The sequence below is a fragment of the Pseudomonas sp. KH_046_2 genome, from assembly GCF_057838985.1.
Map to the genome: position 1 here is coordinate 5,227,251 of NZ_CM174480.1, position 114,206 is coordinate 5,341,456.

The 114,206-nt window shown below is 59.9% G+C and carries 104 protein-coding genes, 2 tRNA genes and 9 pseudogenes (2 of these 115 cut by a window edge); 58 read left to right on the plus strand and 57 right to left on the minus strand.

Annotation, left to right across the window (positions count from 1 at the left end; translation table 11 throughout):
- Positions 1-44, minus strand: partial view of a YajG family lipoprotein gene (locus AC3IX1_RS23685; RefSeq protein WP_007973847.1) — the start only. It extends 541 nt beyond the left edge of the window; 44 of the gene's 585 nt are visible here — the first part of the coding sequence; the start codon lies at positions 42-44; its stop codon lies beyond the left edge, outside the window.
- A gap of 205 nt (positions 45-249) precedes the next feature.
- Here AC3IX1_RS23685 and AC3IX1_RS23690 point away from each other — a divergent pair, with 205 nt between their 5' ends.
- Both AC3IX1_RS23690 and mqo read left to right on the plus strand, forming a co-directional pair.
- The gene (locus AC3IX1_RS23690) at positions 250-489 is read left to right on the plus strand and encodes a hypothetical protein (protein WP_489386023.1); all 240 of its coding nucleotides are present in this window, start codon (positions 250-252) and stop codon (positions 487-489) included.
- Positions 490-1,226: 737 nt separating this feature from the next.
- Positions 1,227-2,735, plus strand: coding sequence for a malate dehydrogenase (quinone) (mqo, locus tag AC3IX1_RS23695; RefSeq protein ID WP_489386024.1), 1,509 nt, complete (start codon positions 1,227-1,229; stop codon positions 2,733-2,735).
- Positions 2,736-2,802: 67 nt separating this feature from the next.
- On the opposite strand, the gene AC3IX1_RS23700 is transcribed toward mqo, so the two are convergent.
- The 4 genes from AC3IX1_RS23700 to AC3IX1_RS23715 all read right to left on the minus strand — a co-directional run bounded on the left by AC3IX1_RS23700 (position 2,803) and on the right by AC3IX1_RS23715 (position 4,708).
- Positions 2,803-3,090: a PA4642 family protein gene (locus tag AC3IX1_RS23700; RefSeq protein ID WP_489386025.1), complete on the minus strand. Its 288-nt coding sequence runs from the start codon at positions 3,088-3,090 to the stop codon at positions 2,803-2,805.
- A 63-nt stretch (positions 3,091-3,153) separates the two neighbouring features.
- Positions 3,154-3,639 (minus strand): hypothetical protein, encoded by a 486-nt coding sequence (locus AC3IX1_RS23705; protein ID WP_489386026.1) that lies wholly within the window; start codon positions 3,637-3,639, stop codon positions 3,154-3,156.
- Positions 3,640-3,673: 34 nt separating this feature from the next.
- Complete coding sequence (locus tag AC3IX1_RS23710) at positions 3,674-4,147, minus strand: WbuC family cupin fold metalloprotein (RefSeq protein WP_489386027.1); 474 nt, start codon at positions 4,145-4,147, stop codon at positions 3,674-3,676.
- Between the two features lie 3 nt (positions 4,148-4,150).
- Positions 4,151-4,708: a hypoxanthine-guanine phosphoribosyltransferase gene (locus AC3IX1_RS23715; RefSeq protein ID WP_150728000.1), complete on the minus strand. Its 558-nt coding sequence runs from the start codon at positions 4,706-4,708 to the stop codon at positions 4,151-4,153.
- Positions 4,709-4,885: 177 nt separating this feature from the next.
- Between AC3IX1_RS23715 and upp the strand changes: the two genes are divergently transcribed.
- The 3 genes from upp to AC3IX1_RS23730 all read left to right on the plus strand — a co-directional run bounded on the left by upp (position 4,886) and on the right by AC3IX1_RS23730 (position 8,171).
- Positions 4,886-5,524: a uracil phosphoribosyltransferase gene (upp, locus tag AC3IX1_RS23720; RefSeq protein ID WP_102671705.1), complete on the plus strand. Its 639-nt coding sequence runs from the start codon at positions 4,886-4,888 to the stop codon at positions 5,522-5,524.
- Positions 5,525-5,526: 2 nt separating this feature from the next.
- Positions 5,527-6,801 carry a uracil-xanthine permease family protein gene (locus AC3IX1_RS23725; protein WP_057713328.1) on the plus strand — a complete coding sequence of 425 codons (1,275 nt, stop codon included), beginning with the start codon at positions 5,527-5,529 and terminating at the stop codon, positions 6,799-6,801.
- A gap of 164 nt (positions 6,802-6,965) precedes the next feature.
- Entirely contained in the window at positions 6,966-8,171 is a 1,206-nt protein-coding gene (locus tag AC3IX1_RS23730; RefSeq protein ID WP_489384767.1) for an ISL3 family transposase, read from the plus strand.
- Positions 8,172-8,256: 85 nt separating this feature from the next.
- Here AC3IX1_RS23730 and hemH read toward each other — a convergent pair whose 3' ends face one another.
- A complete protein-coding gene (gene hemH / locus AC3IX1_RS23735; protein ID WP_489386028.1) occupies positions 8,257-9,279 on the minus strand; it encodes a ferrochelatase in 1,023 nt (340 codons plus the stop codon).
- A 13-nt stretch (positions 9,280-9,292) separates the two neighbouring features.
- Complete coding sequence (locus AC3IX1_RS23740) at positions 9,293-10,195, minus strand: TIGR01777 family oxidoreductase (protein WP_489386029.1); 903 nt, start codon at positions 10,193-10,195, stop codon at positions 9,293-9,295.
- Positions 10,196-10,391: 196 nt separating this feature from the next.
- On the opposite strand from AC3IX1_RS23740, the gene AC3IX1_RS23745 reads away from it, so the two are divergent.
- The 6 genes and pseudogenes from AC3IX1_RS23745 (at position 10,392) to AC3IX1_RS23770 (ending at position 15,777) form a co-directional block, all read left to right on the plus strand.
- A complete protein-coding gene (locus AC3IX1_RS23745) occupies positions 10,392-11,378 on the plus strand; it encodes an NAD(P)/FAD-dependent oxidoreductase (protein WP_489386030.1) in 987 nt (328 codons plus the stop codon).
- 193 nt (positions 11,379-11,571) lie between these two features.
- Positions 11,572-12,117 (plus strand): annotated as a pseudogene (locus tag AC3IX1_RS23750) (YbgA family protein); the annotation flags it as partial.
- Entirely contained in the window at positions 12,117-13,058 is a 942-nt protein-coding gene (locus AC3IX1_RS23755; protein ID WP_489386031.1) for a MerR family transcriptional regulator, read from the plus strand. The pseudogene AC3IX1_RS23750 and the gene AC3IX1_RS23755, both read left to right, overlap by 1 nt.
- 21 nt (positions 13,059-13,079) lie before the next feature.
- Entirely contained in the window at positions 13,080-14,522 is a 1,443-nt protein-coding gene (gene phrB, locus AC3IX1_RS23760; RefSeq protein ID WP_489386032.1) for a deoxyribodipyrimidine photo-lyase, read from the plus strand.
- 64 nt (positions 14,523-14,586) lie between these two features.
- Positions 14,587-15,369 (plus strand): SDR family NAD(P)-dependent oxidoreductase, encoded by a 783-nt coding sequence (locus AC3IX1_RS23765; RefSeq protein WP_489386033.1) that lies wholly within the window; start codon positions 14,587-14,589, stop codon positions 15,367-15,369.
- 102 nt (positions 15,370-15,471) lie between these two features.
- Positions 15,472-15,777 carry a YkgJ family cysteine cluster protein gene (locus AC3IX1_RS23770; RefSeq protein WP_007981864.1) on the plus strand — a complete coding sequence of 102 codons (306 nt, stop codon included), beginning with the start codon at positions 15,472-15,474 and terminating at the stop codon, positions 15,775-15,777.
- A gap of 132 nt (positions 15,778-15,909) precedes the next feature.
- On the opposite strand, the gene AC3IX1_RS23775 is transcribed toward AC3IX1_RS23770, so the two are convergent.
- From AC3IX1_RS23775 to hemA, 6 genes are all read right to left on the minus strand, one after another.
- Positions 15,910-16,428, minus strand: a complete 519-nt coding sequence (locus tag AC3IX1_RS23775) for an acyloxyacyl hydrolase (protein WP_489386034.1) — start codon at positions 16,426-16,428, stop codon at positions 15,910-15,912.
- Between the two features lie 122 nt (positions 16,429-16,550).
- Positions 16,551-17,342: a glutamate racemase gene (gene murI / locus AC3IX1_RS23780; RefSeq protein ID WP_489386035.1), complete on the minus strand. Its 792-nt coding sequence runs from the start codon at positions 17,340-17,342 to the stop codon at positions 16,551-16,553.
- Positions 17,335-18,090 (minus strand): molybdopterin-synthase adenylyltransferase MoeB, encoded by a 756-nt coding sequence (locus AC3IX1_RS23785; RefSeq protein WP_489386036.1) that lies wholly within the window; start codon positions 18,088-18,090, stop codon positions 17,335-17,337. The genes murI and AC3IX1_RS23785 overlap by 8 nt, the downstream gene beginning before the upstream one ends.
- Positions 18,084-18,914 (minus strand): peptide chain release factor N(5)-glutamine methyltransferase, encoded by an 831-nt coding sequence (gene prmC / locus AC3IX1_RS23790; RefSeq protein ID WP_489386037.1) that lies wholly within the window; start codon positions 18,912-18,914, stop codon positions 18,084-18,086. The genes AC3IX1_RS23785 and prmC overlap by 7 nt, the downstream gene beginning before the upstream one ends.
- Positions 18,915-19,997, minus strand: coding sequence for a peptide chain release factor 1 (gene prfA, locus AC3IX1_RS23795; RefSeq protein WP_489386038.1), 1,083 nt, complete (start codon positions 19,995-19,997; stop codon positions 18,915-18,917).
- Positions 19,994-21,283 (minus strand): glutamyl-tRNA reductase, encoded by a 1,290-nt coding sequence (hemA, locus tag AC3IX1_RS23800; protein ID WP_489386039.1) that lies wholly within the window; start codon positions 21,281-21,283, stop codon positions 19,994-19,996. The genes prfA and hemA overlap by 4 nt, the downstream gene beginning before the upstream one ends.
- A 233-nt stretch (positions 21,284-21,516) precedes the next feature.
- Here hemA and AC3IX1_RS23805 point away from each other — a divergent pair, with 233 nt between their 5' ends.
- From AC3IX1_RS23805 to AC3IX1_RS23845, 9 genes are all read left to right on the plus strand, one after another.
- Positions 21,517-23,241 (plus strand): tetratricopeptide repeat protein, encoded by a 1,725-nt coding sequence (locus AC3IX1_RS23805; RefSeq protein WP_489386040.1) that lies wholly within the window; start codon positions 21,517-21,519, stop codon positions 23,239-23,241.
- Between the two features lie 4 nt (positions 23,242-23,245).
- Entirely contained in the window at positions 23,246-23,863 is a 618-nt protein-coding gene (lolB, locus tag AC3IX1_RS23810) for a lipoprotein insertase outer membrane protein LolB (RefSeq protein WP_489386041.1), read from the plus strand.
- A gap of 1 nt (position 23,864) precedes the next feature.
- Positions 23,865-24,716: a 4-(cytidine 5'-diphospho)-2-C-methyl-D-erythritol kinase gene (ispE, locus tag AC3IX1_RS23815; RefSeq protein ID WP_489386042.1), complete on the plus strand. Its 852-nt coding sequence runs from the start codon at positions 23,865-23,867 to the stop codon at positions 24,714-24,716.
- A 36-nt stretch (positions 24,717-24,752) separates the two neighbouring features.
- Positions 24,753-24,827: transfer RNA gene (locus AC3IX1_RS23820), tRNA-Gln, on the plus strand.
- A 46-nt stretch (positions 24,828-24,873) separates the two neighbouring features.
- Positions 24,874-25,815, plus strand: coding sequence for a ribose-phosphate pyrophosphokinase (locus AC3IX1_RS23825; RefSeq protein ID WP_003208392.1), 942 nt, complete (start codon positions 24,874-24,876; stop codon positions 25,813-25,815).
- Between the two features lie 142 nt (positions 25,816-25,957).
- Positions 25,958-26,557: a 50S ribosomal protein L25/general stress protein Ctc gene (locus AC3IX1_RS23830; protein WP_008046051.1), complete on the plus strand. Its 600-nt coding sequence runs from the start codon at positions 25,958-25,960 to the stop codon at positions 26,555-26,557.
- A gap of 169 nt (positions 26,558-26,726) precedes the next feature.
- Positions 26,727-27,311: an aminoacyl-tRNA hydrolase gene (gene pth, locus AC3IX1_RS23835; protein ID WP_046030136.1), complete on the plus strand. Its 585-nt coding sequence runs from the start codon at positions 26,727-26,729 to the stop codon at positions 27,309-27,311.
- A gap of 23 nt (positions 27,312-27,334) precedes the next feature.
- Entirely contained in the window at positions 27,335-28,435 is a 1,101-nt protein-coding gene (ychF, locus tag AC3IX1_RS23840; RefSeq protein WP_150728018.1) for a redox-regulated ATPase YchF, read from the plus strand.
- Positions 28,436-28,584: 149 nt separating this feature from the next.
- A complete protein-coding gene (locus AC3IX1_RS23845) occupies positions 28,585-29,598 on the plus strand; it encodes a 1-aminocyclopropane-1-carboxylate deaminase (protein ID WP_489386043.1) in 1,014 nt (337 codons plus the stop codon).
- A gap of 82 nt (positions 29,599-29,680) precedes the next feature.
- On the opposite strand, the gene AC3IX1_RS23850 is transcribed toward AC3IX1_RS23845, so the two are convergent.
- A complete protein-coding gene (locus AC3IX1_RS23850; protein WP_489386044.1) occupies positions 29,681-30,898 on the minus strand; it encodes an MFS transporter in 1,218 nt (405 codons plus the stop codon).
- A gap of 334 nt (positions 30,899-31,232) precedes the next feature.
- Between AC3IX1_RS23850 and AC3IX1_RS23855 the strand changes: the two genes are divergently transcribed.
- Positions 31,233-33,290, plus strand: coding sequence for a methyl-accepting chemotaxis protein (locus tag AC3IX1_RS23855; protein ID WP_489386045.1), 2,058 nt, complete (start codon positions 31,233-31,235; stop codon positions 33,288-33,290).
- 15 nt (positions 33,291-33,305) lie between these two features.
- Here AC3IX1_RS23855 and AC3IX1_RS23860 read toward each other — a convergent pair whose 3' ends face one another.
- A complete protein-coding gene (locus AC3IX1_RS23860) occupies positions 33,306-34,211 on the minus strand; it encodes a LysR substrate-binding domain-containing protein (RefSeq protein ID WP_489386046.1) in 906 nt (301 codons plus the stop codon).
- Between the two features lie 226 nt (positions 34,212-34,437).
- On the opposite strand from AC3IX1_RS23860, the gene AC3IX1_RS23865 reads away from it, so the two are divergent.
- From AC3IX1_RS23865 to AC3IX1_RS23950, 18 genes are all read left to right on the plus strand, one after another.
- On the plus strand, positions 34,438-35,556 hold the full coding sequence (locus AC3IX1_RS23865) for an ABC transporter ATP-binding protein (protein ID WP_489386047.1): 1,119 nt from the start codon (positions 34,438-34,440) through the stop codon (positions 35,554-35,556).
- Between the two features lie 15 nt (positions 35,557-35,571).
- Positions 35,572-36,492, plus strand: a complete 921-nt coding sequence (locus AC3IX1_RS23870) for an ABC transporter permease (protein WP_489386048.1) — start codon at positions 35,572-35,574, stop codon at positions 36,490-36,492.
- The gene (locus AC3IX1_RS23875) at positions 36,492-37,298 is read left to right on the plus strand and encodes an ABC transporter permease (protein WP_178120847.1); all 807 of its coding nucleotides are present in this window, start codon (positions 36,492-36,494) and stop codon (positions 37,296-37,298) included. Before AC3IX1_RS23870 ends, AC3IX1_RS23875 begins: the two co-directional genes overlap by 1 nt.
- A 27-nt stretch (positions 37,299-37,325) precedes the next feature.
- Entirely contained in the window at positions 37,326-38,372 is a 1,047-nt protein-coding gene (locus AC3IX1_RS23880; protein ID WP_489386049.1) for an ABC transporter substrate-binding protein, read from the plus strand.
- A gap of 60 nt (positions 38,373-38,432) precedes the next feature.
- Positions 38,433-39,905 carry an amidase gene (locus AC3IX1_RS23885; protein ID WP_489386050.1) on the plus strand — a complete coding sequence of 491 codons (1,473 nt, stop codon included), beginning with the start codon at positions 38,433-38,435 and terminating at the stop codon, positions 39,903-39,905.
- An 80-nt stretch (positions 39,906-39,985) separates the two neighbouring features.
- Positions 39,986-40,062, plus strand: a tRNA-Met gene (locus AC3IX1_RS23890).
- Between the two features lie 168 nt (positions 40,063-40,230).
- The gene (locus AC3IX1_RS23895) at positions 40,231-41,469 is read left to right on the plus strand and encodes a tyrosine-type recombinase/integrase (protein ID WP_489386051.1); all 1,239 of its coding nucleotides are present in this window, start codon (positions 40,231-40,233) and stop codon (positions 41,467-41,469) included.
- Between the two features lie 178 nt (positions 41,470-41,647).
- Positions 41,648-42,376 (plus strand): hypothetical protein, encoded by a 729-nt coding sequence (locus tag AC3IX1_RS23900; protein WP_489386052.1) that lies wholly within the window; start codon positions 41,648-41,650, stop codon positions 42,374-42,376.
- A gap of 118 nt (positions 42,377-42,494) precedes the next feature.
- Positions 42,495-42,761: a helix-turn-helix transcriptional regulator gene (locus AC3IX1_RS23905; RefSeq protein WP_489386053.1), complete on the plus strand. Its 267-nt coding sequence runs from the start codon at positions 42,495-42,497 to the stop codon at positions 42,759-42,761.
- 1 nt (position 42,762) lies between these two features.
- The gene (locus tag AC3IX1_RS23910) at positions 42,763-43,062 is read left to right on the plus strand and encodes a helix-turn-helix domain-containing protein (RefSeq protein ID WP_489386054.1); all 300 of its coding nucleotides are present in this window, start codon (positions 42,763-42,765) and stop codon (positions 43,060-43,062) included.
- A complete protein-coding gene (locus AC3IX1_RS23915) occupies positions 43,059-43,532 on the plus strand; it encodes a Rha family transcriptional regulator (protein WP_489386055.1) in 474 nt (157 codons plus the stop codon). The genes AC3IX1_RS23910 and AC3IX1_RS23915 overlap by 4 nt, the downstream gene beginning before the upstream one ends.
- A 172-nt stretch (positions 43,533-43,704) precedes the next feature.
- Positions 43,705-43,965 (plus strand): hypothetical protein, encoded by a 261-nt coding sequence (locus AC3IX1_RS23920; RefSeq protein ID WP_489386056.1) that lies wholly within the window; start codon positions 43,705-43,707, stop codon positions 43,963-43,965.
- Positions 43,962-44,150 (plus strand): hypothetical protein, encoded by a 189-nt coding sequence (locus AC3IX1_RS23925; protein ID WP_489386057.1) that lies wholly within the window; start codon positions 43,962-43,964, stop codon positions 44,148-44,150. Before AC3IX1_RS23920 ends, AC3IX1_RS23925 begins: the two co-directional genes overlap by 4 nt.
- Positions 44,151-44,276: 126 nt before the next feature.
- The gene (locus AC3IX1_RS23930) at positions 44,277-44,537 is read left to right on the plus strand and encodes a hypothetical protein (protein WP_489386058.1); all 261 of its coding nucleotides are present in this window, start codon (positions 44,277-44,279) and stop codon (positions 44,535-44,537) included.
- A complete protein-coding gene (locus AC3IX1_RS23935; RefSeq protein WP_489386059.1) occupies positions 44,534-45,412 on the plus strand; it encodes a toprim domain-containing protein in 879 nt (292 codons plus the stop codon). Before AC3IX1_RS23930 ends, AC3IX1_RS23935 begins: the two co-directional genes overlap by 4 nt.
- Positions 45,399-47,195 (plus strand): DUF927 domain-containing protein, encoded by a 1,797-nt coding sequence (locus AC3IX1_RS23940; protein WP_489386060.1) that lies wholly within the window; start codon positions 45,399-45,401, stop codon positions 47,193-47,195. Before AC3IX1_RS23935 ends, AC3IX1_RS23940 begins: the two co-directional genes overlap by 14 nt.
- A 364-nt stretch (positions 47,196-47,559) precedes the next feature.
- Entirely contained in the window at positions 47,560-47,865 is a 306-nt protein-coding gene (locus AC3IX1_RS23945) for a hypothetical protein (RefSeq protein ID WP_489386061.1), read from the plus strand.
- Positions 47,862-48,791, plus strand: coding sequence for a hypothetical protein (locus AC3IX1_RS23950; RefSeq protein WP_489386062.1), 930 nt, complete (start codon positions 47,862-47,864; stop codon positions 48,789-48,791). Before AC3IX1_RS23945 ends, AC3IX1_RS23950 begins: the two co-directional genes overlap by 4 nt.
- A 308-nt stretch (positions 48,792-49,099) precedes the next feature.
- On the opposite strand, the gene AC3IX1_RS23955 is transcribed toward AC3IX1_RS23950, so the two are convergent.
- Positions 49,100-49,324 (minus strand): hypothetical protein, encoded by a 225-nt coding sequence (locus AC3IX1_RS23955; protein WP_489386063.1) that lies wholly within the window; start codon positions 49,322-49,324, stop codon positions 49,100-49,102.
- A gap of 183 nt (positions 49,325-49,507) precedes the next feature.
- Here AC3IX1_RS23955 and AC3IX1_RS23960 point away from each other — a divergent pair, with 183 nt between their 5' ends.
- Positions 49,508-49,804: a hypothetical protein gene (locus tag AC3IX1_RS23960; protein WP_489386064.1), complete on the plus strand. Its 297-nt coding sequence runs from the start codon at positions 49,508-49,510 to the stop codon at positions 49,802-49,804.
- Here AC3IX1_RS23960 and AC3IX1_RS23965 read toward each other — a convergent pair.
- From AC3IX1_RS23965 to AC3IX1_RS23975, 3 genes are read right to left on the minus strand one after another with little or no spacing between them, the layout of a single operon-like run.
- Entirely contained in the window at positions 49,768-50,370 is a 603-nt protein-coding gene (locus AC3IX1_RS23965; RefSeq protein ID WP_489386065.1) for an LPD38 domain-containing protein, read from the minus strand. The genes AC3IX1_RS23960 and AC3IX1_RS23965 overlap by 37 nt on opposite strands.
- Positions 50,301-50,510, minus strand: coding sequence for a hypothetical protein (locus AC3IX1_RS23970; RefSeq protein ID WP_310334711.1), 210 nt, complete (start codon positions 50,508-50,510; stop codon positions 50,301-50,303). The genes AC3IX1_RS23965 and AC3IX1_RS23970 overlap by 70 nt, the downstream gene beginning before the upstream one ends.
- A 9-nt stretch (positions 50,511-50,519) precedes the next feature.
- Positions 50,520-51,413, minus strand: coding sequence for a hypothetical protein (locus tag AC3IX1_RS23975; RefSeq protein ID WP_489386066.1), 894 nt, complete (start codon positions 51,411-51,413; stop codon positions 50,520-50,522).
- Between the two features lie 449 nt (positions 51,414-51,862).
- On the opposite strand from AC3IX1_RS23975, the gene AC3IX1_RS23980 reads away from it, so the two are divergent.
- Complete coding sequence (locus AC3IX1_RS23980; protein ID WP_489386067.1) at positions 51,863-52,537, plus strand: uracil-DNA glycosylase family protein; 675 nt, start codon at positions 51,863-51,865, stop codon at positions 52,535-52,537.
- Between the two features lie 775 nt (positions 52,538-53,312).
- Here AC3IX1_RS23980 and AC3IX1_RS23985 read toward each other — a convergent pair.
- From AC3IX1_RS23985 to AC3IX1_RS24060, 16 genes and pseudogenes are all read right to left on the minus strand, one after another.
- A pseudogene (locus tag AC3IX1_RS23985) lies at positions 53,313-53,447 on the minus strand (IS5/IS1182 family transposase); the annotation flags it as partial.
- A 68-nt stretch (positions 53,448-53,515) separates the two neighbouring features.
- Positions 53,516-54,358, minus strand: coding sequence for a methyl-accepting chemotaxis protein (locus AC3IX1_RS23990; protein ID WP_489388781.1), 843 nt, complete (start codon positions 54,356-54,358; stop codon positions 53,516-53,518).
- A gap of 15 nt (positions 54,359-54,373) precedes the next feature.
- Positions 54,374-55,399: pseudogene (locus tag AC3IX1_RS23995) on the minus strand (HAMP domain-containing protein); the annotation flags it as partial.
- Positions 55,400-55,648: 249 nt separating this feature from the next.
- Positions 55,649-56,263: pseudogene (locus AC3IX1_RS24000) on the minus strand (amino acid permease); the annotation flags it as partial.
- Positions 56,264-56,267: 4 nt separating this feature from the next.
- Positions 56,268-57,473 carry an ISL3 family transposase gene (locus AC3IX1_RS24005; protein ID WP_489384767.1) on the minus strand — a complete coding sequence of 402 codons (1,206 nt, stop codon included), beginning with the start codon at positions 57,471-57,473 and terminating at the stop codon, positions 56,268-56,270.
- Between the two features lie 82 nt (positions 57,474-57,555).
- Positions 57,556-58,404, minus strand: a pseudogene (locus AC3IX1_RS24010) (amino acid permease); the annotation flags it as partial.
- Positions 58,405-58,517: 113 nt separating this feature from the next.
- Entirely contained in the window at positions 58,518-59,528 is a 1,011-nt protein-coding gene (gene lipA, locus AC3IX1_RS24015) for a lipoyl synthase (RefSeq protein WP_489386068.1), read from the minus strand.
- Between the two features lie 24 nt (positions 59,529-59,552).
- The gene (gene gcvT, locus AC3IX1_RS24020) at positions 59,553-60,674 is read right to left on the minus strand and encodes a glycine cleavage system aminomethyltransferase GcvT (RefSeq protein ID WP_489386069.1); all 1,122 of its coding nucleotides are present in this window, start codon (positions 60,672-60,674) and stop codon (positions 59,553-59,555) included.
- Between the two features lie 9 nt (positions 60,675-60,683).
- Positions 60,684-62,060, minus strand: a complete 1,377-nt coding sequence (locus AC3IX1_RS24025; RefSeq protein WP_489386070.1) for an L-serine ammonia-lyase — start codon at positions 62,058-62,060, stop codon at positions 60,684-60,686.
- Positions 62,061-62,091: 31 nt separating this feature from the next.
- Positions 62,092-63,345 carry a serine hydroxymethyltransferase gene (gene glyA, locus AC3IX1_RS24030; RefSeq protein ID WP_489386071.1) on the minus strand — a complete coding sequence of 418 codons (1,254 nt, stop codon included), beginning with the start codon at positions 63,343-63,345 and terminating at the stop codon, positions 62,092-62,094.
- Positions 63,346-63,418: 73 nt separating this feature from the next.
- Positions 63,419-66,289, minus strand: a complete 2,871-nt coding sequence (gcvP, locus tag AC3IX1_RS24035) for an aminomethyl-transferring glycine dehydrogenase (RefSeq protein ID WP_489386072.1) — start codon at positions 66,287-66,289, stop codon at positions 63,419-63,421.
- Positions 66,290-66,303: 14 nt separating this feature from the next.
- Positions 66,304-66,681, minus strand: a complete 378-nt coding sequence (gene gcvH / locus AC3IX1_RS24040; RefSeq protein ID WP_489386073.1) for a glycine cleavage system protein GcvH — start codon at positions 66,679-66,681, stop codon at positions 66,304-66,306.
- Between the two features lie 258 nt (positions 66,682-66,939).
- Positions 66,940-68,481: a sigma 54-interacting transcriptional regulator gene (locus tag AC3IX1_RS24045; protein WP_489386074.1), complete on the minus strand. Its 1,542-nt coding sequence runs from the start codon at positions 68,479-68,481 to the stop codon at positions 66,940-66,942.
- A gap of 194 nt (positions 68,482-68,675) precedes the next feature.
- Positions 68,676-70,100, minus strand: coding sequence for a D-serine/D-alanine/glycine transporter (gene cycA / locus AC3IX1_RS24050; RefSeq protein ID WP_489386075.1), 1,425 nt, complete (start codon positions 70,098-70,100; stop codon positions 68,676-68,678).
- 1,668 nt (positions 70,101-71,768) lie between these two features.
- On the minus strand, positions 71,769-72,224 hold the full coding sequence (locus tag AC3IX1_RS24055; RefSeq protein ID WP_489386076.1) for a terminase small subunit-like protein: 456 nt from the start codon (positions 72,222-72,224) through the stop codon (positions 71,769-71,771).
- Positions 72,225-73,242: 1,018 nt separating this feature from the next.
- Entirely contained in the window at positions 73,243-73,491 is a 249-nt protein-coding gene (locus AC3IX1_RS24060) for an aminotransferase class I/II-fold pyridoxal phosphate-dependent enzyme (RefSeq protein WP_489386077.1), read from the minus strand.
- Between the two features lie 445 nt (positions 73,492-73,936).
- On the opposite strand from AC3IX1_RS24060, the gene tnpA reads away from it, so the two are divergent.
- From tnpA to tnpC (AC3IX1_RS24075), 3 genes and pseudogenes are all read left to right on the plus strand, one after another.
- Positions 73,937-74,254, plus strand: a complete 318-nt coding sequence (tnpA, locus tag AC3IX1_RS24065; protein WP_256453176.1) for an IS66-like element accessory protein TnpA — start codon at positions 73,937-73,939, stop codon at positions 74,252-74,254.
- Positions 74,251-74,586, plus strand: a complete 336-nt coding sequence (gene tnpB, locus AC3IX1_RS24070) for an IS66 family insertion sequence element accessory protein TnpB (protein WP_256453175.1) — start codon at positions 74,251-74,253, stop codon at positions 74,584-74,586. The genes tnpA and tnpB overlap by 4 nt, the downstream gene beginning before the upstream one ends.
- A 61-nt stretch (positions 74,587-74,647) precedes the next feature.
- Positions 74,648-75,619 (plus strand): annotated as a pseudogene (tnpC, locus tag AC3IX1_RS24075) (IS66 family transposase); the annotation flags it as partial.
- A gap of 79 nt (positions 75,620-75,698) precedes the next feature.
- Here the strand turns inward: tnpC (AC3IX1_RS24075) and AC3IX1_RS24080 are convergent.
- From AC3IX1_RS24080 to AC3IX1_RS24090, 3 genes are read right to left on the minus strand one after another with little or no spacing between them, the layout of a single operon-like run.
- Complete coding sequence (locus AC3IX1_RS24080; protein WP_489384668.1) at positions 75,699-76,697, minus strand: tyrosine-type recombinase/integrase; 999 nt, start codon at positions 76,695-76,697, stop codon at positions 75,699-75,701.
- Positions 76,690-77,634 carry a tyrosine-type recombinase/integrase gene (locus AC3IX1_RS24085; RefSeq protein ID WP_489384667.1) on the minus strand — a complete coding sequence of 315 codons (945 nt, stop codon included), beginning with the start codon at positions 77,632-77,634 and terminating at the stop codon, positions 76,690-76,692. Before AC3IX1_RS24085 ends, AC3IX1_RS24080 begins: the two co-directional genes overlap by 8 nt.
- The gene (locus tag AC3IX1_RS24090) at positions 77,631-78,857 is read right to left on the minus strand and encodes a tyrosine-type recombinase/integrase (protein WP_489384666.1); all 1,227 of its coding nucleotides are present in this window, start codon (positions 78,855-78,857) and stop codon (positions 77,631-77,633) included. Before AC3IX1_RS24090 ends, AC3IX1_RS24085 begins: the two co-directional genes overlap by 4 nt.
- Positions 78,858-79,013: 156 nt before the next feature.
- Between AC3IX1_RS24090 and tnpC (AC3IX1_RS24095) the strand changes: the two are divergent.
- Positions 79,014-79,601, plus strand: a pseudogene (tnpC, locus tag AC3IX1_RS24095) (IS66 family transposase); the annotation flags it as partial.
- 696 nt (positions 79,602-80,297) lie between these two features.
- Here tnpC (AC3IX1_RS24095) and AC3IX1_RS24100 read toward each other — a convergent pair.
- The 7 genes from AC3IX1_RS24100 to AC3IX1_RS24130 are packed head-to-tail and all read right to left on the minus strand — an operon-like array spanning position 80,298 to position 87,880.
- Positions 80,298-81,476, minus strand: coding sequence for a pyridoxal phosphate-dependent aminotransferase (locus AC3IX1_RS24100; RefSeq protein WP_489386078.1), 1,179 nt, complete (start codon positions 81,474-81,476; stop codon positions 80,298-80,300).
- A 49-nt stretch (positions 81,477-81,525) separates the two neighbouring features.
- Positions 81,526-82,215 (minus strand): ABC transporter permease, encoded by a 690-nt coding sequence (locus AC3IX1_RS24105; protein ID WP_489386079.1) that lies wholly within the window; start codon positions 82,213-82,215, stop codon positions 81,526-81,528.
- A gap of 13 nt (positions 82,216-82,228) precedes the next feature.
- Positions 82,229-82,942, minus strand: a complete 714-nt coding sequence (locus AC3IX1_RS24110; protein ID WP_489386080.1) for an ABC transporter permease — start codon at positions 82,940-82,942, stop codon at positions 82,229-82,231.
- 36 nt (positions 82,943-82,978) lie between these two features.
- Entirely contained in the window at positions 82,979-83,755 is a 777-nt protein-coding gene (locus AC3IX1_RS24115; RefSeq protein WP_347909015.1) for a transporter substrate-binding domain-containing protein, read from the minus strand.
- 54 nt (positions 83,756-83,809) lie between these two features.
- Positions 83,810-84,625: an ABC transporter ATP-binding protein gene (locus tag AC3IX1_RS24120; RefSeq protein WP_489386081.1), complete on the minus strand. Its 816-nt coding sequence runs from the start codon at positions 84,623-84,625 to the stop codon at positions 83,810-83,812.
- A 50-nt stretch (positions 84,626-84,675) separates the two neighbouring features.
- Positions 84,676-86,259, minus strand: a complete 1,584-nt coding sequence (locus tag AC3IX1_RS24125) for a zinc-binding metallopeptidase family protein (RefSeq protein ID WP_489386082.1) — start codon at positions 86,257-86,259, stop codon at positions 84,676-84,678.
- 19 nt (positions 86,260-86,278) lie between these two features.
- The gene (locus AC3IX1_RS24130) at positions 86,279-87,880 is read right to left on the minus strand and encodes a 5-guanidino-2-oxopentanoate decarboxylase (RefSeq protein WP_489386083.1); all 1,602 of its coding nucleotides are present in this window, start codon (positions 87,878-87,880) and stop codon (positions 86,279-86,281) included.
- A 276-nt stretch (positions 87,881-88,156) separates the two neighbouring features.
- On the opposite strand from AC3IX1_RS24130, the gene AC3IX1_RS24135 reads away from it, so the two are divergent.
- The gene (locus tag AC3IX1_RS24135) at positions 88,157-89,275 is read left to right on the plus strand and encodes a succinylglutamate desuccinylase/aspartoacylase family protein (RefSeq protein WP_489386084.1); all 1,119 of its coding nucleotides are present in this window, start codon (positions 88,157-88,159) and stop codon (positions 89,273-89,275) included.
- Between the two features lie 69 nt (positions 89,276-89,344).
- Here AC3IX1_RS24135 and AC3IX1_RS24140 read toward each other — a convergent pair whose 3' ends face one another.
- Positions 89,345-90,454 carry a DUF2817 domain-containing protein gene (locus tag AC3IX1_RS24140; RefSeq protein WP_489386085.1) on the minus strand — a complete coding sequence of 370 codons (1,110 nt, stop codon included), beginning with the start codon at positions 90,452-90,454 and terminating at the stop codon, positions 89,345-89,347.
- Positions 90,455-90,620: 166 nt separating this feature from the next.
- Here AC3IX1_RS24140 and ggt point away from each other — a divergent pair, with 166 nt between their 5' ends.
- The 3 genes from ggt to AC3IX1_RS24155 all read left to right on the plus strand — a co-directional run bounded on the left by ggt (position 90,621) and on the right by AC3IX1_RS24155 (position 93,306).
- A complete protein-coding gene (gene ggt / locus AC3IX1_RS24145; protein ID WP_489386086.1) occupies positions 90,621-92,453 on the plus strand; it encodes a gamma-glutamyltransferase in 1,833 nt (610 codons plus the stop codon).
- A gap of 175 nt (positions 92,454-92,628) precedes the next feature.
- Positions 92,629-92,931, plus strand: a complete 303-nt coding sequence (locus tag AC3IX1_RS24150; RefSeq protein ID WP_489386087.1) for a type II toxin-antitoxin system HigB family toxin — start codon at positions 92,629-92,631, stop codon at positions 92,929-92,931.
- A 3-nt stretch (positions 92,932-92,934) separates the two neighbouring features.
- Positions 92,935-93,306 (plus strand): helix-turn-helix domain-containing protein, encoded by a 372-nt coding sequence (locus AC3IX1_RS24155; protein ID WP_489386088.1) that lies wholly within the window; start codon positions 92,935-92,937, stop codon positions 93,304-93,306.
- Positions 93,307-93,363: 57 nt separating this feature from the next.
- On the opposite strand, the gene ddlA is transcribed toward AC3IX1_RS24155, so the two are convergent.
- The gene (gene ddlA, locus AC3IX1_RS24160) at positions 93,364-94,458 is read right to left on the minus strand and encodes a D-alanine--D-alanine ligase (RefSeq protein WP_489386089.1); all 1,095 of its coding nucleotides are present in this window, start codon (positions 94,456-94,458) and stop codon (positions 93,364-93,366) included.
- A gap of 165 nt (positions 94,459-94,623) precedes the next feature.
- On the opposite strand from ddlA, the gene AC3IX1_RS24165 reads away from it, so the two are divergent.
- Both AC3IX1_RS24165 and AC3IX1_RS24170 read left to right on the plus strand, forming a co-directional pair.
- Positions 94,624-95,433, plus strand: a complete 810-nt coding sequence (locus AC3IX1_RS24165; RefSeq protein WP_489388782.1) for an AraC family transcriptional regulator — start codon at positions 94,624-94,626, stop codon at positions 95,431-95,433.
- Between the two features lie 76 nt (positions 95,434-95,509).
- Positions 95,510-95,878 (plus strand): cupin domain-containing protein, encoded by a 369-nt coding sequence (locus AC3IX1_RS24170; RefSeq protein ID WP_489386090.1) that lies wholly within the window; start codon positions 95,510-95,512, stop codon positions 95,876-95,878.
- A gap of 12 nt (positions 95,879-95,890) precedes the next feature.
- On the opposite strand, the gene AC3IX1_RS24175 is transcribed toward AC3IX1_RS24170, so the two are convergent.
- The 4 genes and pseudogenes from AC3IX1_RS24175 to AC3IX1_RS24190 form a co-directional block, all read right to left on the minus strand.
- Positions 95,891-96,490 (minus strand): flavin reductase family protein, encoded by a 600-nt coding sequence (locus AC3IX1_RS24175; protein ID WP_489386091.1) that lies wholly within the window; start codon positions 96,488-96,490, stop codon positions 95,891-95,893.
- A 106-nt stretch (positions 96,491-96,596) separates the two neighbouring features.
- Entirely contained in the window at positions 96,597-97,157 is a 561-nt protein-coding gene (locus AC3IX1_RS24180) for a methyl-accepting chemotaxis protein (RefSeq protein WP_489388783.1), read from the minus strand.
- Positions 97,137-97,976, minus strand: a pseudogene (locus AC3IX1_RS24185) (PAS domain-containing protein); the annotation flags it as partial. The gene AC3IX1_RS24180 and the pseudogene AC3IX1_RS24185, both read right to left, overlap by 21 nt.
- Positions 97,977-98,029: 53 nt before the next feature.
- Entirely contained in the window at positions 98,030-99,343 is a 1,314-nt protein-coding gene (locus AC3IX1_RS24190; RefSeq protein ID WP_489386092.1) for an MFS transporter, read from the minus strand.
- A gap of 200 nt (positions 99,344-99,543) precedes the next feature.
- Here AC3IX1_RS24190 and AC3IX1_RS24195 point away from each other — a divergent pair, with 200 nt between their 5' ends.
- The 3 genes and pseudogenes from AC3IX1_RS24195 (at position 99,544) to AC3IX1_RS24205 (ending at position 102,899) form a co-directional block, all read left to right on the plus strand.
- Complete coding sequence (locus tag AC3IX1_RS24195; protein WP_489386093.1) at positions 99,544-100,962, plus strand: short-chain fatty acid transporter; 1,419 nt, start codon at positions 99,544-99,546, stop codon at positions 100,960-100,962.
- 93 nt (positions 100,963-101,055) lie between these two features.
- A complete protein-coding gene (locus AC3IX1_RS24200) occupies positions 101,056-102,228 on the plus strand; it encodes a hypothetical protein (RefSeq protein WP_489386094.1) in 1,173 nt (390 codons plus the stop codon).
- Positions 102,229-102,373: 145 nt separating this feature from the next.
- Positions 102,374-102,899 (plus strand): annotated as a pseudogene (locus AC3IX1_RS24205) (SET domain-containing protein).
- A 6-nt stretch (positions 102,900-102,905) separates the two neighbouring features.
- Here the strand turns inward: AC3IX1_RS24205 and can are convergent.
- Positions 102,906-103,550: a carbonate dehydratase gene (can, locus tag AC3IX1_RS24210; RefSeq protein ID WP_007978048.1), complete on the minus strand. Its 645-nt coding sequence runs from the start codon at positions 103,548-103,550 to the stop codon at positions 102,906-102,908.
- A gap of 170 nt (positions 103,551-103,720) precedes the next feature.
- Here can and AC3IX1_RS24215 point away from each other — a divergent pair, with 170 nt between their 5' ends.
- Positions 103,721-104,125, plus strand: a complete 405-nt coding sequence (locus tag AC3IX1_RS24215) for a serine kinase/phosphatase (protein ID WP_489386095.1) — start codon at positions 103,721-103,723, stop codon at positions 104,123-104,125.
- A 119-nt stretch (positions 104,126-104,244) separates the two neighbouring features.
- On the opposite strand, the gene rimI is transcribed toward AC3IX1_RS24215, so the two are convergent.
- Positions 104,245-104,697 carry a ribosomal protein S18-alanine N-acetyltransferase gene (gene rimI / locus AC3IX1_RS24220; protein WP_007978046.1) on the minus strand — a complete coding sequence of 151 codons (453 nt, stop codon included), beginning with the start codon at positions 104,695-104,697 and terminating at the stop codon, positions 104,245-104,247.
- Positions 104,690-105,436, minus strand: a complete 747-nt coding sequence (locus AC3IX1_RS24225) for an energy transducer TonB (RefSeq protein ID WP_489388784.1) — start codon at positions 105,434-105,436, stop codon at positions 104,690-104,692. Before AC3IX1_RS24225 ends, rimI begins: the two co-directional genes overlap by 8 nt.
- A 219-nt stretch (positions 105,437-105,655) precedes the next feature.
- Between AC3IX1_RS24225 and mksB the strand changes: the two genes are divergently transcribed.
- The 3 genes from mksB to mksF are packed head-to-tail and all read left to right on the plus strand — an operon-like array spanning position 105,656 to position 110,461.
- On the plus strand, positions 105,656-106,933 hold the full coding sequence (gene mksB, locus AC3IX1_RS24230) for an Mks condensin complex protein MksB (protein WP_489317240.1): 1,278 nt from the start codon (positions 105,656-105,658) through the stop codon (positions 106,931-106,933).
- The gene (gene mksE, locus AC3IX1_RS24235; protein WP_489386096.1) at positions 106,923-107,624 is read left to right on the plus strand and encodes an Mks condensin complex protein MksE; all 702 of its coding nucleotides are present in this window, start codon (positions 106,923-106,925) and stop codon (positions 107,622-107,624) included. The genes mksB and mksE overlap by 11 nt, the downstream gene beginning before the upstream one ends.
- A complete protein-coding gene (gene mksF / locus AC3IX1_RS24240) occupies positions 107,621-110,461 on the plus strand; it encodes an Mks condensin complex protein MksF (RefSeq protein ID WP_489386097.1) in 2,841 nt (946 codons plus the stop codon). The genes mksE and mksF overlap by 4 nt, the downstream gene beginning before the upstream one ends.
- Positions 110,462-110,654: 193 nt before the next feature.
- On the opposite strand, the gene AC3IX1_RS24245 is transcribed toward mksF, so the two are convergent.
- The 3 genes in view from AC3IX1_RS24245 to AC3IX1_RS24255 are tightly spaced (each overlapping or abutting the next) and all read right to left on the minus strand, a layout consistent with a single transcriptional unit that may run on beyond the window.
- Positions 110,655-112,958: a PqiB family protein gene (locus tag AC3IX1_RS24245; RefSeq protein ID WP_489386098.1), complete on the minus strand. Its 2,304-nt coding sequence runs from the start codon at positions 112,956-112,958 to the stop codon at positions 110,655-110,657.
- The gene (locus AC3IX1_RS24250) at positions 112,951-113,574 is read right to left on the minus strand and encodes a paraquat-inducible protein A (RefSeq protein ID WP_095945250.1); all 624 of its coding nucleotides are present in this window, start codon (positions 113,572-113,574) and stop codon (positions 112,951-112,953) included. Before AC3IX1_RS24250 ends, AC3IX1_RS24245 begins: the two co-directional genes overlap by 8 nt.
- Positions 113,561-114,206, minus strand: the 3' portion of a protein-coding gene (locus tag AC3IX1_RS24255) for a paraquat-inducible protein A (RefSeq protein WP_489386099.1). The gene runs 14 nt beyond the window's last position; the window shows 646 of its 660 coding nt (coding positions 15-660); the start codon falls outside the window, past its right edge; it ends in the stop codon at positions 113,561-113,563. Before AC3IX1_RS24255 ends, AC3IX1_RS24250 begins: the two co-directional genes overlap by 14 nt.

Below are 114,206 nucleotides of genomic sequence, written 5' to 3' on the forward strand. Positions count from 1 at the left end.
AAACTGGTCACAGTGATCAAACCGAACAACAGGCGTTGCAACATGCTCTTCTCTCCAGAATCAGGCACAAACAGGCCGGCAGTATAGCGGTGCGCCACTGCGGGGAACCAGCACCGCACAGTGTTTGATGTAATCTCTGACAAACCCTTGGCCTTGCGGTTCCTGTCACACAGATGTCACCCCCCATACACTTGCACGTAATGGCCTACAGGCAACCTTCTGGGCAGTCACCCAAAACGGTATTTCGCCATGCGCCATCTGATCTCTCTGTTCGCGCCACGCCCACTGCATCGCTGCTTCGCCCTGCTCGACCGCAACGGCCACTGCCAAGCCTTCAAGCAGTGCAGCCTCCAGCCCATGGGCGATGGCTGGGTTGAAATCGAAGAGATCCGCCTGAACTGGCTGAATCAGCCGCTGCCTGCCGGTGCACGCGTCGTTTCGCAACAGCACCGGCCACGCTCGCGTGCACAGCATCTGATGACGACCTGACCAAACACCTAATAAAAGTCATTAATCACGACCATTTCCCTGCGTTTCTTAGATACAATCTCCCCCCGATTATAAGGACGTCTCCTGATCGGGCCTCGCAGCATCGTCAATGCGCTTGTATTGACACCCCGCACCGCCCACAGAGAGCCGCCCACACAGATCGAGTGAAGCTGGCGCGCTTGCTGTTTTGTTGAGCAAAACCTCCACTTTTCGCGAATCTGCAGAGCTGTCATTACGCTCGGTCACTGAGCTGTTTGCCCGTTTTGCCTGCCCTGTATCCCATGGCGGCAATCCATCCGGGCACGGTGCCAGGCTGGGACAGCCCTTTTTGAGGTTCACGTCTTCAAAAGAGCGTGAAAAAAACGGGTTTTCACAACTTCACAAGAGTGTGGCGAGCAAATGAATAGTTTTGCGTCTGAACATGCACCATTAGCGTCTACAACAGCCCAACGACACAGGACCGAGTATTCCTCGAACACCGGAGCCTGAAGCCTGTCCGCTACGGATTTGGTTGCACAAACGGATGTATCGACCATAAGTCGAATTGCCTCCCGCGCGCTGAAATGAGTTCATATGGCTCATAGGCCCGGCAGGTAGCGTCCGTCGAAGTTGCGATAAATTGCGAAGATTCGGACATGGCGATCCTGCCATGGGTACCTGGGGCATCACTGACACGCCCCGGAACGCCTGGCAGCCATGCCGACAATTTGGTGCTGCAGATTTTGGAGACGCGTTAAATGGCGCATAACGAAGCAGTCGACGTAGTACTGGTTGGGGCCGGCATCATGAGTGCCACCCTTGCAGTACTGCTCAAAGAGCTCGACCCCGCGATCAAGCTGGAAGTCGTCGAGCTGATGGATTCCGGTGCCGCGGAGAGTTCCAACCCGTGGAACAACGCCGGTACCGGTCACGCCGGGCTGTGTGAGCTCAACTACACGCCGCAGGCCGCCGATGGCGCCGTCGACATCAAGAAAGCCGTGCACATCAACACCCAGTTCGAGGTGTCGAAGCAGTTCTGGTCGTACCTGACCAAAAAAGGCACGTTCGGCTCGTGCAAATCGTTTATCAGCCCGGTGCCACACCTGAGCTTCGTGCAGGGCGACAGCGGCGTGTCCTTCCTCAAGGAACGCTTCAAGGTGCTGAGCAAGCACCACGCCTTCTCGGACATGGAATACACCGAAGACAAGGCCAAAATGGCCGAGTGGATGCCGCTGATGATGCCTGGCCGCGACGCAGGCGAAACCCTCGCCGCCACCCGCGTGATCAACGGCACCGACGTCAACTTCGGCGCCCTGACCAACCAGTTGCTCAAGCACCTGACCAGCGCTCCCGATGCCCAGGTCAAGTACTGCAAGCGCGTGACCGGCCTCAAGCGCAGCAACGGCGGCTGGACTGTCAGCATCAAGGACGTCAACAGCGGCAACACCCGCGAAGTCGATGCCAAATTCGTCTTCCTCGGCGCGGGCGGTGCGGCACTGCCGTTGCTGCAGGCTTCGGGCATCGAAGAGAGCAAAGGCTTCGGCGGCTTCCCGATCAGCGGCCAGTGGCTGCGTTGCGACAACCCGGAAGTGGTCAAGCACCACCAGGCCAAGGTCTACAGCCAGGCTGCAGTAGGTTCGCCGCCAATGTCCGTGCCGCACCTGGACACCCGCGTGGTCGAAGGCAAGAAGTCCCTGCTGTTCGGACCTTATGCCGGCTTCACCACCAAGTTCCTCAAGCACGGCTCCTTCATGGACCTGCCGATGTCGGTTCGCGCCGGCAACATCGGGCCGATGCTGTCCGTGGCAAAAAACAACATGGACCTGACCAAGTACCTGGTCAGCGAAGTGATGCAGTCGATGGAGCAGCGCCTGGAATCCCTGCGTCGCTTCTACCCTGAGGCGAAAGCTGAAGACTGGCGCCTGGAAGTGGCCGGCCAACGGGTGCAGATCATCAAGAAAGACCCGAAGAAAGGCGGCATCCTGCAATTCGGTACCGAACTGGTCGCGGCCAAGGATGGTTCCCTGGCGGCACTGCTCGGCGCTTCGCCAGGTGCCTCGGTGACCGTTTCGATCATGCTTGAGCTGATCGAAAAATGCTTCCCGAGCAAAGCCAAAGGCGAATGGGCCACCAAACTGGCCGAAATCTTCCCGGCCCGGGAAAAGGTTCTGGAAACCGACGCTACGCTGTATCGCAAGATCAACGCGCAGAACAACGTTGCCCTGGAACTGGTTGAAGCCAGCAGCGAGACCGAAAGCTACGCTTGATTCGGCCTTATGAAAAACGCCCCGTTCTCACCGAGAGCGGGGCGTTTTTTTTATGGCTGAAATTTACTCAGCCGCGAGCTTTTTCGATCAGCTCGATGTAATCCGGCGCATTGCGCTGATCCTGGATCAGGGCGACGAAGTCGTTGCCGTGCTCATCCTTGCCATTCAGGTCGTAACCGGCTTCGACGAAGAACGTCAGGAAACGCGCGAAATCGTCGATGCGCAGGCCACGGTAGGCCTTGACCAGTTTGTGCAGGGACGGAGAAGTCGCGTCGACCGGTTCGAAATCGAGGAACAATTTGATCTGCTCATCGCCGATCTCGTCACCAATCACTTGTTTTTTATCTTTACGCATTGCCGACTCCAGCTCGCAGACATTTCACGGGGCGGGCAGTTTACCCCTGCGCGGGCTCAGGGCTCAACGCGGACGAGTACTGCCGGTGTGCAGATCGGCCCAGACATGGCCATTGGCGTAGCTGAGAAACTGACAATACACCGTGTCGTTGCGCAACAAGTCGATCACCACCCGGTATTGCGCCAGCGGGTAATAGAGGGTCAGGGTTTTGCTCGGCACGTCGTAAACCGGCTTTTTCAGGCTTTTGCTTTCACCATCGAAGTTGACCAGCACCTGACTGATGGTGGCGCCCTTGTTCAGGGATTTTCCCTTAAGACGAATCATTAGAGGCGACGTGACCGGAATCGGCTGTTGATTGGATTGACGCTGGGCACCGACCACCACCGAATAATCGGTGACCTGCATCAGTTGCTGCTGTTCGGGATCAGCATCGCGCAGAGTGAGATCGTCCGGCGGCAGAAATTGACCGTGCATGGGCGCAGGTGCGGCAGCCAGAGGCAGGCTGAGGGTCAGCAACAGGGCGGCGCAGCAGCGGATCGAACGGCTCATGACAGGCTCCGGAGGGCGGGTTACAAAAAGCGCATCAATCGAACTGCGCGCGCATCCAGGCCTGATACTCGGCAACACCAGACTTGCCCTCGCGCGGCGCCCAATGCGCCAGCTCACCCTCACCGACCGGGCGGTAAGGGCCGGCCTTGCATTCGAACATCAGGCTGTCGGCCTCGAGCACCACCAAACCGTGGAACACACCGGTTGGCAGGTCCACGCCAACACAGTCGCCACCGGCCTGCAGCACGGTCTTGCTGAGCACCGCGCCGGTCTCGTCAAAGATCAACACGCCCAGCCGCCCCTTGAGGACCAACAGGGTTTCGGCCTTGTTGTCGCCCAAATGCCGATGAGGCGGGATATACGTGGACGGCTGCAGCCCCACCGCCATGCGATGGCAGGCGTCTTCCATCTGATGGAAATTGTGGTGCTGGCGCCCACGAGGATTGGCCGCGGCTTTCCCGGCCAGCTCGGCGAACAGGGTCTGATCCAGAAAGCGAGGCGTATCCATGTCTTACATTCCTTTAACGGCGAAAATCCCGTTGGCGTTACGCCAGTAGCCTTTGTAGTCCATACCGTAACCGAAGATGTAGCGGTCGATGCACGGCAAACCGACGAAGTCGGCCTTGAGGTCCGGACGGGCCTTGCGGTCGTGGTCTTTGTCGATCAGTACAGCGGTGTGCACTTTGCGGGCACCGGCGTGTTTGCAGAAGTCAATGATCGCGCCCAGGGTGTGACCTTCGTCGAGGATGTCATCGATGATCAGCACGTCACGGTCGATGAAGGAAACTTCCGGCTTGGCTTTCCAGAACAGGTCGCCGCCGCTGGTTTCGTTGCGATAGCGGGTGGCGTGCAGGTAGGACGCTTCCAGCGGGAAGTGCAGGTAGGTCAGCAGCTTGCCGGAGAAAATCAGCCCGCCGTTCATCACGCAGAACACTACCGGGTTGCTGTCGGCCATTTGTTCGTTGATTTGTGCACCGACGCGGGCGATGGCCGCCTCGACTTCAGCTTCGGTGTACAGGCAGTCAGCCTCTCGCATGATTTGACGGATATGCTCGAGATCAGCGGACATGGCGCTCTCCAAGGGGATGGTAAAGGGAGGGACGGTTCAGGAAAAGCGGGCAAAGGTACGCATCAAGCGAGGCCAGATCAAGCGTTTGTGGACTAACGTACTGTATGTCTATAGGACAACACCCTCGGATAGATTAATCTAGGCCGGTTTTTTTGCCCGCCGCCGGAGCCTTTCCCCATGCCCATCCATGAGATCCGCCACCCGCTGATCCGTCATAAACTTGGCCTTATGCGCCGCGCAGACATCAGCACCAAGAATTTCCGTGAGCTCGCCCAAGAAGTCGGCGCCCTGCTGACCTATGAAGCTACCAAAGACCTGCCGCTGGAATCCTACGATATCGAAGGCTGGTGCGGCACCGTATCGGTCGAGAAAATCGCCGGCAAGAAAATCACCGTGGTACCGATTTTGCGTGCCGGCATCGGCATGCTCGAAGGCGTGCTCAGCCTGATCCCGGGCGCCAAGGTCAGCGCCGTGGGCGTGGCCCGCAACGAGGAAACCCTCGAAGCCCACACCTACCTTGAGAAGCTGGTACCGGAAATCGACGAACGTCTGGCGATGATCATCGACCCGATGCTCGCCACCGGCGGCTCGATGGTTGCCACTATCGACCTGCTGAAAAAAGCCGGCTGCAAGGACATCCGCGCCATGGTGCTGGTCGCCGCGCCAGAAGGCATTGCAGTGGTCGAGAAGGCTCACCCGGACGTGATCATCTACACCGCATCCATTGATCAAAAACTGAACGAACACGGTTACATCATCCCAGGGCTGGGCGATGCCGGTGACAAGATCTTCGGCACCAAGCAGAAGGACGCTTGACCATGCAGCAAGAGTTCAACGATCCGCTCTGGCGCACGGTGCTGTCGGGTGCTCAGATGCTGTTCGTGGCCTTCGGCGCCCTGGTGTTGATGCCGCTGATTACCGGTCTCGACCCGAACGTGGCGCTGTTCACGGCCGGCCTGGGGACGATCCTGTTCCAGATCGTCACCGGGCGTCAGGTACCGGTGTTCCTGGCATCGAGCTTTGCCTTCATCACCCCGATCATTCTCGCCAAGGGCCAGTTCGGCCTGGCCGCGACCATGGGCGGCGTGATGGCGGCAGGTTTCGTCTACACCTTCCTCGGCCTCGCGGTGAAGATCAAAGGCACCGGTTTCATCGACCGCCTGCTGCCACCGGTGGTAATCGGCCCGGTGATCATTTCGATCGGCCTGGCCATGGCACCGATTGCCGCCAACATGGCCATGGGCAAGGCCGGCGACGGCAGTGAATTGATTCATTACCAGACGGCGATGATGATTTCGATGCCCGCACTGCTGACCACACTGATCGTCGCGGTATTCGGCAAGGGCATCTTCCGCCTGGTGCCGATCATCTCCGGCGTGCTGGTGGGCTTTGGCATGGCGTTCTACTTCGGCGTGGTCGACACGGCGAAGATTGCGGCGGCACCTTGGTTCGCCATCCCGCACTTCACCGCACCGGAGTTCAACTGGCAGGCGATTCTGTTCATCGTTCCGGTAGCCCTGGCCCCGGCCATCGAACACATCGGCGGCGTGATTGCCGTGGGTAGCGTGACCGGTCGCGATTACCTGAAGAAACCCGGCCTGCACCGCACCCTGCTCGGCGACGGCATTGCCACCACGGCGGCCGGTCTGTTCGGCGGTCCGCCCAACACCACCTACGCCGAAGTGACCGGTGCGGTCATGCTGACCAAGAACTACAACCCGAAAATCATGACCTGGGCGGCGATCTTCGCCATCAGCCTGGCGTTCATCGGCAAGTTCGGCGCACTGCTGCAAAGCATTCCGGTGCCGGTGATGGGCGGGATTCTGTGCCTGTTGTTCGGTTCGATCGCGGCGGTGGGGATGAATACGCTGATCCGCCACAAGATCGATCTGGGCGAGGCGCGCAATCTGGTGATTGTATCGGTGACCCTGGTATTCGGGATCGGCGGCGTGCTGATCGGCACCGGCACCGGCCCGGACGATTTTGGCCTCAAGGGCATCGCGCTGTGCGCGGTGGTGGCGATTGGCTTGAACCTGATCCTGCCGGGCAATGACAGCTGGAAGCACAAGAAGGCGAATGAGCCGCTGATCTAAAGCATCACGCAATACTCTGTGGCGAGGGGGCTTGCCCCCGTTGGGTTGCGAAGCGACCCCATTTTTTTGGTTCTTCACGGAATCCCGGGAAACACAGAAACAAGAACGCCGATTTGATTGATGATGTTCGTGCGAGCAAACACATCTAACAAACCGGCGTTCTTATGCGTGATATTAATACTTTCCTTCCCTTTTGGGAGGGCTTTTCTGTCGTTACGATCAAGCCCGATGGCGATACGCTACAGATCGACCTGATGCCTCACGCCACCCGGTTTCCTTCCTGTGGCGGCTGCCAACAACCGTGTTCAACCACGCATGAGTACTGCCAGCGAGTCATTCGTGATTTGCCCATTCTCGGCCGAGCAGTGCGCCTCAGCGTGTTGCTCCGACGTGTCGGGTGTCGCGACTGTGGCAAACGCATGGAAGCGGTCAGTTGGCTGGATCGCTATGCCCGCATGACACGCCGCCTGGCCGAGGCCGTCATTCAAACCTGCGAGCGCCTGCCCACAAAACACGTGGCTCAACTGTTCGGGCTGCATTGGGACAGTGTGCGGTTGCTGGAGCGTCGAGCCTTGCAAGCGGCGCTGAGTGTTTTGCCAAAGGCGCAGCCACGGCGCCTGGTAATGGACGAATTCGCGCTGTTCAAAGGTCATCGTTACGCCAGCGTCGTGCTGGACGCCGATACCCGGCGAGTGCTGTGGATTGGCGAAGGTCGCAGCCGTGCGGCGATCAGGCCATTCTTCGAAGAGCTGGGCCCAGAGGGTTGCGCTCGCATCGAAGCGGTGGCGATGGACATGAACACCGCTTTTGACCTGGAGGTTCGTCAGCACTGCCCAAAAGCGCGCGTGGTCTACGACCTCTTCCATGTGGTGGCCAAATATGGCCGAGAGGTGATTGATCGAGTCCGCGTCGATGAAGCTAATCGGCTACGTCATGACAAGCCTGCCCGAAAGGTCATCAAGCAAGCGCGATGGCTGTTGCTGCGCAACCCGCAGAACCTGAAAACGCCGGAGCAACAGGTGCGTTTGGAGGATCTGCTGGCGGCCAACCAAGCGTTAATGACGGTCTATTTGATGAAGGCTGAACTCAAAACGCTTTGGACACCGAGCACCGCCTGGGGCTGGCGATCAGCCTGGCAGCAATGGCTGCGCCATGCGCATGAAAGCGAAATACCGCCTCTGATCCAGTTTGCCAAACGACTGAAGGGTTACTGGCGGGGCATCGTCAGCCGGGTTCGCTGGCCGATGCATACGGGCCAGTTGGAAGGCATCAACAATCGAATCAAGGTCATCAAGCGGATGGCGTACGGTTACCGGGACAGCGAATTCTTTTTCATGAAGATCAAGAGCGTCTTTCCCGGTAATCCGTGAAGAACCATTTTTTTGCAGTCAATGCAAATGTTGTGAGCGCTACGCGCTCAAGCGGGAGCAAGCTCCCTCGCCACAATTTGTGTTCTTACAGCACCAACGGTGCTCTTTCACACAACGCACTCAACGCCCGCGCCCAATGCGGATCATCGTTGAGGCACGGCACCAGCACCAGGTCCTCTCCCCCCGCTGCGCGGAATTGCTCCTTGCCGCGATCACCGATCTCTTCCAGGGTCTCGATGCAATCGGCAACGAACGCCGGGCACATCACCAGAATTTTTTTCACGCCGTTTTTGGCCAACTCATCGAGGCGCGCTTCGGTGTAGGGTTCGATCCATTTTGCGCGCCCCAGGCGCGACTGAAACGACACCGACCACTTGCCCTCCGGCAACCCCATGCGTTTGGCAAACTCTGCCGCCGTACGCAGACACTGGCCGCGATAACAGGTGGCAACCACTTCCGGCGGCGCGCCGGCGCAGCAATCACCGCCACCGTCGAAACTGTGACCGGGGTTGAGCTTCTTCAGATGCCGTTCCGGCAAGCCATGAAAGCTCATCAGCAAGTGATCGAAATCCTGCTGCAAATACGGCCGGGTCGTGGCCACCAGCGCATCAAGGTATTCCGGTTGGTCGTAGAACGGCTGGAGCACCGACAATTGCACGTCGAGGTTTTTCTCGCGCACCACGCGCTTGGCCTCTTCGATGACCGTAGTCGTGGTGCTGTCGGCGAACTGTGGATACAGCGGCGCCAGGGTGATTCGCTTGTGCCCCGCCGCGACCATCCGAACCAGCGTCGACTCGATCGACGGCTCGCCGTAACGCATCGCCAATTCGACCGGGCCGTGCTGCCATTGACGGGTCATGGCTTGCTGCAGGCGACGGCTGAGCACCACCAGCGGCGAGCCCTCGTCCCACCAGATCGAGGCATAAGCATGGGCCGACTGCTCGGGACGCTTGATCAGGATCAGCGACACCAGCAGCCGACGAACCGGCCATGGCAGGTCGATCACGTAAGGGTCCATCAGAAATTGATTGAGGTAACTGCGCACATCCGCCACTGAGGTGGAGGCAGGTGAACCCAGGTTGACCAGAAGCAACGCGTGATCGGTCATGCAACGTCCTATATCAAAGGCGACTGGACAGATCGTCCAAAGCCGCGCGCAAATCCGTGAACTTAAAAGTGAAACCAGCCTGTAACAAACGCGCCGGGGTAGCCCGTTGGCCGCCCAGCAACAGCAGCGACAACTCGCCCAGCCCCACCTTCAATGCGAAGGCCGGCATCGGCATGAACGTCGGGCGATGCAGTACGCTGCCCAGCGCCTCGGCAAACTCGCGGTTGCGCACCGGCTTGGGCGCGCACGCATTATAGGGACCGCTGGCCTCGCTGCGATGCAGAAGAAAATCAATCAGGGCGATTTGATCGTCGATATGAATCCACGGCATCCACTGCCGGCCATTGCCGATCGGGCCTCCCAGGCCCAGTTTGAACGGCAGTAACAGCCGCGACAAAAAGCCGCCCTCGGCCGACAGCACCAACCCGGTACGGATGAGAATGACGCGAATGCCCAGCGCTTCGGCCCGCTGTGCAGTCTCTTCCCAGGCGATGCATAACTGGCTGGCGAAGTCTTCGCTGATCGGCGCCGAATCCTCGGTCAGTTCACGCTCTCCGCCGTCGCCATACCAGCCGACAGCCGAACCGGAAATCAGGACCCGGGGTTTCTGCTCGCGACTTTCGAGCCAGGCCAGCAGGGTTTCGGTCAGCGAGATGCGACTGCTCCACAACAGGGCTTTGCGTTTGTGCGTCCAGGGCCGGGCGGCAATCGGTGCCCCGGCAAGATTGATGACCGCATCGACAGGTTCCTGCCCGAGATCCTCCAGCCGGGCGATTCCACGCACTTGGACACCACATATCTTCGCGACATTTTCAGGCTGGCGACTCCAGACGGTCAGGCGATGCCCCTGGCCCAACCAGTGCCGGCAGAGCTGACGTCCTATCAAACCAGTACCGCCGGTCAGCAATATGTGCATGACTTCTTCCTCGCGTGGCGTTTTACCTTGTCCATTAGTCTATTTTTATAAGCAGGGATCTTTGGTATCGAGCAGGCTCTATGTTTAACAATAGGCCAAGCTGTCAGATCGAGAACGCTAAAAGTTATACAAAAAAACATTATTGTACAGGTTTGAACCCCGGCGTAGTCTGTACAGAAAGGTAAACGAGGCCCCTATGACTGTACCTATCGCAATCATCGGCACCGGCATTGCCGGACTCTCAGCCGCCCAGGCCCTGACGGACCTCGGGCATGTGGTTCAATTGTTCGATAAAAGCCGCGGCAGCGGCGGGCGCATGTCGAGCAAGCGCAGCGATGCGGGCGCTCTGGACATGGGCGCGCAATACTTCACCGCCCGCGACCGCCGCTTTGTCACGGAAGTCCAGCGCTGGCAGGCCAAAGGCTGGGTCGCCGAGTGGACGCCGCAGCTGTACACCTACCATGGCGGCCAGCTCAACCTGTCGCCGGACGAGCAGACTCGCTGGGTCGGCACACCCCGCATGAGCGCCATCACCCGAGCCCTGCTCGGTGACCTGGAAGTGCATTTCGCCTGCCGGATCACCGAGGTCTATCGCGGTGAAGAACACTGGCACCTGCAGGACGCCGAAGGCTTCACCCACGGACCGTTCAGCCACGTGGTCATCGCCACGCCGGCCCCACAGGCCACGGCTCTGCTGGCATCGGCGCCGAAACTCGCCGGAGCCGCCGCCGGGGTGAAAATGGACCCGACCTGGGCCATCGCCCTGGCCTTCGAAACGCCGCTGGAAACGCCCATGGAAGGCTGCTTCGTACAGGACAGCCCACTCGACTGGCTGGCCCGCAACCGCAGCAAACCCGGACGCGACAACACCCTCGACACTTGGGTGCTGCACGCCACCAGCGCCTGGAGTCGCCAGCACATCGACTTGTCCAAGGAAGCGGTGATCGAGCAGTTGCACGGCGCGTTTGCCGAACTGCTGCACGATTCCATGCCCGCGCCGAGCTTCAGCCTCGCCCACCGCTGGCTCTACGCCCGCCCCGCCAGCAGTCACGAATGGGGCACCCTGGCCGATGCCGACCTGGGGTTGTACGCCTGTGGCGACTGGTGCCTGTCCGGACGCGTCGAAGGAGCCTGGCTCAGCGGTCAGGAAGCCGCCCGCCGCTTGCATGAGCACCTGCAGTAAAGAGCATCAATTCGAGCAAATCGCTGCTGTCGTCCTGGACAGCAGCCCGTCAAAAATCTATACAAAAAAATTGACTTGTATAACTTCGAATCTATGATGAAGTTATCTTGTACAGACCCAAATGTTTGTACAGGTTCAGATTCGAGGTGCTCCGGTGCTCCACTCCCCCGCCAAGCCGAAAATCGCCATCAGCGCCTGCCTGCTGCACCCGAACTTGCCGGCGGAAGAAGACGGCCAGCTCAACGATCCGGTGCTGCGGGAAAACTTCCTCACCCGCATGTTCGCCTACAACGCCTGGCAGCAGCTGTGCCAGGAAGGCCTGACCCGGCGCGGTCTCACGGACTTTCACTCGCGCTACAAATACCTGCTGATGGCCCATAACCCGGTGCAATACAAAACCCTGGGCCACCTGCTGGGCAACATGGGCCATACCGATCCGCAGGAACTGGGCCCCCGCTATTTCAGCGAACTGATGGCGGCGCTGAAAAAATGCGCCACACGCCGCACTCACACCAATGTCCTGCAACACCTCAGTGGCTACCTGAAACAGACCCTCAGCGGCGAAGACAAGCAGGAAGTGCAGCACGTGATCAGTCAGTACCGCCTGGGCATCGTGCCGCTGGTGGTACCGCTGACGCTGCTCAAACATCACTTTCGCCAACACCCCGATCCGTACATCGCACAGCAGGTTTACCTGCAACCGCACCCGGAAAACCTCAGCCTGCGAAACGCCATCTGATGAAAAAAGCACTCGGCACCAGCGCCCGCGAAGATCTCGGCGATGACTTTAAAAAGGCGCTGGACGAAGGCTGGCTGCCGATCCGTGAAGTGGCGCGGCAAACCGGGGTCAATGCCGTGACCTTGCGCGCCTGGGAGCGGCGCTACGGTCTGATCGTGCCGCTGCGCACGCCCAAGGGCCATCGGTTGTTCTCGGCCGACCACGTACAACGCATCCAGACCATCCTCACCTGGCTCAACCGTGGCGTCGCCGTCAGCCAGGTCAAGCCATTGCTCGACACGCCGCAAGCCTTCAGCGAGTCCGTCGACAACGATTGGCACGCCTTGCTGCAATCGTTGCTGCAGGCTGTCAGCCGATTGCAGGAACGTGCCCTGGACGACAGTGTCAATCAGGCGATGGCGCTGTATCCGCCGCGAACCCTGTGCGAGCAATTGCTGATGCCCTTGCTGGCCGCTCTGGAGCAACGCTGGCAAGGCCAGTTCGGGGCGCAGATGGAGCGGGGCTTCTTTTGTGCCTGGCTGCGCAGCAAGTTCGGTGCGCGCATCTACCATAACAATCGTCAGTTGCGCACCGCGCCGCTGCTGCTGGTCAACCACTCGGACCTGCCCATGGAGCCGCATCTGTGGCTCACGGCCTGGCTGATCAGCAGCGCGGATTGCCCGGTGGAGGTCTTCGACTGGCCGCTGCCTGTCGGCGAACTGGCATTGGCGGTCGAACTTCTGCAACCCCGTGGGGTTCTGCTGTACTCAAGCAAAGCCCTGAATCCGGCGCAGTTGCCGAAACTTTTCAAAGGCGTCAGTTGCCCAAAAATGATTGCCGGACCAACGGTATGTATCCACCGCGCCGAGTTGTCCGCAAGTACTGCCGAGATCGCTGATCTGTACCTGGCCGAAGATCCGTTGTCGGCACATCAGGCATTCGTTCAACACGGGCTGATTTAAATGAATCGCGTGGTTAGCAAAATGCAATTGATCTGGCTGCGCAGCGACTTGCGCCTACATGACAACACCGCCCTCTCGGCCGCTGCAGCTCGCGGCCCGTGCATGGCGGTGTATCTGCTGAGTCCGGAACAATGGCTGGAACACGACGATGCGCCCTGCAAAGTAGACTTCTGGCTGCGTAACCTGCGCGAGTTGAGCCGCGAACTGGGTCGACTGAACATTCCCCTGCTGATCCGCCAGGCTCCGCGCTGGGATGACGCGCCAAGCGTATTGCTGAACCTGTGTCGACAGTGGCAGGTCGACGCACTGTATTTCAACGAAGAGTACGGCATCCACGAGTCCCGTCGAGATGCAGCGGTCGCCCGGACGCTACAGGCCGAAGGCATCGAAGTTCACCGCTACCTCGATCAATTGCTGTTCAAGCCCGGGAGCGTGCTGACCCGCACCGGCACTTACTTTCAGGTCTTCAGCCAGTTCCGCAAAGTCTGCTACGAACGACTGCACCACTCGCTGCCCAACCTGGTCTGCGCGCCGCACAAACAAGCGCCGCTGAACATTGCCAGCGATGCGATCCCCTTGAGTGTCGACGGTTTCGCAACACCCGCTGATCACCTGCGCAATCTGTGGCCGGCGGGCGAAGCCGAAGCCCGGCATCGCCTGGACATATTTAGCGATGCGCAGATCGAGCACTATCAAAGCGATCGGGATTTCCCGGCGAAGCCCGGTACCAGTCAGCTCTCGGCCTATCTGGCCGCCGGGATTATTTCTGTGCGCCAATGCCTGCACGCGGCCTTGAACAACAATCAAGGTGAATTCGAAAGCGGTAAAAACGGCGCCGTCACCTGGATCAACGAACTGCTGTGGCGCGAGTTCTACAAACACATCCTGGTGGGCTACCCACGGGTTTCCCGGCACCGCGCGTTTCGTCCGGAAACCGAAGCGCTGGCCTGGCGCAACGCCCCCGAAGAACTGGCCGCCTGGCAACAGGCGCGCACCGGCTTGCCGATCATCGACGCCGCCATGCGCCAACTGCTGGCAACCGGCTGGATGCACAACCGCCTGCGCATGGTGGTGGCAATGTTCCTGACCAAGAACCTGCTGATCGACTGGCGCGAAGGCGAACGCTTTTTCATGCGCCACCTGATCGATGGCGACCTGGCGGCGAACAATGGTGGCTGGCAGTGGAGTTCCTCCACCGGCACCGACTCGGCGCCTTACTTCCGGATTTTCAACCCGTTGAACCAGTCGGAAAAATTCGACCCCGAAGGCCTGTTCATCAAACACTGGCTGCCGGAATTGGCCGCTCTAAGTAAAAAGGAAGTGCATAACCCGGCCAACCTCGGTGGCCTTTTCGGTGCTGTGGATTACCCGCCACCGATCGTCGACTTGAGCACATCCCGTACACGCGTATTGACGGCGTTCAAAAACCTGCCCTCACGGCAATACGCCGCCGTTGGGTCATGATTTACCGCCACCGGGACTCGATGCCGGGGCTCCGGGCAATTGCCTGGCTGAAAAGGAGATTGAGATGAGTCGCACACTCGCACGACGATACTGGCTGACGGGTGCCAGCAGCGGCATCGGTGCAGCCATGGCCGAAGAAATCCTCAAAACCGGTGCGCACCTGGCCGTCAGCTCGCGCACCGTCGCCCCCCTCAAAGTCTTGTCGCAACGTTATCCGGGACAGGTATTGGTGGTCGCCGGAGACCTGACCAACAGCCAGACCGTACGCGAGATCGGCGAGCAGATTGCCGAGGACTGGGGCTCGCTGGACACCGTGATACTCAACGCTGGCACCTGCGAGTACCTGGATGCCAAGCAGTTCGATGCTTCGATTGTCGAGCACGTGGTGCGCACCAACCTGTTGGCCAGCAGTTATTGCATCGAAGCCGCCCTGCCTTTGCTGCGGGCCGGCACCGCACCACATATGGTAGCCATGGCCAGTACGGTGACCTACCTGCCGCTGCCCAAGGCAGAAGCCTGCGGCGCCTCGAAGGCCGGGCTGCGTTACCTGTTTGAATCCCTGCGCATCGACCTGGCCCCGGAGGGTATAGAAGTCACGGTGATCAGCCCCGGGTTTGTCGAGACGCCACTGACGACGAAAAACGGCTCCCCCATGGCCTTGAGCTGGCCGGTGGAGAAAGCCGCACGGCACATCTTCGAAAAACTCAAGGACCGCCCGCTGGAAATCACTTTCCCGGCGGCGTTCATGGCCACTCTCTGGCCGCTCGCCAAACGGCCAGACCAAGTGAAACTGGAGATCGGCAAACCCATGGTGCGCAGCCCGCCGCCGATCAAGGATCAACCCTGAAGAAAGTCGTCATCATCGGTAGCGGTATCTCGGACGTTCCGATACTTGAGCGTCCGTCAGACCTTTCACACAGCACCCGGTGACTGCCTTACACTGCGCGCCATGAAAACCATCCCCCATACGCAAATCGCGGAACCCGCGGTCACCTGCTCGACCTGCGCAGCCTGCTGCTGTCAGCTAGAAGTCATGTTGATCACCGATACGGGCGTGCCTGAACGGTTCATCGATACCGATGACTGGGGCGGGGAAGTGATGCTGCGCCTGGATGACGGCTGGTGTGCCGCGCTGGATCGCAACACGATGATGTGCACCATCTACGAAAAACGCCCGCTGATCTGCCGGGAGTTCGAAATGGGCGCACCGGAGTGCATCGACGAACGCCAGGGGATTTCGACGGCGTATCGCTAGTTTGAAGTTGTCCCAATACCAATGTGGGAGCGGGCTTGCTCGCGAAAGCGTCAGGTCAGTCGATTACAGTGTCGACTGATCCAGTGCTTTCGCGAGCAAGCCCGCTCCCACATTTAGTACAGCGTTGCTGTCTTACAATGGCATCGTGTAATGCAATGCGTAACTTTCTACACCATCGTTCGGAGTGGTGATCCCGGCGTTGGAATAGTGCGTCGCGCGGACCCCGACTTCATGGCCGCCTGCAAAGCGCAAACCGAATCCAAAGCGGTCTTCAAACTGGAAGGCGCTGCCCAGATCGTTGCTTTCGACTTCGGTGCTGGCAAAGGCCGCCACGCCAATCCCAAACTCGATGTAGGGTTTGACGTTCTGGCCGGCAAATTCATAAACGAGCACGGGCGAGAACGACAGGCTGTGGTTACTGGATTTCTCGTCACCTTCCCAATAGGTGTAAGCGCCGTCCCAGTATCCGGTCAGACGACCAACGTCACTCTGCCACCAGCTCTGGTCCCAATCGAATTGCATGCCCAGCCGATACGTCATGGTCGAATCGCTGGTCTGACCAACCGCGAACTCCACACCTGCCGCCTGCGCGGTAAAAGTGTGCCCCATCAGTGCGGCCGCAATCGCGGCCAAGCAGAATAGTCGCTTCACTTGAAACTTCCTTTTGTGAACGATTTCGTATGGTTTTTTTGTTGCCAAGCCCTGCAAAACTATAGAAGTCAGCGATTTATCAGAAGTTCACCCGACTCTTACTGTTCCCCCCGGACAGCCTTCTACCTGCTGAAGCTTCGCACAACGCCAGCCGTATTCCACAATATCGGCAAGATATTTCTGAAATGTAGCGGATCGGCACTGGTCCAGAACCGTGCCTCACGGGCCGGCCCCTCGGCGAGCAGCTCGCCTTCGGCCAGCAGACGCTGAAGTTGCCGCGCGACGGCGGCGCCGGTGTCGATCAGGCTGATGTCGTCGGGGATCATCTGTCGCAGCATTGGCTTGAGAAAGGGGTAATGGGTACAGCCGAGAATCAGGGTGTCCGCGCCGGCAGCCAGCAGTGGCCGGACATACCCGGCCAACAGCTGACGCAGTTCGGGGCTACGCAGATCGCCGTTTTCAATCAGCTCCACCAACCCTGGACAGGGCTGGGTAATCACTTTCACGTCCGTGGCGAAGCGGTCGAGCAACGCGGCGAACTTGGCACTCTGCAAGGTGCCGGTGGTGGCCAGCACCCCCACCACGCCGGAACGGGTTGCAGCGGCGGCCGGTTTGACTGCCGGCTCCATGCCGACGATGGGCCATTCTGGATAGTCGCGACGCAAGTCGGCGACACCGGCCACCGTCGCCGTGTTGCACGCCAGCACCAGGGCCTTGGCGCCCTGTTGCCGAAAGAAATCGGCCATCACGCTGCAGCGTTGCTGGATAAATTCCGGGGTTTTCTCGCCGTAGGGAACATTCCCGCAGTCGGCGACGTACAACAGAGACTCATTGGGCAGCAAACGCTGGATCTCGGCCAGTACCGAGAGCCCGCCGACACCGGAGTCGAACACGCCAATCGGCGCTTCACGCATGTTTCGACCCACAGACGCTGCAGCCCGGATCGCGCTTGACCCGCAATTCACGGAAGCGTGTGCCCAATGCATCGATCAACAGCAGGCGCCCCACCAGCGGCTCACCGAATCCGGCCAGCAACTTCAGCGCCTCGAGCGCTTGCAGGCTGCCGACCAGCCCCACCAGTGGCCCGACCACGCCTGCCTCGCTGCAAGTCAGTTCGGCTTCGCTGCCGTGTCCATACAAACAGTGGTAGCACGGACTCTCCGGTCGACGCGGATCGAACACCGACAGTTGCCCTTCGAGGCGAATCGCGGCGCCGCTGACCAGCGGTTTGCCGGCCGACACGCAAGCGGCGTTGACCGCTTCACGGGTGGAAAAGTTGTCGGAACAATCGAGAACCAGATCCACCCCGGCGACCGCGGCGGCCAGGGAGTCTTCGTCCAGCGCCGCAGGATGGGCGATCAACTGGATCTCGGGATTGATCGCGCTCAGGCGCTTGATTGCCGAGTCGACCTTGGTCATGCCGACGCTGTCGGTGTCGTGAATGATCTGGCGTTGCAGGTTGGTCAGGTCGACCGTGTCGAAGTCAGCCAGATGCAACTCGCCAACCCCGGCGGCTGCCAGATACAGCGCCACTGGCGCGCCAAGGCCGCCAAGACCAACGATCAATACGCGGCTTTCCTTGAGCCGCAACTGGCCGTCGATATCGATGTGTTGCAGCAGAATCTGCCGACTGTAACGCAGCAACTCCTGATCATTCAGCACGGCAGGCGCCCCAGACTGATGCGTTGATGACCGCCCAGATCGGTGCGGCTGTGGACTTCTTCAAAGCCTCGGGTCAGCAGCAAATCGCGGACCGCTTCGGCCTGATCATAGCCGTGTTCGAGCATCAGCCAACCGCCGCTATCCAGATGGTCCGGTGCCTGGGCGACGATCAGGCGCAGATCGTCGAGCCCGTCGACACCCGCCACCAGGGCGCTGGCCGGTTCGAAGCGCACATCGCCCTCGACCAGATGCGGATCGGCCGCTGCAATGTAGGGCGGATTGCTGATGATCAGTTGAAAGCGCTGACCTTCCAGGGCGCTGAACCAATGACTGCTCAGCACGACGGCGTTGCCCAGGTGCAGGCGCTGGCGATTGCGTTCGGCCAGGGCCACGGCTTCCAGCACGCGATCCACGGCAGTGACGTTCCACGCCGGACGCTCGCTGGCCAGGGCCAGGGCGATGGCGCCGCTGCCGGTGCCAAGGTCGAGTACCTTGGCCGGTGTGGCCGGCAACAGTTCCAGCGCGGCTTCCACCAGCAGTTCGGTGTCGGGGCGCGGGATCAGTGTGTGCGGTGCGACTTCCAGGTCCAGCTTCCAGAAGCCCTGCTGGCCAAGGATATAGGCCACCGGCTCACCGCTGCGGCGGCGCTGCAAATATTCGGCGAACGTCAGCGCCGCTTCGCTCGGCACGATGCGCTCCGGCCAGGTGTGCAGGAAACTGCGGGACTTGCCCAACGCCGCCGCCAGCAGCAATTCGGCATCCAGACGCGCCGTCGGCGAGTCGGGTAAATCAGCGGCGCGCAACAAACTGGCAATGATCGTCATCTACTCACCTATCGCTGCCAGTTGATCGGCCTGGTACTCGGCCAGCAACGGCTCGATCACCGCCTCGACACCGCCGGCGAGGATCTCGTCGAGGGAATACAAGGTCAGGTTGACCCGGTGGTCGGTGACCCGGCCCTGGGCAAAATTATAGGTGCGGATGCGCTCGGAGCGGTCGCCGGAGCCGACCAGCAACTTGCGCTCGCTGGCAATGGCGTTGGCTGCGGCCGAGGTCTGCTGATCGTTCAGCTTGGCCGACAACCAGGACATCGCCCGGGCGCGGTTCTTGTGCTGCGAACGTTCTTCCTGGCACTCGACCACGATGCCGGACGGCAAGTGCGTGATACGAATCGCCGAGTCGGTCTTGTTGACGTGCTGGCCACCGGCGCCGGAGGAACGATAGGTGTCGATGCGCAGGTCGGCCGGGTTGATCTCGATGGCTTCCTGTTCGTCCGGCTCGGGCAATACCGCCACGGTGCAGGCCGAGGTGTGGATGCGGCCCTGGGATTCGGTCGCCGGAACCCGCTGCACGCGGTGCGCACCGGATTCGAACTTCAGCTTGCCATAGACGTTGTCGCCCTCGACCCGGGCAATCACCTCTTTATAGCCGCCGTGCTCACCCTCGTTTTCCGAGAGAATCTCCACCCGCCAGCCACGACGCTCGGCGTAGCGCGAATACATGCGGAACAGGTCGCCAGAGAAAATCGCCGCCTCGTCACCGCCGGTACCGGCACGGATCTCGAGGAACACGTTGCGTCCGTCGTTCGGGTCCTTGGGCAGCAGCATGCGCTGCAGATCAGCTTCGAGCGTGACCAGGCGTTCCTTGGCCTCGCGGACTTCTTCCACGGCCATGTCGCGCATGTCCGGGTCGCGGTCCTTGAGCAGTGCCTGGGCGCCTTCGAGGTCGTCCTGCACTTTCAGCAGTTCTTTATAGGCGCCCACAATCGGTTCAACTTCCGCGTACTCCTTGGAATAGGTGCGGAACTTGTTCTGATCGGAAATGACCTCGCCGTCGCCCAGCAGGGCAGTCAATTCCTCGAAACGGTCCTGGAGGATATCCAGCTTATTGAGCAGTGACGCTTTCATTGCGGTTTTTTATCCGAAAAGCTATCCGATGAGCCCTCACCGAGGGCAAAGAGTTCCTGGGCCATCGCCAGCGCATCCAGGCGACCTTCGGCAGAGAGCTTTTTCAACTGCACGCTCGGTGCGTGCAACAGTTTGTTGGTCAGCCCGCGGGCCAATTGCACCAGCACCTCTTCGGCACTGCTACCGTTGGCCAGCATGCGCTGGGCCTTTTGCAATTCTTCGTCGCGCAGGCGCTCGCTCTGTTGACGATAGGCCTTGAGCACGTCCACCGCCGCCAGTTCGCGCAGGCGGACCATGAAATCTTCAGCGCCGATCGAAACCATCTCTTCGGCGGCCTGGGCTGCGCCCTGACGACTCTTGAGGTTCTCGGCGACCACTTCGTGGAGGTCGTCGACGCTATAGAGGTAAACGTCATCCAACTCGCCGACTTCTGGCTCGATGTCGCGGGGAACAGCGATATCCACCATGAAGATCGGTTTGTGCTTGCGCAGTTTCAAGGCGCTTTCCACCGCACCCTTGCCCAGGATCGGCAACTGGCTGGCAGTGGAACTGATGACGATATCGCTGCGCACCAGCTCTGCCGGAATATCCGACAGCAACACCGCATGGGCGCCAAACTGCTCGGCCAGAATGCTCGCGCGCTCCAGGGTACGGTTGGCGACCACTATGCGTTTTACACCCAGGTCATGCAGATGGCGGGCGACCAGGGTGATGGTCTCGCCGGCGCCGATCAACAAGGCCTGGCTGCGTTGCAGGTCGCTGAAAATCTGCTTGGCCAGGCTCACCGCGGCAAACGCCACCGATACCGGGTTCTCGCCGATGGCCGTGTCGGTGCGCACCTGCTTGGCCGCATTGAACGTGGCCTGGAACAACCTCCCGAGCAATGGCCCGATGGTGCCGGCCTCGCGGGCCACGGCATAGGCCGACTTCATCTGGCCGAGAATCTGCGGTTCGCCCAACACCAGCGAGTCGAGCCCGGAAGCGACCCGCATCATGTGACGAACTGCCGCATCATCTTCATGCACATAGGCGCTTTCGCGCAGCTCGTCGTAGCTCAAATGATGATATTCGGCCAGCCAGCGCAGCACGATCTCCGCCGACAGGTGATCCTGTTCTATATAGAGTTCACTGCGATTGCAGGTGGAGAGGATCGCAGCTTCGCGGCTGTCGGTGAGTCGGCAGAGCTGCTGCAAGGCCTCAACCAGCTGCTCAGGGGTAAAAGCCACGCGCTCGCGGACGTCTACTGAAGCAGTCTTGTGGTTAATACCGAGTGCAAGGAAGGCCATTCAAAGTCGCTGATTGTGACGTGAAGCCGACAATTGTCCTACTTCGACGGAATCAGAACAACTACTCGATATCTATCGTGCCAGTAGACGACGCCGACGTTGCGAGCGGTTCTCGTTTAAAGGATCGCCCAGAGTCGTCTATCGGGCTGGCAGGTAAATTGCCGGGCCGGTTATGTTTGGCCGAAAGCTTGTGTCATGATGATCCGACCGCAGGTTAGTCGTCCTCCTCCTATATGAATAGATCTTCCGCGTTGCTCCTCGCTCTTGTCTTCCTCAGCGGCTGCCAGGCCTTGGCACCCGTATCGTCGGACGGTACGCCGCCGGTTGAAGACAGCACCCCGGCCCCTGAAAAGCCCAAGGTCTACAGCTCATTCAGCGAGGAAACCATCTATAGCCTGCTGAGCGCCGAACTGGCTGGCCAGCGCAATCGTTTCGACATCGCCCTGGACAACTATGTGACCCAGGCCATCAACACCCAGGATCCGGGCATCTCCGAGCGGGCATTTCGTATCGCCGAATATCTGGGCGCCGACCAGGCAGCCCTGGATACCGCGCTGATCTGGGCCAGGAATGCTCCCGACGACCTCGAAGCGCAACGCGCCGCCGCCGTACAACTGGCGCGCGCCGGGCGTTACGACGACTCCATGGTCTATATGGAGAAAGTCCTGCAAGGCAAGGGCGACACCCATTTCGACTTCCTTGCGCTGTCCGCGGCCGACACCGACCAGGACACCCGCAACGGCTTGATGAAAAGCTTCGACCGTTTGTTGCAGCGTCATCCGGACAACAGCCAGCTGATTTTCGGCAAGGCCTTGCTGATGCAACAGGATGGCGACGCCAAAGGCGCATTGAAGCTGCTGGAAGACAATCCGCCGGACGACGGCGAAATCGCGCCGATCCTGCTGCGCGCACGCCTGCTGCAAACCCTCGGTCGCGGTGACGAGGCCTTGCCGCTGCTGCAAAAAAGCATCAAGAAATACCCGGACGACAAGCGCCTGCGCCTGACTTACGCGCGGATGCTGGTTGAACAGGACCGCATGGACGACGCCAAGGCCGAGTTCTCGAGCCTGGTCCAGCAATACCCGGAAGACGACGAACTGCGTTACTCCCTGGCACTGGTCTGCCTGGAAGCCAAGGCCTGGAACGAGGCCAAGGGTTATCTTGAAGACCTGATCGCCCGGGAAAGTCACGTCGACTCGGCACACCTGAACCTCGGCCGCATCGCCGAAGAACAGAACGACCCGCAAGGCGCGCTGATCGAATACGCCAAGGTTGGCCCGGGCAGCGAGTACCTGCCGGCGCAATTGCGTCAGGCCGACATCCTGATCGACAACGGCAAGACCGCCGAAGCCCAACGCAAACTGGCGGCAGAGCGCGACGAGCAGCCGGATTACGCGATCCAGTTGTACCTGATCGAAGCCGAAACCCTGTCCGCCAACAATCAGGGCGACAAGGCCTGGAACGTTCTGCACCAAGCCTTGCAGCAATACCCGGACGATTTGAACCTGCTCTACACCCGCGCCATGCAGGCGGAAAAACGCAATGACCTGGCGCAGATGGAAAAAGACCTGCGCACGATCATCAAGCGCGACCCGGGCAATGCCATGGCGCTGAACGCCCTCGGCTACACCCTGTCCGACCGCACCACGCGCTACGCCGAAGCCAAGGCCCTGATCGAACAGGCGCACCGGATCAGTCCGGAAGACCCGGCGGTACTCGACAGCCTTGGCTGGGTGAATTACCGCATGGGCAATCTCGACGAAGCCGAGCGCTTGCTGCGCCAAGCCCTGGAACGCTTCCCCGACCAGGAAGTCGCCGCTCACCTGGGCGAAGTCCTGTGGGCAAACGGCAAACAGCGCGAAGCGAAACAAGTCTGGGGCAAGTTCCTCAAGGAACAACCTGACAGCCCGACCCTGCGCGGCACCATCAAACGCCTGACCGGATCAGAGACTCTTTAAGATTATGTTTTTGCGCCATTTCATCGTTTTCAGTTTTATCGCCCTGCTCGCCGGTTGCGCGGGCCTGGGTCCCCGCGAATCGGTCGAGGGTCATGGCAACGCCGCCCAATGGCGCGAGCACAAACAGCAACTGACCAGCCTCGATGGCTGGCAGATCGACGGCAAGATCGGCATCCGCGCCCCGAAAGACTCGGGCAGCGGCACGCTGTTCTGGTTGCAGCGCCAGGACTACTACGACATTCGCCTGTCCGGACCACTGGGCCGCGGCGCCGCTCGCCTGACCGGACGTCCGGGCAAGGTGTCGCTGGAAGTCGCCAACCAGGGACGCTACGACGCGCCAAACCCGGAAGTGCTGCTTGAAGAACAGCTGGGCTGGAAATTGCCGGTGTCCAACCTGGCCTGGTGGGTGCGCGGACTCCCGGCTCCGGACAGCAAAAGCCGTCTGACGCTGGATGGCGAAAGTCGTTTGGCCAGCCTCGAACAGGACGGTTGGCAGGTCGAATACACCGAATACACCCAACTGAACGGTTACTGGCTGCCCGAACGGATCAAACTGCATGGCACAGACCTGGATGTCACGCTGGTGATCAAAGCTTGGCAACCGCGCAAATTGGGGCAGTGAAATGCCAGCCAATCGCCTGACTTTACCCTCGCCGGCCAAACTCAATTTGATGCTGCACATTCTGGGTCGCCGTGAAGACGGCTACCACGAACTGCAAACGATGTTTCAGTTTCTCGATTACGGCGACGAAATCACCTATGCCCTGCGCATTGACGGTGTCATTCAATTGCACACCGAGTTCCCGGGCGTTCCCCACGACAGCAACCTGATCGTCAAGGCCGCCAGAAAACTTCAGGAGCAATCCGCTTGCTCGCTGGGCGTCGATATCTGGATCAAAAAGATCCTGCCCATGGGCGGCGGCATCGGTGGCGGCAGCTCGAATGCCGCAACGACATTGCTGGGCTTGAATCATCTGTGGCAATTGGGCTGGGATGAAGATCGCCTGGCCGAACTGGGGTTGACACTGGGCGCCGACGTCCCGGTTTTCGTACGTGGCCACGCGGCTTTCGCCGAGGGCGTGGGGGAGAAACTGACCCCTGTAGACCCGGAAGAACCGTGGTATCTGGTGCTGGTGCCGCAAGTATCTGTAAGTACGGCAGAAATTTTTTCAGATCCGTTGTTGACACGTAACACTCCTCCCATTAAAGTGCGCCCCGTTCCCAAGGGAAACAGTCGAAATGACTGCTTGCCGGTGGTAACAAGGCGTTATCCAGTGGTACGTAACGCTTTGAATTTGTTAGGTAAATTTACCGAAGCAAAACTCACCGGAACTGGAAGTTGTGTGTTTGGGGGCTTCCCAAGCAAAGCTGAAGCTGATAAAGTCTCGGCCCTTCTTACAGAGACCCTTACAGGGTTTGTAGCAAAAGGAAGCAACGTTTCGATGTTGCATCGCAAGCTGCAAAGTCTGCTCTAAAGGAACCGATTACCGGGTAATCGTTGCAACAAATACAGGGGCGTCGCCAAGCGGTAAGGCAGCAGGTTTTGATCCTGCCATGCGTTGGTTCGAATCCAGCCGCCCCTGCCATTTTCCTATACTCATCCAGGTTACCCTCAGCCTTCAGGTACTGCGCGTGTCCAAGATGATGGTCTTTACGGGGAACGCCAACCCCGATCTGGCTCGGCGTGTCGTACGTCAGCTGCATATCCCTCTCGGTGACATCTCTGTCGGTAAATTCTCCGACGGCGAAATTACAGCCGAGATCAATGAAAACGTCCGCGGTAAAGATGTCTTCATTATTCAGCCGACTTGCGCTCCGACCAACGATAACCTGATGGAACTGGTAGTGATGGCTGATGCCTTCCGCCGCTCCTCAGCTACTCGTATCACTGCTGTTATTCCTTACTTTGGTTATGCCCGTCAGGATCGCCGTCCGCGTTCCGCACGTGTGGCTATCAGCGCGAAAGTCGTGGCTGACATGCTTACCGTAGTCGGCATCGACCGTGTTCTCACGGTTGATCTGCATGCTGACCAAATCCAGGGTTTCTTCGATATTCCGGTAGATAACATCTACGGCTCCCCGGTTCTGGTGGATGACATCGAAGATCAGCGCTTCGAAAACCTGATGATCGTGTCCCCGGACATTGGCGGCGTCGTGCGTGCACGTGCCGTTGCCAAATCCCTGGGCGTGGATCTCGGGATCATCGACAAACGCCGAGAGAAAGCCAATCACTCTGAAGTGATGCATATCATCGGTGATGTCGAAGGGCGTACCTGTATTCTGGTCGATGACATGGTCGATACCGCCGGCACCCTGTGCCACGCGGCCAAGGCCTTGAAAGAGCATGGCGCTGCCAAGGTTTTCGCCTACTGCACACACCCTGTGCTGTCCGGTCGGGCGATCGAAAACATCGAAAATTCCATGCTGGACGAACTGGTGGTGACTAACACCATCCCGTTGTCCGCTGCTGCACAAGCCTGCTCGCGTATCCGTCAACTGGATATCGCGCCGGTAGTTGCCGAGGCGGTTCGCCGCATCAGCAATGAAGAATCGATCAGCGCGATGTTCCGCTAAGGGCCCTGCCCTTCTCGAAATGTCTCGTTGACGAAAAGCGCCCCGCCCCGGCATTCCTGTCGGGGCGGGGCTTTTTTGCCCATATCGCCTTTAGCGCTGGTCGCAAACGCTGGGGCGAATGTGGTTATTTTGGAGATACAACATGAACGATTTTACCCTGAATGCTGAAGTGCGTTCCGACCTGGGGAAAGGTGCGAGCCGCCGCCTGCGTCGTCTCGCAAGCCTGGTTCCAGCTGTAGTTTACGGTGGCGAAAAAGCCCCTGAATCCATCAGCATGCTGGCCAAAGAAGTTGCCAAACTGCTCGAAAACGAAGCGGCTTACAGCCACATCATCGAGCTGAACGTTGGTGGCACCAAGCAGAACGTCGTGATCAAAGCCCTGCAGCGTCACCCGGCCAAAGGCCACGTGATGCACGCTGACTTCGTACGCGTAGTAGCTGGCCAGAAACTGACCGCTATCGTTCCAGTGCACTTCATCAACGAAGAAGCACCGACCAAGAAAGGCGGCGAAATCTCGCACGTTGTTGCCGAGATCGAAGTTTCCTGCCTGCCGAAAGATCTGCCTGAGTTCATCGAAGTCGACCTGGCTAACGCTGAAATCGGTTCGATCATTCACCTGTCGGACCTCAAGGCTCCTAAAGGCGTTGAGTTCGTGGCCCTGGCACACGGCGATGACAAGGCTGTTGCCAACGTCCACGCTCCACGTGTTGCTCCAGAAGCTGCAGAAGGCGCTGCAGAGTAATTTTACTCTGTACGCCGGAGTGACCGGAAACATCGCGGACTAGAGCATAGCGAGAAAGCGGGCGAGAACGCGGAGTTTACATCATGGTAAATGAGCAATTTTCGTCCACTTTCGCCGCTCTCCCTGATTGCGGCGATGTTATCCACCACTCCAAGGAAGGGCCCCTATCGTGACTGCCATCAAACTGATCGTTGGCCTGGGAAATCCAGGCGCTGAATACGAACAGACCCGGCATAACGCAGGGGCCCTTTTTGTTGAGCGCATCGCGAACGCACAAGGCGTGAATCTTGTGGCGGACCGCAAGTATTTCGGCCTGACCGGACGCTATTCGCATCAGGGTCAGGATGTTCGTCTGCTGATTCCCACCACGTACATGAACCGCAGCGGCCAGGCCGTAGCGGCCCTTGCAGGTTTCTTCCGCATCAAGCCTGAAGAAATCCTCGTGGCGCACGACGAACTTGACCTGCCACCCGGCGTTGCCAAGCTCAAGCAGGGCGGCGGCCATGGCGGTCACAACGGGTTGCGCGACATCATTGCGCAACTGGGCAATCAGAATACCTTTCATCGCTTGCGGCTTGGCATTGGCCACCCGGGCGTTGCCAGTATGGTTTCAAATTTCGTCCTGGGTCGTGCGCCACGCGCCGAACAGGAAAAACTCGATGCCAGCATCGACTTTGCCCTCGGCGTGCTGCCGGATATCCTCGCCGGGGAATGGAACCGCGCGATGAAAAACCTGCACAGCCAGAAGGCCTGACTCTAACTCCTCGGGGAAACACCATGGGATTCAATTGCGGCATCGTCGGCCTGCCTAACGTCGGCAAGTCCACCCTGTTCAACGCCCTGACCAAGTCCGGGATCGCGGCCGAGAACTTCCCCTTCTGCACCATCGAGCCGAACAGCGGTATCGTGCCGATGCCGGATCCGCGCCTGGATGCCCTGGCGGCCATCGTCAATCCAAAGCGCATCCTGCCGACCACCATGGAGTTCGTCGACATCGCCGGCCTGGTTGCCGGTGCGTCGAAAGGTGAAGGCCTGGGTAACAAGTTTTTGGCCAACATCCGTGAAACCGATGCCATCGCCCACGTGGTCCGCTGCTTCGAAGACGAGAACGTGATTCACGTCTCCAACAGCGTCGACCCGAAACGCGACATCGAAATCATCGAGCTGGAACTGATCTTCGCCGACCTCGATAGCTGCGAGAAGCAACTGCAGAAAGTCGCGCGCAACGCCAAGGGCGGTGACAAGGACGCAGTGGTCCAGAAAGGCCTGCTGGAACAACTGATCGCCCACTTCACCGAAGGCAAGCCAGCGCGCAGCCTGATGAAGAACATGGGGGCCGACGAAAAAGCGGTGATCAAAGGCTTCCATTTGCTGACCACCAAACCGGTCATGTACATCGCTAACGTCGCTGAAGACGGTTTCGAGAACAACCCGCACCTGGATGTTGTTCGCGCCATCGCCGAAGAAGAAGGCGCCGTGGTTGTACCGGTGTGCAACAAGATCGAAGCGGAAATCGCCGAGCTTGATGACGGCGAAGAGAAGGACATGTTCCTCGAAGCCCTCGGCCTCGAAGAGCCTGGCCTGAACCGCGTGATCCGCGCCGGCTACGAAATGCTGCACCTGCAGACCTACTTCACCGCCGGTGTCGAAGAAGTCCGCGCCTGGACCGTGCGCGTCGGTGCCACCGCACCACAAGCCGCTGGCGTGATCCACACCGACTTCGAAAAAGGCTTCATCCGTGCCGAAGTGATCGCCTACAACGACTTCATCCAGTACAAGGGTGAAGCCGGCACCAAGGAAGCCGGTAAATGGCGCCTGGAAGGCAAGGACTACATCGTCAAAGACGGCGACGTGATGCACTTCCGCTTCAACGTGTGACGGTGACCGTGGATTTACACGGAACTCGATAGACTGAAAATCCCCGTAATCACTCGCTGATACGGGGATTTTTTGCGCCTTGGGATCCCCCCCTCTCACATGTGCTCTGCTAGACTAAAAACGGCTCATCCGTGATCTGGAGAACCGTCATGCTGGAGCAATTTGAACGCTATCCACTCATGTTCGGCCCTACGCCGATTGAGAAACTGAATCGCCTATCGGCGTGTCTCGGGGGCAATATCGAGCTCTATGCCAAACGAGAGGATTGCAACTCCGGGCTTGCGTTTGGCGGTAACAAGATCCGAAAGCTGGAATACATCATTCCCGATGCCATTGCCTCGCAGGCAGATACGCTGGTGTCCATTGGTGGCGTCCAGTCAAACCACACGCGCCAGGTTGCGGCTGTCGCTGCCAAACTCGGCATGAAGTGCCATCTCGTTCAAGAAAGCTGGGTTCCATTCCAGGATGCGGTCTATGACCGGGTCGGGAATATCCTGATGAGCCGTGTGCTGGGAGCGGAGATTGAATTCGTCGACGAAGGTTTCGATATCGGCATCCGCGAGAGCTGGGAGCGTGCGCTAGAAGACGTCAAAGCGAAAGGAGGCAAGCCGTATGCCATTCCTGCCGGCGCTTCCATGCACAAATATGGAGGTCTCGGCTATGTCGGCTTCGCTGAAGAAGTACGCGAACAAGAGACCAGGATGGGGTTCAAGTTTGATTACATAATCGTCTGCACTGTGACCGGCTCCACGCATGCAGGCATGTTAGTGGGATTCGCCAAAGATGGTCGTGCTCGCAATGTGATTGGTATCGACGCCTCCGCCACACCCGACCAAACCAGGGCACAAGTGTTGACCATCGCTCAGCATACGGCCAGGCTTATTGGGCTTGGCCAGGAAATCACAGCTGATGATGTTGTCCTTAAAGAAGAATATGCCTATCCGGCCTATGGCATTCCATCAGAAGAAACCAATGCAGCCATTCGGTTGTGCGCTCGCATGGAAGGCATGATGACGGATCCGGTCTATGAGGGGAAATCCATGCAGGGCCTCATTGATCTCGTCCGTCAGGGTTTTTTCCCGGATGGGTCGAAGGTGCTTTATGCACATCTCGGTGGTGTACCGGCGATTAACGCCTACAGCTATATCTATCGAAACGGCTGAGTTTCCAGAGGGTCCTGAAACAGGTGTAAACCTTATTCAAGACTGGACATGACAGAATTATTGGCCACCGATTGGTGTGGGTTCAGGCCTTTTTGGTTCTTGGCAGGAAGATCGCCAACACCCCAAGCAACGGCAAGAACGAACACAGGAAGTACACGTACTCGATGCCGTGTATGTCCGCCAGATGCCCGAGCAACGCCGCGCCAATCCCGCCGAAGCCGAACATCAGACCGAAGAACACCCCGGCGATCATCCCGACATTGCCCGGCACCAGTTCCTGGGCGTACACCACGATGGCCGAGAACGCCGAGGCGAGGATGAAACCGATGACCACGCTGAGGATGCTGGTCCAGAACAGGTCGACATGGGGCAGCAGCAAGGTGAAGGGTGCGACGCCGAGGATCGAGAACCAGATCACCGCCTTGCGTCCGATCTTGTCGCCGATCGGCCCGCCGAAGAATGTCCCCGCCGCGACCGCGCCGAGAAACAGGAACAGGTGCAGCTGCGAACTGGCCACCGACAGGTCGAACTTCTCGATCAGGTAGAAGGTGAAGTAGCTGGTGAGGCTCGACATGTAGAAATACTTGGAGAACACCAGCAATCCGAGCACCACCAGCGCACTCGTGACTCGGCCCTTGGACAGGCCGTGAGTCGCCGCCTGGCCTTGCTTGAGCTTGAACAGGTTCAAGTGGTTGGCGTACCAGCGGCTGATCCGGTAAAGCACGAACAGCGCAAACACCGCGAACAGGCCGAACCAGGCCACGTGCCCTTGACCGTAGGGAATGATGATCGCCGCCGCCAGCAACGGGCCGAATGCCGAGCCTGCGTTACCCCCGACCTGGAAGGTCGATTGCGCCAATCCGAAGCGCCCGCCCGAAGCCAGGCGCGCCACGCGGGACGCTTCCGGGTGGAAGGTTGAAGACCCGATGCCGATCAAGCCCGCCGCCAGCAGAATCAACGGGAAGCTGCCGACCATCGACATCATCAGAATCCCGACCAGGGTGCAGACCGTCCCCGCCGGCAACAACCACGGCTTGGGATGGCGGTCGGTGTAGTAACCGACCCACGGCTGCAGCAGCGAGGCCGTCAACTGGAACGTCAGGGTGATCAGGCCGACCTGGGTGAAAGTCAGGCCATAGTTGGCCTTGAGCATCGGATAGATCGACGGCAGCACCGACTGGATCAGGTCGTTGATCAAGTGCGCCAGCGCTACGGCGCCGATGATGCGCATCACCAGGGGACTGCTTTGGGGCGTAGCGGACGCCGGCACTGAGCCGGACTGGGCGTTGCTGATAGCCATGGGAATTTCCAGACAACAAGAGGTACAAACGTGCAGGTGCGTCAATGTGCCATTTTTCAGTGCGGCAACGCCATCCCCTTAGCCTGCTAACGACTTCGATTTTTCATCGCTACATCCTTGATGGCGCAAAGCCATGGTCTGAATCTTGCCTTCCTTGTCTGCTTGAACGCGGCTTCCTTACAAAGGAGACCGACAATGGGAAGTTTCGCTACAGAGTCGGCCTACAGAGCGGACAAGGGTGAACTTTCGAGGCCTTTTTAGAGGGCACGAGTCGGGGGTGCGACAACCTCCGACGCACGCCAAGAGTGCGTGGTGTCCAGAGGAGTCTTGGGGCATGCAGGCTTTTTTATCACCGGGGATCGTGCTGCTGGGGCGTTTTGGCTTCGCACGTAAATTCCAGCTGTTGTTTCTGCTGTTTATCCTGCCGCTGGCCGGCAGCCTGTGGATGATCGGCCAGGACTATCGCGACAAACTCAGCCTGATCTCGGGCGAACGCGCCGGGGTGCGGCAACTGCTTGCGCTTGATGCGCTGGATGACCTGCTCGCCGCCCAGCGTGATCGCGCCGCCCGGTGGCGCGCCACGGAAACCAATCGCCAGCCAACGCCGGCCACCCTCGCCGCGATGGCCGCCTTCGATGCGGTTCAACCCGCCGTCAGCCAGGCCACCGCCGAGTTGGGCAATGCCCTGCAAAAAGAAAACACCGAGGGCGAAACCCTGTCGCGTTACCAGGCCCTGCAAACCGCCCTCGATGGCCTCGACTCAAAAAGCCTGAGCAATGTCGGCTGGTGGCCGGATGGCTATGATCGCTTCACCAACGCCTTGAGCGCCCTGCAAGCCTTGCGCGAGCAGATCGCCATGGACAATCGCCTGACGCTGGCACCGTGGCTGGAAACCTACTTGCTGACGCAGATCTCCACCCAGCATGCGCCGGACCTGATCGAACGGGTCGGTCGTCTGGCGGCGGTGGGCCAGGCCTCGGTGGTGTCCGGGCAGTTCACCCTGCAAAGCCGCCTGCAACTGCGCGACCTGCGCAGCCGCATCGGCGATGCGCGAGAGCAGCTGGTGAAAACCGCAGGCCTGCTCGAAGCGCGCTTGCCCAGCGCCCTGCAAACCTGGGCCGGGCAATACCATGACAGCCTCAAGCACCTCGATGCGGGCCTGAAGGTATTGGATGACGGCGTTTTCGGCGGCAGCATCAACCTCAAGCCGCAGGACTTCGAACGCAGTCTCGATGCCCTGCTCTCCGACCTCGCCTCGTTGCGCCAGCAGTCACTGGTGTCGCTGGATCAACGCCTGGACTACTACCACGACTCGGCGATCCGCCAGTTCATTGTGGTGGCCGCCGTGTTGGGCTGCCTGCTGCTGGCCGCGCTGTATCTGTTCATCTGTTTGCAGGCCTCGATCCGCCGCAGCGCCAGCGGCATCACGGTGCTGGCCGAGGCCTTGCGCGATGGCAATCTGAGCCTGCAAGTGCCGGTTCAGGGCCGGGACGAACTGGCAGTCATCAGCACCGCGCTGAACGTCGCTGTGGTGCAACTGCGCACCAGCCTGCAAGGGGTGGATCACGAAACCCTGCAACTGAGCAACGCAGTGCAAACCCTCAATCATCATTCCAGCGACGCCCTGGGCGAAGTCGAAGCCCAGCAGTTGCAGATCAGCCAGATTGCCGCTGCGGCGACGCAACTGGCCGCCACCTCACAAGGGGTGGCCCACAGTTGCGAACAGGCGTCCGGCAGCGCCCAGCACACCCGGCGCATTGCCACCGACAGCAGCCGTGACAGCCAGCGCACCACCGCGAGCATCCAGCAGCTTAATCAACGCCTGAACGAGACCGCTGCGGCGCTGGGCCGGGTCAGCGAGCAGGGACAACAGATTCAACTGGTGGTCGACACCATTCGCGGCGTCGCCGAGCAGACCAACCTGCTGGCCTTGAACGCCGCCATTGAAGCTGCACGCGCCGGCGAACAGGGTCGCGGTTTTGCGGTGGTGGCCGATGAAGTGCGCAGCCTGTCGCAACGCACGCAGTCGTCGACCGCACAGATTGCCGGTACGGTCGACAGCCTGCGCAACACGGTGAATGAGGCCGTCAGCCTGATGCAAGCCGCGTGCAGTCAGGCAGAGTCCGATGCACAAGCGGTCACCGGCCTCGGTGAACGACTCGGGGAAATCGCCAGCGCGGTGCAAAACGTCACCGATACCCTGGCGCAAATCGCCACGGCGGTGGAGGAACAGGCCAGTACCGCCGATGAGGTCAGCAGCAATATCCAGCAGGTCGATCAAGCGGCGGTGCGTTTGCTCGAAGGCGCCCGCGCCGTGAACCAGGCAGCGGACACCTTGAGCCACGGCAGCAAAGCCTTGAGCGACAACACCGGGCGCTTCCGCTTGAGCTGAACCCGCCAGGACTCCTCAGGCGCGGATCACCGCCTCCGGGAAGTCCTGCTCCAGCTCGGTCTTGAGCCAGTCGATAAACCACGCCACGTCCGCCGAGAGCTCGGCGGACGGCGTGAGTACCCGATAGCTTTCCAGCTTCACCTGCGCGTCCACCACCCGCACCAGCTTGCCGGTATGCAGTTCTTCGCGCACCAGCACTTCGTTGGCCAGCGCGATGCCCTGCCCGCTTTCGGCCACCGACAATGCGTGGTCATTGTTGACGTAGAGCATGTCCGAATTGAGGTGGATGTCGAGGTCGTTGGCGGCGAACCACAGGTTCCACCACTCGCCGTCATCGACGTGGATCAGGTTGTGTTTGACCAGGTCCGCGGGGCTGTCGATGGGCTCGACGCTGGCCAGATAATCGGGGGAGCAGATCGGAAACACCCGAGGACAAATCAGGCTGGTGCGCGAGTGGGCATATTGGCCGTCCACCCCGTAGACGATGCCCAGGTCAGCGCTTTTGCCATCCACTTCGTTAAAGGTCGAGTTGGGTTCGATGGCGAATTTCAAGCCCGGGCGCAGATGACGCATGGCCTCGATGCGCGGCATCAGCCAGCGCTTGGCGAACCCCGGCACCACCATGATGCGCAACCAGCGCTCGGCGTGCTTGGGCTGCGCCTCTTTTCCGGCTTCGATGATCAGTTGCAAGGCGGCGGTGATCTTGCGGTGGTACTTCTCCCCCGCCACCGTCAGATTGACCCCGCGAGAGGTGCGCTCGAACAATTGGATGCCCAGCCAGTCTTCCAGCAATTTCACGTGACGGCCGATGGCCGGCTGGGTCACGTGCAGGGCCTTGGAGGCTTCGACATAGCTGCCCAACCGGGCCGCGGCATCAAAGGCACGTACCGCGTTGAGTGGCGGCAAACGGTGGTCAGGCATGGTTTCCGGGCGCCTTCTGCTGTTAAATTTTTTAACAACCCCTATGTTAAAATTGAAGTTTCGCCCCCGCAACCCCTCGCTGATAATCGATCCACAGCAGAACAAAAAAACAGCTGGCTACAACACCCGAACGCAATCTCGATCCTGCCCAGAAAAATAATATCCATGGTCCGACGGCTCGGCTTTCTACAGCACTCGCGGACGATGGGGGAATCGGAGGTAACGCATGAATGCCCTGCATTCGCTGCAAACGCTGGCGGTGTCCATCCGCTCAGTGCGCAAAGTCTACGGTGATCCAAAAACTGGCCCGGTGGCGCTGAAAAGCATCGACCTGGACATTCGCGACAACGAGTTCTTCACCCTTCTCGGCCCTTCGGGCTGCGGCAAAACCACCCTTCTGCGGATGATCGCCGGGTTCGAATTCCCTACCGAAGGCGAGATTCTGCTCTACGGCGAAAACATCGCCGACCGCCCGCCCTTCCAGCGTCCGGTCAACACGGTGTTCCAGCATTACGCGCTGTTCCCGCACATGACCATCGCCGAGAACCTGGCCTTCGGCCTTGAGTCCCACCCGATGGGCAAAGTCCTGAACAAAACGCAAATGGCCGAACGGGTGCGCGAGATGCTCGCCCTGGTGCAGATGGAACGCTTTGCCAACCGCAAGCCGGCGCAACTGTCCGGCGGTCAGCAACAGCGTGTCGCCCTGGCTCGTGCATTGGCGCCGCACCCCAAAGTCCTGCTGCTCGACGAACCGCTCTCGGCGCTGGACCTCAAGCTGCGCCAGGCCATGCGCGAAGAGCTGAAAACCATTCAGGCGCGAACCGGCATCACCTTCATCTTCGTCACCCACGACCAGGAAGAAGCGCTGACCATGTCCGACCGCATCGCCGTGTTGTCCGAAGGCGAAGTGCAGCAGGTCGGTCGCCCGGAAGACATCTACGAACGCCCGCGCAATCGTTTTGTCGCGGACTTCATCGGTGAAACCAACTTCATCGAAGGCACGGTTACCCGCATCGAAGACGGCCTGGCCTGGTTCGCCGGCCCGGCCGGTCATCCATTGCCTGCACAGCCGTGCAGCGATGTTCGAGTCGGGGCCAACGTCGCACTGTCCGTGCGCCCCGAGCGTTTGCACCTTGTGCCAGCCACCACTGAGAACGCTCTGCCGTGCCGGATCGAAGCGCAGATCTACCTCGGCACCGACCTGCAATACCAGGTCAGCCTGAGTGACGGTTCGCGCCTTACCGTGCGCACGCCCAACTGTGTCGACCAGAGCCGGCGCTTCATGGTTGGCAGCCAGGCCGGTCTGTTGTTCGACCAGGGCAGCGCCAGCGTCCTGCACGATTGAGCACGAGGAGTTGCCATGCACGCTTTACCGATTGCCAACACGCTGGAACGTCGGCGGGCCTTCCGGAGCTTTCTCGGTGTCAGCCCGGCGCTGATCGCCATCGGCCTGTTTCTGATCGTGCCGATCCTGATCGTCATCGGTTACTCGCTGATGGAGGCCAACCCCTATGGCGGGGTGAACAAAGTATTCAGCAGTGACGCCTACACCTCACTGCTGTTCGAGCGGCAACTGGATGACAGCCTGGCCTTCGCCGACTCCTACCTGATCATCGCCCTGCGCTCCATCGGCATCGCCGGGCTGACTACCCTCATCACTTTGCTGATCGGTTTTCCGGTGGCGGTGTGGCTGGCCATGCAACCGGCCCATCGCCGTGGCTTGCTGATCTTCCTTATCACCGTGCCGTTCTGGGCCAACCTGCTGATCCGCACCTATGCCTGGATTCTGCTGCTGCGTAACACCGGGGTGATCAACAACAGCCTGATGGGCCTCGGGGTCATCGACCAGCCGTTGCAACTGCTCTACACCGACGGTGCGGTGCTGCTGGGGCTGGTCTACACCTACGCGCCCTTCGTCGTGCTGCCGATCTACGCCACCCTGGAAAAAATGGACATCCGCCTGCTCGAGGCCGCTCAGGACCTCTACGCCGGGCGTGTGCGCACCTTGCGCAAAGTGGTTTTACCGATTGCCAAACCGGGCATTCTCGCTGGCGCCATCCTCACCTTCGTGCCTTGCCTGGGCGCGATGATCGCCCCGGAACTGCTCGGCGGCGGCACGCGGATGATGCTCGGCAACCTGATCTTCCGGCAGTTCAGCGATGCGCGTAACTGGCCCTTCGGTGCGGCCCTGTCGCTGGTGCTGATGGCGGCGGTGATGTTGGTACTGACGGTCTATGCCTTGCGTGCCGAGCGCCAGCGCATCGCCAAAGGAGGTGCGTGATGATCGGCCTGTTCAAACGCAATACGCTGGGCGTGCAGGACTTCCCCGGCTTCGGCGGATTCAGTTTCCTGTTCTACCTGTACCTCTACGCACCGATCGTGGTGCTGGTGGTGTTCTCGTTCAACGCCAACCAGTCGGCCACGGTGTGGACCGGTTTCAGCCTCGACTGGTATCGCGCGGCCTTTGCCAACCAGGCGTTGCGCCAGGCGGCCGGCAACAGCCTGTTGATCGCGGTCTGCGCGAGCATGGTCGCCACGGCCATCGCCACCCTCGCCGCCCTCGGCACTTCACGGGGTGCGAAGTTCAAGGGCCTGCAACTGTCCATGGGCGCGATCATGCTGCCTCTGGTGCTGCCGGAAATCGTGGTCGGCGTTGCCACCCTGGCGCTGTTCTCCACCATCGGTCTTTCCCTGGGCTACGGCAACCTGATCATCGCGCATACGGTGTTCTGTATTCCGTTTGCCTTTCTGCCGATACGGGCACGCCTGAACGACATGGACCTGTCCCTGGAACAAGCCTCGGCCGACCTGTATGCCGGCCCGTGGCGGACCTTCCGCAAGGTCACCCTGCCACTGTTGATGCCGGGAATTTTCTCCGGGCTGATGCTGGCCTTCATCGTCTCGCTGGATAACTTCGTGATCTCGATGATGGTCTCCCAGGCCGGCACCACCACCTTGCCAATCTTCATCTTCGGCCTGTTGCGCATGGGCGTGACACCGGACGTCAACGCCGTCTCGACCCTGATCCTGGGCGTCTCGGTGCTGTTCGTCACGCTCTCTTATCTGCTGGGCAAAAAGAAAACCTGATCCTTCTACGTACTGTGGGGAAATAGCATGAGCAAGTTGATTGCAAGCATCGGCACTTCGTTGTTCCTGACTTTACCGCTGACCATGGCCGGCAGCGTTCAGGCCGCGGAAAAACTCAACGTGGTGAGCTGGAGCGGCTACTTTTCGCCGGAGATTCTCGCCAAATTCCAGAAGCAGACCGGCATCGAAGTCACCGTCGACTCCTACGATTCCAACGAAACCCTGCTGGCCAAATTGAAACAGGGCGGCGCCGGTTATGACGTGGCGATCCCGTCGCACCAGTTCGTGCCGATCCTGATCAAGGAAAAGCTGCTGGAGCGCTTTGACCCGGTCAACCAGCCCTACTACGCCAGCGTCGTCGACAACCTGAAAAAACCCACCTGGGACCCGGAAGGTGCCTATTCCGTGCCGTTCATCTGGGGCACCACCAGCGTGGTGCTCGACACCGAGCGCTACAAGGGCCCTGCCGACAGCCTCAAGGTGCTTTACGAGCCACCGGCCGAGCTGCAAGGGCGAATCAACATGTTCGACTCGGTCAGCGAAGTCATCGACACGGCCAGCCTGTATCTGAACATCCCGCTGTGCAGTGAAGACCCGAAGCAGATGCAGCAGATTCTGACCCTGCTCAAGGCGCAGAAACCGTTCGTCAAAACCTACAGCTCCAAGGCCGGCTCGATCCGCGAAAACCTCGCCTCGGGTGAAATCGACATGTCGACCTTCTGGGGCGGCTCGTCGATGCGCGCCCGGGAAATGAAACCGAGCCTGAAATACCTGTACCCGAAAGAAGGCGTGCTGGCCTGGGTCGACAACATGGTCATCCCGACCGGCAGCAAGAACCCGGCGAACGCCAAGGCGTTCATCGCGTTCCTCAGCCAGCCTGAAAACTCGGCGATGACCCAGAATTTTCTCAAGCACCAGAGCCCGATCAAAGGTGTGGAACCGTTTCTCGACGCGGGCTTGAAGGACGCGCCGGAGTTGCACATTCCCGAGGGCACTCAAGTGGTGTTCAGCAAGACTTGCGGCGAAGGCGCGATCCGCCTGGCCGACCGTCTCTGGACCAACCTGATGCGTTGATTTCTACCGCCCCGACGCAATGGCGGGGCGTTTTTCCAGCCGTCTGAAAGGCCGCTTGCAATGAACTCTAATAACATCAGCGAACTGGTCCTGTTGCAGGCCCACGAGCTCGCCGAACGCATCCGCCTGCGCCAGGTTTCCTGCCGGGAAGTGATGCAGACTTATCTTGCCCATATCGAACGCTTCAACCCGCAGGTCAATGCGCTGGTGAGCCTGCAAGCGCCAGAAGACCTGCTGGCCCAGGCCGATATCCGCGACGCCGAACTGGCTCGTGGTCAATACAAGGGCTGGATGCACGGTCTGCCCCACGCCATCAAGGACTTGTCCCTGACCCGGGGCATCCGCACCACCCTGGGCTCGCCGCTGTACAAGGACTTCATCCCCGAGCGCGACGGCATCATGGTCGAGCGGATCAAGGCCGCTGGCGCGATCATCATCGGCAAGAGCAACACCCCGGAATTCGGCCTCGGCTCGCAAAGCTATAACCCGCTGTTCGGCGCGACCGGTTGCGCCTACGACCCGAGCAAGACCGCTGGCGGCAGCAGCGGCGGTGCGGCGGCGGCACTGGCGATGCACCTGGTGCCGGTGGCCGATGGCAGCGACATGATGGGTTCGCTGCGCAACCCGGCAGCGTTCAACAACATCTTCGGCTTCCGCCCGTCCCAGGGCCGCGTGCCCTTCGATGACAGTGCCGACTTGTTTATCGACCAACTCGGCTACGAAGGCCCCATGGCCCGCAGCGTGCGCGATGCAGCGTTGCTGCTGTCGGTGCAGGCCGGGGCCGATGCGCGGGCGCCACTGTCCATTGCCGAGCCTGGTAGCGCTTTTGCGGCACCGCTGGATCGAGACTTCAAAGGCACGCGTCTGGGCTGGTTCGGCGACTTCAACGGCTATCTGCCGATGGAGCAAGGCATCCTCTCGCTGTGCGAGAAGGCCTTTACCGACTTCGAAAGCCTGGGTTGCCACATCGAGCCGGTTCAGTCCGAATTCGCGCCAGAGAAGCTGTGGAGCAGTTGGCGGACATTGCGTCACTGGATGGTCGCCGGCTCGTTGGGCGCGACCTATGCCGACCCACAAAAACGTGCGCTGTTGAAACCGGAAGCCTGCTGGGAAGTGGAGAACGGCCTGAAACTCTCGGCCAGCGACGTGTTCGCCGCCTCGGTGACGCGCAGCGACTGGTATCGGGCGATCTCCAGGCTATTCGAAAAATACGACTACCTGCTGCTGCCCAGCGCCCAGGTGTTCCCGTTCGATAAAACCCAACCGTGGCCCACCGCCATCGAAGGCGTGACCATGGACACCTATCACCGCTGGATGGAGGTGGTGATTCCCGGCACTTTGTCCGGCTGCCCGGTGGCCAACGTACAGGTCGGCTTCAACGCCAGCGGCCTGCCCATGGGCCTGCAAATCATCGGCAGACACCAGGCCGACTTCGCTGTCCTGCAACTGGCGCACGCGTACGAACAGGCCAGCCGCTGGTTCCAGCGCTGCCCTTCACCCCTGCTCGGAGGATCGATTTTGCTAAAGAGTTGATAAACGGTTGAAAGCGCAGAGAAATATTTTAGATTTATGCTTGACGCATCCCCGTTACCGGTGAATAATGCGCGCCACTTGGCTACATAGCTCAGTTGGTTAGAGCATAGCATTCATAATGCTGGGGTCCGGGGTTCAAGTCCCTGTGTAGCCACCAAGTACCTGTTTCTAGATGTCTACAGCAGTCTCGAAACAACCTCAAGAAGCCCGCCTCGTGCGGGCTTTCTTGTTTCTGGCTATCTCTCCTTGTCTATCCCTATATCTTCCCTTCGTGTATCCCCTCATGTACCTTGGAAAATAATTGAAACTGAGGGGTACAAGGAAAATGAAGCGTAGCGAGATAAAACGCCGCCCATTGGCCGATACCGTGCTGGCCACCCTGGAACCGGAAACCAAGGAGTACCGGGAGCTGGACGGAAACGCCCTGTATCTGCGCGTTCGCCCGGACGGAAGCAAGTCGTGGCAACTGCGCTACAAGAAGCCAGACGGCAAGTGGTCATGGCTAGGACTTGGCGGCTACGGCACTGGCGACCATCAACTATCTGGCGCACAGGCCAGGCAGAAAGCAGCCGTGTTGAGAGAGGACGCTGCTAAAGGCGGCAACCCACTCGCCACCAAGCGAGCCAGGAAGGCCGCAGAGATCGAAGCGACAAACAACACCTTTGAGCACTTGGCGCGGGAATGGTACGCCGCCAAGCGTAAAAACTGGACGGATGGCACGGCTACCCGAACCATCGGAGCGCTGGAGCTTCATGTGTTCCCGGTATTCGGTAGACGGATATACACCGAGATACTACCTATGGAGTGGATGGAGTTTCTGCGCGGCATGGAGCAAAAGGGCATCATCGAGCAGACCAGTCGAGTGCGCGCCAGGTGCCAAGAGATTTACGACCTTGCCCGCGTCACTGGCCGCGCCACTCATAACCCGCTGGAAGGGCTCCACAAGTTTCTCCAGACCAAGCCATCAGAGAACTATGCCTATGTTCCGCTGGATGAATTGCCGCCACTGTTGCGTGCCATCCGGGCATACCCCAGCGCCATAGATGTTCGGATCGGCCTATACCTGCTATCGATGCTCGCCTGTCGTCCATCGGAGTTACGCGAGGCCCGGTGGTCTGAGTTCGACCTAGACAGTGCGCTTTGGACAATCCCTGCCGAACGGATGAAGCGCCGCCGCGAACACCTGGTGCCCCTACCCTGCCAAGCCGTCGAATTGCTGTGCGGCCTGCGCAATCTCACTGGAGGTTACCCGCTGTTGTTCCCTGGCCGGAGCGACAGCACCAAGCCCCGCAGCAACACCGTGTTTCTGATGGCCCTGCGCCGTCTTGGCTATGAGGGCCGGCAGACAGGCCACGGTTTCCGCCACATCGCCTCAACGATCCTCAACGAACACGGCTTCGATGAAAACCACATCGAGGCACAGCTATCGCACGTCAAGGAAGGCGTGGCCGGGATTTACAACAAGGCGCAGTACCTGGCCCAGCGCACGACCATGATGCAATGGTATGCCGACTATCAGGACACACTGGCCAAGGGCAATGTCGTGTCGATCAAGCGGGCCTGATGCGGGCCTTCCTTTGTCGGCGTAGATAGATATAGTCTGCCAGCAACAACTGTTCGAATATCCAGTATTCGCACAGATAACGGTTTTGGCTGGCCTAGCTCGACGGAGCGAAAAGCGGACTTCCCATCCGCCTGGCCAGCCGATCTATTCAATACGGGAGCGTCTGGGAGGGCGTGGGATGTATAACCCCAAGAGCTGTAATGCGCTGGAAAAGCCTTTCTACAAGCCCATTGAAGCAGCATTGCGCTGGTGCAATCTGATTATTCATGAAGCAGCTATTTTGACCGCAGCTGGTGACGAAATAGTCCCATCCGTTCGTGCTTTTCCGCAGTGGCCATGCTTGAGGGCGAACGCGGAAAAAATAGTAGATGCCATGTACAGCGGCGACCTGCAATACGGACGAGATGGCAAAACTGTTTGCCCTGGCGAACAAGTTGCAAAGCCCCGAAGAACGGTTAGGCATACCGACCTGAAAGCATGGATGGCAAAGCATTACCCAGACCAAAAGCCCGCCTTCCTGTTCGATGAAATCGAGCGCACAACTCACGCCGCAGTCACCGTGGAGGCGTTTCAAGCACTGCAAGCAGACCGCGACACGCTCAAAGCAAGATTAGAGAAGGCAGAATCCTGGTGGGAGCAGGAAGGCAGAGTCTTGAAGGGCGAGCGTGACGAATGGCGGGCGAAATACGAGCAAGCCGAAGCCGAGGAAAAACCGTCGTATCGGCTGGCTGTTGCAGCCCTAATGGAGCTTCTGAAATCACCTGTCGAGCGGCTCAGACCGCAAGGCATGAATCAGGCCGCCATTAAGAAGGAAATACTAGGGCGATTCACCTTGCACGGCCTGAAAGACCGCAATCTGGACGAGATATTCGCCGCAGCCAACAAAGCACTAAAAGACGCAGAATAACCCACCGCAAATCACCAACGTCGCACCGCAATTGCGGTTTTCCGTACCGCAATTGCGGTGACTGCTGCCGCCTAGGCGTTCAACCTGTCTCTCGTCATCTACTGCGAGATACAGAGCTATGCACACCACCCCTGCTCACATGCAGCCAGCCGCTGCGACCATTCACCAGTTCGACCCGGCCACCGTAATCATCCGCATCAGCGAACTGTCGGCGATCACCGGCTACGCCCGCCCAACAATCTACAAGCGCCTGAAAGACGATCCGACCTTTCCTCGTCCTGTGCCACTGAGCGATAGCAAATCGCGTGGAGCACCTGTCGGCTGGATTTTGGCAGAGGCCCAAGCCTGGGTTCGCCAGCGCATCGCTCTGCGTTCGGTGGCCTGAAATGAAAAAGGCCACGATCCCCGAAGAGAAGCGCAGCCTGTCGCGGGGCAATAGTAACACCAGCATCAATGCTCAGAACGCACGGCTTGCCGGTCGTATGGAGCAGGGTTCCATTGATACGTTCACCATCATGCGTGAACTCAACATCTGCCGCCCTGGTGCGCGCATCTGCGATCTGCGGGCAGCCGGCTACAAGATCTTCACCAATCGGATAACGCTCACTGATGAATGGGGGCGCACTCACCGTGTCGTGGCCGTGTACACCCTGATCGCCAAGCCTGGCCGGAGGGTAGCAGCATGAGCGCTATCACCCTGATCCAATCCAAAGGCGAGGCCCGCGCAGATAGCCGCGTAATGGCGGAACAGTTGGGCGTTAAACCCAAGAACACGCTTGGCCTGATCGAGCGGTACCTCAGCAAGTTTGAGCGGTTCGGGGTTGTTCCGTTTCAAACGGAGAAACCCGGCGCCGGTACTGCCGGTGGTAGGCCTGAACGGTTCGCGCTGCTCAACGAGGATCAGTGCTATTTCCTGCTGTCCCTCTCACGCAACACTGATCGCGTCGTAGAGCTGAAATCGAGCCTGATTATGGCGTTCCGTGAAGCCCGATACGGGCACGCCTGCCAGACACTGCTGGCTCGTAAGGACGAGGCGAGCCAGAGCGGGCGCCGGCTGGCCCATTGGCGCTATGACAAGCCTGGCATCCACCAGCATGTAGAGCACTTGAGAGAGCAGCTGAAGTTGCCTATCGAGCTGGAGAGCGTACGCCCATGAAGACCATAACCCACCCTGCATCGCAGCTGCTCAATCTGAAACAGGGGGTTGCATCCAAGGTTGGCCGCATGTATCGCCCGCCTGTCGTCACATTGCTGGCGACCGGGCCTAGGAAGCGTTACTCGCACCACATGGCCATCGTCCGCACCCTGGAAACTGTCGACTGTGCTGTATGAGCGCCAAGACCACCAGCGCCTCACTCGCAGAGATCGCCGAAGATGCTTTGGATTACGTCCGCTACGAGCGAGATCAAGCCCGCTGGATGGCTGCGCTGATGAAATCCATCCAGCTTGATTTGAAACACAACAAGGGGCTGGATACCAAGGATCTGACCTCGCTTGGGCTGTATCTCGGCCACGACTGCACGAACTATCTGGACGAGCACGCCAAGGCGCTGCAAGCCCAGCTCGACGCAGTGGGTGGCGCCGCATGACTTCCCTCACCCAATCCTACGCAACGCCTATTGATTGCACCCTTGACGACCTGCGCGAAGTGCAAGGCATCCTCGTAATGCTCGCCATGGCGCTCGCCGTCATCGCGTCGCCGGCCACCCTATTGTCTGCTCTCGTGTACTCGCTGTTGTTGCCCAGCACGCCGCAACAAGCTGGGCTGAGCTAATTGGTGACGTTATCGAGTCGACGGGTGATGACCAATGAACGCCGCAGTTAAAGCCCCATCCTTTGCCGTGAAGACTTGAGTTTCACCCAGCGGTTCGAACCTAAAGATTACGTAGAGGCTTAACACATGAAAATTCAAAACAGCGCGCAAGCGTTGAGGGGATCGGCTTGCCCGAAGAAAGCCACTCACCCAAAGGTGCCCAAGGCGCTGTTGGGGCCATTTCTAACCGAGGCCGACGCCGAGTGTGGGCGCATCGTCATGCGCAGCGCTGACGCTCAGGTGACGGCCTGCCTAGTCGATTCAATCGACGACACTACCCACTGGCACGCCGTGAATATTGGGCGCGTCTGCCGGGCCTTTGCGGGCGCCGCCAAGGAGGTCGCATGACAGACGCGACGATCCTTTTCCGTGACGCGCTCCAGTCGGTATATGGGCCGCTTGATTGGCTCCCCGTGCCAGACGGCACCATTCACCGCTTCCATGTTCCCGGCGATAAATCCGGCGCGTTCAACGGTTGGTATGTCCTATACCTGGACGGCATCGCATCCGGCGCGTTCGGCAGTTGGAAGGCCGGTGGCGCCAGCACCTGGAGCAGTCGTGAACCTGCCGACCACCGCGAAGCCGAGCAGGTGCGCCAACGTATCGAGCAGGCCCGCCAGCAGCGCGAAGCCGAGCAGCATCAGCGCCAGCTCAAAGCCGCGAACCTTGCTCAACGCTGGTGGCGGGATGCCCGCCGTGCCGATCCTGACCACGCTTATTTAATCGCCAAGGGTGTTCGCTCCCACGGCCTGCGCCAATGTGGTGACGAATTGCTGGTGCCACTGTATGCCGGTGGCGTGCTGGTCAACCTGCAACGGATCGCACTGGACGGGAGCAAACGCTTCCTGTTCGGCGGCCGGATCAAGGGCGCCTATTCACCGCTGGGGCGCATCACACAGGGCAAGCCGCTGTGCATTTGTGAGGGGTGGGCCACGGCCGCAACACTTCACGAAAGCGGCTACACCGTCGCGTGCGCCATGAATGCCGGGAACCTCAAGCCGGTGGCGCTGGCGCTTAGGACTGAATACCACGCCACCGAAATCATCATTGCGGGCGACGACGACAGGCGCACTGAGGGCAATCCCGGACGCACCGCTGCCCATACCGCCGCCGTCGCGGTGGGTGGCCTGGTGACGTTTCCCGAGTGGCCCGCCGACGCGCCGCACACGCTCAGTGATTACAACGATCTAGCCACATGGAGCAAAGCTCATGGCATCGCCTGACAACAACGTAATCAACCTTCGCCCCGAGGCGCCCATGGTCGAACCTGAGCGTCCTTGCTGGGGTGTTTACGATCACTGGGTGACGAATGAGAAAGGCCGAAGGCTGCGCCCCGGCGTGTACTGGCACGGCTTCAAGCGCAGCGCCGCCGACGATGATGCCGACGACGACAAAGCAGACCGTCCGTTTACTGACGAATGGATCTCCACCCCCGTGACCGTCGCCGCTCGCACCACCAATAGTGATGACGGCAGCGAGGGGCGTTTCTTGCGCCTAGTCACTGAGAGCGGCATCAAGGAGTGGATCATTCCCATGGAAGTGTTCGGCGGCAGCGGCGAGGACGCCAGGCGCCAACTGTTCGGCATGGGCGTCATCATCGCCCTCAAGAAGCGCGGCCAGTTCATGGAGTACTTGCTGGAGCAGCGGCCCGCCGACGTGTTCGCCACCACTTGCCGACCGGGCTGGCATGAGTCGGGGGCATTCGTGTTGCCGGGCCGCACCATCGGCAACGACAAAGTGCGGTATCAGGCTAGCGGCAAGGGGCAGAACCTGTTCAGCCTGCGCGGCGATCTGGATCACTGGCAGACCGAAGTCGCCGCCAAGTGTGCGGGCAATCCGGTGCTGACGCTGGCGATTGGCTGTGCACTCGCTGGCCCGTTATTGAGTCTGGTGGGTGTATTGGGTGGCGGCGTGCACCTGGTGGGCGACAGCTCCAGCGGCAAGTCGCTGGCGCAACTGATCGGTTCATCGGTGTGGGGCGACCCCGGCATCTTTGCCGCGTCGTGGGACATGACCAAAGGCGGTCTGGAGATTGAAGCCTCGGGCCGCAATGACACCATGCTGCCCTTGGACGAGATCAAACGCGCCGACCCCAAGCGCGTACAGGAAATGGCTTACTCGCTCGCCAACGGCCAGGGTAAAGGCACCATGACCCGTGAGCGTGAAGGTCGGGCCAAACTGTCGTGGCGTTTGCTGGCGCTGTCGAGTGGCGAACGCTCCCTGTCTGAACACGCGGCCATCGGCGGTAATGCGGCCCACGCTGGCGCCGAGCTGCGCATGGTGGACGTGAACGCAGGTACTCGCACCCACCGCGCCTTCGACGAATTACACGGCCTTGCGGGTGCCGACTTCCACCGCCTGCTGACCGTGGCTGTCGGCGCACACCATGGGCATATCGGGCCAGCGTTCGTGGAAAAGCTGCTCGCCAGCGACGACCGCCCCGGCCTGCTGGAAGACTTCGCCGATATCCGCGCCAAGTTCACCGAGGACAACGCTCAAGCCGGACGTGTAGCGGATCGCTTCGCCGTCATTGCGTTGGCCGGAGAAATGGCTATCACCTACGGTCTGTTGCCTTGGACGCAAGGCAGCGCCCTGGCCGACTGTCAGTTGTTGTATGGCGAGTGGCTGAGCCGGGTGGGCAGCGGCAATGCCGAAGACCGCCAGATTCTCAGCGGCATCCTCGACTTCATCGACAAGCATGGCAGCAGCCGATTCTCCGACGTGAACGACCAGACGCCCGACACCAAGGTATTCAATCGGGCCGGATACTGGGAGTTGTCGATGGGCAAGCGCCTTTATCTGTTCAACAAGTCAGCGCTGACCGAGGCCGCTCATGGTCATGGCCTGAACCGTGTCATTAAGGCACTTGAAGGTGCGGGCTTTCTGGCAAAGCGGGATGCGGATCGCAAGCGCAGTACCAAAAATTATCGCCTCCCCGGTGGCGGTCAATCACGGCTGTATGTCGTCGATCCAGAAGCCATGGACATTGAGGGTGGCGGCGTATGAACGGCAGCCACACACCACTTGCCCGGATTGCCCGAGTTCACAGGAACCTAGAACTGGTGGCAACAGTGGCAACAGTGGCAACAGTGGCAACGGCCTTGCTGGGCGGGCCTCTCAGCCGTTGCCACCCTATAAAAAAAGTGGCAACAGGTGGCAACACACACGTTAGTTTCAATATAAGAGCCTGCAACAAACCTCACATTTGGTTATCACCGTTGCCACAAAAAACCGAGTGGCAACGAAACGGCAACACCGGGCACGGCTGGAGGCCCCGGTTTACGGGGCTGTTGCCACCGTTGCCACTGTTGCCACGTTTTTTGAATCCACAGGAACATGTGTATGTGAGCAATACGGGTGAGGTGGCGCCATGAGTCTCCTTTCCGGCCTGCTCGATCACATGCCGCCGACCATCGCTGGTGGCGACAAGCCAAAAGTGGCGACTCGCACCACGGATCGTGCACGTTTGGTGCTGGTCGAGCGTCCCGCCCAATTACCGGCAAGCACTTACACCAACGCCGCCAATGCCACGCCTGAGTGGCGCCACGCCCGTAATCAATACCTGAATCACGTCATGACCTGTCGTTCCTGCTACGCGCCGACAGCCCGTTACTGCCTGGCTGGCGCCGACCTGCGCGCCAGCTACGAGAACACGCCAATGGAGTCGCCACGATGAAAACCGGAGATTCAGCTATCAAACCAAAACAGCGGGTTTCAGATGAACAGCGCCGCCAAGTGCTGGAGTTGCGCCGCCGTCACTCACTGCGCGAGGTAGCCGAAGCGACCGGCCTGCCACTGGGGACGGTGAAGACACTGGTTTCACGCTCAGGGGTATTCCGCGACAACGACCAGCACCGCGCCCTGTTCACTCTGCCGCCGATCAAAGCCAGCACCGAAACCTTGCCCTGCGTGCCGGAGCTGCCGCCGCAGGAAGTCGTCACGGGCGATAAGGAAGTGGACGCCCTGCTGTGGCTGCGCTCGATCATCAGCACCGGCCAGACCGCATTGATAGAGCGGGCCATGGAAGCGGCCAAGCGAATCAAGACGCCGTTCGACGTGCTGGAGAAGCGCTACAGCGCCCATCTGCTTGCCAACTGCAATGGCAACGTGTTCGCCACCTTTGGCTCGATTGGCTTCGCTGACCTGGAGAAGCTGGCGAGCAGATCGATAGAGCAACACCGGCTCAGGCTGGAGGGCGTTGCTCGCTTTGGTGACGACCTGCTGGCCGACACCGATGCGGAGGTTTTCTGCATCGAGGCGTTGCGTGGAATGAAGCGAAGCGGCCCCTTGCTCGACTACGACAAGGACAAGGTAGCCGCCCGCTTCAACGCCCACCCCGAACTGATGCCGCACACGCTGGCCGACTGCCTATATGAACTGGATTACTGGCATCAGCTCTATTGGCTGCGCGATGCGGCAGACCACTACGCCAGCGATGGGCCAGCCGAATCGACAGCGCGAGAGTGGTTCGTGTTCGGCCTGCTGGCGGAAATCAGACCACGGGACAAGGCCGACGCGCTGGCCGTGTTCCGCTACCTGGTCGCCAGTGACCGCGACGACATGCCGGAAGCCGAAGCCATCCTCTGCAACCTGATTGGGTAGCGTGCTCGGGCGCGGTGCTGGTTTCTAGATTGGTTGCTGCGGGTTTCGACGCCCGACAGGTCGAGCAAACTCGATGGCTACAGCTTGTCGCGGCCTTCCTCGGTGACTTGCTTCTCCAGCACCCACACGCGGGCTTTCACCCTGGCAGCGCTTTATCATGCCCCAATATTTTGATTTTTCAGCAGTCCTAAATAGCGGCTTTACCCCATCGTTTTCGGGCGTAAAAACAGGCGTTCACTTGTCCCTTTATTCCCCCTCGAAATCGCCAATCGGCCATCCAAAAAGCACCGAAATGTACGGCCTCCTGCCTACAGTTCCAGCGTGTCGGGTAGGCAGCTCCGGCTGAGTGCTGACCACCAGCCGCCGACCGAGCTGCTGGCCGAAATCAAGGCATACCGCCGGGAGATTATCGAAGCTCTGAGCGCGGCGACCGAACCTACGCCAAGGTCGGCGCGATAGCCGGCGCCGGCAGCAATCGCGGCCTGGCCGCCACCGCCTACGTCGGCACTCTCAGCGGCAAGCTGTACTTCCACCCCGACCCCGACTTCACTGACTACATCGTCAGGCTGCCGATTGAAGACTGCGACTAAGTGGCTGATTCAGCTCCCAGGACGGCGGCCGTTCGCGATGGTCGGCGAGACGTGCAACCAGGCCGGTGCGCTCGAGTTCGCTCGGAGCATCTGGCCAGACGCAAACATTCTCGATGAGGTGACACCATGTCCCGCGCCCCCCGCTTCGCCCTTGCCGTAGCCAGTTTTGCACTTGCAATGACCGCCGGCGCCGATGAGTTGTATGGCCTGCCGACGCTGCCCAGCCTGCCAGGCACCAGCGCCCCGGCCGTAGTCGTCCCGGTCGCGCCATCCAGCAGCGGTGGCGCCGGCACCGTCTACTATGACGACGGCAGCACCGTTTACGGCAGCGACGGCAGCACCGCCACCCGCTACGGCGACCTGATCCATGTGGTGCCCGGCACGAACTACGACGACCTCGACCTTAACGTCGACAAACAGTGAGGGGCATCCTGATCCTCGTCATGGTGGTGCTGACGGCGCTGGCCTTTGGCGTCACGCCGCTGCTGGCCGTGATCCCTGGCTGGCTGACGGTCTGGCTGGTGCATACCGCGGAGGTCGGCACCATGGACGAATTTTTCGTCTGGCTGATCATGCTCGCCGGGGTCGCTGCCGTCGAGGTCGGGGCGCTCGCCCATGCTCGGGTACGCCTCGCGCGCCAGCAGGTCGGCGACCGACAGGGCGTAGATGCCGATGGTGCCCAGGTAGCGGTCCCACAGGTGCTCTAGTTGCTTCGGCGACAGGCCCAGGGGCGGCCCGGTCAGTTGCCCGAAGGCGGCGCGCATGGTCGGACTGGTGAAAGCGTCGTAGCGCGCCGCCGGCAGCTTACCCTCGTCGGTCATCGTCTCGATGGGTGTGTCGAAGAAGCTGTCGCGGTTCTTCTGTACGTCGAACAGTGGCGCCACCGCTTGCGGCACCGGGTTTAACGCCAGGGTGCCGGTCAGGCCATGCACCAGCGCCTTGCCGAAATCGCCCAGTGCTGGCTGCCGATGCTCAGGTGCAGCATCCACTCGGGGAAGGCATTAGCCAGGCCGCCCCAGCCGACATAACGCGCCAGCAGCGCCTGCTCGTCCGGGGTCGCGCGGCGCTGCTCGGCTTCGATCTGCTTGAGGGTGCGGATGGCCGCGAGGTTGTCGTTGAACTTCTCCACCTCCCCGCCCTAGCCGAGGCGGTTAACGTCGGTGATCTGGAAGTTGCGCGCAGGGATGTTGGGGGTGCCGACCGGCGCGCCGTCGATGGTTACTCGTCCGTCTCGTCGATCTCGCGCTCCCGCTTCATCATTTTTTGGTACTCGGCCTCCAGCTTGCTTAGTTCCGCGCGCTCCCACTCGGGTTGATTTGCCCCGACCTCCGGTTTTAGCAGGATCAGCTCGCTTAGCGCCACTTCCTCCGCCGACCACTGCGGGAAGCCCTGCTGCATCAGCTCCAGCACCCGCGCCGCTGCCTGTTTGCCGGTCACTTGCAGGGTCGACTCCCAGTCCCCGTCCGCTTTCAGTTCCGCCGTCATCTTCGGCAGCCAGGTTTTCCAGTGCTTGCGGGCCATCGCCGCGTAGCGTTGCGCGCTCATCGGTATCTCCTTGCAGGTTGGCCTTGCCGTCGCGCACGTCCGCGATAAAGCGCACGACATACGGTTTCATGTTGTTGGCGGTGTCCGCGCCGAAGCACTCGACCACCAGCCGGACCACCGCGCGCATCGCGTCGCGCAGGTCGCTACTGGTCTCCTTCAAGTTAGCCACGGCCGAGGCAAACAGCGGCTTGGCCTTGGCGTAGGTGTCCTCATCGAAGGCTAGCCCGGAACTCAGCCGGCCGCCGCCGAACAGCGCGCCGAGGCTGTTGATCGCGTAGTCCAGGGCGCTGACGGTGTGCTTCGCCTCACTGCCCAGGGGTTCGCCGGCCGCGCGCGGGGCAGGCGCCGCCGTGGCGCCGGTGACTTCGGCGAGCACGTCGTCGAACAGCGCATCAAGGTCGCCGACGCCGACGGTGGCGTGCTCGGGCGCGGTGTTGGTTTCTAGATTGGTTGCTGCGGGTTTCGGCGCCCGACAGGTCGAGCACACTCGACGGCTACAGCTTGTCGCGGCCTTCCTCGGTGACTTGCTTCTCCAGCACCCACACGCGGGCGCTCACCCTGGTAGCGCTTTATCATGCCCCAATATTTTGATTTTTCAGCAGTCCTAAATAGCGGCTTTGCCCCTCGTTTTCGGGCGCAAAAACAGGCGTTGACTTGTCTCTTTATTCCCCCTCGAAATTGCCAATCGGCCATCCAAAAAGCACCGAAATGTACAGCCTCCTGCCTACAGTTTCAGTGTGTCGGGTAGCCTCTCCATCATCTTGCGTGCGCTCCCGCTTGCTGACGCGAGGTTAATGCCGCAGGCGAGACAGGGAGCTACTCTTTCAACAGAGTCGGTCAGGAGCGTTCATTCGCAAACGCCCATGAAAACAGCACCGACTCGCTCCGCCGCTGGTTACGTCTAACGTTTACGTTAATCCAACTCGAGGTGAGTCAATGCCATTTCGCGAAACCCTGGCCCGTCATTTTCACGGTCTCGTACAGATCTCGCGTAATGAGATTTTTGGCGATGCCGATGCCGCGTGTGCGCCAATCAATCTTCCAGACGATGCCGCAACGATGTTTTCAGGCTACGTTGGGGATCAGTATCAGCCTGGGAGAGGGCTCTTGCTGCTTGCTATCAACCCAGGAGGCGGCGGTGATGCGTACACGGAGCGCACCCAGGAGGATGAGGTCTTTTATCCTTTGCTGATGGAGTTCAAAAACTCCAAGAATGCGGAGATTTCAAAGGGCTTTGAGCGTGTAAACCAGTCCTTCGTACCGATTGTTAAATGCTGGAATCTTTGGCGGATTCTAGGGCCGACGCTGCTAGCAGCGGGAAGGACAGTCGATGAGGTCGCATACATGAACGTGGTCCCTTACCGGACACGAGGAGACAAGATGCCGCCGGTGGCGGCGAGGAAGGCTGCATGGGATCTCATAGTGGGGCCCACACTCGAAATTCTTGATCCTGCCGCTGTCGTAACTCTCGGCAAAAAAGCCGGATCTGTGACTGAGAAACTATACGCCGGTAAACGGCACCTGTTCTGCGTTCCCAGGACAATCGGAGACTCGTGGTTGTCAGAGGAAGCTCACGCCGTGCACAAGCAAATGAGGAACAAATTGGCGTGACGTAGCACTGCGATCAATCGGACGGGACTTGGTCCCCGTTGCGCGAACTACAGCGTGGTCAGGGCGACAACGCCAGCACAGGCCGCTGACCCGCCAACCAGCGAAATCGGGGCTGAAACCGGGCACTGGTTGGTTGAAAAAACGGCTTGGAAACGAGAGGAGGCGCGATTAGGTAAATTGATCAGCGCTTCCCTAATTACTTGCAAGCGCTTGGGCAGCTATTTCCGCCACCAACTCCTGAATAGCAAGGCCCACCGACACCCGCATAACAAGGGCCGCCAACGCCGTCATAAGCTGGGCCGCCAACGCCACTGTATGCTCGGCCGCCAACACCATCGTACTTGGCACCGCCAACGCCGTCGTACTGAGCACCGCCAACGCCGTCGTGCTGGGCGCCGCCGACACCCGCATAACAAGCACCGCCAACACCGGCATAGGCCGGGCCGCCTACGCCCGCATAGCCTTTGCAGTTACATACATCGTTTGACCAGGCATTTGCATTCGCATTGACCAGCAGTTGCATTGGCACTGACCAGCGATGGAAATCCTCAGGTTGATTTGTACTCGTTCCGCCTCTTCTTACCCTGCTACTCAGGAGTGCATGAATGCTAATCACATGCCTGCCAGGGCTGCTAACTGCCTGCTGACGCAGCGGGCGAGTGCGATTACTTGAGCTACTGCCGCACAGCTGGGCTCTACCACGGAAGATCTGGAAGCGCCTCCACCCCAAGTGGTCTCTCATTGGGGAGCCCGCAGAATTCGGAAAAAATCGTACCTAGGTTGTGTACGAAAAGTAATGTCGCAAACACCGCATGGCGCAAGCTAGTGAGACCATTGCGTCAAAGCGTTTCGCCAGCTTGTCGTAGCGCGTACCGATCTTCCGGTTCTCTTTTAACCAGCCAAACATTCGTAAGGCTACCTTGGAAAACGTGCAATAGACTCCCATCTGCACGTTTCCTGATTTCGGCTGCTAGAAATTTAAACCTTGAAACGCCCCAGGATCTGATCTTGCTGACCAACCTGATCTGTCATTGCGCTGCATTGGTGAACCTGACCTTCCGCACCACGGGATACCTCATGAGAGATATCACGAATGTTCGTGGTGTTGCGGTTGATTTCCTCTGTGGTTGCGCTTTGTTCTTCAGCTGCTGTGGCGATTTGCAGGTTCATATCGTTGATGCGAGTAATCGCTAAACCGATTCGCTCAAGAATGTCGTTGGCAGCGCCGGCTTCTACTGCCGTCTGGCTGGCGGTATCACGGCTGTGCTGAATTCGCATTTCCGCTTCCCGAACCCCGGACTGGAGCTTGTCGATCATCTCGCGGATTTCTTGCGTAGATTGCTGAGTTCTTGACGCAAGCGAGCGGACTTCATCAGCCACGACAGCAAAGCCCCGGCCGGTCTCACCAGCACGGGCAGCTTCGATTGCTGCGTTGAGTGCCAACAGGTTTGTCTGATCGGCGATAGCGGTGATTACAGAGAGAATCGAGCCGATGTTGTTACTCAGCTTGGCCAGCTCATTGATTGACTGGCTGGTCGAGTCCATTTCAGTTGCCAGGTTCTGTATTGCGGACGTGGACTGAGCCACGACATGCAGTCCGCTTTCAGCTTCTGCACTGGCCGCTTTCGCTGCTTGTGCAGCTCCCTGTGTGTTGCGTGCGACTTCTTCTGCCGTAGAGGCCATTTCGTGCATGGCTGTAGCGAGCTGATCGAGCTCTTGTAACTGCTGCTGCAAACGACCAGAAGACTGCGTTGCTTCGTCGGATGTCTCGTTGGCGCGTTTACGGACTAAGAGAGCGCTGCCTTTGACCTCACCGATCATGATTTGCAGGTTTTGAAGGAAGCTATTGAACTCCTTGGACACCAGAGCGATTTCGTCATTCCCGGTGTCTGGAAGCCGGCGAGTCAGATCGCCATTTCCACTGTTCACTTCAATCAGCGAGCGATGGAGCCTATCGAGCGGCATGAGCAAGCGCTTCATGAGCAAGCCCAGGAGAATCAAACTGATGAGAACCCCGAGGATGGTTGCAATCACAGCGCGATGGCTAAGATTGTCTGCTTCAGCCATCACAATGTCTTTGTCCAGAACCACCCCAATGTACCAATCGAGGCCTTTCAGGTTGGTAAGGGGGGTGAAGGACACCAAATAATCCTTACCGCCGGTACTCACCTCGCGAAGCTCCTGGCCAAGAGCCGGGCTCTTGCCGCCGAACAACTCACTGTAGGTCTTAGCGTTAAATTTAGCGTCTGGGTGCGAAATTATGTTGCCGCTTTTGCTCATCAGAAACGCATAACCAGAACCATTAAAGTCCATGGTGTTAAGCGCAGTGGCTACGACTTTCAGGCTGATGTCACCGCCAAACACACCAAGGAAATTTCCATGGTCAGTGATTTTGGTTGCGGCAGAAATCAAGGCTTCGCCGGAGGTACTGTCAACGTATGGTTCAGTCAAGGCAGCCTGAGCACTATCACGCCCAACGCCATACCATGGGCGCTTACGGCCATCCCAATCTGAGCTTGGGTTCCAATCATTGCTGTTCTTGATCGGTTTACCATCTGCTTGCAGCGAACCGAATACCAGGAGGAACTCTTTCTTCAGAAGCGGTCTGTCAACGATGAGTTGGATTTTTTCCGGGCTGTAGTCGCTATCAATGGTTTCGGCCATCAGATCGATGATACGTAACTTTCCGTTTAGCCAGTTTTCAATCTGCCGAGCCAAGGTGCTGCTGATGGCGGAGATGCTTGCGGTCTCCCTCGAAACGATACTGCCCCTGACGGCGCTGACCTGTGACATCGACAGTAAACCTGTCGTGAGGAATAGCACTGTGGCGGCAGCTAAACCAACTTTATGTACGATTTTCATGGTTGACGCCTGACTATAACAGTTTTTAATTTCTTGTTGCCTTACACAGTGATGCGATTATGGACGGGGGCGTCCATCCAATTGTTTGCTTAGAGGCACTCTGAAAGATTTGCAGTGGATAACATCGTTGTCGCTGCATGAAAAGTTCACTTATAGAATAAAAAATGGTGCACACCTAGTTTAAGTGCACACCATGTCTGGACTAGTTTTAGACAGCCCTATGACTCAGTCGGACGTCCTTAACATAACTCAATTAGCCTGGCTTTCTTGTCTTTCCCCAAGCTGAAGATGTGTTGTCTGAAGTTTGCTTTTACGTACAAACTGATAGGACACACCCAGCATAATAAACCACAACGGGGTGTAGATCAGAGCTTCGCGAGTATCGGCCTCCAGCGTCAGTAACGCGATGATAAAAGCGAAGAAGCCCAAGCACGCCCACGCCATAAACACACCTCCGGGCATTTTGAACTTCGAGGCCTTATGCTGTTCCGGCCGGTTTTTTCGGTAAGACAAATAAGACAGCAGAATGATCGACCAGACGAACATGAACAGGACCGCGGAGATCGTAGTGATCAGGGTGAAGGCCGCCATCAGGTTCGGGATCAGGTAAACCAGCAAGGCACCTAACAACAAACAAATGCAGGAGAAAACAAGCCCGTTGGACGGAACCGCACGCTTGGATAACTTCTTGAAGTTTTGTGGTGCATCGCCTTCCTGGGCGAGGCCGAACAGCATCCGACTGGTTGAGAAAACCCCGCTGTTGGCGGACGACGCGGCTGACGTCAGGACCACAAAGTTAATGATAGCAGCGGCGGCGGGAAGGCCCGCAATCAGGAAAAGTTCAACAAAGGGGCTTTTATTAGGTTCTTCACGGATTACCGGGAAAGACGCTCTTGATCTTCATGAAAAAGAATTCGCTGTCCCGGTAACCGTACGCCATCCGCTTGATGACCTTGATTCGATTGTTGATGCCTTCCAACTGGCCCGTATGCATCGGCCAGCGAACCCGGCTGACGATGCCCCGCCAGTAACCCTTCAGTCGTTTGGCAAACTGGATCAGAGGCGGTATTTCGCTTTCATGCGCATGGCGCAGCCATTGCTGCCAGGCTGATCGCCAGCCCCAGGCGGTGCTCGGTGTCCAAAGCGTTTTGAGTTCAGCCTTCATCAAATAGACCGTCATTAACGCTTGGTTGGCCGCCAGCAGATCCTCCAAACGCACCTGTTGCTCCGGCGTTTTCAGGTTCTGCGGGTTGCGCAGCAACAGCCATCGCGCTTGCTTGATGACCTTTCGGGCAGGCTTGTCATGACGTAGCCGATTAGCTTCATCGACGCGGACTCGATCAATCACCTCTCGGCCATATTTGGCCACCACATGGAAGAGGTCGTAGACCACGCGCGCTTTTGGGCAGTGCTGACGAACCTCCAGGTCAAAAGCGGTGTTCATGTCCATCGCCACCGCTTCGATGCGAGCGCAACCCTCTGGGCCCAGCTCTTCGAAGAATGGCCTGATCGCCGCACGGCTGCGACCTTCGCCAATCCACAGCACTCGCCGGGTATCGGCGTCCAGCACGACGCTGGCGTAACGATGACCTTTGAACAGCGCGAATTCGTCCATTACCAGGCGCCGTGGCTGCGCCTTTGGCAAAACACTCAGCGCCGCTTGCAAGGCTCGACGCTCCAGCAACCGCACACTGTCCCAATGCAGCCCGAACAGTTGAGCCACGTGTTTTGTGGGCAGGCGCTCGCAGGTTTGAATGACGGCCTCGGCCAGGCGGCGTGTCATGCGGGCATAGCGATCCAGCCAACTGACCGCTTCCATGCGTTTGCCACAGTCGCGACACCCGACACGTCGGAGCAACACGCTGAGGCGCACTGCTCGGCCGAGAATGGGCAAATCACGAATGACTCGCTGGCAGTACTCATGCGTGGTTGAACACGGTTGTTGGCAGCCGCCACAGGAAGGAAACCGGGTGGCGTGAGGCATCAGGTCGATCTGTAGCGTATCGCCATCGGGCTTGATCGTAACGACAGAAAAGCCCTCCCAAAAGGGAAGGAAAGTATTAATATCACGCATAAGAACGCCGGTTTGTTAGATGTGTTTGCTCGCACGAACATCATCAATCAAATCGGCGTTCTTGTTTCTGTGTTTCCCGGGACTCCGTGAAGAACCTTTTATTAGCCACCACGTCGCGCCAAGGGGTCACCGCCATAATGGCGATCAGCGCGAACACGTAGAAAATGATGATTCGGATCGGTATGGAGTTGATGGCGCGTGGCAGAGTGTGCTCTGGGTTTTTCGCTTCAGCAGCTGTCGTCCCCACTAACTCGATGCCGACGAATGCGAAGACCGCGATCTGGAACCCGGCGAAGAAGCCCATGAGTCCATGAGGAAACATACCGCCGTCATTCCACAGATTGCTTACAGTCGGAATTTTTCCGGTCGGTGATTGAAAGCCAGACGCTACCAAATAGACGCCAGTACAGACCAAGGCGCAAATAGCTACGATCTTGATCATCGCGAACCAGAACTCCATCTCTCCGAACATCTTTACGGTGATCAGGTTCAGCGACAGTAGCAGGCCCACACAGGCCAGAGCTGGTCCCCATTGAGGAATATCGGGAAACCAGAACTGCGAATAGGCGGAGATAGCGATGACATCGGCAATGCCAGTGATGATCCAACAGAACCAATAGGTCCAGCCGGTAAAATAGCCAGCCCAAGGGCCTAGTAGATCCGCAGAAAAGTCGATAAAAGATTTGTAATTGAGATTCGACAGCAGCAACTCACCCATGGCGCGCATGACAAAAAACAGCATGAAACCAATAATCATATAGACAAAGATTATTGAAGGACCTGCCAGACTGATGGTTTTGCCTGACCCCATGAACAGGCCCGTACCAATGGCCCCCCCGATAGCGATCAATTGTATATGACGGTTAGACAAACTGCGTTTTAGATCGCTTTCTTGTCCAGCCGATTTCGAAGATGGCGCATTACTTGTCATTTTTTGAGCCCCACTATTTGAATCATGATTGTTTTTATGAGTTGCATCATCGCAATGACTTTCTACCGATGGCACTAGTCACCACAGGCAGTTGAAATTCTTGATATTCGCATTTACATTTTCAAGTAATCGTTCACTCCTAATTGACTTGTAGATACAACAGCAGACACTTGTTTGTCGGCATGGTACGAAGACCGCACCAACGGACCTGAAGCTACATTCTTAAAGCCCATCTTCAACCCTTGTTCGGCAAACCAGGCGAAGGTGTCAGGGTGCACGAAACGCTGCACCGGCAAGTGACTGCGCGATGGCTGCAAGTACTGCCCCAGGGTCAGCATGTCGACCTGATGTTCACGCATGCGCTGCATCACCTCGATCACTTCATCGTCCGTCTCGCCCAACCCAAGCATCAGCCCGGACTTGGTCGGTACCCCCGGCACGTGCTGCTTGAAGTTCTCCAGTAAATCCAGCGACCACTCGAAATCCGAGCCCGGACGCGCGGCCTTATACAGGCGCGGCACGGTTTCCAGGTTGTGGTTGAACACGTCCGGCGGTTCCTGTTCGGTGATGGCCAGCGCCACGTCCATGCGTCCCCGGTAGTCCGGCACCAGGGTTTCGAGCTGGATACCCGGCGACAACCTGCGGATCTCGCGCAGGCAATCGACGAAATGTTGGGCGCCGCCGTCGCGCAGGTCATCGCGGTCCACCGAAGTGATGACCACATACTTCAGGCGCAGGTCGGCGATGGCGATGGCCAGGTTCTTCGGCTCGTCGACGTCCAGCTGCTTGGGCCGACCGTGGCCGACATCGCAGAAGGGGCAGCGACGGGTGCAGATGTCACCCATGATCATGAAGGTCGCCGTGCCGCCGGAGAAGCACTCGCCCAGGTTCGGGCAAGACGCTTCCTCGCAGACGCTGTGCAGCTTGTGCTTGCGCAGCAATGCCTTGACCCGCGCCACCTCGGGCGAAGTCGGGATTTCCACGCGGATCCAGTCGGGCTTGCGTGGCACGTCTTCGGTGGGCAGGATCTTCACCGGGATGCGTGCCACCTTCTCGGCGCCGCGCAGCTTCACCCCGGCCTGCAGGGGCTGTGGACGAGTGGCGACAGACAGGGTTTCGTTCATGATCATGCTCCAGCAATAAGGCCTTCAGCCACGGTAATAACGTTGCGCCACGAAGGGCGTGCGGACCACGAGCATCGGCACCAGCTTTCCGCGCACCTGGGCGAAGACTTCGATCTCCAGCGCGGCAAACGCGCTCTCCACATACCCCATCGCCAGGGGCCCGCCCAGGCTTGGGCCGAAACCGCCGCTAGTGACACGACCGATCACCTGTTCCTGGGCATTGACGATCAGTGCACCTTCGCGCACCGGCACCCGCTCCTTGGGCAACAGGCCGACGCGCTTGCTGAGCACGCCATCGCGCTGCTGGGCGAGGATGCGCTCGGCACCGGGGAAGCCACCGGCGCGCACGCCATCGGCACGGCGGGCCTTGGAAATCGCCCAGGCTAGGCTGGCCTCGATCGGCGTGGTGCGCGGCTCCATGTCATGCCCGTACAGGCACAGGCCGGCTTCCAGGCGCAACGAGTCGCGGGCGCCCAGGCCGATGGCCTTGACTTCGGGCTCGGCCAGCAGGGAACGGGCAAGCATCTGCGCGTCCTGCACCGGCACGGAGATTTCGTAGCCATCTTCACCGGTGTAACCCGAGCGGCTGACGTAGCAGTCGACACCGAGCAACTTCACACTGGCAAATTGCATGAAGGTCATGGCCTTGACCTCGGGCGCAAGGCGGCCCAGCACCGTGGCCGCCAGCGGGCCTTGCAAGGCGAGCAAGGCGCGGCTGTCGAACAGCGACTCGACCTCGCACTGGCCTTCCAGGTGCCGCCTGAGGTGGGCCAGGTCCTGATCCTTGCAGGCCGCGTTGACCACCAGGAATAGGTGGTCGCCGGCGTTGGCGACCATCAGGTCGTCGAGGATGCCGCCGTCGTCATTGGTGAACAGCGCATAACGCTGCATGCCCACCGGCAGGTCGACGATATCGACCGGCACCAGGGCTTCCAGGGCCTTGGCCGCGCCGGCGCCGTGCAGGCGGATCTGGCCCATGTGCGAGACGTCGAACAGGCCAGCCTGCTCGCGAGTGTGCAGGTGTTCCTTGAGCACGCCCTGTGGGTATTGCACCGGCATGTCGTAGCCGGCGAAAGGCACCATGCGTGCGCCGAGTTCCAGGTGTAGGGAATGCAGTGCGGTTTTTTGTAGTTGTTCGGTAGACATGGGGGATTCCTAGCATTCGATGATGTTGACGGCCAGGCCGCCGCGGGCGGTCTCTTTGTATTTGCTTTTCATATCGGCGCCGGTCTGGCGCATGGTGCGAATCACCTTGTCGAGTGAGACGTGATGCTGGCCGTCGCCGCGCAAGGCTAGGCGTGCGGCATTGATGGCCTTGACCGAGCCCATGGCGTTGCGCTCGATGCAGGGCACCTGGACCAACCCGCCAATCGGGTCGCAAGTCAGCCCGAGGTTGTGCTCCATGCCGATTTCGGCAGCGTTCTCGACCTGCTGCACCGTGCCACCGAGCACCTCGCACAACGCCCCGGCGGCCATTGAACAGGCCACCCCGACCTCGCCCTGGCAGCCGACTTCGGCCCCGGAGATCGACGCGTTTTCCTTGTAGAGAATGCCGATAGCGGCAGCAGTGAGCAGGAAGCGCACCACGTCGTCCTCGTTGGCGCCTGGGATAAAGCGCATGTAGTAATGCAGCACCGCCGGGATGATGCCGGCTGCGCCATTGGTGGGTGCCGTGACCACGCGCCCGCCGCTGGCGTTTTCCTCGTTCACCGCCAGGGCGTAGAGGTTGACCCAGTCGAGCACCGAGAGGCTGTCCCTGAGGTTCGCCTCCGGGGTGGCATTGAGTTGACGGTGCAGCGCTGCCGCACGGCGCTTGACCTTGAGCCCTCCAGGCATGATCCCTTCGTTGCGACACCCGGCCAGGACGCAGTCCTGCATCACCTGCCAGATCTGCAACAGCCCCTGACGGATTTGCTCCGGGCTGCGCCAGGCCTTCTCGTTCTCGGCCATCAACTGACTGACCGAAAGCCCGTGCTGGGTGCATTGCGCCAACAGCTCGCGACCGCTCAGGAAGGGATAACGCAGCGGCGTGCGGTCTTCGACGATGCGGTTCACGCCGATGGCCTCCTCATCCACGACGAAACCGCCGCCCACCGAGTAATACTCGCGGCTGCAAAGCTGCAACCCGGCAGCATCGAAGGCCCGCAAGATCATGCCGTTGGGGTGGTAAGGCAACTGTTTGCGGATCATCGCCAAGTGTTCTTTCTCGACGAACCGGATGGTCTTCTCGCCCAGCAGCGACAGCGTCCCGGAACCCCGGATCTTTGCCAGCCGCGCTTCCACCGTCGTGGTGTCCACGGTGTCCGGGTACTCGCCCTCCAGCCCCAGCAGCACGGCCTTGTCACTGCCGTGGCCTTTGCCGGTGGCGCCGAGCGAGCCATACAACTCGGCCCGAAGGCTCTCCACCTGCGTCAGCAGCCCTTGAGCCTTGAGGCTCTCCACGAAGCGCACGGCAGCGCGCATCGGCCCGACCGTGTGCGAACTGGAAGGGCCTATGCCCACCTTGAACAGATCAAAAACACTTAGCGACATAGTCGACTCCGCCTCAAACCCTGTTTCGTGATCAGGCCGGGTAAACCGGGAACAGCGCGCAGAGCTCCGCCACCTGTTTAGCCACCTGGGCCTCGACATCGGCATCGCCGAGGTGGTCGAGGATGTCGCAGATCCAGGTCGCCAGCGCGCGGCACTCCGGCACCTGGAAGCCACGGGTGGTGACTGCCGGGGTACCGATGCGCAGGCCGGAGGTCACGAACGGCGACTGCGGATCGTTCGGCACGGCGTTTTTGTTCACGGTGATATGGGCGCGGCCCAGGGCGGCGTCAGCGTCCTTGCCGGTGATGCCCTGGCGAATCAGGCTGACCAGGAACAGGTGGTTGTCGGTGCCACCGGAAACCACGTCGTAGCCGCGCTGCTTGAAGATTTCCGCCATCGCCTGGGCGTTCTTGATCACCTGGAACTGGTACTCCTTGAAGCCCGGTTCCAGCGCCTCCTTGAAGCACACCGCCTTGGCCGCGATCACGTGCATCAGCGGCCCGCCCTGCCCGCCCGGGAACACGGCCGAGTTGAGTTTTTTCTCAAGGTCCGGATCGGCCTTGGCCAGGATCAACCCGCCGCGTGGGCCGCGCAGGGTCTTGTGGGTGGTGGTGGTGACCACATCGGCATACGGCAGCGGGTTCGGGTACAGGCCAGCGGCGACCAGTCCGGCAACATGAGCCATATCAACAAAGAGGTAAGCACCGACCTTGTCGGCGATGGCGCGAAAGCGCGGGAAGTCCAGGGTTTTGGAGTAGGCCGAGAAGCCTGCGACGATCATCTTGGGCTTGTGCTCGACGGCCAGGCGTTCGACTTCGTCGTAATCGATCAGGCCATTGCCGTCGATACCGTACTGCACGGCGTTGTACAGCTTGCCGGACGAGCTGACCTTGGCACCGTGGGTCAGGTGGCCGCCGTGGGCCAGGCTCATGCCCAGGAGGGTGTCGCCCGCTTGCAGCAGGGCCAGGTAGACCGCGGCGTTGGCCTGGGAACCGGAGTGCGGCTGGACGTTGGCGTAACCGGCACCGAACAATTGCTTGGCGCGGTCGATCGCCAGTTGCTCGACCACATCGACGTGCTCGCAGCCACCGTAGTAGCGCTTGCCCGGGTAGCCCTCAGCGTACTTGTTGGTCAGTTCGGTGCCCTGGGCCTGCATCACCTGCGGGCTGGTGTAGTTTTCCGAGGCGATCAGCTCGATATGGTCTTCCTGGCGTTGCGCCTCGCGTCGGATGGCGTCGAACAGCGCAGGGTCGAAATCGGAGAGGGTCAGGCTTTTATGGAACATGCTCGTGTTTCCTTCTTGTTCGGGTGACAGACAAGGCTGCGGCAAGGCCCGGACCACGTCCGGGCCTGCGCTATCAGGCTTCCTGGTAGATCGACATCGGTGGGCAGGCGCAGGCCAGGTTGCGGTCGCCGTAGACGTTGTCCACGCGCCCTACCGGCGGCCAATACTTGCTCTCGCGCAACGAGGTCAGCGGGTACACCGCCAGCTCGCGACTGTAGGAGTGGTTCCATTCGCCCACCAGTTCGGCGGCGGTATGCGGCGCGTTCTTCAGCGGGTTGTCGTGCTTGTTCAGGGTGCCGTTTTCCACCGCGCGGATTTCCTCGCGGATGCTGATCATCGCGTCGCAGAAGCGGTCCAGCTCCTCCTTGGACTCGCTCTCGGTCGGCTCGACCATCAGGGTGCCGGCCACCGGGAACGACATGGTCGGTGCATGGAAGCCGAAATCGATCAGACGCTTGGCCACATCTTCAACACTGATGCCGCTGCTGTCCTTGAGCGGGCGCAGGTCGAGGATGCATTCGTGGGCGACCAGGCCGTTTTCGCCGGTGTAGAGCACCGGGTAGTGCTCTTCCAGACGCCGGGCGATGTAGTTGGCACTGAGGATCGCCAGCTGCGAAGCACGCTTGAGGCCTTCGCCGCCCATCATGCGGATGTACATCCAGGTGATCGGCAGGATGCTCGCGCTACCGTAAGGCGCTGCACACACCGCGCCTTCCTTGCGCTCCATGTGGCTGTGACCTGGCAGGAACGGCGCCAGGTGCGCCTTGACGCCGATCGGACCGACGCCCGGGCCGCCACCGCCGTGAGGAATGCAGAAAGTCTTGTGCAGGTTCAGGTGCGAGACGTCGCCGCCGAACTTGCCCGGTGCGCAGAGGCCGACCATGGCGTTCATGTTGGCACCGTCCAGGTACACCTGGCCGCCGTGCTCATGGATGATGTCGCAGATCCGGGTGATGCCGTCCTCGAACACGCCATGGGTCGAGGGGTAAGTGATCATCAGCGCGGCCAGGCGATCCTTGTGCTGCTCGGCCTTGCTTTGCAGGTCCGCCACATCGACGTTGCCACGCGCATCGCAATCGACCACGACCACACGCATGCCAGCCATCTGTGCGGTGGCCGGGTTGGTACCGTGGGCCGACGACGGGATCAGGCACACATCGCGCCCCGCCTCACCACGGCTGGCGTGGTAGGCGCGGATGGCCAACAAGCCTGCGTACTCGCCCTGGGAACCGGCGTTGGGCTGCAGGGACATGGCGTCGTAACCGGTCGCGGCGCAGAGCATGGCTTCCAGCTCGTCGGTCAGCTCACGGTAACCCAGCGACTGCTCGGCCGGGGCAAAGGGGTGCAAGGCACCGAACTCGGGCCAGGTGATCGGGATCATCTCGCTGGCGGCGTTGAGCTTCATGGTGCAAGAGCCCAGCGCAATCATGGTCCGATCCAGGGCCAGATCCTTGTCGGCCAGGCGGCGCAGGTAGCGCATCAGCTCGGTTTCGGAGTGATAGCGGTTGAACACTTCGTGCTGCAGGAACGGCGTCTCGCGCAGCAGCGACAACGGCAGGCAGTCGCCGGTGCTGGCGGCAAGCGCGGCGAAGTCCGGCGGGAGCTGACCCGGCGCGGCGAAGACTGCCCACAGCGCCTCAACGCTGGCCTGCTCGCAGGTTTCATCCAGCGACAGGCCGACGCGCACGTCATCGATCAAACGCAGGTTGAGGCGTGCCGCATTGGCAGCGGCCAGGACATCGGCCAGCGGGCGGGCGGTAACGACGCTGACGGTGTCGAAGAAATGCTCCTGCTCGACTTGATGGCCGAGTTGCAGCAAACCCTGGACCAGAATCGAGGTCAGGCGATGCACACGGCGGGCGATCTGCTCCAGGCCCTGCGGACCGTGGTAGACCGCGTACATGCTGGCGATATTGGCCAGCAACACCTGCGCGGTGCAGATGTTGCTGGTGGCCTTTTCGCGGCGAATGTGTTGTTCACGGGTCTGCATCGCCAGGCGCAGGGCCGGCTTGCCGAAGCGGTCGATGGACACGCCGACCAGGCGGCCGGGCATATCGCGTTTGAACGCATCGCGGGTGGCAAAGAACGCCGCGTGCGGGCCGCCGAAGCCCAGTGGCACGCCGAAGCGCTGGGCGCTGCCCAACACCACGTCGGCGCCGAACTCGCCGGGCGGTGCCAGCAGGGTCAGGGCCAGCAGGTCGGCGGCCACGGCCACTAGAGCACCGGCTTCATGGGCACGTTGCACCAGGGCGCGATGATCGGCGATATCGCCGGTGCTGGCGGGGTATTGCAGCAGCAGACCGAAATAACCATCGAGGCCTTCCTGCACCAGCTCCGACTCTTCACCGATGACCACTTCGATGCCCAGCGGCTCGGCGCGGGTGCGCAGCACATCGAGGGTTTGCGGGTGGCAGTGGCGCGAGACGAAAAAGGCTGGGGCCTTGTTCTTCGCCAGGCGCTTGCAGAAGGTCATGGCCTCGGCGGCAGCGGTGGCTTCATCGAGCAAGGAGGCGTTAGCGATCTCCATGCCGGTCAAGTCGCTGATCAGGGTCTGGAAATTCAGCAGCGCTTCCAGGCGGCCCTGGGAAATCTCCGGCTGGTACGGCGTGTACGCCGTATACCACGCCGGGTTTTCCAGCAGGTTGCGCAGGATCGGCGTCGGCGTATGGCAAGGGAAATAGCCTTGGCCGATGTGGTTGCGAAACAGCTCGTTCTTCGCAGCGATGGCCTTGATCGCGGCCAGGGCTTCGGTCTCGCCTTGCCCCTTGGACAGCTCGAGCACGCTGGTGCCCTTGATGCTGTCAGGGATGACGCTGTCGATCAGCGCATCCAGCGAGTCGTGGCCGGTCAGCGCCAGCATGGCGTTGATATCGCCCTCGCGCGGGCCGATGTGGCGGGCAATGAACTCGTTGTCCGTGCCCAGCGGGATATGTGCTCTGGTCATGTCGGCACCTTGGCTCAAGCGTTGTCGGCCAGGAAGCGGTCGTAACCGTCCTGATCCATCAAGCTGTCGAGGGCTTCGAGACTCGCCACGCGGATGCGGAAGAACCAGCCTGCGTCCATCGGCGAGGCATTGACCAACTCGGGGTCGTCGGCCAGCGCCTGGTTGACCACCACCACTTCACCGGTCAGCGGCATGCTGATGTTGCTGGCGGCCTTCACCGACTCCAGCACCGCGACTTCATTCCCTTCCCCATATTGGCCGAGCTCTGGCAGTTGCACGAAGACCACGTCACCCAGGGCTTCCTGGGCGAAGGTGGTGATGCCGACGGTCAGCTCGCCGGTCTCTTCCAGGCGCAGCCATTCATGTTCGGGGGTAAAACGCAGAATGCTCATGGATCTTCCTCTTGTTATCAGGTGGGTCCCGGTGCAGGACTGATTGAACAAAAGCAAGGACAATGCCAATTAATTTAAATCCTTATTAATCAATAAGGTATGTGATTTTTTGGTTATTTTAAAAAGTAAACTCGGAACGAAATCGCTCCGACCTTCGGAGTCCTTCAGCAGTCGTTTACGGGTGAAGCCAATGAACGGCGCGGCTTGCGCCCAAGTGGAGCGAAATAACTCCAGCGGAGCGCAATCGAACCGGGCTCGCTACGAGGACCGATTGGCGATGCCGTATTTGCGCAAGCGCTGGCCGATGGCCGTGTGCGAAGTTTGCAGGCGCACCGCCAGTTGCCGGGTCGAGGGATAGGCCGCGTAGAACTTCTCCAGCAGAGACTTTTCGAACCCCTGCACCGCTGCTTCCAGGCTGGTGACTTCCAGCGCGTCAGCCTGCTGGCTGCTCAAGGCCGTGCCGGCCAGCTCCAGGCCGTCGCAATCGATCACATCTCCCTCGCTGATAGCCGCTGCACGGAAGATCACATTCTGCAACTGGCGCACGTTGCCCGCCCAGCGATTGCCCAGCAGCAGCAGATGGGTGGCCGGGGCCAGTCGGCAAGGCGAGCGCTGGATCTGCGCGCAGGCCTGGCGCAGGAAATGCTCGGCGAGCAGGAGGATGTCCTGCCCGCGCTCGCGCAGGGGCGGCACCATTAGGTTGAGCACGTTGAGGCGGTAGTAGAGGTCCTCGCGGAAGCTGCCTTCCGCCACCATGCGTTCCAGATTGCGGTGAGTGGCACAGAGCACCCGCACATTCACCCGCACCTCACAGTCGCCACCGACGCGGCGAAAGCTCCCGTCGCTGAGAAAACGCAGCAGCTTGGCCTGCAGGTAAGGCGACATCTCGCCCACTTCGTCTAGGAACACGGTACCGCTGTCGGCCAGCTCCAGCAGGCCCGGTTTGCCGCCGCGCTGGGCGCCGGTGAAGGCTCCGGCCGAGTAACCGAACAGCTCGCTCTCGGCCAGGCTCTCTGGCAGCGCCGCACAGTTCAGCGCCAGGAAGGACGCGTCGCGCCGGGCGCTCAGGGCATGGCAGGCGCGGGCCACCAGCTCCTTGCCAGTGCCGGTTTCGCCTTGGATCAACAGCGGCGCATCCAGGCTGGCCACCTTGTGCAGGCGCGCCTTGAGATCCTTGAGCACCGCCGACTTGCCCAGTAAGGCCTCCAGCCCCTCGGCATGATCATGAAGCAGCGAGGCCAGGCGCTCGCCGATGCGGCTCGGCGGGTAGAGGGTGAGCAAGCCACCGGCGAGAAAGCGTGAGCTTTGCGCCGTGCCGGTGATTGGTGTGGCATCGAGGAGTAAGTCCTGTCCCTTGAAGCTCACCTCGCACATCGGCAGGCGAAAGCCTTTGTCGACCAGGGTCCTTGCCAGGTCCGGCGCGGCGAACAGATTCGACAACGGTTCACCCGTCGGGTCACTGCCGTAAAGGCCGACCAGCTTGGGATTGGCCAGCAATACGTACCCGCCAGGGTCTACTGCCAGCACCGGATCGCTCATGGCGGCCAGCAGCGCATCGAGTTGCAGACGGCGACGCTGGCCAGGGAGCATGTCGACCAGTTCCACGGCCTTCACTCCTTCGACCCGTAATAACGCGTAGTTGAGCTCGTCCAGCACCGTCTGGCTAAGGTCCGGGGCGTCGATGTAGACATTCGGCGGGATCATCTCCACCGCATCCAGATTGAGGTTGCGCGCACCGAGCAACGCCAGGACTTCCTGGGTAATGCCGACGCGGTCGTTGAAGGTGACGTGTATTCGCATGGCGAGACCTGAGTGTCGTTAAGTCTTGGACGCCGTGGTTCGTGCGCCTTGCATCAGGTCAAGGTCGCCATTGCCGAACCGGGATCCAATGAGTTTAGTAAAGCCCTCTTTAGCGGCCCCCAGTCAAGAAACGACTTAGGGGGCGGCACCTCCTGTGCCGCCCCCTGGCAGAAACAATGCCGTGAAAGCGGCTATTAATCCGCTTCGTAGGACGGGTGCGCGACCTGCGACTTGTTGCGGCGAATGGATCGATAGGACAGGCCCAGCACCACAAACCAGACAGGCACGAAGTACAGCGCTTGGCGGGTGTCATCTTCCAGGGCCAGCAGTGCAACGATGAAGGCGAAGAAGGTCAGGCAAACCCAGATCATGACTATTCCACCCGGCATCTTGTAGCTCGATGAACGATGCAGGCCATCGCATTTTTTGCGATACGCCAGGTAGGACAGCAGGATCATCGACCAGACAAACATGAACAGGATGGCCGAGACCGTGGTGATCAGGGTGAATGCATCCATCAGGTTCGGGACCAGGTAGATCACCAGCGCACCCGACAACAGGCAGGCACAGGAAAAAATCAGTCCGTTGGAGGGCACTGCGCGTTTGGAAAGAGTCTTGAACTTGCCCGGTGCATCACCATCCAGCGCCAGGCCGTAAAGCATGCGGCTGGTTGAAAAGACACCGCTGTTGGCGGAAGACGCCGCGGAAGTCAGCACCACGAAGTTGATGATTCCCGCGGCGGCCGGCAGGCCGGCCAGCATGAAGAGTTCGACGAAAGGGCTCTTGTTGGCAACGACTTCGTGCCACGGCGTAACGGCCAGGATGGCGATCAGCGCGAACACATAGAACACGATGATGCGCAGAGGAATGGAATTGATCGCCCGCGGTAGATTGCGTTCCGGGTCCTTGGTTTCTGCGGCGGTCGTGCCCACCAGCTCAATGCCGGCGAAGGCGAAGACAGCGATCTGGAAGCCGGCGAAGAATCCCATGGCACCGTGGGGGAACATCCCGCCGTCATTCCATAGGTTGGCCAAAGACGCGACGTTGCCGGCAGGCGACTGGTAAGCCGTGACTATCATGTAGAGCCCGGTGCAGACCAGGGCGCAAATGGCCACGATCTTGATCATGGCAAACCAGAACTCCAGTTCGCCGAACATTTTCACGGTAATCAGATTCAGCGACAGCAACAGGCCAACACAACCGAGTGCCGGTAACCATTGAGGGATATCCGGGAACCAAAAATGTGAATAGCCGGATATGGCAATGACGTCGGCAATGCCGGTGACTATCCAGCAGAACCAGTAGGTCCACCCGGTGAAGAACCCGGCCTTGGGCCCCAGGAGATCGGCCGAGAAATCGATGAATGACTTGTACTTGAGGTTGGATAACAGCAGTTCGCCCATAGCCCGCATAACGAAGAAAAGCATGAAGCCAATGATCATGTAGACAAAGATGATCGAGGGGCCCGCCAGACTGATGGTCTTGCCAGACCCCATGAACAGGCCGGTGCCTATTGCACCGCCGATGGCGATCAACTGGATATGGCGATTTGAAAGATTGCGTTTGAGTTCGTGTTCTTCACTATCAGGCGGACGGTGACCAGGAGTCGAATTTTTCATTGTTCTTTTACCTTGCAAGTTGAATTGTTTTTATAAGATTCACAAGTTCAAACACAAAGTGCTTGGCGGCTATATCGGAAAAATTCCGATACCTGGATTGAAGTCCGAATTAATATGTGCTGTCTCCAAGGTTCCTCCTCGTCTTGTTCGTGGTCCTACAACTCAACAAACAACTTGCTTATCGGGCCGGACAGAAGGGTATTAGCAAAGGCTATGCCAGGCGCGGAAATACCGCTGAAGCGCCCGTTTACGCACAGTTGTACTTTTCCAGGTGTAATGAAGTCGCTCCAGAAAAAGTGGTTCACGGGGGTGCTCAACAGAACGCAGGCGTTGTAAACACTGGCTCCGGGCCAAACGGAGCGATATCGCTCCGATGGAACGCTATCGAACCGTCAGGTCGGTCTAGCCAGGGCTTACCGGGTGATGCCGACGCTAGGCCCTGATGCGGTTATTTCTGCGCGGCCATGACGCGGGAGCAGTGCAGTAGTTCGTCAAGGAAGCCTGTCGAAGCCTTTGTTCGTACACTAACCCATCTACACGCTGTCGATGCAAGTGCAGCAATGCCCTCCCGTATCGAGTCAAGCAACCGTAATTCGCTCGAAGGCGGGTTATGCGCCGTGGCGCGAGAGATCGCCGGCAGGCCCCGAGTGGTAAATTATGTTCTACCTATCCTCGAGTACCTGGGATGGGCGCGAATTGATGGCCAAAGCGTGCCGACAGCCGAGCTATTGGCAACACCGAGAGCTCTTGCTGCCTCACGAAACCCTAAGAATCAAAGCCTAACTTCCGATCACACAGCCTGAGTATCTGCGTTAGCCTGATGATTGTTACACCATGATGGAGGTGTGGGCTAAAGTATGGGCTGGGTAAGTGATAAGTTAAAAAAGTCTTATTTTACAAAAGCTTGGGGCATTAAAAAGCCGGCTTGTGGCCGGCCTTATTAGCGCTACAGGCCTCGCAGAATGCGGCTAGTTTCTGATTGGTGCGCTTTGTTCCCCCATTTGTTCGCCGCGTGATGCGCTCTCCCACCGATCCGGCCACCTGCTGGCGCTGTGCTCGGCGATTCAGCCAGCAACTCGCCTAGGCGCCCGACAGGATCGGCGGGCGCGCCAGGTTCGGCTGCAGTCCGTGCTCCACCATGGGGCAGCACTCCTTGCCGTCCTGATCATCGTCTTCGCGCGCGCAACGAATTGTGCGACTACCCCCTTCGTTCAAGGATCGGGTCGGCCAGGTATAACCCCTGATTACCCGCGTGACGCAGCACTGGCTGCTATACATAAAACTGGCGGGTAGCTCGACCTCTAACTGTCCGTAGTGCAGGCATTATTCGCCGCACTTCCGTAGCGTTCTGCGCTCATCATTCACCCCTTGCAGGTTGACCTTGCCGTCGCGCACATCCGAGATGAAGCGCACGACATACGGTTTCATGTTGTCGACGGCTTAGCTCAAATGAGAACGCCCTATAGATGTTCCCGACTTTCAGCATCGCCGTCGTGTTGGGGAGGCTGCCTTCGCAGAACGCATACCAAATTACGCCTCGATCACTCGGTACTTTGCAGTTGCGCTGCCTTCTGGCAGGTCAACGATGTGGTCATAGGCTTGCTGTTCGGTCTCGAATTCAGCGCCGCGTTGGGTCACTGGCCAGCTCGTTGTGCAGGACTACGGCGGTCAAGCCAGATGCTCCAGCCACTGCTCATGGGTCAGCTGGGTGACGCTGGTTTCAACCTGCTGCTTGATTCCGTACTTGCGCGCGGCCAGGCGCTCGGCCATCCGCCAACGACTGTCGATCATCAGCTTGGCCTTGCTGATCGCCGCCGGGTCAAGCTCGGCGTCGTCGGCGATGTCGAGCGTCTCGTCGACGACCAGATCAATACGCACCGCCATGGCCGCCTGGTAGGCGAGGCGGAATTCTTCGTGCCTGATTAACCAGCGGCAGACCACTGCACGCGCCGGCATGCCTAGGCGTTTGCACAGGCGGTTCAGCGAACAGGGCTCCATCAGCGCGGCACAGATGCGCTCGGCCATTTCCGCGCTGTAGGTGGTCGGACGGCCGGGGCCGCGCTTGGGCTTGGTCGGCTCCGCTGGCTTGGCCGCCGGGTTGTCGGTGGGGGTCTTGCTGGTCACGGCTTAGCTTCCTTCCTGGGTTGGCGCATCGCGCTCGGTGAAGGTCCGGCCGCTGGTGCGATAGGTGGCGTACAGGCCGGGCGGTTGCCCTCGGCCATGCGCACCATGGCGGCAAAGTCCTGGGTCTAAACGGTGGTCTTGCTGGAGTTCTTCTTGCGCATACTGGTACCTCGTCAGTTCGCCGCGCCCTTCGCGCAGGCAGCAGCCTTGGTTTAACGGCTTCGTCTGGTCGCTCCAATGGTTCTGGCGGCGGACATGAAAAAGCCCGGCAGGGGCCGGGCTTCGGAGGTGGCGCGCGTAGGGGCGCAATCTGAAACTGATGATAGGTTTTGCGCTCAACAAGTCAATCAGCCAATAGAGCAGAGCTATTTTTAGGTCGAGGGCAGACTGGTCAAAAAATGGAAGTAGCCGGATTGGTAAAAGTAGCCGTCTAGTCACTTTATCTGGCCGGTGCAGGACGACTGCGCAAAATTGCGCACTCCTAATTTAGCCGGACCAGGTGCGCCCACTGCGCGGCGGGGACCTTGGCTTGAACAACAACGCCGAAAAACCCTCGCGCACGCGAAAAAACACAAGGCGCCAAACGAACTATTGGAGGTGGAGCATGGCGAACGGATGGACAGCCGTTTCGTGATCCAGTCGGATGGTGATCGTTTTTGCTTCGGGCCTCTTGCAAAGCAGAAAGAGACGAAAGAATTGCTTTATTTCCGGTGTGATAGGCCGAAAGCCGGCAAAAATGGCCCAGCAGCGAGCACCGTGTATCCCCGGGTGTATCCCCAACTAATGACCTAAGAACAAAACCCTTTAAATACAGTCACTTCGAAGACCAGTTCAAATGACTGTGTAACCAAGTACTAAAAACGGCTTACCGCAAGGTAAGCCGTTTTTTTATGCCTCGAGAAAAGTACGCTGCGGCGACAGGAAATCCTGTGCCGCCCCGTTGACGTTATTGCCTCGGATTGGAATGGCTGCCAAGGCCGACAGGGACTGATGCCCTACCCCCGTGGCAGCCGCACCATCACTTCGAGCGAAGGCGTTCGATGAAGCCTGCAATTCGACCGCAGGCATCACTGAGCGCTGCGTCGGAGACCGTGAACGAGATGCGTACGAAGCCAGCGGTGCTGGCGCCAAAAGCGCTGGCATCGAGTACGGCAACACCGGTTTCACGGAACAGTTGCCAGGCAAAGTCCGTGCTCGACAAGCCCGTCTCCCGCAAATCCACCAGCATGAACATGCCCGCCTCAGGTGGGCCTGGGTTGCCTGGCACTGATTTCCACTGGAAGCCTGGGGAATAGCTTCGCTACACGATCATACTTTGGAGTTGCTGCGTTCGGTGCAAGGTGAGTTGAATCGTTGATGACCCACTGCCTCATCTGCGAGTTCGGATATGATCATGGCTAGACTTCTTTCTAAGTAGAGCCGATATGCCAAGGACGGAAGTAACAGAGGATATGTACCAGGCGGCGTGCCGCTTGGGCGCTGATGTTTGGAATCGCAAAACCACAAATGCTAAGGCTCGTAGGACGCTAGAAGATGCTTTTGCTTGTGCACTGGTGGGTGGAGGTTTAGGGGGGTGGGCTGGAGGCACATTAGGCGGTAACGGCGGAGAGTTGTAAGCGTCCAGCCAACACACCTTCCGAACTCCAGCGTTAAGGGCGATGGTGTCCGCGTATTTTTAAGCGGACGCGATCGCCCTTAACGTCAGGATTTCCATGCGCCAACGAAGCTCTTACCCGAAACCGTTCAAAGCCCAGGTTGTTCAGGAATGTCTGCAACCGGGCGCAACCCTATCCAGCGTTGCCATCAGCCACGGCATCAATGCCAACGTTATCCGCAAGTGGCTACCGCTTTATCGAGATCAGCTACCAGCGGCGTTGCCGGCTTTCGTTCCGTTGAAAGCTACGCCTAAACGGCAGGTGGAAGCGTTGGCGACCATTGAGTTGCCGCTTGGCGAGCAATCGATCACAGTGAAATGGCCAACGTCCGATCCTGAAGGCTGCGCCCGCTTTGTCCGTGGACTCACTCAATGATTCGCATCGACGCCATCTGGCTTGCCACCGAGCCCATGGACATGCGTGCCGGTACTGAAACGGCGCTGGCCAGGGTGATCGCGGTGTTCGGTGCGGCGAAGCCGCACTGTGCTTATCTGTTCGCCAACCGCCGCGCCACTCGTATGAAAGTGCTGGTGCATGACGGGATTGGCGTCTGGCTGGCTGCTCGCCGGTTGAACCAAGGCAAGTTTCACTGGCCCGGTATTCGGAATGGCTGCGAGATGGAGCTGGATACCGAGCAACTTCAGGCCTTGGTGCTCGGTCTGCCTTGGCAGCGCGTTGGGGCGGGCGGTGCAATCACACTGCTTTAACGCCCGCCATTAGCCCATTGGTCTATCGCCGCAAACGGCTTGCTCTGGCAAAATTCGCGGCATGACTTCATCGCCCAATCTCGACCAAATGTCCCCAGACCAACTGCGTGCCCTCGCGGCGCAGTTGCTGTCCCAGGTTGATTCTCTCGGGCAGCAGGTCGACCGGATGGGCAAGAAGAACGACCGCGACCAAACCATCATCGAGCAGCTCACCCACGAAATCGCCTGGTTCAAACGTAACAAGTTTGCCAAGCGCAGCGAGCAACTGAGCCCTGCCCAAGGCAGCCTGCTCGACGACCTGCTCGACACCGACATCGCGGCCATCGAAGCCGAGCTGAAGGCGCTGAATCCGCCGGCTGCGCCGGCCGAACCACGCAAGCAGCCCAAGCGTGTTTCCTTGCCAGCGCAGTTTCCGCGTACCGTGATTTATCACGAACCCGACACCACCCAGTGCGCCTGCGGCTGCCAGCTCCAGCGCATCGGCGAAGACGTCAGCGAGAAGCTGGATTACATCCCGGGCGTGTTCACCGTCGAGCAGCATGTGCGCGGGAAATGGGTCTGCCGCAAATGTGAAACGCTGAGTCAGGCTCCGGTTCCGGCCCAGGTCATCGACAAGGGCATCCCGACCGCAGGGCTGCTGGCTCACGTGATGGTGGCCAAGTTCGCCGACCATTTGCCGCTGTATCGGCAAGAGAAAATCTTTGGCCGCGCCGGCCTGGCTATCGCCCGCTCGACCCTGGCGCAATGGGTCGGCCAAACCGGTGTGCAGCTCCAGCCCTTGGTCGATGCGCTGCGCGAAACAGTGCTTGCTCAAGGTGTGATCCACGCTGACGAAACGCCGGTACAGATGCTCGCGCCGGGCGAGAAGAAAACCCACCGTGCTTACGTCTGGGCCTACTGCACCACGCCTTTTTCGGCGCTCAAGGCAGTGGTGTACGACTTCAGCCCGAGCCGGGCGGGCGAACATGCACGCAATTTTCTTGGCCAGTGGAATGGCAAGCTGGTTTGCGATGATTTTGCCGGTTATGTTGCGGTCTGAGTTATGTTGCGGTGGTAAGAGGCGCCGCCTCCCAATCGGGAGTTCGGCGCAAAAAGTGGCACATAAATTCATGTTACAGCCCTCGCATGAACGCCATGAGAGATGCTGAACTCGGTCGCAGGCGCACAGCCTCAGGCACATTTGTGACGTCCAAACATGCAAGCGCCTTGGCCTTCATTTCGAGATCGACTTCCGCGTAGATGTGGGTTGTGTCCAAGGAGACATGCCCCAGCCAGGCCCGAATTGTATTGATATCGACCCCGGCTCTTAACAGGTGAACGGCGGTCGTGTGTCGAATAGTGTGCGGGCTGATGCGCCTGCCTTGCATGGAATCAACCCACTTGCCGGCTGCTCGTCCATACACCGACACAACGCGATGGATGCCGAATCGAGTCATGGGATTCCCGGCACGACCTATGAATACGCGATCCTCTGTTCTGCGTTCGACGATGAGTGCCCGCAGCGCTGTAGCTGTTACTGACCACAGGGGGCAGACGCGCCATTTGTTTCCCTTACCCAGAATGCGCACGGAGGGTGAAGTCCCAAGTTGCAAATTACCAACGCTGAGGCAGGCAGCTTCGTCAGCGCGGGCGCCGGTGTTGTATAGGAACAGCAAAATCGCATAGTCCCGTGCACCCTGGCTCGTAGCCCGATTAGGTGCCCGGAGCAGAGCCTCCACTTCTGGCTTGTCGAGGTAGTGGATGACTGCCTGGGTAGTTTTTTTGAACGGGATAGAACGGATCTCTGTGCACCACGCCAAATGCTCTGGCGATCGCATAGCAATGAAACGCCCTAATGAATGAATCGCGCAGAGCCGCTGGTTGCGCGTGACGATGCCACAACCGCGCTCGTGTTCGACGTGTTCAAGGAATGCGCGCACGATGGCGGGCGATATGTCGAGCACCGTTAAATGGTCGATTGCCACCGAGGCTCGTCGACTGACAAATGGAAGCAGGAGCGTCAGCGTGTCGCGGTAACTGATCTGGGTGTTGTGGGATAGGTTGCGCTCGGCGACCAGATACTCCAACAAGAAGCGACGTACCCATGCCCCGAGGCGATTGCGGTCAATCATGATCAATCTCCTGGCCTGAATAAATGGCAAATCGGCGACTCGCTTCGTGCAACAGTTCGGGAGTCATATGCAAATAGCGCTGGGTCGACCTTATGTCGACATGCCCCAAATACGTTGCCAATTGCGGCAATAGCCGCTGTACATCCTTACCGGCGCGATACCATCCCAGTACACGATGAACGGCGGCTGTATGCCGCAGATCATGGAGGCGCGGTGGCCGTAGCTCGCCAGTTGGGCGAGCAATACCTGCCGCCAAACGAACACGTTGGAACACAGTTATGACGTATTGGTAGTTCAGGCGATGGCCAGTACGAGTGCACAGCAGGGCAGAGTCTTGGCCCAGTGGAAGTGCCAGCGCGCAACGTTGTCCTAGATAGACTCGCAGTTTCGATGCCAGCCTGGGCCCAATCGGCACCAGTCTTGTCTTATAGAACTTCGTGTCACGAACGGTGATGATTCGCTGCTCGAGGTCGACGTCACAGAGATTTAGTCTGATCGCCTCTCCGACGCGCAACCCTGCACCGTAAAGGATCAGCAGGAGGGTTCTGTATGTCGCAGCTTGAAGGCGACTGAGCGAGGTACTCAGTATGACGGTGGCATCTAACAAGTGCTGTATTTCTGCGGTGGCATAGACATAGGGAGTCTGTGCCGGTGGAAACTGTGGTGGTCGTTCCGGCAGGGGCGAGATCGTTGTGTGACCACGTGCGATTGCGAAGCGATAAAAGCTAACAAGTAATCCTCGCTTCGTCTTCCACGTAGCGCTTAGCTCACCGTGCCCATGCAGAAATGCGGCTACTGCCTCTGGAGTAACTTCGGGCAGCGGCAGGTTTCCAGTCTCACGTGCAAACTGACGTAGTACTCTGGCACTGCTATTCAGGCCCACGCCTTGGGCACGACGGACAGCCACGTAGGCATTGACTACGTCCAAGGTTCTCATAGCAGGTCTCCCAGGTCGAAGTCACCGACTTCACGTAACGAGACCAGATCAACCTTGGTGTACGTCATTGTCGCCGACGTGCTGCGGTGGCCCAGGTGGTCGCCAATCTCCTTGAGGCTCAGCCCATTGGCGAGCAGCCTGGCCGCGCATGCATGTCGCAGCGCGTGCGGCCCCAAATGTGCGACTTGTATGTTGAGCAGACGCAATCTGCCGCTGACGATGTTGTATAGGCCAGCAGCGGAGATGGGGACTCGCGGCGCCCGAGTTCGGATGAATATCTCAGGGTGCAGTACCTTCGGACGCACTGTGTCGACGTATTGCGCTAATGCCTCAGCCACTGTGAACGCCAATGGATAAACCTGTGGCTGACGGCGCTTCAATCGCCAAATATGCAATTGGCCAGCAGCCCAGTCGATCTGATCCAACCGGAGTGCGGCAACTTCTCCCCGGCGTAAACCGTAGACGGCGAGAAGCATCAGGATGGCTCGGTCGCGCACATCGCGTTCAGAGCTTGAATTTGTAGTTGCGAGTACTCGCTGAACATCCTCCCAGCTCAGTGCATAGGGAAGTGACTCTAGGGCGTAATGTCGCGGGGCGCGGATCGAGTCGGCCAATGTACTGCTGCATGCTCCCTGCGTTGCCGCGTAGCGCAGGAATACCCGCAACATTGTTGCGACGTGCCCTGCCGAAATTCGCGACCACCGTTGCGCACCGTAGGTGATGAAGTAGGCATCAATATCCTCGGGGCTAAGCGTCGAAAATCTGCGGCCTGTGTTGAAGCACCAGCGCAAAAAGGTTGCCGTTCGACTGCGCCATTGACTGATGGTACATGGTGTCAACCCGCGTTCATCCCGCATCCACGAGACGAAAAGCTCAAGATTCTCCTCGAATGGAATTGGCTCCGCCGTTGGCTCTTGCCACCAGCCCAGGAACTTAAACCAAGGTCTTGCGGTGTTTATCAACGTCGTAGCAGTTGCAGGAGAATTGGCCGGCAATGGCCCTTCGTGAATGATCTGGCGCAGCCGTGACGAATTGATTGCATTGAGGTCGCTTGGCTGCACCCGTTCGGCGATCCAAAGCAAGCAGCACGCCTTCAAGTAAAGGGAGGCATGCGTACAGCCCTGCTCAGCACAGTGCTGTAGATATCGCTCGCGTTCAGCGGCCAGCGATCCCACACGATGGCGTTTACAGGCAGCGTTTGAAGAATAGATATTCTCGAACATGGCAGACACTCCAGGTGATGAGGGTCTACCAAGGCGCTGCAACTTATGTTGCGTCAATCACCTATCGACAACAGAGAAACTGCCTATTCGCCCGGTCGGGATCACATAACTCAGGCCGCAACATAACCGGCATTATGTGTTGCAACACATAATTGCGGCTACAAAGCCAGCTTCCAGCAAGGCATCACGGAAATCGGCTGCCTGGCCCACGCCCGCCGCAAGTTTTTCGATTTGCACGCGACGAATAAAAGCCAACTGGCTGAGCAGGCGCTGCACTCAATTGGCGGGTTGTACGAAATTGAACGGCAAGCGCGGGAAATGACCGACGAAAATCGCTGGCGAATACGCCAGGAAAAAGCGGCCCCCCTGATCGACGCACTGCATACCTGGATGTTGGCCCAGCGCGATCTTGTGCCCGAAGGGTCGGCCATCGCCAAAGCTCTGGATTACAGCCTCAAACGCTGGACGGCACTGACTCGATATCTCGAGGACGGGGCTGTGCCCATAGATAATAATGCGGTCGAAAATCAGATAAGGCCGTGGGCACTTGGACGCTCGAACTGGTTGTTCGCCGGGTCGCTACGCAGCGGTAAGCGGGCAGCTGCGATCATGAGCTTGATCCAGTCAGCCCGCATGAATGGGCATGATCCTTATGCGTATCTCAAAGATGTGTTGATGCGCCTGCCGACGCAGCGGGCAAGTGAGATCGACCAACTGCTGCCGCATCAGTGGGTGCCGGCCTAACTTACGCAAGGTGAGTTGGGCAGACGCTTACGGAGAGTTTGTAGGTGAGCTTATTTATGAGAGTGCAGTGCAATGAGTTCGTTAGCATTAGCTGCCATAGGCACTTGCATAATGTCTGGCCAACTACTGACAGTTATCTGGATTATCGCATCTTCCCATAGGTGTACAGAAACAGTAGAAGACCACCTAAACAAAAGCAAATTCATAGAAAATAATCGAAAGTCCTTCAGCAGTTCCGGGATAGTAGGGAAAGTCATAAGAAACTGCGCTATCGCTATTCTACTCCTCGCTCCTGCCTTTTTTGAAAAGCGAGGTCTCCTTGAGAAAAATGAGCTATCGAAGCTGCCAAAAAAACTTAAGCGAAAACTGATTACCCCCTGGATCGCAGGCATTGTTTTCCTTTTGGCTCTAATAGCTTTCCCTTACATTGTCACCTGGAGCGCTGATCTAAGCGGTTCATGAAAAATCTATCACTCACCTCGCGCGTCCCCATTGGGTGTTGAATTCAACATACTGCGTACCACCCAAGAATAAAAAACGGCTTATTACAAAAGGTAAGCCGTTTTTTATGCCTCGAGAAAAGTGCACTGCGGTGACAGGTATTCCTGTACCGCAGTCTTGAAGTTATCGCATCGGATTCGAATGGCTGCCAAGGCAGGCAGGGGCAGGTCCCCTACCCCCGTGGCAGCAGAAACGTCATTGCCCGCGAAGGCGCTCGATGAAGCCTGCGATTCGACCGCAGGCATCACTGAGCGCTGCGTCGGAGACCGTGAACGAGATGCGTACGAAGCCCGCGGTACTGGCGCCAAAAGCGCTGGCATCGAGTACGGCAACACCGGTTTCACGGAACAGTTGCCAGGCAAAGTCCGTGCTCGACAAGCCCGTCTCCCGCACATCCACCAGCATGAACATGCCCGCCTCAGGCACTTTGCACTTGAGCAGCGGCACATGGCGCAATCCTTCGACCACCAGGTCGCGGCGCCGACGGTAAAGAGCCCGCCCTTCCCCGACCACTCGCTCATCCAGTTCCAGTGCCTTGAGCGCAGCGGCCTGAATGAACCCCGGCAAGCCGTAGAGCATGCACAGCAACAGGTTATCGAGGTGACCGATCAGCTCTTGCGGTCCCACTACCCAGCCTACCCGCCAGCCGGTCATGGCATGGGATTTGGACAGGCTGTTAAGCACCACGGTGCGCTCGGCCATGCCCTCAAGGGTGGCCACACTCTGGTGCGGACGGTCATAGGTCAGCTGACCGTAAACCTCATCGCTGATTACCCACAGGTTATGACGTTGGGCAATCAGCGCAACGGCCTCCAGCTCCTCGCGGGTGTAGACGTTGCCGGTGGGATTGTTCGGCGTGGCCAGGGCGATGCCACGGGTCTTGTCGGTCACCACCGCTTCCAGTGCGGCCAGGGTCAGGCGGAAGTCTTCTTCGGCCGGCTGGGCAATCGGCACCAGGCATGCACCTGAAGCCTGGATGCTCGCCGCGTACGTCAGGTACATGGGTTCCGGCACCAGCACTTCATCGCCTTGTTCGAACAGGCACATGGCCGTGGCATACAAACCGTTCTGTGCGCCGGCCACCAGCGCCACGTTGTCGGCGGACACCGGCTGGCCGAGCAATGCCGACTGCTTGGCGGCAATCGCTTCGCGCAGGGCCGGGCGACCGATCACGTGGGTGTAGTGGGTGTCGCCTTCATTGATTGCCTGAACCGCCGCCGCGCATATCTCATCGGCAGTGGCGAAATCCGGATCGCCGATGCTCAGCACGATCGCATCTTCACCGCGAGCCTGTGCATCACAGGCCGCGTAGTGAATGTCCCAGGCGGTGACGGTTTCGCCGCTGATGCGTTTGACCATGGACGAATATTTCATATGAAACTCCTTTTGAGCCCTTGGGCCGATGTGTCCATCGACCGTGAAGTCAGGCCTGACGTTGCGGCGTTTTGCCTATCCGGGCAAAACCTTGCTCAATGACAATCGCCAGGATGATGTAGATCACCGCCACCACCAGCAGCGGCTCATAGACGCGTAATGTTTGCGAACGCACAAGGTTTGCCGCGCCCAGCAGGTCGGTGACCGCCACGGTCGAGGCCAGCGCCGTGGCCTTGAGCAGCATCACGCTTTCCCCGGCCAATGTCGGACGCAGCATCTGCAAGGCGCGCGGCATCCACACCCGGCGCAACACCAGCCAGGGGCGCATGCCATAGGCCCGCGCGGCTTCCAGTTCGCCACGCGGTACCGTGCGCAAGCCACCGCGCAACACTTCACCGACGTACGCGGAAACGCTCAAGGTCAGCGCGAACGCCACGTACCAGAAGCCTTCTCGCAAATACGGCCAGAACATACTGCCGCGAATCAACGGGAAGGTCGCAAAAACACTGCCCACGCCGTAGTACAACACGTAGATCTGCACCAGCAGTGGCGTCCCCCGCAGCACGCTGGTGTAAAAGCGCAGGCCGTTGGACAGGAAGCGGTTCTTCGACAAGCGCCCGAGCGCCACAAGCACTGCCATGAAAAAGCCGATAACCCCGGAGATCAGCAACAGCTGCAGGGTCAGTCCGGCGCCCTTGACCAACTCCTGGTAAAAATTGCCCAGCCAATGAAAGTCCATGCTCGCCCTCCCCTTATGCGTGCCGTGGCATCCAGCGTTCGAAGCGCACTTCGACCTGCCGGAAGACCGAGCTGGAAACCAGCGTGATCAAGTAATAGAACGCAGCCACGGCGAGGTAAAACAGCAAATAATGCTTGGTCGATGCCGCTGCCTGGCGGCCCGCCGTCAGCAATTCGCTGTAACCCACGACGCTGATCAAGGCGCTTTCCTTGACCAGCACCAGCCACAGGTTGGATAACCCGGCAATCGCGAAGGGCAGCATGCACGGCAGGATCACCCTCCTCACCAGCAAGCTGCGGGAGATACCGTAGGCGCGCGCCGCTTCAATCTGACCGTGGGGGATGGACTCGATCGCACCGCGAATGATTTCCCCCGAATAGGCGCCCTGCACAATGCCCAACACCACCACGGCAGCCATGAACCCGTTGATCTCGACGCTCGGCTGGCCGAATGCGGCCAGCGTCAGGTTGATCAGATCGGCACCGGCGTAGTAGAGCAGCAGGATCAGCAGCAATTCCGGCACCGCGCGGTAGAGCGTGGTGTAGCAATTGGCGCAAACGACCATCCAGCGCGGCCCCTTGAGCTTGACCATGGCCACGACCAGGCCGATGGCCAACCCCAGGACAAAAGCCCCCAGGGAAATCCCCAGGGTCTTGACCATCCCCTGGGCCAGGGCCTGGAGCCAGCCATCGCTGAAGAACAGCCGGGAAATATCAGAAAGTGTCATGAGCACACCTGTGTTGGGTTTGCCTGAAGAAGCTGATTACTCAAGGGCCGAGATATCAGACTTGAAGTAGCGCTCACGGATCTTTTCGTAGCTGCCATCGGCACGCAGCGATTGCAGCGCCACGTTCAAACGCTCGCGCAGGGCATCGTTGCCTTTGCGCACACCCGCGCCCACACCGTCGCCAAACAGCGGGTCAAGCGGCGCCACGCCTTTGCTGGCGAGCATCGAGTTGTCGGGGTTGTCCAGCAGCGGTTCAACCACCAACTGGTCGGCCAGCATGATGTCGACGCGACCGCTGCGCAGGTCCGCGAGGATGTCGTCCTGGTCGTTGTAATAACGGATGGTGGAGGTTTCGCCGTAGTACTTCTTGACGAACGCGGCGTGGGTGGTCGAACCCTGCACGCCAATGATCTTGCCCTTGAGGCCGGCCGGGGTCGGTTCGAGCTCCATGCTGCGATCACCGATCCACAGTGCGCGGGTGAAGAAGTACGGCTGGGTGAAATCGATCACTTGCTGACGCTCGGGAGTGATCGACAACGAGTTGAGCACCACGTCTACCTGTTGCGACTTCAGGGCCGGAATCAGGCCGTCCCAGGACATTTCGTTAAGGCTGCAATCGGCCTTCATGCGCTCGCAGACCGCGGTGATCATCTCCGGTTCAAAGCCACTCCACTCGCCCTTGCCGCTCTTGAACGAGAACGGCGGGTAAGGTTCCAGGGCGATACCAAACACCAGTTTGTCAGCGGCGAACGAGGTACTGGCGATGCCGGCCAGCAGGCAGGCTTGCAGGGTGATCAACAGAGTTTTCTTCATGTTTTGATGCCTCTTTTCAGGTTGTAGTTATCGAGGTGAAAACATCAGTGCGGGTTATCCGCGGTTGTCCTGGGCCATCACGAATTGCCGGCAACGCTCACTGCGTGGATCGAGCAATACCTGCTGCGGCGTACCCTCTTCTTCGATCCGGCCTTGATGCAGATAGATGACTTTGCTCGACACATCGCGGGCAAAGGCCATTTCGTGGGTGACCAGAATCATCGTCCGCCCCTCTTCGGCGATGCCCTGAATCACCCGCAATACTTCGCCCACCAGCTCAGGGTCCAGGGCCGAGGTCGGTTCATCGAACAGCATCACTTGCGGGCGCATGGCCAGAGCGCGGGCAATCGCTACGCGCTGTTGCTGGCCACCAGACAGAAACGAGGGATACACGTTTCGCTTGTCGATCAGGCCGACTTTTTCCAGCAGGTGCTCGGCATGTGCCGTGGCTTCCTTGCGGTCCTCGCCGAGTACGTACACCGGCGCTTCGATAACGTTTTCCAGCACGGTGCGATGGGGCCACAGGTTGAAACTCTGGAACACCATGCTCAAACGCGTGCGCAGACGCTCGACCTGACGCGGATCAGCGATCTGCGCGACGCCACCGCGCCCTGACTTCAAACGCACTTCTTCGCCGTTGATTCTCAGGCTGCCGCTGCAGGGGATTTCCAGCAGATTGATGCAACGCAACAAGGTACTTTTGCCCGAACCACTGGAGCCAATCAGCGAGACCACTTCGCCCTCTTTGGCGCGCATCGAAATGCCCTTGAGCACGTGGTGATCGGCATAGCTCTTGTGCAGGTCATCGATGGCGACGACCGCGGTGTCAGTGTGTGGCTGGTGGATATTCACGTGGGTGAGTGCTTGCACGTCTGGATCCTCGAATTCTGATTGTTCAGGCAGGCCGGGCAACGCCACGACTATTCGTCGTCGCGCGCCGGGATCCACCACTCTTCGCCACGCACGGTGCGTATGTACTCCGGCCAGCGGAAGCGATGGGGGGCTTGAAAGTCGGCCGGCAACAGCGGCGCCTGCCAGTGCTCACCGCCGATGCCACCGCCGGTGCGCTGGTTGAACTCGTCCTTGGCGGCCTTGAGCAAATCGTCGTTGCAGAACAGGTCGAGCAAGGTGTTGGCAATGGTTTTCGCCGCCACTTCGATCATCGGATCGATGGTCTGCGGTATGCCGCCCAAGGCATTGGAGACCCAATCCGGGTACACATGGCCGGCGGGAGCGCTAAGCATCGGGCGGGCCACCAGCAGACGCACGGTCGGGCAATGCCAGGTGTATTCGGGGTAGTCATCGGAAGTCAGGTACTTCTGCCATGCCGGCATTTGCAGGCGCATCTGCCGTTCGCATTCCTGCGGGTCGATCAGTTGTTCAGTGGCCGGCAGGAAGGGTTCCGCCATCGGTTCCAGGCCGAGATTGCTCTGGATCTCACGGGCAACCTCGCAGGCTTCAGCCCCCCATTGCGGTGCGCCGACGGCGGCCAGGTTGCTGTAGGTCGCCCGCGCCAGCACATGGTTGGGCAGACCGCCACGGGACTTGCAGACCCAGGTCTTTTTCCACTGGCAACCGGTGGCCATCGCCGCAGCGGCGGCGTTGTTATCCATCACCTGGGAAATGGTTTCGGCCTGCTCGATCGAATCGCAACGCAGCAGATACTGGATCTGTGACAGGTGCGGTGGCAGGTTGTCGGCAGTGGCCTGCCCGGCCGTCAGGATGGCCTCGTTGTAACTCCACAAACCGGTGAACGGCAGGGTCGAACGGCGCAGGCTTTCGTTGAGGTTGTAGAAGTGCATCAGCGCATCGTTGGCACCCGGCGCCCGCGCAGCCAGGTGATTCTGCGGGATCGGACTATAGCGGTCGGCGGCAATCCAGTTTTCCGGGTCTTCGCAGGTGAAGCTGTAGATGTAGGCGTAAGCAATGCCGCAATGGGTATCCCAGGTGGTGGTGTTGTTCAGCGGCAACATGTAGGTGGGGTGAAAGCTGATCGCTGCATCCAGGTTGTCGTAGTAACCCTTGGCGGCGTGTACGGGTTTGGACGCACGGAGCTTTTCCGCCGGCTCACCAAAGAAACGAATGGTGCCCTCGATGCCGAACTCAAGCATCGCCGCCTTCGCCGCGAGCACCCCGCCCAACGCACTGATGCCGAGCGCAGAGTGCGGATCGGTGTGGCCAGGGGCGAAGCGCGACAGGCCTTCGCGGGGCATCTTGCGGGTGGTGGCCGCCTGGCAATTGCCGGGGACGGCATCGTATTCGGCGTAGGTCGCCAGCACCGGTCCCTGGCCATTACTGAAGGTTGCGCAAAACGCGGTGGGCATACCGCCGCTGTTTTCTTCGACGGTGAAACCTTCCTTGCGCAACTGATCCACATACCAGGCACAGGACTTGTACTCGCGAAACGCGGGCTCCGCGTAGTGCCAGATGATCTGGTGCCAATCCGATAACTGCTGACGATGCTGGTCGATCCACTTCAGGGCAAATCTTTTCTGCAATTCCATGCGGTTCACTCCTAACGGTTCAAGCAGACAGGAAAGCGGCGGCGTCCAGTTCCAGCAGAATCGGCTGGCGGGTGTGGGCCTGGCTGGCAAGTACCTCGCGCAACTGCTCAAGGCTGCTTATGGCGATGTGGGCGACGTGGCAGGACTTGGCCAATGCGGCAAAGTCCGGTGGCAGGATGTCCACGCCCAACGGAGGGATTTCGCGGTTGGTCATGTAGTCGCGGATTTCGGCATAACAGTTGTTATTCCACAGCACCACGATCACCCCCAACTCCGCTTCACGGGCAGCGATCAGTTCGGCACTGGAGAACTGCACACCGCCATCGCCTACCAACGCCACCACGGGACGATCGGGCGCGGCGAGCTTGGCGCCGATGGCCGCCGGCAGGCCGTAACCCAAGGTGCCAAAGCCTGTGCCGGCGTTGAACCAGCTGCTGGCTTGCGGGGCGCGATAACCCAGCGCGCCCTGATACACCGGCTGGGTCGAATCGCCGACGACGATCGGCGCGGGCAGGCTGTCGCGCAGGGTGTCGAGCATCTGCTGCATGATGTTTTGCTTGCTGCTCCAGCCGGACCGTTCAGCAGCGTTGACCTGTGCCACACGCTGATATGCCCAGTCGCTGGCGGGGGCTTCAGGCACTGCCGCCAGGAGCGCTTGCAGCCCTTGCCCGGCATCGCCAAGCAAGCCCACGTCGGCGCGTGCCGCCCCCAGGATCTGCAAGGGATCGATGTCCAGGCGAATCAGTGGCGCATTGAGTGACAGCGGGCCCAGACCGAAGAAGTCGTAATCGGTTTCGCCCAATTCGGTACCGACCGCCAATACCACGTCGGCTTCGGCAAACAGTGCACGGCCATGAGCCGACGACTGCACCCCGTCGAGCAACAGCGGGTGCTCCGGCGCCAGCAGGCCACGGGCATTGGTGGTCAGGGCGACCGGCGCCTGCAACTTTTCCGCCAGCGCCTGCACCAGCGGGCCTGCGCCTCGGGTGCCGCCACCAGCGAGGATCAGCGGCTTGCGGGCCGCCGCCAGCAGTTTCACCGCCGCCGCAATATTCGCGGCCGCCGGCGCCGGGGCTTGCGGCAAGGTACGTGGGCGCAGGTCGAGGTTGTCAGCTGGCATTTCCAGCACGTCCAACGGAATTTCGATGTGCACTGGGCGCGGGCGGGCACAGCCGAACAGCGCGAAGGCGCGGGCTAGCACTTCCGGCAATTCCTCGGGCCGCTGCAAGGTATGGCTGAAGGCGCAGACCCCGGCGACCACTGCACGCTGGTCGGGCATTTCATGCAGGTAGCCGTGACCCAGGCGTTGATGTTCGCGGCGGCTGGTGGTGGAAATCACCAACATCGGCACCGAGTCGGCGTAGGCCTGGCCCATGGCGGTGAGGATGTTGGTCATCCCGGGGCCGGTAATGATGAAGCACACGCCTGGCTTGCCGCTGGCCCGGGCATAGCCGTCCGCCATGAACCCTGCACCCTGTTCGTGGCGCGGGCTGATGTGGCGCAGAGAACTGCCGTGCAGCCCGCGATATAGCTCGACCGTGTGCACACCGGGAATGCCGAACACCGACTCCACGCCATAGCCTTCAAGTAACCGGACGAGCGCCTGGGCACAACTGGTCATGCGAGCACCTCTTTATTCTTATTGGGAATGTCAGGCTCACAGAGACCTGAACCGAGGGCCCTAGTATTGGTGACGAAACAATTACATCAATCGAAATAAATTTGCGTCACCGTCAAATTTTATTGAACAGTCTTATTGAACATTTGGGCGTGTCACTGCCGGTCAATGGATCATTTTGCTCACCAGTGACGGGCAAATTATTCGATTGTTGGGGCCACTCTTTTTCATAAAGATGGAACCCTCGGCACTTGCCCCCTCTGTCTCAAGGAACGCTTTATGCGCGTCGAGCATCAGCCCCTATTGACCCGCACCCCCTGTACCCAGCGGCACCTGATCAGCTTCCATTACGGCCAGCCCGGACGCGCCGGCAAGGTTTATCTGCAAGCCAGCCTGCACGCCGACGAATTGCCCGGCATGCTGGCCCTGCATCACCTGCGTGAAATGCTCGACAGTGCCGAGGCCCAGGGGCAGATCCTCGGGGAGATCGTGCTGGTCCCCATCGCCAATCCGATTGGCCTCGAACAGACCTTGATGCACGACGCGATGGGGCGTTTCGATTTCAACAGCGGTGAAAATTTCAATCGCCGCTATCCTGATTTGGCCGAGACAATCAGAGATCGGCTGGCCCATGAACTGACCGGGGATGCCGATGAAAACCGGCAGATCATTCGGCACGCCATGGCCAGCGCCCTGAAACAGATCCGCCCGACCAGCGAGATCGACTCGATGCGCCAGGCACAATTGCTGCTGGCCCACGACGCCGACTTCGTCCTCGACCTGCATTGCGATGCCCAGGCCGTGGTTCACCTGTATGCAGAAACGCCCTGTTGGCCGCAGATCGAACTGCTGGCGCGCTACATAGGCGCACAGGCCAGCCTGCTGGCCAGCGGTACGGGCGCCGGTTCGTTTGACGAGGCATGCGGTCAACCCTGGTGGCGCCTGGCCGAAGCGTTTGCCGGACGCTTTCCGATCCCTTCCGGCTGCATCGCCGCCACTGTCGAGTTACGCGGCGAAGCGGATGTCGATCATGCATTGGCCCGCATCGATGCCGCCGCGCTCTACGCCTTCCTGCAACACCGGGGAATCCTCGCCGGCACACCGCCGCCGATGCCCGCCCTGCTCCAGCCCGCTACGCCCTTCGATGGCTCACTGACCTTGCGCGCCCCCTGCGCCGGGCTCGTGGTGTTCCTGCACAAACCCGGCGCGTGGATCGAGCGTGATGAGCCGGTGGTGCACGTCATAGACCCCATCACTGGCGCTACGCAGGTTGTATGCAGCGCCACCCGTGGCGTGATGTACATGCGCAGTGCGATTCGCTTTGCGGCGGCGGGGGTCGAATTGTGCAAAGTGGCCGGGGCTACGGCACTCGAAGGCGGCGTGAGGGTTTCGGCATGATGGTGAAGAAGCCCGCGTGCCGCGGTCACAGGCAAGCCTGGGCCGCAGCCATCGAGCCACTGAGTGGTGTCAGTTGCGAACCGTTGGTAATGCCGACAACGCCCGCTCCCAGATCTGCCAGGTGCGCAGCCAGACCATCGCCTGCCAATCGCTGTCGGCGGGATAGAACTGCTCGAGCAGATTCAGCTTGATCTCGCGCCCTGTCGCGTCATTCGGGTTGCCGTGCAGATGCAGCCAGTGGTCATCGCGCAGATGACGGTGAACCTCCGGCCCCGGATAGGTCCCGCACTCAATGACAAACGGCATCAACCGTACCTGCGGCAGCGCATTGATCAGCGCCTGCGAGGTGTAGCCGGTGGCCGTTGCCGCCACGCCGGTTTCGCTCAGGGTGTCGGCGCCGGTTTGCAGGCTGTAGAGCCACGGGCCATAAATCGCCTGCGCATCCGCCAGTGCCGGATAGGCGGACTCGGTGATGGTCAACAACATCGGATGACCGTACTCGCCAGCCCCCGTGTGCAGGTCGAAACACATGGCGACCTCGGCATGGGCCACGTGCGTTTGCACGATCCTGTGCAGCGTGCGGTTCGACCAGCTCGGCGCCAGCCCGCCGAAAAACAGGCCGTCGGGATGAGCATGCTGACCGCCCTCGACAATCGACATGACTGCCGGCCAGCCATGCAGGCGAATCTGCTCGTCGAGCAAGGCATCGGCACAATCACGATCCGGGCCGTGCAACTGCGGGCAGGCATAGATTTCGTGCAGGGCGTTATAGGCCTGGTTGTCTGGCAGCGGTCGCTGGAAATCCAGGTGATTGCGGTTCAGGTCGATGTTGTCTTCGTTGACCCGCCGCAACCACGCCATGCCCCAAGGGTTGATGGCATGGATCATGACCACGGCGACATCCGTTGGCAGGGAACGCTTGCCCAACTCCTGCAGCCATTTGATCTGGCAGCCCGAGCCATAGAAGCCTTCGACCCCGTGAGTGCCGCTCAACGCAATCAGCAGCCGCTTGGCGCCCGGATCACCCAGCACCGCCACATCGGTACTCAGGGGCTCGCCGAACGGTCCTTTGAGCGGGTGTGGATACTCCGTCAGCGTTGCGCCTGCCGTGGTCGCGGCGGCCAGGAATTGTTCACGCTGGGTACGATAGCTGGACTGGGTAGGGAACTCGGTCTGCATGTCTGCCTCTTGTTGATTTTCTGGCTTGCCGGATGGCAACGACCCTACAGAAAATCCCGCCATTGATGAAGGACAAAAACATCGGTGCCGCAGGACCCGGTTTGCGTCCCTCCCGGTCGGCCGATAAAGTCCACTGATCGTAGATCCAACGGATGGAGTACACCGCGTGTTCTCAACCTTCTCTTTGCGCCGCTATCGCCTGCCAGCCCTGGTTCTGCTCGCCAGTGCCTTGACCCTGGCTGCGTGCAACAACGCCTCGGTGCCGACGCTGCCGCTCGCACCGGAAAGCGCTTCGGGCTTTCGCACCGACCTGAAAACCCAACACGCCGAGAAATACATGGCCGCGGCGGCCAACCCGCTGGCGGCCGAAGCCGGGCGGGAGATGCTGCGCCGGGGCGGCTCGGCCATCGACGCGGCAATTGCGATGCAAGCGGTGTTGACGCTGGTCGAGCCACAGTCTTCGGGCATCGGTGGCGGCGCATTGATCGTACTCTGGGATGGCAAGGCCGTGCGCACCTACGACGGGCGTGAAACTGCTCCGGCCGGTGCCACCGAGAAACTATTCCTGCAAGCCAACGGGCAACCCATGGGCTTCAACCAGGCGCAAATCGGCGGTCGCTCGGTGGGTACGCCGGGCGTACTGCGCGCCCTGGAGTTGGCCCATGAAAAACATGGACGCCTGCCTTGGGCACAACTGTTTGAACCAGCCATCCGGCTCGCCGAAAAAGGCTTCGCCATTTCGCCACGCCTGCACCAGTTGATCGCTGCGGATTCGTCCATGCCGCGCTCGCCGGAAATGATGGCCTACTTCCGTAATGCCGATGGCAGCCCCAAAGCCGCCGGCACGAACCTGAAGAACCCGGCGCTGGCGGCCGTGTTCAAACGCATCGCCCACGAAGGTGCCGATGCCCTGTACAAAGGCCCGGTCGCCGAGGAAATCGCCGCCAGGGTGCAGGGTCACGCCAACCCCGGCAACCTGTCCGTGAGCGACCTCGCCCACTATCAGGCCAAGGAACGCGCGCCGCTGTGTACCGATTACAAGCGCTGGCAAGTCTGCGGCATGCCACCACCGTCGTCGGGCGGGATCGCCGTGGCGCAGATCCTCGGCACGCTGCAAGCCCTGGAGGCTCGCGATAAGCGCCTGGCGCTGGCACCGCTCAAACCGGTCAAGACCACAACTCCTGCCGGCATCGAGCCCGATCCGCAAGCTGTGCACCTGATCTCTGAAGCCGAACGCCTGGCCTACGCCGACCGCGCTCAGTACGTCGCTGATACAGACTTCGTGCCCGTGCCGGTAAAGGGCCTGGTCGACCCGGCCTACCTCGCCAGTCGCGCCGCCCTGATCGGTGAACGCAGCATGGGCACGGCCAAACCCGGCACTCCACCGGGCATTCAGGTGGCCTACGCGCCGGACCGTTCGCCGCTGCGGATTTCCACCTCGCAAGTGGTGGCCGTCGATGACGCCGGCGGCGCCGTGTCGATGACCACCACCATCGAATCGGCGTTCGGCTCGCACATCATGGTTCAGGGTTTCATGCTCAACAACGAGATGACCGACTTCTCGTTCATCCCCGAGGAAAACGGGCAAAAAGTCGCCAACCGCGTCGAGCCCGGCAAACGCCCGCGCTCCTCCATGGTCCCTACCCTGATCTTCGACCGCCAGAGCGGCGAATTCCTTGCCACCGTCGGCTCCCCCGGCGGCTCGCAAATCATCGAATACGTGGCCAAATCCAGCATCGGCCTGCTCGACTGGAACCTCGATGCCCAGGCCGCCATCAACCTGCCCAACTTCGGCAGCCGCAACGGCCCGACCGAACTGGAACAGGGACAGTTCAGCCCGACGCTGATCCAGGCGCTGAAAGACAAAGGGCACAGCGTGAGCGAAATCGACATGACCAGCGGGACCCAGGCGATTGTTCGGGTCAAGGACGCCCGAGGCAAAGCGTCGCTGACAGGCGGGGCCGATCCTCGGCGTGAAGGGCAAGCGTTGGGGGATTGAGTCGTACGCGGGGATGAGAAAGGGCTTACCGGTGGGTAGGCCCTTTTTATTGGTAAAGAGTCCAGGTCGCCTCGATCCCGCTGCTTTTTCCTACCCACAAATATTTGCGTCCTGGTTAGAGTTTCCGCGCCTCCACAGACTTGCATCAGTCCCACGATGGGACTAGGATCATGCCATGAGAATCATCGCCATCAATCAGCTGAAGCAATTTTGGGAGAGATACCCGAGCTCAGAACAACCCTTGTTGGCCTGGATTGACGAGGTAAGAAATGCAGCCTGGAAAACGCCTGCCGACATAAAGCTGCACTTCGCTACAGCCAGCATTCTCAAAAGCCGCAGAGTCGTGTTCAACATCAAGGGTAACGACTTCAGGCTGATAGTCGCCGTGGCTTATCGCTTTGGCGCCGTGTACATAAAATTTGTCGGCACTCACAAGCAGTACGACACGGTCGACGCTGATAACGTCGAAATGGAGTAACCCATGAACATTCATCCAATTCACACCGAAGAGGATTGCCGCGCCGCTCTCAAGAGCGTCTCTGCACTGTTTGAGAATGAACCAGAAATTGGCACTCCCGAGGGAGATTACTTTGACATCATGATTACGCTGATCGAATCGTATGAGTCGAAGCACTTCCCGGTCGACTTACCCAATCCTATCGATGCGATCAAATTCAGAATGGAGCAGTCCGGGTTGTCCGCCGCCGATCTTGCACCTGCCATCGGCCGCACAAATCGTGTTTATGAAGTACTCAATGGCAAGCGAGCGTTGACGCTTCCGATGATCTGGAAACTGCACGAACTGTTCGGGATACCCGCCCAGAGCCTGATCAAACCGGTCAAGCACGCTTGATCAGGGTCGGCTCTTGCAATCATACCCACCGATAAAACGGACGATGCAGAACTCCGCTTATCGACTGATTTTCAACCCCTGCCGAACCTGGTGCTTTTCCAGCGCCAGCTCGATCAGTCGCGTCACCAGTTCGCTGTAGGTCATACCGGTGGCCTGCCACAGTTTCGGGTACATGCTGATACGGGTGAAGCCGGGCAGCGAGTTGATTTCGTTGATCAGCACTTCGCCGCTGTCGGTCAGGAACACGTCGACGCGGGCCAGCCCGGAGCAGCCCAGTACCTGGAACGCTTCGACGGCCAGGGCGCGAATGCGCTCGCTGGCCTCGACGCTGATATTGGCTGGCACCACCACTTCAGCAGCCGTGTCGTCGATGTACTTGCTGTCGTAGGAATAGAACCCGCTGCGCACCACGATCTCACCGCAGCCACTGGCGATGGCGTCTTCATTGCCGAGCACCGCGCATTCAATCTCACGGCCGCTGACGGCGGATTCGATCAACACCTTGGTATCGAAACTCAAGGCCAGCTCCACCGCAGCAATGTACTCAGCCTCGTCGGTGACCTTGCTCACGCCCACGGATGATCCCTGATTCGCCGGTTTGACGAACAGCGGCAAACCCAACTTGCCCTGCGCCTCGGCAAACCCGGTGCGCGCCGCCGTGGCGCGGGTCAATGTCACGAACGGCGTCACGGCCAGGCCGGCATCACGCAGCAGGCGCTTGCTGATGTCCTTGTCCATGCACACGGCCGAGCCGAGCACATCGGAGCCGACAAACGGCAGATCGGCCATGCGCAGCAAGCCTTGCAGGCAACCGTCTTCACCGAGGGTGCCGTGGACAATCGGGAAGATCACATCGACGTGACCGAGCATTTCCTGACTGGAGGTTTCCACCAGTTGCTGGCTGGCCTTGCCCGGCACCACGGCCAGTTCGCGATTGGACTGATTGAGGGCGATCAGCGCCGGGTTTTCCTGGTTCAGCAAATAGTTGGAAGGGTCGTTGAGGTGCCAGTGGCCTTGTTTGTCGATGCCGATCAGCACCGGCTCGAAGCGTGAACGATCCAGCGCATCGACGATGTTTTTCGCCGACTGCAACGACACCTCATGCTCGGCCGAACGGCCCCCGAAAATGATCCCCACGCGCAACTTGCTCATGACCTGGCCTCATCCTGACAAATAAAAAACAACCTGTAGCGAATGCGCCCCACAGTGCAGTATTTGCCCTTGGTTTTCTAGCGGACAAGCCGCCTTCCGATCAGAAGACAGCGAACCGCCGGGTGGGTTACCGTGTTGCGCATCAAGCTCAAGACGATCATCACCATGGCCAAGCCTCCGCCTCGTAATGACTGGTTCCTTCGCGCGCCCGATGTCGGCGGGCTGCAGCGTTTCGAGGCGTTTTTTGCCGGTCATGGCTACGACCTTCACCGCCACGACACCTATGCCATCGGCCACACCCTGGCCGGGGTGCAGAGCTTTCAGTATCGCGGCGGCTGGCGTCACAGCCTGCCGGGCGCAACGATCGTGCTGCACCCGGACGAAGCCCACGATGGCGAGGCCGGCACCGAGTCCGGTTTCCAGTACCGGATGATGTACATCGAACCGGCGCTGATCCAGCAGATGCTCGGTGGGCAAGCGCTGCCGTTCATCAAGACCGGGCTGTCGAACGACCCACGCCTGTTCGCCGCGACGGGAGCGCTGCTGCGCAGCCTGGATTGCCCGCTCGACCCACTGGAAGAACAGGACGCGCTGTTCGATCTGGCACAAGCCTTGAGCACGGTTTCCGGTGTGCCGACCAAACGTTCGGGGTTCGACTATGTCGCTGCACAGCGCGCCCGGGAATACATCCACAGCGCCCTCGATCGCACGGTGACCCTGGATGAACTGGCGCAGCACAGTGGCCGGGACCGCTGGAGCCTGTCCCGGGATTTTCGCCTGTTGTTCGGCACCAGCCCCTACCGCTACCTGACCATGCGGCGCCTGGATATGGTCCGTGCGCTGCTGATCCAGGGTCAGAGCCTGGTTAGCGCCGCGCTGATCGCAGGCTTCACCGACCAGAGCCACATGACCCGGCAATTCAGCAAGACCTACGGCCTGTCACCGGCCCGCTGGATGAACATGCAGCGCCGTTGAGCCACGCACAATCGTACAAGAAGCGCGTTGAGTCGCTGGCTATCGTGGGTTCACCAACCACCGCGAGAGCTGTTACATGAACGCTTACGAAAGCCTGAACTTCGCTGAAAAAATCAGCCGGATCGATTCCCACTGGTCACCCCGGGTCATCGCCGAAATGAACGACTACCAGTTCAAGGTGGTGAAGCTGCTGGGGGATTTCATCTGGCACGACCATCTCGATACCGACGAAACCTTCATCGTGCTCGAAGGCCAGTTGCGCATCGACTTTCGCGATGGCCACGTGCTGGTGAACGCCGGGGAAATGTACGTGGTGCCCAAAGGCGTCGAGCACAAGCCCTGTGCCGAGCAGGAGGTAAAACTCCTGCTGATCGAACCCAAGGGCGTGCTCAATACCGGCAGCGAAGGTGGTGAGCGCACGGCCGAGAATGATGTGTGGATTTGATCGCTGACCGACTCAAGCCTGCAAGGTCTTGCCGTCCACCGGCTCGCCAATGGTCAGGAAGTGCCCGCCCGCCACGTGGTGCAAGGTGCGCAGGGCATCTTGCCCTTCGAAGTGCCAGCGGCCTTCGCTGAACACACGTTCGTCAGCCTGGGCGGCAATCACTTCGGCCAGGAACAGATCGTACTGCTGATGGTTGTTCGGCTCCGGCAGCAGGCGACATTCCAGCCAGGCCACGCAGCCTTCGAGCATCGGCGCATCAACCGACTCGCCGGTGAACGTCTGCAGGTCGTAGGTCTCAAACTTGTCGCGCCCCTGGCCCTGGGTCAATTCCAGGCCGGAGGTCGAACCGACGGTCTGCACAATGTCGGCCTGGGCAGCGCATGGGACGTTCAGCACAAAAGTGCCCGAGGCCTCCAGCAACTGGCGAGTCCAGGTGGACTTGTCCAGCACCACGGCAATTTTCGGTGGTTCGAAATCCAGCGGCATGGCCCAGGCTGCCGCCATGATATTGCGCCGGCCATCGTGGGCGGCGCTGACCAGCACCGTCGGGCCATGATTGAGCAGACGATAGGCCTTGGACAAGGGAACCGGACGGCGGTGGGAAGCGTTCATGGATGTCTGCTCCTAGGGCAAAGAGCCGATTGTAACGGGATAAAACACGCTGAAATGAAAAGATCGCTAATGGCGATCTTTTCATTCGGCGGTCAGAACGCGGGGCTCAACTCACCAACTGATTGGCAAACTGCCCCACCGCATTGACCACTTTCTGCGCGCCGTCCTGAATCTCGACAATCACCGTCCCCGCTTCCGCCGCCAGCGCCAGGCCTTGCTCGGCCTGAAGCTTGCCGTCGGTCATCAGGGCCACGGCGTTGCGCGCCATGTCCTGGTTCTGCCGCACCACGAGGACGATTTCGTCGGTGGCCTGGCTGGTGCGCGAAGCCAGTTGCCGAACCTCATCCGCCACCACGGCGAACCCCCGCCCCTGCTCGCCCGCACGCGCCGCTTCGATGGCCGCGTTGAGCGCCAGCAAGTTGGTCTGCTCGGCAATGCCGCTGATGGTTTTGACAATGGTACCGATCACCAGCGACTGCTCGTTCAGGGCTTCGATGCCTTCGCCGGCGGTTTGCATATGCCTGGCCAGATCGCGCATCACGTCCACGGCCTGGGTCACCACGGCGTTACCACGCTGGGCGCTTTGGTCGGTTTGCTGCGAGGTGCTGTAGGCAATGTTGGCGGCCTCGGCGACGGCTTGTTCCTGATTGACCTGGTCGGTAATCACCGTGGCGAACTTCACCACCTTGTAGAGATTATTGTTGGCATCGACCACCGGGTTGTAGGACGCCTCCAGCCAGACCGTACGACCATGGCTGTCGACCCGTTTAAAACGGTTGGCCACGAATTCGCCCGCGTTCAGGCGACGCCAGAAGTTCTGGTACTCGGCACTGTTGTAATCCGCCGGCTCGCAGAACATGCGGTGATGTTTGCCTTTGATCTGCGCCAGGCTGTAACCCATGCCGCTGAGGAAACGGTCGTTGGCGGCGAGCACATTGCCATTGAGGTCGAATTCGATCACCGCCGTGGAGCGCACCAGTGCGCCGATCAGGTTCTCGTGTTCGCGGGAGGCCTCGATGGTGCGGGTCAGGTCGCTGGAGAAGATCGAATAATGCCTGATCCGCCCATCCGCCGAGCGCACCGGTTGCAGGATCGAACGCAACCACGCTTCCTGGCCGGTACCGCGCAACAGGCGCACTGCGCCGGCGAAGTGCTCGCCACGGGTCAGCGCGCTCTTGAAACGCAGTTGGAACTCATCGGATTTCACGTGATCCGGAACGAGGTCGTCGATGTGTCGGCCAATCAGGTCACCGCTCTTGTAATGCATTTCGCCGAGGAAGTTCTGATTGACCGACTGTACCCGTCCATCGCTGTCGAGGGTCAGCACCAGCATCTCGCTTTCCAGGCTTTCCTTCACCTGCTGGAGGCTGGAGAGTTCTTCACGAAGAGCCGACAGCTCCTGCTTCAAGCGTTTATTGAACATGGGAAAGCACCGATGGACAGGGGTAGAAGCGATATGCAGCCTAACCATCGGCCTTGGAAACATTTACTTAAGCGTGTTTCAGGCTTGCCCTGTAAAAATAGTTACGACGCGCACAATCAATGCGCGCCAGCCGCAGCACAGCCTGCGATTCTCGGCATCCGTGCACCGAAATAAGCCCCACTGCCCACGCCCACCGCCCCCATCACCGCACTGAACATCACGCAGATCCATGGACTCCATGGCATCAGACCGATCAACAGCAGCGGTGTGACACTCGCCCATGCGGCGTAGGCAATGTTGTAGGTGAACGAGATCCCCGAGACGCGAATCCGCGCCGGGAACAGGCTGACCATCACCGATGGCACCGCGCCGACCACCCCGCAGGCCAACCCTGCCACGGCGTAGGCCAGGCCGATCCAGTCGCCGCCCATGATCAGGCAGGCATACAGCACGCCGATGCCCAGCGGCAGCAGCAGGCTATAGAGCATTACCGTGCGCCAGGCGCCGATGCGATCGACCAGCAGCCCGGCGAGCACGCAGCCGATGTTCAAGAACACGATGCCCAGTGCGCTCAAGGCGAAGGTACGGCTGGCGGTCATGCCAAAGGTTTTCTGCATCATGGTCGGGGTGATGACCACGAACACCACCACCGCCGAGGTCAACACACAGGTGAGGATCATCGCCGGCAATATGGCCAGGCGATGCTCGCGCAAGACCGTGCGCAGCGGCAGTTCGCCGGCCGCTTCGCGTTGCGCCTGCATGGCCATGAACACCGGGGTTTCGCTGAGCCAGCGACGCAGCCACACACCAATCACACCGAACACGCCGCCCAGCAGGAACGGGTAACGCCAGGCGTAATCGAGGATTTCCGCCGGGGTGAAGGCCTGCGCCAGGAAGGTCGCGGTCAATGCACCGATCAGATAGCCGAAGGTCAGCCCCGCCTGCAGGAAACCCAGGGCATAGCCTCGGTGACCGACCGGCGCGTGCTCGGCGACGAACACCCAGGCGCTCGGCACTTCGCCGCCCACCGCTGCCCCTTGGAGGATGCGCAAGGCCAGCAGCAGCAAGGGTGCGAAATAGCCGATTTGCGCGTAGGTCGGCATGATCCCGATCAGCAGGCAGGGCAACGCCATCATCAGGATGCTCAGGCTGAAGACTTTCTTGCGCCCCAGACGGTCGGCGAAGTGCGCCATCAGGATGCCACCCAGCGGTCGCGCCAGGTAACCGGTGACGAAGATCCCGAAACTTTGCAGAAGGCGCAGCCACTCGGGCATTTCCGGCGGGAAGAACAACTGGCTGAGGGTCAGGGCGAAAAACACGAAGATAATGAAGTCGTAGATTTCCAGCGCCCCGCCGAGCGCGGCGAGCCCGAGGGTCTTGTAGTCCGAGCGGCTGAACGGCATCGGGCGCAAATCGGTGTTGGCAGTCATGTAAAGAACTCTGGCACAGGCAAAAACCAAGGCGCCCATGGTCTACGCAAACGCACCGGCGGACAACCCGTTAGACCAAAGTCCTATAGCCACGAAACAGCCCCGCAAAAATCCTCGGCTTGAATTAATGTTGGCGCCTGTCCAGACGGGCGGTTACTGCCCCGAAGACCACGACAAACATAAAAATCCGAGGTACCCCCGTGGCCGCTGATATCGAAGATAGCCGCTCCGCCCGCTTTGCCCTGCGCTGCTCAAGTTTTGCCGAACGCTGGTTTCCCGACTCCTGGGTGTTTGCTGCCCTGGCGGTGATTATCGTGGCCCTGGCCACCATGGCGATGGGTGCCAAGCCCACCGATGCCGCGATGGCGTTCGGTGACGGCTTCTGGAGCCTGATTCCCTTCACCATGCAAATGGCCTTTGTGGTGATCGGTGGCTACGTGGTCGCCAGTTCGCCACCGGCGGTGAAACTGATCGACCGACTGGCAAAGCTCCCGAAAAACGGCCGCTCCGCCGTGGCCTGGGTCGCGCTGATCTCGATGGTCGCGTCGTTGCTGAATTGGGGCCTGTCCCTGGTGTTCGGCGGATTGCTGGTGCGCGCCCTGGCCCGCCGCACCGATCTGAAAATGGACTACCGCGCCGCCGGTGCCGCCGCGTACCTGGGTCTCGGTGCTGTGTGGGCGTTGGGCCTGTCGTCATCGGCCGCACAATTGCAGGCCAACCCGGCCAGCCTGCCGCCATCGATTCTTTCGATCACCGGTGTGATTCCGTTCACTCAGACGATTTTCCTCTGGCAGTCCGGCGTGATGTTGCTGGCCTTGATCGTCATCTCGCTGATCATCGCTTATGCCACCGCGCCAGGCCCGAACTCGGCACGTGACGCCAAGGCCTGTGGTGTCGATCCGAGTTTCAACCTGCCACCGCTGCAACCACGCACTCGCCCCGGCGAATGGCTGGAACACAGCCCGCTGCTTACGATTCTGCTGGTGTTGCTGGCAGCCGGGTGGCTGTTCCATGAGTTCTCGACCAAACCGGCCATCAGCGCGATTTCCGGGCTGAACACCTACAACTTCCTGTTCATCATGCTGGGCGCCCTGCTGCACTGGCGTCCGCGCAGCTTTCTGGACGCCGTGTCCCGCGCAGTGCCGACCACCACCGGTGTGTTGATCCAGTTCCCGCTGTATGGCTCGATCGCCGCTCTGATGACCACGGTCAAAGGCGCCGATGCGCAGACCCTGGCGCACCACATCTCGACCTTTTTCGTCAGCATTGCCTCCCACGACACCTATGCCCTGCTGATGGGCGTGTACTCGGCGATCCTTGGCTTCTTCATTCCGTCCGGCGGCGGCAAGTGGATCATCGAAGCGCCGTACGTGATGCAGGTGGCCAATGACCTGAACTATCACCTGGGCTGGGCCGTACAGATCTACAACGCCGCCGAAGCCTTGCCGAACCTGATCAACCCGTTCTACATGCTGCCGTTGCTGGGCGTGCTGGGATTGAAGGCGCGGGACCTGATTGGCTTCTCGTTCGTGCAGTTGCTGGTGCACACGCCGCTGGTGCTAGTGTTGTTGTGGGCACTGGGGACGACGCTGGCGTATTTGCCGCCGGTAATGCCGTAACCAAAAAAAGGGCCGGTATTGATATCGGCCCTTTTTGTTTCGCCCTGTCTGTTTCAGTATCTGCTGGTCTTATACGCTGAAAAGGATCTGAGCATGTTCAAACTCGCGGCACTCACCCTCGCAGCCCTCACCCTGAGCACCACCGCCCACGCCGATGTCAATTTGAAGCTGGGCACTACCGAACGCGTTACCCGCCTCTTCGCCTACCCCAACAACTGCAACGTGATCTGCTTTCGCAACTGGACGCTCGAGCAAACCGTCGAGCATTACCTGACACAGAGCGTGCAGCGCGATGGCTACGGCGAGGCGAAGGTCCTGGTCAAAACCGACAATGGTCAGCTCCACGCGGAAATCATCGGCGTGCCCAACGGTTATGAAAAACCTTTGGCAGCGCTGCTCGACGCCGGTGACCTGGCCTACAACGGCGCCAGCAAACTGAATGCCGATGGCAAGTGGGCATATAGCTGGTATCTGTTCCTGCCACTGGGCATGGCCCTGGAGAACCGCAAAAGTGTCGAACTGCTGCACTTCCCGCCCGACTATTCGCTGACCCAGGCCCAGGATTACCTGAAGTCCGCCACCACAGATCGTTGGGCCACGCTGCTGACTGCCAATGGCATCCCGGCCGAGCAGACGCCGGGCTACCAGACAATCATCGACATCGCCCCGATTGCCGCGCCGTCCAACGCGGGCAAGGACCTCGAAGGCGTCTACGGCTACTTCAAGGATTACCAGACCACCATGGTCAAGGAAGTCAGTCTGAACGCCAGCGGCGCAGCCCTGCCGATGGTCGCCTTCGGCACGCCGGTACGTAACTGGATCAAAGAGCAATACGGGCAGACGGTGAACGTGTTGAGCCTGGTCCAGATCACCCCGGACAATGGCGTGAAAGTCCCCGTGTTGGGCTCCAACCACCCGAGTTACATTTGGTATGCCGCCGATCCGGCAAGCTATTCAGGCAGTGACGCCCAGGCCAAGGCCGATGCCGCAGGCCTGAAAGTCATGGGTCAGGACTTGAGTGCTGCATGCTGGCAGGCCGCCATGGGCCGCCAACCTGACAGCAATCCGGACGTTGAGCTCAATACCTGCAGGCAAACCTGGCAAGTGGCCCAGAAAGAAAAAACCTGCGAGCTGTTCTACACCTCGATCCGCAACCTGTCGCCCCAGCAGGCTGTGGGTAAATGCGCGACAGCTTCGATCGTGTCCCAGCTCAAACAGCTCAAGGCCCCGGCGCCAGCCACGGCGAAACCGGCTCCGCCGCTGTAGCCCGATGAACGGCGGTCAAATCTGTCACTTATGACAGTAGACCGCCCGTAACAACTGCGAGAGGCTTGGGCTGAACCCATGTGCTGCTGTGCCGACAGGACCGTCGGCCAAGGAAGTCGCAGCACCCTAGCAGACAGGGATCGTTATGAAAGCTCACGCCCCTCAACGAAAACGCCCACAACCGCCGCAAGGTATTTACCCCTTTTCGGAGCTACCCGTTCGTCTGGGATTTCCTTCCCTGGCCGACTTCGAAATCATTGAAAACGCCAAGGGCGAAGCCACGGCTGTTGCCGCACGGCGCGAATTCCCACGGATCACTCGTCTCTGCCGGGCGTCGGGGGCACTTGCTGCCCTATCGCTGCCGGCATACCCGGCAACTCGCCCCGGGTGTGCACGTCTACGACCCGCGCTTCTGCGGACTGTTGCGCCACTCCTGCGACCCCAATGTCTTTCTCGACTTGAGCGAGTTGTGGTTATGGACGCTGAAGGACATCAGCAAGGGCGACTGGCTGACCATGGACTTCGCCATCAGCGAAGACAAACTGCAACGCCAGTTCGCCTGCCAGTGCGGCTCATACGAGTGCCGTGGCTGGATTACCGGCTACGACGAGTTGCCAAACGCCGACGGCCAGCTGTTTTTGCAACAGTGGCGTCGGCGAAGTCTGTATTGAAGGGTCTCACAGAGGTTCGAACGGACGCAGGCGGTACTGCGGCGGCAGTTGCTCGAACCCGCTGATGGTCGCATTCAGGCTCTTCCAGCGGCCATCCTTGATGCCGTAGATGCAGCCGTGGATCGACAGGCTCTGCCCGCGGTGCCAGGCGTTTTGCACAATGCTGGTGTGACCGACGTTGGCCACTTGCTGGATCACGTTGAGTTCGCAGAGACGGTCGACCCGCTCTTCTTCGGTGGCCAGTTTGGCGAGTTCTTCGCGCTTTTCGTAATACAGGTCGCGAATCGAGCGCAGCCAGCCGTCGATCAGGCCGAACTGACGATCCTGCATCGAAGCGCGCACACCGCCACAGCCATAATGGCCGGTGACGAGAATGTGTTTGACCTTGAGCACATCGACCGCGTACTGGATCACCGACAGGCAGTTGAGGTCGGTATGCAGCACGACGTTAGCCACATTACGGTGTACGAACAGATCACCCGGCAACATGCCGACGATCTCGTTGGCCGGCACCCGGGCGTCGGAACAACCGATCCACAGGAACTCAGGGGTCTGTTGGCGAGCCAGCTTGGCGAAGAAGTCAGGATCTTCCTCCTTGATCGCAGCGGCCCAACGCTCGTTGTTATCAATCAGATCTTGTAATTCGTTCATGCTTTGAAGCCTCAAGAATGATGCGCAGCTTTGACTGACAACCGTCCGTCGGGGTCACGCGCGAAATGCAGATGCTCTCCTGATCCGTAACACACGGGGCTCCATGCCGGTGGAATTCTCGGTCGCCACGTGGGTCAACCGTAGTAAGGCCTACAGTATGAGGAATTGCCATGAATGATTCACGACGTCCGTACGATGCGGTGCAACCGGAACCCGTCGATGACAACGAAGACCGTATGGGCTCGGTGCGTGAGCTGGATTTCGACACCGAAGAACCCAGCGCCAGAATCGGTGACGATCCGCCGGAAAAGGAGCGCGAGCAACGGATGCCGCGCCAGCGCGGACGCGAAGCGGGTCTGACCGGTGCTTCGACCAGTGACGATCAACCTACCGACGACGACCTGAGCCCGGAAACCCTGATCCGTGAAGACGGCGCCCGGGATGCCCATGAGGCGGGCGATGATAAGCGCGCGGATTGGGACCTGAGCATCGTCGATGAGGACGATATTGGCGGTGGCAATGGTCTGGATGAGGCGGAACTCGCGCGGCGCGATCCGATGGACGGCAAGCGCTGATCTTCGGTGTCTGAAAGATCGCCATCGTCGGATCGCCGCCCGGAGCAGGCTCACTCCCACAGGTTTTATGCACGACACAAATCTCTGTGGGAGCGGGCTTGCTCGCGAAGCTTTTAAGCTCAATCCACCAAAGTGCAGGCCATGACCACCGCATCTTCGCGCCCGCCCACCGCCGGGTAGTAATCCCGACGCCGGCCGATCTCGTTGAAACCATATCGCTCATACAGCTTGAACGCCGCGGTATTGCTGTCGCGCACTTCCAGGAAGCACTCCCGGGCGTCGGCCTTGTAGGCGATCGACATCAAATGCTCAAGCAATGTCAGCCCCAGGCCACGGCCCTGGTTTTCCGGCTTGACCGTAATGTTCAGCAGGTGCGCCTCGTCGAGGATGATCTGCACCACACCGTGGCCGACCTGCTGCTGCCCCTCGAACATCAGCCAGATCTGATACTTGCCCAGGCCATCGAGGAAAATCCCGCGGGTCCAGGGATGGCTATAGGCCGCGTATTCGATTTTCAGTACGGTTTCCAGATCCGCCTCGGTCATCGGGCGAAACGATACAGCGTCACTCATTCGATTCTTTCCAGCGCGCCATCAGCCGACGCATGGCTTGCCAGACATCAGCCTTACGCTGTGGCTCTTCCATTAATAATTCCAGGCCCGGCACCGCCCAGGCCAAGCCCAGGCCTTCGATCTGCAACTCGCGATTGAACGCCTCGGCATCCGCCTCGCCGGCAAATCGCACCGCAGGCAGGCCAATCAGCCACAAGCAGGCGCATGGCGTTTCTTCCATGCGCACCGAGAGAAAACCTTGCACGAAGTCGCGGGCCGCTTCCGGGCCCTGATCCATCGTGCCACGCACCAGCAGCGGCCAACGCACCGGCTCACCGACGATTTGCGGGCTGTCCGGCAGACCCGCTGCACGCAACATGTCCCTGAGCAGCAGGTAGGCAGGATCGCGAGTCTGGAAGGATTCACCTGTGGGTAACTCCACCAGCAGCAGGCAACGCCCGGCCCGCAGCAATTGCAGGGCGAAACGCGGCGGCGGCAGGATAGGTGCCTTGACCACGACCGGCGCCTCTTCAGCCTCTTCCACCGGTTTGGCACCGGTGCGCGTGCTCGCCAGCGATGGCCGCGGCACCTCGACCTTCACCCGCTCGGCCGGCTTGACCACCGGTGCCACAGGCGCTTCAGCCACGGCAACAGGTGCGACCGGCGCCACGACAACCGGCTCGGGCATCTCCAGCAGCTCGGGCCGCGACGGCGCGGCAAAGGGCAATTCGGTGCGCGGCAGCCAGTTGACCACCTGCATGGCGGCCAGATAAGCGCGACGACGGGACTCGATAAGCAAAGGTCGGCCACTTGTGGATAACTAAAGTGCGCTGATTCTACCGCCGTTCGCTCAAGATCGCCCGCAGTTGATCGATGCACTTTACCGAAAAGAAGGCGACAGCCTGTCCCGAGATTGAATCGCATTGCCCCCGATGCAGTACAATCGCGGCTTTTAATCGCCAACCAGCCGGCCATTCCGATGATCGAACCCAAGCGCGTCTTGCGCGCCCTCGCTGAACACTGGGCACTTCTGGAGCCACTGTGCGAGCACTTCGACCAAGGCACACTGAGCCTGAACGAACTGCGCACGCAACTGGCCGCCCAGCAACTCGACAGTACGCCGCAGGACATCACCAGCCTGCTGGATGTGTGGATTCGCCTCGATATCCTGGTTCCCGTGGCCAAAAGCCCGAACCGTTTCGAGCTCAATGCGCAGATTCACGACTTTCTTGCTTATCTGCGCCGTGAACACCGCCTGGGCCTGTGCCTGGAGATCGAAGCCTACCTGCGCCACCTCGAGCGTCTGGCCGGTTATATCCAGGACGCGTTCGATATCCGCGACGGCAATGACCTGGCCCGCCAGTTGCGCCTGCTCGACATGCGCGTGCGGGACGTGCTGAAAAAACTCGATAACGACGAACAGGCACTGGTGGCCGTCGCCGAACGGGCGAAAACCAGCGACCGGCAGATTCCGTTGCGCCAGCGTTACGCTGAAGTGCTGGCGACCTGGGACGAATACGTCGAGCCGATGATTGATCTGGTGAACGCCGACGGCGCCTTCGAACAAGGCGTGCGCAAGGTCGAAACCGTCCTGCTGAAGATGCTCAGCGAACAGCAGCGCCTCGGCCACCTGGTCGACGACGACATGCTGCTGCGCACCCACGCGCGCATCCTCGAAATGCAGACCAGCGCCCAGCTGACCCTGCGTCACGCCCGCGAGCTGCTGTTGCCGCTGCGTGAAGAAGCGCGCCGGCACAATGCCGTGACCCGTGGCGCCGCATTGGCCTTGTCGATGATCCGCCGCAAAGGCATCGACGCCGTGCCGCAAGCGGCGATGCCGATGTTCACTCGTCCGCAAAGCACCTTCCTCGGCAGTGCGAGTCAGGTCGAAGCCTACGTTTATGCCCTGGCCCGCTTCGAACCGAAACCGGCGCGCTTCCCCAAGGCTCACAAGACCCAGAAAGGCGAAGCGCCACGGGCGCCTCGCACCGTTCGGGAAATGCTCGAACGCTGCGAAGACGCCCTGCCGATGCCGGACCTGATGACCTGGCTGCTGGAGCAGGAACCGGACGGCGCCACCGACGAATTGCTGTACTGGTTCTCGCGTCTGTCGCGGGAAAAACGCTTCAAGCGCGAGCGTCTGGAACGTCGCCAATACCATACTCACGAGCACCAGGTCAGCCTGCGCTCCTTCGCCCTGCTCTCGGTCAGCGACACCGCCGCCGAGGATTCTGCGAGCACTCCTTATGCATCTTGATCTATCCGAACTGTCCCATCTGGCACCGATCTTTCGCGAGCTGTTCAAGGGTTACCACGTCAGCCGCCGCGATCCGGAGCTGTACGCACAGTTGTCGAACTTTCAGGACCAGTACCGCACGCTGTTCAAGGCCCTGGGCTTTGAACTGGTCTGCGACACCCGCGGCTTCTACTACTTCGTGCCGGACCTCGCTGCCGCCGCGGTGAACAAGACCGCGCAGCGACTTGCGCTGTTCACCTTCATCCTCGTCGAGCACCTGGCCGACCAGGGCCGCGACCCGATCTCCGTGCTCGATGGCGGCAGCCTTGGTCGCGACGAGCTGCCGTCGTTGCTGGAAAAGTACCGTGACCTGTTCATCCAGGCCGAAGTGCAGACCCAGGACGAACTGGAAGAAAAGATCATGCGCCGCATGACCCAGCTCGGTTTCGCCAGTGAAGAAAACGGCATCTACCGTTTCCTGCCGCCGATGCACCGCTTCCTCGATGTGTGCCTGTCGGTGCAGCAGGACCGCGATCTGGCCGCCAGCCTGCACAGCGTCCTGCCGTTGCCGGTGCCGGTACTGATCGACGATGACAGCGACGAAAAACTGCTGCAGACCGACGACCCGCTCGACCTCGCGGAATTTGCAGACGAAAGCGAAGAAGACGCCCTGGCCCGGGCCATCGCCGAAGAACAGGAGCTCGACGCATGAGCAAGGAACGTTACGGCATCCGCCGCTTTGCCCTTTTGAACACCGCCGGCTACAGCCTCGGCCTGTTCCCGCTGGAAGAGCCGCTGTCGGTCTACGGCGCGAACAACCTCGGTAAATCCGCCTCGATCAACGCCTTGCAGTTCCCGATCCTGGCGCGCATGTCGGACATGAGCTTCGGCAAGTACAGCCTGGAGCAGTCCCGGCGCTTCTACTTCGCCTCGGACACCAGTTACATCCTGGTGGAAGTTAACCTGCCCCACGGCCCCCACGTGATCGGTGTGGTCGGCCGCGGCCCGGGCGGCGGCTTCGGTCACCAGTTCTTTGCCTATGCCGGCAAGCTGGACCTGGCCCACTACCAGAAAAACGACACCTGCCTGCGCCAGAAAGAACTGTTCACCAACCTTGAGCGCGAAGGCCTGAAAGCCTACGAGCTCAAGCCGGATGAACTGCGCCGTTTGCTGGTCGGTGGTCACACTTCGATCCCGCTGGACCTGACGCTGATTCCACTGCGCTCCACCAGCGAGCAGAGCCTGAAGACCTTCCGCGCGCTGTTCATCAACCTGCTGCACATGCGCGAAATCACCGCGGCCAAGCTCAAGCAGCTGTTCCTCGATGCCTTTGAGCACAGCCTGCGTTCCGGCAGCGTCGATTACATTGCCGCGTGCGAAGAAGCGTTTCGCGATGTACGACGCATGGAGCAGGACTACAACTCGCTGGTCGCCGCCGGCCCGCTGGTCGAAGCCTTGGCCAACGGCGTGAAGCAACGCGACATCCTGCGCGGCAAACTGCACCGGATCTCGCCGCTGCTCGACTCCTTGCTCGGCACCTGGTCGGACTATGCCAGTGCGCGCAAGGAAGAGCTGACCATTCAGGCCGAGCACTACCGTAACGAGCAGGACGCCCTGCAAAACGACCAGCGCGGCGGTACCCAGGAATTGATGCGTCTGGAGCGGGAAATCACCGGCATCCAGCGCTGGCTCGGCGAATTGTCGGTGCTCAAGCATCGCTTTGCCCTGGTCGATGACGTCAAGGTGCTGGAGCAGCAACTGCTGGCCGCCAAGGACGCCCATGACGAACTGGCCGGTGCGCTGGCGCAGTCCCGACAGTTCAGCGCCGAAGACCTCGAAGAGCGTCTGCGCGATCTGGAAAAACGCCTGAAGTCGGTCAAGCAGCAACTCGATCACGCCGACAACAACAGCTACGCCCGCCTGCGCGAAGAGTTCTCGCAGCAAGACGTCGAACGCCTGATGCGCCTGTTCAACAGCGCGCTGTTCAGCCTGCCGCTAGGCGAACACGGCATCACCCTCGACGAAAACGGCGACTGGGTGAAATCCGTGGAGCTGATCCTCGACGGCTTCAAAGGCGAGCGCTTCGAAGTGCCGGGCCTGTCCATCGACATCTCGCACATCGAGCCACCGGCATTGCAGGCCCTGGCTGACCGCGCGGCTCTGCGCGACCAGAAGGAACGCCTGGACAAAGAACTCAAGCAACTGAAGACCCAGCAGGCCGTGGCCGCCGACCGCGCCGCGAGCAAAACCCAGACCGAAGCGCTGTACCAGCAAGTGCTGGACGCACAAAAAGCCCTGGAAGACTTCCGTCGCGCGCAAACCCTGAGCGCCGAGGAAGGCGACAAGCTGGAACAGCTGGCGCAGATGGAAGCCGCACAGGACGAATTGAAGCGTTCGAGCGATGCCTTCACCGAGCGCGTCCAGCAACTGTCGGCCAAGCTGCAACTGGTTGGCCGCCAGATCGGCGATATGGAAGCCAAGCAACGCACCCTCGACGATGCCCTGCGCCGTCGCCAGTTGTTGCCGGCGGACCTGCCGTTCGGCACACCGTTCATGGACCCGATCGACGATTCCATGGACAACCTGCTGCCGCTGCTCAACGACTACCAGGACAGCTGGCAAGGCCTGCTGCGGGCCGACGGCCAGATCGAAGCGCTGTACGCTCAGGTGCGCCTCAAGGGCGTGGCCAAGTTCGACAGCGAAGACGATATGGAGCGTCGCCTGCAACTGCTGATCAACGCCTATGCGCACCGTACCGACGAAGCCCTGACCCTGGGCAAGGCTCGCCGTGCCGCCGTGACGGACATCGCCCGCACCCTGCGCAATATCCGCAGCGACTACGACAGCCTCGAACACCAACTGGCGCTGTTCAACCGCGAGATCAACAAACGCCAGGTCTCCAACCTGCAAAGCTTCCGCATCGTGCTCGCCCCGAACAAGGAAGCGCTCAAGCACATCGACCAGATCATCCACAGCGCCGGTCAGTACGAAGAAGGCGAAACCCTGTCGGTCTTCGACCTGAGCCAAAGTGCCGAGCAGGACAACAAGAACGAAGAGGCCAAGGAATACCTGGCGCGTCTGGTGGCGGCCAACCACAACCAGCTCGGCCTCAAGGACCTGTTCGAACTGGCGTTCGAGATCACCAAGGTCAACGGCCAACCGGTGATCCACACCGACATCGACGGCGCCGCTTCCAACGGCACCACCATGACCATCAAGGCGCTGACCAACATGTACTTGTTGCTGCACTTGATGGACCGTGACCAGGCCGGTCGCGTGCGCCTGCCGTACTACCTCGACGAGGCGGCGGACATCGATGAGAAGAACCAGGCCGCATTGCTGGAAACCAGCCTGCAACTGGGCTTCGTGCCGATCCTGGCGAGCGTGAAGCCGCAGGTCTGCGCCAGTGTCGCCATCGACCTGGAAGGCGGCAGCGGCCCGGCCGGCATCTACATCGACGAGGCGGACTGGAAGTACATCCGTCGTCACGACCAGGTGAAGGCGACGGTCAACGAACAAGCGGATGAACCGGAGCTGGATGCGGTCTGAGGCTTGAATCGAAGGCAATAAAAAAGGCCGCGGTCCATTGGATCGCGGCCTTTTTTATCAACCTGTTTTTAGCCTTTCAGTGTGTTTGAAGGCCTCTTCGCGAGCAGGCTCGCTCCCACTTTAGATCGGCGTAAACGCAATCCATTGTAGGAGCGAGCCTGCTCGCGAAGACGGCAGCACAAGCACCATCAAACTACTTGCCGAGTGAAATCTTCGGCGCCCACCCCAGCCATTCCTCTTCAAACTTGTCGAACAGCGCAAACGTCTGCTCCGGTCGCGCCAGGCTGCCCATGCGCTCGCCATCCGGCGTGGCAAAGGCGACACCGCCCTGAATCATCGTTTCCAGGGATTCAGTGCGCACCGTTGCACCTTTGAACAGACCGACATCGAAGTCAAAACCGCTGGTGTTCCAGAACCTTGTACCGCTGCGTACCAGTGGCGCGTACTTCGGCTCGATCAGGATATGGATCAGGACGCGATCAGCGGTCTGGCCCAGCTCATAACCGGTCACCTTGCCCACGGTGATTTCGCGATAGGTCACTGGCACGCCGGCCTTCAGCGAACCACGACGGGCTGCGCTCAGCACCAGACTCAATCCCGCTTCCTGCTTGGCAGTTTCGGGAGCTGCGGCCAAAGCGACAAAGTTCTTCTGCGGTCCCAGGCTCTTCGGTGCTGGTTGTACCTCGATATATTGCCCGGTCACCAAGGTTTCGAGGTTGGACGTTTTGATCAGGCCCAGCTCAGGTTTGACCACCCAGAACTGACTACCGACCCGGGCAATGCGCTCCGGCACTTCATTAATCCGCGCGGTCAGCAGCACCGATTGCAGGTCGTCACTCAGGTCAACGTCCTCGATCTTGCCGACATCCAGGCCCTTGAAGCGAATCGGCGTACCCGTATGCAATCCATCGGCGCGGTCTACCTTGATGGTGATCACCTCGCCCTTTTGCGTGGCGTCGTCATGGCTGGCGAACAAGCGGAAACGTGGAATGCGCTTCTGTAGCGGCGCCTTGGCTTCCGGGGTTTCAAACGCAATACCGCCGGCCATCAAGCTTTGCAGCGATTCGCTTTTGACTTGAACTCCACCAGTCAGTCCGCCCGTGAGCGTGATGCCGCTGGCATTCCAGAAGCGTGTCGAGGCGTTGACCAGATCCTCGTATTCCTTCTCGATGTGCACGCCGATGATCAACTGCTTTTTGGTGCGCGAGAACTGATAGCTCTGTACCGAACCGACCTTGACCTGCTTGTAGAGAACCGGGCTGCCGACCTCCAGTGAGCCAAGGTTTTCGGTGAACAACACCAGGTGCAGGCCCGGCGCACGCAGATCCAGTGGTGGCGCCTTGGGCCGCGCCACGAATTCGCGTTGCGGTGCAGCACCCTTGTCACCAGGACGCACAGCGATGTAGTTACCTTTGACCAGCGCTTCCAGGCCGGTAATCCCCGCCAGGGAAATAGACGGTTTGACCACCCAGAACTGTGTGCCCTCGACCAGGTAATCCTCGGCCAGCGGATCCATCGTCAATTCGGCGGTGGCCCCGGACAGATCTGGATCGACCTTCAGCGCCTTGAGATTGCCGACCTGAATGCCTTTGTACATCACTGGCGTACGACCGGCCTGCAAGCCTTCGAAGTCGCTGAGCTTGACCTTGACCCGGATACCGGCCGCCGCTGCATCGAAGTCTTCATAGAGCCTGAACGGCAGGCTTGGGTCGGTAGGCGGACTGTCCTTGCGGTTTTCCGGGGTGGCGAACGCAATACCACCGGCGACGATGCTGGCCAGGGATTCACTACGAACCTTCACACCCGACAGATTGGCATCGATGCTGATGCCGCTGGCGTTCCAGAAACGTGTGTGCTTGCGCACCAGCTTGGCGTAGGTCGGCTCGATGAAAACCTTGAGCTCAACGGTGCTCTGATCTTCGGAGAGCACGTAGCTCTTGATCTGCCCCACCTTGATCTGTTTGTAGAACACCGGACTGCCACGGTTCAACGAGCCCAGGCGGTCGGCCTTGATGGTCAAGTGCAGACCGGGCTGGGCATCGGAGAGCGGCGGTTCCTGGGCCAGGGCCTTGAACTTGCGGACGGGCTCGCCTTCCCCCGGGCTGATGGCGACATAGTTACCTGAAACCAGCGTCTCAAGACCGGTGATCCCTGCCAGCGTAACGCTCGGCTTGACCAGCCAGAAACGCGTGCTGGTCCGCAGGTATGGCTCTACGTCCTTGTTCATTTCGATGCTGGCGATCACACCTTTGGAACTGCCTTCGTCATCGAGCTTGAGGCTTTTGACCTTGCCGACCGACATGCCTTTATAGACAACTTCGGTCTTGTTGGCCTGAATGCCCTCGCCACTCTCAAAACGCACCTGAATCTCGATACCGGTCTCACTATAGGCCCGCCAGCCGAGCCAGCCGCCGATGATCAAGGCGATCAGAGGCAACACCCAAATGGCAGACCAGTTCGAAGCCGGTCGGGTTTTCGCTACAGGCAAATCAGTCATGGTCGTCGTCCGACTCCGTGTTATCCCAAATCAGTCGGGGATCAAAAGTTACTGCGGCAAGCATCGTCAGAATCACCACCGTGGCGAAAGCGATGGCGCCAAGATTGGCTTCGATGCTGGCAAGCCGCCCAAAATTCACGACCGCCACGAGGATGGCGATCACAAAGATATCGAGCATCGACCAGCGGCCGATGAATTCAATGAAACGGTACATCCAGATACGCTGGCGAGCCGAAAGGGGCTGACGGCGCTGCACGGAAAACAGCAGCAGGGCGATGCCTACCAGCTTGAAGGTGGGCACCAGGATACTGGCGATAAACACCACGGCCGCAATGGGGAACATGCCGTAGTGCACCAACTCGATCACACCCGCCATGATTGTGCTGGGCGCACCTTTGCCCAAGGAGTTCACGGTCATGATCGGCAACAAATTGGCCGGTATGTAAAGAATGGCGGCGGTAATCAGCAATGCCCAGGTACGCACCAGGCTATTCGGGCTGCGGGCATGCACCAGCGCCCCGCAGCGCGTACAGACTTGCTCATCGGTATCAGCTTCCTGCCTGTTCAATTCATGACATTCCTTGCAAATCAGAATGCCTGCATCAATCGCCCGCATGGGCATCCTCTCCTGATAACGCTTGCCAGATCTGGTGAGGCGACATCACGACCTCCAGCCAGACTTGAATCAGCAACAAACCAACGAAGCACGCCAAGCCGAGGCCTACGGTGATGGCTGCCATATCTGCCAGTTTTACGATCGCCACCAGTACGCCCATGAAGTAAACCTCGAGCATCCCCCATTCGCGTATATGGTGATAAATGCGATAGAGCAACAAGCCATAGCTGCGGCCGACATTGAAACGGATACTCAACAATACGGCCAGTTGGCACAGCAGCTTGAGCAGTGGGATCCCCATGCTGCACAGGAACACAATCACTGAAACACTTTGCATGCCTGTGTCAAAAAGGGCGACAACACCACTCCAGACAGTGTCTTGCGAAGATTGCCCGAGTAGATTGAGCTGCATGATGGGTAAAAAATTCGCCGGAACAAACAACAACAAGGCGGCGATGACCAGGGCGAGACTGCGCTGTACGACGTTATACCGATTGGCATACAGCTCGTAGCCACAGCGCGGGCACAGGGCTTTTTCGCCATGTGCGAGTTCGGGTTTACGCATGAGCAAGTCGCACTCATGGCAGGCAACCAGATTTTCTAGTGGTAATTCTGACAGCCCTTGGGCGTCA

Excerpts from the sequence above, each read along its gene's own strand:
- mqo (WP_489386024.1), top strand. The coding sequence starts at position 1,227 with ATGGCGCATAACGAAGCAGTCGACGTAGTACTGGTTGGGGCCGGCATC.
- AC3IX1_RS23845 (WP_489386043.1), top strand. The coding sequence starts at position 28,585 with ATGCTGGAGCAATTTGAACGCTATCCACTCATGTTCGGCCCTACGCCG.
- AC3IX1_RS24155 (WP_489386088.1), top strand. The coding sequence starts at position 92,935 with ATGAACATTCATCCAATTCACACCGAAGAGGATTGCCGCGCCGCTCTC.
- mksB (WP_489317240.1), top strand. The coding sequence starts at position 105,656 with ATGATCGAACCCAAGCGCGTCTTGCGCGCCCTCGCTGAACACTGGGCA.
- AC3IX1_RS23700 (WP_489386025.1), bottom strand. The coding sequence starts at position 3,090 with ATGCGTAAAGATAAAAAACAAGTGATTGGTGACGAGATCGGCGATGAG.
- upp (WP_102671705.1), top strand. The coding sequence starts at position 4,886 with ATGCCCATCCATGAGATCCGCCACCCGCTGATCCGTCATAAACTTGGC.
- AC3IX1_RS23865 (WP_489386047.1), top strand. The coding sequence starts at position 34,438 with ATGAATGCCCTGCATTCGCTGCAAACGCTGGCGGTGTCCATCCGCTCA.
- rimI (WP_007978046.1), bottom strand. The coding sequence starts at position 104,697 with ATGAGTGACGCTGTATCGTTTCGCCCGATGACCGAGGCGGATCTGGAA.
- AC3IX1_RS23920 (WP_489386056.1), top strand. The coding sequence starts at position 43,705 with ATGAGCGCCAAGACCACCAGCGCCTCACTCGCAGAGATCGCCGAAGAT.
- lolB (WP_489386041.1), top strand. The coding sequence starts at position 23,246 with ATGTTTTTGCGCCATTTCATCGTTTTCAGTTTTATCGCCCTGCTCGCC.
- gcvH (WP_489386073.1), bottom strand. The coding sequence starts at position 66,681 with ATGAGCATTCTGCGTTTTACCCCCGAACATGAATGGCTGCGCCTGGAA.
- AC3IX1_RS23990 (WP_489388781.1), bottom strand. The coding sequence starts at position 54,358 with ATGATCGGTGAGGTCAAAGGCAGCGCTCTCTTAGTCCGTAAACGCGCC.
- AC3IX1_RS24175 (WP_489386091.1), bottom strand. The coding sequence starts at position 96,490 with ATGAACGCTTCCCACCGCCGTCCGGTTCCCTTGTCCAAGGCCTATCGT.
- AC3IX1_RS23745 (WP_489386030.1), top strand. The coding sequence starts at position 10,392 with ATGACTGTACCTATCGCAATCATCGGCACCGGCATTGCCGGACTCTCA.
- AC3IX1_RS23925 (WP_489386057.1), top strand. The coding sequence starts at position 43,962 with ATGACTTCCCTCACCCAATCCTACGCAACGCCTATTGATTGCACCCTT.
- AC3IX1_RS23770 (WP_007981864.1), top strand. The coding sequence starts at position 15,472 with ATGAAAACCATCCCCCATACGCAAATCGCGGAACCCGCGGTCACCTGC.
- AC3IX1_RS23980 (WP_489386067.1), top strand. The coding sequence starts at position 51,863 with ATGCCATTTCGCGAAACCCTGGCCCGTCATTTTCACGGTCTCGTACAG.
- mksE (WP_489386096.1), top strand. The coding sequence starts at position 106,923 with ATGCATCTTGATCTATCCGAACTGTCCCATCTGGCACCGATCTTTCGC.
- AC3IX1_RS23705 (WP_489386026.1), bottom strand. The coding sequence starts at position 3,639 with ATGAGCCGTTCGATCCGCTGCTGCGCCGCCCTGTTGCTGACCCTCAGC.
- hemH (WP_489386028.1), bottom strand. The coding sequence starts at position 9,279 with ATGACCGATCACGCGTTGCTTCTGGTCAACCTGGGTTCACCTGCCTCC.
- AC3IX1_RS23940 (WP_489386060.1), top strand. The coding sequence starts at position 45,399 with ATGGCATCGCCTGACAACAACGTAATCAACCTTCGCCCCGAGGCGCCC.
- AC3IX1_RS24200 (WP_489386094.1), top strand. The coding sequence starts at position 101,056 with ATGTTCAAACTCGCGGCACTCACCCTCGCAGCCCTCACCCTGAGCACC.
- AC3IX1_RS24110 (WP_489386080.1), bottom strand. The coding sequence starts at position 82,942 with ATGACACTTTCTGATATTTCCCGGCTGTTCTTCAGCGATGGCTGGCTC.
- AC3IX1_RS23710 (WP_489386027.1), bottom strand. The coding sequence starts at position 4,147 with ATGGATACGCCTCGCTTTCTGGATCAGACCCTGTTCGCCGAGCTGGCC.
- murI (WP_489386035.1), bottom strand. The coding sequence starts at position 17,342 with ATGCGTGAAGCGCCGATTGGCGTGTTCGACTCCGGTGTCGGCGGGCTC.
- AC3IX1_RS23870 (WP_489386048.1), top strand. The coding sequence starts at position 35,572 with ATGCACGCTTTACCGATTGCCAACACGCTGGAACGTCGGCGGGCCTTC.
- AC3IX1_RS23945 (WP_489386061.1), top strand. The coding sequence starts at position 47,560 with ATGAGTCTCCTTTCCGGCCTGCTCGATCACATGCCGCCGACCATCGCT.
- AC3IX1_RS23935 (WP_489386059.1), top strand. The coding sequence starts at position 44,534 with ATGACAGACGCGACGATCCTTTTCCGTGACGCGCTCCAGTCGGTATAT.
- AC3IX1_RS24150 (WP_489386087.1), top strand. The coding sequence starts at position 92,629 with ATGAGAATCATCGCCATCAATCAGCTGAAGCAATTTTGGGAGAGATAC.
- gcvP (WP_489386072.1), bottom strand. The coding sequence starts at position 66,289 with ATGACCAGAGCACATATCCCGCTGGGCACGGACAACGAGTTCATTGCC.
- lipA (WP_489386068.1), bottom strand. The coding sequence starts at position 59,528 with ATGAACGAAACCCTGTCTGTCGCCACTCGTCCACAGCCCCTGCAGGCC.
- mksF (WP_489386097.1), top strand. The coding sequence starts at position 107,621 with ATGAGCAAGGAACGTTACGGCATCCGCCGCTTTGCCCTTTTGAACACC.
- phrB (WP_489386032.1), top strand. The coding sequence starts at position 13,080 with ATGCAATTGATCTGGCTGCGCAGCGACTTGCGCCTACATGACAACACC.
- AC3IX1_RS23755 (WP_489386031.1), top strand. The coding sequence starts at position 12,117 with ATGAAAAAAGCACTCGGCACCAGCGCCCGCGAAGATCTCGGCGATGAC.
- tnpA (WP_256453176.1), top strand. The coding sequence starts at position 73,937 with ATGCGCCAACGAAGCTCTTACCCGAAACCGTTCAAAGCCCAGGTTGTT.
- glyA (WP_489386071.1), bottom strand. The coding sequence starts at position 63,345 with ATGTTCCATAAAAGCCTGACCCTCTCCGATTTCGACCCTGCGCTGTTC.
- AC3IX1_RS23740 (WP_489386029.1), bottom strand. The coding sequence starts at position 10,195 with ATGCACATATTGCTGACCGGCGGTACTGGTTTGATAGGACGTCAGCTC.
- AC3IX1_RS24245 (WP_489386098.1), bottom strand. The coding sequence starts at position 112,958 with ATGACTGATTTGCCTGTAGCGAAAACCCGACCGGCTTCGAACTGGTCT.
- AC3IX1_RS24100 (WP_489386078.1), bottom strand. The coding sequence starts at position 81,476 with ATGAAATATTCGTCCATGGTCAAACGCATCAGCGGCGAAACCGTCACC.
- AC3IX1_RS24090 (WP_489384666.1), bottom strand. The coding sequence starts at position 78,857 with ATGTTCGAGAATATCTATTCTTCAAACGCTGCCTGTAAACGCCATCGT.
- AC3IX1_RS24125 (WP_489386082.1), bottom strand. The coding sequence starts at position 86,259 with ATGGAATTGCAGAAAAGATTTGCCCTGAAGTGGATCGACCAGCATCGT.
- AC3IX1_RS23690 (WP_489386023.1), top strand. The coding sequence starts at position 250 with ATGCGCCATCTGATCTCTCTGTTCGCGCCACGCCCACTGCATCGCTGC.
- hemA (WP_489386039.1), bottom strand. The coding sequence starts at position 21,283 with ATGGCCTTCCTTGCACTCGGTATTAACCACAAGACTGCTTCAGTAGAC.
- AC3IX1_RS24130 (WP_489386083.1), bottom strand. The coding sequence starts at position 87,880 with ATGACCAGTTGTGCCCAGGCGCTCGTCCGGTTACTTGAAGGCTATGGC.
- AC3IX1_RS23885 (WP_489386050.1), top strand. The coding sequence starts at position 38,433 with ATGAACTCTAATAACATCAGCGAACTGGTCCTGTTGCAGGCCCACGAG.
- AC3IX1_RS24135 (WP_489386084.1), top strand. The coding sequence starts at position 88,157 with ATGCGCGTCGAGCATCAGCCCCTATTGACCCGCACCCCCTGTACCCAG.
- AC3IX1_RS24115 (WP_347909015.1), bottom strand. The coding sequence starts at position 83,755 with ATGAAGAAAACTCTGTTGATCACCCTGCAAGCCTGCCTGCTGGCCGGC.
- AC3IX1_RS23910 (WP_489386054.1), top strand. The coding sequence starts at position 42,763 with ATGAAAAAGGCCACGATCCCCGAAGAGAAGCGCAGCCTGTCGCGGGGC.
- AC3IX1_RS23875 (WP_178120847.1), top strand. The coding sequence starts at position 36,492 with ATGATCGGCCTGTTCAAACGCAATACGCTGGGCGTGCAGGACTTCCCC.
- AC3IX1_RS23715 (WP_150728000.1), bottom strand. The coding sequence starts at position 4,708 with ATGTCCGCTGATCTCGAGCATATCCGTCAAATCATGCGAGAGGCTGAC.
- AC3IX1_RS23905 (WP_489386053.1), top strand. The coding sequence starts at position 42,495 with ATGCACACCACCCCTGCTCACATGCAGCCAGCCGCTGCGACCATTCAC.
- AC3IX1_RS24005 (WP_489384767.1), bottom strand. The coding sequence starts at position 57,473 with ATGCGTGATATTAATACTTTCCTTCCCTTTTGGGAGGGCTTTTCTGTC.
- prfA (WP_489386038.1), bottom strand. The coding sequence starts at position 19,997 with ATGAAAGCGTCACTGCTCAATAAGCTGGATATCCTCCAGGACCGTTTC.
- AC3IX1_RS24215 (WP_489386095.1), top strand. The coding sequence starts at position 103,721 with ATGAATGATTCACGACGTCCGTACGATGCGGTGCAACCGGAACCCGTC.
- AC3IX1_RS24045 (WP_489386074.1), bottom strand. The coding sequence starts at position 68,481 with ATGCGAATACACGTCACCTTCAACGACCGCGTCGGCATTACCCAGGAA.
- AC3IX1_RS24085 (WP_489384667.1), bottom strand. The coding sequence starts at position 77,634 with ATGAGAACCTTGGACGTAGTCAATGCCTACGTGGCTGTCCGTCGTGCC.
- prmC (WP_489386037.1), bottom strand. The coding sequence starts at position 18,914 with ATGACGATCATTGCCAGTTTGTTGCGCGCCGCTGATTTACCCGACTCG.
- AC3IX1_RS24165 (WP_489388782.1), top strand. The coding sequence starts at position 94,624 with ATGGCCAAGCCTCCGCCTCGTAATGACTGGTTCCTTCGCGCGCCCGAT.
- AC3IX1_RS23950 (WP_489386062.1), top strand. The coding sequence starts at position 47,862 with ATGAAAACCGGAGATTCAGCTATCAAACCAAAACAGCGGGTTTCAGAT.
- AC3IX1_RS24025 (WP_489386070.1), bottom strand. The coding sequence starts at position 62,060 with ATGTCGCTAAGTGTTTTTGATCTGTTCAAGGTGGGCATAGGCCCTTCC.
- AC3IX1_RS23915 (WP_489386055.1), top strand. The coding sequence starts at position 43,059 with ATGAGCGCTATCACCCTGATCCAATCCAAAGGCGAGGCCCGCGCAGAT.
- AC3IX1_RS24140 (WP_489386085.1), bottom strand. The coding sequence starts at position 90,454 with ATGCAGACCGAGTTCCCTACCCAGTCCAGCTATCGTACCCAGCGTGAA.
- AC3IX1_RS23805 (WP_489386040.1), top strand. The coding sequence starts at position 21,517 with ATGAATAGATCTTCCGCGTTGCTCCTCGCTCTTGTCTTCCTCAGCGGC.
- gcvT (WP_489386069.1), bottom strand. The coding sequence starts at position 60,674 with ATGTCTACCGAACAACTACAAAAAACCGCACTGCATTCCCTACACCTG.
- AC3IX1_RS24250 (WP_095945250.1), bottom strand. The coding sequence starts at position 113,574 with ATGCGGGCGATTGATGCAGGCATTCTGATTTGCAAGGAATGTCATGAA.
- AC3IX1_RS24225 (WP_489388784.1), bottom strand. The coding sequence starts at position 105,436 with ATGCAGGTGGTCAACTGGCTGCCGCGCACCGAATTGCCCTTTGCCGCG.
- ispE (WP_489386042.1), top strand. The coding sequence starts at position 23,865 with ATGCCAGCCAATCGCCTGACTTTACCCTCGCCGGCCAAACTCAATTTG.
- AC3IX1_RS23730 (WP_489384767.1), top strand. The coding sequence starts at position 6,966 with ATGCGTGATATTAATACTTTCCTTCCCTTTTGGGAGGGCTTTTCTGTC.
- AC3IX1_RS23765 (WP_489386033.1), top strand. The coding sequence starts at position 14,587 with ATGAGTCGCACACTCGCACGACGATACTGGCTGACGGGTGCCAGCAGC.
- AC3IX1_RS24190 (WP_489386092.1), bottom strand. The coding sequence starts at position 99,343 with ATGACTGCCAACACCGATTTGCGCCCGATGCCGTTCAGCCGCTCGGAC.
- can (WP_007978048.1), bottom strand. The coding sequence starts at position 103,550 with ATGAACGAATTACAAGATCTGATTGATAACAACGAGCGTTGGGCCGCT.
- AC3IX1_RS24080 (WP_489384668.1), bottom strand. The coding sequence starts at position 76,697 with ATGATTGACCGCAATCGCCTCGGGGCATGGGTACGTCGCTTCTTGTTG.
- cycA (WP_489386075.1), bottom strand. The coding sequence starts at position 70,100 with ATGAAAAATTCGACTCCTGGTCACCGTCCGCCTGATAGTGAAGAACAC.
- AC3IX1_RS23860 (WP_489386046.1), bottom strand. The coding sequence starts at position 34,211 with ATGCCTGACCACCGTTTGCCGCCACTCAACGCGGTACGTGCCTTTGAT.
- AC3IX1_RS23880 (WP_489386049.1), top strand. The coding sequence starts at position 37,326 with ATGAGCAAGTTGATTGCAAGCATCGGCACTTCGTTGTTCCTGACTTTA.
- AC3IX1_RS23930 (WP_489386058.1), top strand. The coding sequence starts at position 44,277 with ATGAAAATTCAAAACAGCGCGCAAGCGTTGAGGGGATCGGCTTGCCCG.
- ychF (WP_150728018.1), top strand. The coding sequence starts at position 27,335 with ATGGGATTCAATTGCGGCATCGTCGGCCTGCCTAACGTCGGCAAGTCC.
- AC3IX1_RS23895 (WP_489386051.1), top strand. The coding sequence starts at position 40,231 with ATGAAGCGTAGCGAGATAAAACGCCGCCCATTGGCCGATACCGTGCTG.
- AC3IX1_RS23960 (WP_489386064.1), top strand. The coding sequence starts at position 49,508 with ATGTCCCGCGCCCCCCGCTTCGCCCTTGCCGTAGCCAGTTTTGCACTT.
- AC3IX1_RS23725 (WP_057713328.1), top strand. The coding sequence starts at position 5,527 with ATGCAGCAAGAGTTCAACGATCCGCTCTGGCGCACGGTGCTGTCGGGT.
- AC3IX1_RS23830 (WP_008046051.1), top strand. The coding sequence starts at position 25,958 with ATGAACGATTTTACCCTGAATGCTGAAGTGCGTTCCGACCTGGGGAAA.
- AC3IX1_RS24170 (WP_489386090.1), top strand. The coding sequence starts at position 95,510 with ATGAACGCTTACGAAAGCCTGAACTTCGCTGAAAAAATCAGCCGGATC.
- AC3IX1_RS23855 (WP_489386045.1), top strand. The coding sequence starts at position 31,233 with ATGCAGGCTTTTTTATCACCGGGGATCGTGCTGCTGGGGCGTTTTGGC.
- AC3IX1_RS23900 (WP_489386052.1), top strand. The coding sequence starts at position 41,648 with ATGTATAACCCCAAGAGCTGTAATGCGCTGGAAAAGCCTTTCTACAAG.
- AC3IX1_RS23850 (WP_489386044.1), bottom strand. The coding sequence starts at position 30,898 with ATGGCTATCAGCAACGCCCAGTCCGGCTCAGTGCCGGCGTCCGCTACG.
- ddlA (WP_489386089.1), bottom strand. The coding sequence starts at position 94,458 with ATGAGCAAGTTGCGCGTGGGGATCATTTTCGGGGGCCGTTCGGCCGAG.
- AC3IX1_RS24105 (WP_489386079.1), bottom strand. The coding sequence starts at position 82,215 with ATGGACTTTCATTGGCTGGGCAATTTTTACCAGGAGTTGGTCAAGGGC.
- tnpB (WP_256453175.1), top strand. The coding sequence starts at position 74,251 with ATGATTCGCATCGACGCCATCTGGCTTGCCACCGAGCCCATGGACATG.